The following is a 113311-nucleotide window of genomic DNA, read 5'->3' as shown; positions in this document are numbered from 1 at the left end:
AAGACAACGACCTGGGCGCGGGGCCGACCCGCGGCGTGAACGGCCCCTTGAGCGCCACGTCCATCAAAACGCCTCACCCTTTGGTTGAAGCGATGATCGCCGCCGCGCGGACGATGGACGTGCCCCACGTGCAGGACTTCAACACGGGCGACCAGGAAGGCGTGGGCTACTACCAGCTGACCACGCGGCGCGGCCGCCGCTGCTCCACGGCCGTGGCCTACCTGCGGCCCGCGCAGGACCGGCCCAATCTGCGCGTGGAAACCGATGCGCATGCCATGGCCATCCTGTTCGAAGGGGGACGCGCCTGCGGGGTGCGATACCGGCAAGGCGGGCAAGTGCGCACGCTGCGCGCGCGCCGCGAAGTGGTGCTGTGCGCCGGTGCGCTGCAATCGCCCCAGCTGCTGCAACTGTCCGGCGTGGGCCCGGCCGCGTTGCTGCGCCAGTTCGGCATCCGCGTCGTGCGCGACCTGCCCGGCGTGGGCGAAAACCTGCAAGACCACCTTCAGATCCGGCTGATCTATGAAACCACCCAGCCCATCACCACCAATGACCAGCTGCGCAGCTTGCACGGGCGTGTGGGCATGGGCCTGCAATGGCTGCTGTTCCGAAGCGGCCCGCTGGCGGTCGGCATCAACCAGGGTGGGATGTTCTGCCGGGTGGATCCCGCCAGCCGCACGCCCGACACGCAATACCACTTCGCCACCTTGTCCGCCGACATGGCCGGGGGCAAGGTGCATCCGTTTTCCGGGTGCACGTATTCGGTCTGCCAGCTGCGCCCGTCATCGCGCGGTTACGTGCGGCTGCGCGCGGCCGACCCGTTCGAACCGCCATCGATGCAGCCGAACTACCTGTCCACCGAACTGGACCGCCGCATGACCGTGGCCGCCGCCAAGCACGCGCGGCTGTTGGCGGCCACCGAACCGCTGGCATCGCTGATGAAGCGCGAATTCCGGCCCGGGCCCGACGTACGCACCGACGACGAGATCCTGCATTTCTGCCGCGAATACGGCGCCACCATCTTCCACCCGTCGGGCACCGCCAAGATGGGTCCGCGCAGCGACGCCCTGGCGGTAGTGGACGAACGCCTGCGCGTGCACGGCGTGCAGGGCCTGCGGGTGGTGGACTGTTCGGTAATGCCCACGCTGGTGTCGGGCAACACCAACGCACCCGTGGTGATGCTGGCCGAACGCGCGGCCGATTTCATGCTGGAAGATTTCAAGCGGGCACGGCGGCGCGCGGATCTGGTCGCCGCTTGATGCGATGGCGGCTGACTTTGCGGCCGCTTGTCGGATGCGATCAATAAGGATGTGAACGACGAACCTGAAGTCAGACCGGCACGCGGGCGCCGGCAGAAGCGCCCCCGCCTTCACCAAAGGAGACTGCAATGTCCAAGCAAAACGAAGCCGCGGTACGCAAGGTCGTCACCGCATCGTTGATCGGCGCCACCATCGAGTGGTACGACTTCTTCCTGTACGGTGTCGTGGCGGGCATCGTGTTCAACAAGCTGTACTTCCCCACGGGCGACCCGCTGGTGTCCACCATGCTGGCCTACACCACCTTCGCGGTGGGCTTTGTGACACGGCCGCTGGGCGGGCTGGTCTTCGGCCACTTTGGCGACCGCATCGGGTGCAAGAGCATGCTGGTGATGACGCTGATGATCATGGGCGTGTCCACCTTCCTGATCGGCCTGGTGCCCACCTACGAAACCATCGGGCTATGGGCGCCCATTCTGTTGCTGCTGCTGCGCGTGTTCCAGGGCATCGGACTGGGCGGCGAATGGGGCGGCGCGGTGTTGATGGCCTATGAATACGCGCCACCCGGCAAAAAGGGCTTTTACGCGTCGCTGCCTCAGATCGGCCTGGCGATCGGTTTGTGCCTGGCATCGGGCACCGTGGCGCTCTTGTCGACCTTGCTGACCGACGAACAGTTCATGGCCTGGGGATGGCGCGTTGCCTTCCTGGCGTCGGCCGCCATGGTGCTGGTGGGCATGTACATCCGCCTGAACATCAAGGAAACGCCCGAGTTCACGGCGGTAAAGGCGAACAACGCCGAAAGCCGCATTCCGTTTTTCGACATGCTCAAGCGTTACCCGGGCAACGTCTTCAAAGGCATGGGCGCGCGGTATATCGATGGCGTGTTCTTCAACGTGTTCGGCGTGTTTTCGATTTCGTACCTGACGCAAACCGTGCAGATCACGCGCACCGAGGCGCTGACGGGCGTGATGGCCGCCGCGCTGGTGATGTGCTTTTTCATTCCGTTCTTCGGCCGGCTGTCCGACCGCATCGGCCGCACCCGCGTGTACTTCTGGGGCTCGCTGATTACCGCGCTGGCGTCCTTCCCCGGCTTCTGGCTGATGCTGAACAGCCAGGGCAGCGTGATGCTGATCTGGCTGGCCATCATCATCCCGTTCGGCATCTTCTACGCCGCCGTCTACGGCCCCGAAGCGGCGCTGTTCTGCGAACTGTTCGACGCCAAGGTCCGCTACACGGGGATTTCATTCGTGTATCAGTTCTCGGGCATCTTTGCGTCCGGCATCACGCCCATCATTGCCACGGCCTTACTGAAGACGGGCGGCGGGCAGCCGTGGCTGATCTGCCTGTACGTTCTATTCGCCGGCGCGGTCTCGGCGTGGTGCGCCTGGCTGATCGGGCGCGGCAAGCCGGTGACCGAAGCCACCGGCAACACGGCGCCGCCGATTCCCGGCGCGGGATGGCGCAAGGCGTGAGGTCAGGCCGCCTGGGATACGGTCGACCCAGGCGGCCTGATTGCGTTGCCTACCGCACAGCGGGGTCGGCGCTGGTGGCCGCCGCCCCGCCGGCGCCGGCATGCGGCGCCTGCACACCGGGCCAGCCGCCACCCAGCGCCTTGAACAGGGTCGCCAGCGCAATCTGCCGCTGCGTGCTGACCTCGATGTACGTCAACTGGTCGGTGAAGGCGCTGCGCTGCGCGTCCAGATAGCGCAGGTGGCTGTCAACGCCGCCGCGATACCGCGCTTCCGACAAGCGCATGGCTTCCTGGCTGGACTCGGCCAACGCCCGGCGCGACGCGGCTTCGCGTTGCAAGGTGTCGGTGGCGGCCAGGGCGTCGGCCACTTCCTTGAACGCCGTCTGGATGGTCGCTTCGTACTTGGCAACGGCAATGTCCTTGCGCACCGTCGCCAGGTCCAGGTTGGCCACATTGCGCCCGCCCGAGAAGATCGGCAACGTGATCTGCGGCATGAACGACCACGCGCGCTGCCCGCCGTCGAACAAGTTGGACAAGTCGGCGCTGGACGAGCCGTACAAGCCGGTCAGCGTGATGCTGGGAAAGAACGCCGCGCGCGCCGCGCCGATGCTGGCATTGCGGGAACGCAGCTCGTGTTCGGCGGCCAGAATGTCCGGCCGGCGCTCCAGCAATTCCGACGGCGCGCCCGCCGCGATGTCCTGCACCAGCACGTTGGACGTGGTCCGCTGCGCGGGCAGATACGGGCGCAGGTCGTTGACGCCCACCAACAGGCCCAGCGCGTTGCCGGCCTGCCGCACTTCGCGTTCCATGCGCTCGCGTTCGGCGCGCGCCTGCTCGGTCAGGCCCAGCGCTTCTTGATAGTCCAGCGCCGTGGCGGTGCCGGCCTCGCGCCGCTTGACGATCAGGTTCAGCGACGCCTCGCGGCTGGCCAGCGTTTGTTCGGTGACCTGCATCTTGCGCATCGCGCTGTCACGCGTGAGATACGCCTGAATCACCTCCGCCACCAGGCTGATGCGCGTGGCGTGCGCGGTTTCCTCGGTGGCCAGATACGTTTGCAGCGCCGCGTCCGACAAGCTGCGCACACGGCCAAACAGGTCGATCTCGAACGAGGTCAGCCCGATGCCCGCCTGATAGCTGCTTTGCACGGCGGAACTACCCGTGCTGTTCAGGTCGCCCGGCACCCGCTGACGCGTGCCCGAGCCTTGCGCGTTGATACCCGGCAGCCGGTCGGCGCGCTCGATGCGGTATTGCGCGCGGGCCGCTTCAATATTCAGCACCGCCTGGCGCAGGTCGCGGTTGTTGTCCAGCGCCAGCGCCACCAGTTGGCGCAGCGCGTCGTCGGTGACGAAGGTCTGCCAATCCAGCGTGCCGGCGGCGGATGGGAAGGCATTGGCCGATGGATTGGCCGAGGCCCCTTCCGATGCTTGCCCAGCCGGGTTTCCGTCAGCCGGAAACTGCGTCGGGATCGGCGCATCCGGCCGTTGGTAGACCGGCGCCATCGAGCACCCGGCCAGCGCGGCCGTCAGCAGCAGCGCGCCCAGGCCGCGGGGATAAAAAGTCTGCATCATCACGTTCACTCCTGGGTCGCGCGCTGGGCGGGCAAGGCGTCCGGGGCGGGCTGCCCACCCTTCTTGCGCAGCAGCGACAGCACCCAGACAAAGAAAATGGGCACGAAAATCACACCCAGCAAGGTGGCGGTCAGCATGCCGCCGATCACGCCCACGCCCAGGGCGCGCTGGCTGGCCGCGCCCGCGCCACTGGCCAACGCCAGCGGCACCACGCCCAGGATGAACGCCAACGACGTCATCACGATGGGGCGAAAGCGCAGCTTGGCGGCCTGGATGGCGGCGTCCGCCAGCGAGTGGCCCTGCTCAAGCAGGCTCTTGGCAAACTCCACGATCAGGATCGCGTTTTTGGCCGCCAGGCCGATGATGGTGATCAGGCCCACCTTGAAATACACGTCGTTGGACATGCCCAGCACCGTCACCGCCAACACCGAACCCAGCGCGCCGATCGGCACGATCAGCATCACCGACGCCGGAATGGCCCAGCTTTCATACAGCGCGACCATCAGCAGGAACACCACCAGGAACGCCAGCGCAAACAGCATGGGCGCCTGCGCCCCGGCAAACTTTTCCTGATACGACAAGCCGGTCCATTCGTAGCCGATGCCGTGGGGCAATTCGGAAACGATCTTTTCAATGACGGCCATGGCCTCGCCCGTACTGTGCCCCGGCATCGCGTCGCCCGCGATCTTGAACGCGGGGTAGCCGTTGTAGCGGGAAATCTGCACGGGGCCGTTTTCCCAATCGGTCTTGACGAAGGCCGACAAGGGCACCATGCCGCCAGACTTGTTGGGCACGTTCAGCATCAGGATGCTCTCGGGCGTCATGCGGTCGCGCACGTCGGCCTGCACCACCACGCGCTGCAAGCGCCCGGCGTTGGCAAAGTCGTTGACGGTGGCCGAGCCATAGGCGGACGAGATCGCCGTGCTGATCGTGTCAAAGCCCACGCCCAGCGCCTCGGCCTTCTGGCGGTCGATGTCCAGGCGCAATTGCGGCGCGTCGGCCAGCCCTTCCATCATGGCGTAGGCGATGACGGGCGAACTGTTGGCCTTGGCCAGCAGCTGGTTGCGCGCATCGGTCAGCGCCTGGCGCCCCAGCCCGCCCCGGTCTTGCAGGCGCAGCGCAAAGCCGCCCGAATTACCCAGGCCGTCGATGGGCGGCGGGTTCACCGCCATGATCGAGCCGTCGTCAATCGCCGCGAAGCGCTGGTTCACGCTTGCGGCCACATCGGACGCGGCTTGGCCCTTGCCGCGTTCGGACCAGTCTTTCAGCGTGGGAAAGGCAATGCCCGCGTTCTGGCCGGTGCCCGAAAAGCTGAAGCCCATCACGGTGAAGGCATCGCCCATCGCGTCCAGCGACATCAGGTGCTGCTCGACGTCCGCCACGACTTTGTCGGTGCGCTTGTAGGTAGCGCCCGGGGGCAACTGCACGTCCACGATGACATAGCCCTGGTCTTCGGCCGGCACGAAGGATTCCGGCACGCGCACATACAGCACGGCCAGCACCGCCACGATGGCGACGTAGATCACCATATAGCGGCCGGTGCGCTTGACCAGGCGCGAGTTCAAGGCTTCGAAGCGGCCGGTCAGGCGGTTGAACATACGGTTGAAACCGCCGAAAAAGCCCTTCTTTTCTTCGTGGTGCCCCTTGGGGATGGGCTTGAGAAACGTCGCGCACAAGGCGGGCGTGAACGTCAGTGCCAAAAAGCCCGAGAACAGGATCGACACCGCCAGCGACAACGAAAACTGTTGGTAGATCACGCCGACCGAGCCGCTCATGAACGCCAGCGGCAGGAACACGGCGGACAACACCAAGGTGATACCGACGATGGCGCCCGACACCTGCTCCATCGCCTTGATGGTGGCCTCACGCGGCGGCAGGCCCTCTTCGGCCATGATGCGTTCCACGTTTTCGACCACCACGATGGCGTCGTCCACCAGGATGCCGATGGCCAGCACCATGCCGAACATCGTCATCATGTTGACCGAGAAGCCCAGCACCGACATCACCGCGAACGTGCCTAGCAGGCACACCGGCACGACAATGGTGGGAATCAGCGTATAGCGGAAATTCTGCAAGAACAGGAACATCACCAGGAACACCAGCACCATGGCTTCCAGCAAGGTGTGCACGACCTTGGTGATGGCCACGCTGACGAACTGCGACGTATCGAACGGCACCGAAAATTCAACGTCCTCGGGGAACGAGGCGGACAATTCCTGCAAACGCGCCTTCACGGCCTTGACCGTGTCGATGGCGTTGGCGCCCGGGGCCAGCTGCACGGCCGCGCCCACCGACTTCTTGCCGTTCAAACGGGTTTCAAAGTCATAGCTTTGGCGGCCGACTTCCAGCCGCGCCACGTCCGCCAGATGCACCACCGAGCCGTCCGCGTTCGCGCGCAGCACGATGTTGCCAAACTCTTCCGGCGAATCCAGCATGCCCTTCACCGCCAGCGTGGCCGTCAGTTCTTGCTCGGGCGAACCGGGGCGGCTGCCGAAACTGCCGGCCGGCACCTGCACGTTTTGCGCCGCGATGGCCGCGTTGACGTCCGCCACCGACAGGCCCACGCCCAGCAGCTTCTGCGGGTCGATCCACACGCGCATGGCCGCTTCGGCGCCAAAGAACTGCACCTTGCCCACGCCTTTGACACGGCGGATTTCGTTGTTGATGTGGCGCGCGGCGTAGTCGGACAAGCCCACCACGTCCTTGTGCGCGTCTTCGCCCTTGTACGTCAGGGCGTAAATCATCAGGAAGTTCGAGCTGGCCTGCTCCACCTGCAAGCCCTGCTGCGTTACCGCCGACGGCAGGCGCGCTTCGGCCTTCTTGATGCGGTTCTGCACGTCAACCTGCGCCAGGTCCGGGTCCATGCCCGGTTCGAACGTCACGGTGATTTCAGCGCTGCCGCTGGAACTGCTGGACGATTCGTAATACAGCATGTTCTTGGCGCCGTTCAGCTCTTCTTCGATGACGCTCGTCACCGAATCGACCAGCACCGAAGCGGACGCGCCGGGATAGGTGGCGGCAATCGTCACCTGGGGCGGCGCCACCACCGGAAACTGCGACACCGGCAGCGACGGAATCGCCAACAGGCCCGCCAGCGAAATGAAGATGGCCACCACCCACGCAAAATTGGGGCGGCCAATAAAAAACTTGGACATGATTTACCTTTGGGTATGCACGCGGGGCACGGGCGGCTGCTTAGTTCGCGGCCGGGGTGGAAGCCGGGTCTGTAGCCGGCTTTGCTGCCGCGACGCGTTCCTTTTCAGCCGCCGGCGCCACACTGACTTTCTGGCCCGGCACGGCGGCCGACACGCCGCCCACGATGACGCGGTCGCCCGCCGCCAGACCGTCGACGATGTGCCAGTCCGAACCGCGCATGGTGCCGGTCTGCACGGGGCGCGATTCCACCACGTCGTCCTTGCCCACCAGCATCACCTGCGGCTTGCCATCGGTGCTGCGCGTGACCGCGCGCTGCGGCACCAGGATGGCTTCGGGGTCCACGCCCTGCTGTGTTTCCACCCGCACGTACATGCCGGGCAACAGCAACACATCGGGGTTGGCGAATTCGCCGCGCACCGACACCTGGCCCGTTGTGCGGTCCACCGCAATATCCGAGAACAGCAGCTTGCCGCTGCGCTTCTGGTCCGTGCCATCGACCGTGATCGAGATGCTTGCGCCCTCGCCCTGCCCCAGGCTGCCGTTCTGCAACGCCGCGCGCATGCGCAGCATGTCTGCCACGGGCTGGTTGAAATCGACGTAGATGGGGTCCAGTTGCTGGATCTTTGCCATGACGGTGGCTTCGTTCTGGCCGACCAGCGCGCCTTCGGTCACCTGCGCCCGGCCGATGCGGCCGGAAATCGGCGCCTTGACGGTGGCGTAATCGAGGTTCAGCTGCGCGGTTTCGACGTCGGCCTGCGCGGACCGGCGCGCGGCCTGCGCGCTTTTCAGCGTGGTGGTGGCGGTGTCGAAGTCCTGCTGGCTGACGGCTTCGATCTTCACCAGCGGCGTGTAGCGTTTCAGGATGGCTTGCGCATCGGCCACAGCGGCATCGGCCTTGGCCAATTCGCCCCGGGCGCGCGACAGCGCGGCCTTGAACGGCGCGGGGTCGATGCGGAACAGCACGTCGCCGGCCTTCACATCCGCGCCTTCTTCAAAGTTGCGCGTCAGCACAATGCCCGCCACGCGCGCACGCACTTCGGCCACGCGCACCGGTTCCACGCGACCCGGCAAGGTGCTGGACAACGCGTAGCGCTGCGGTTGCACCTGCACCACCTGCACCGCGCGCGGCGTGTCGGCCTGCGCCTGGCTGGGGGCTTCACCGCAGCCGGCCAGGCCCAAAACCAGGGCCAAAGCCGAACCCAACACCGTCAAGGGCAAGCGCCGCTTCAATTGATTCTTCATGTTTTACCTTGCGCCCCGCGGCACTGTTTTTTCACCAAGCTGCGGATGCTACATGAACGATTGATTTGAATCAATAAAGGTTCATTTGATTATCAAAAGATTATTAAGAAGATTTTAAAAGGCTCAACTTGTCAAAATCGCAAAAGTTTGCACAAGCTGAATCGTGCATGCTCCAATACGCGGCAATGGGGATGGGACACACTGACAGGGGCGAGCAATGGCGGACGACGCAGGGCAAGGGCACGAGCGGTTTTTAGTGGCGTTGGCATTGGCGATGGTGGACCAGCCGCGCGCCACGTTGCAGGAACTGGCCAAGGCCGTGGGCGTCAGCAAGGCCACGCTATACCGCTTCTGTCAGACGCGGGACCAACTGGTCCTGCGCCTTACCACGCATTGCGCGCACGTCATGAAGAAGGCGTTGGCGGATTCCCATCTGGATACCGCGCCACCGCGAGAGGCGCTGCGCACGCTGATCCACCAGAACATGGCGCACAAGGAATTGACCGCCTTCCTGATGTACAACTGGAAGCCCGACAACGAGCAGCAGCCCGACATCATGAACAGCTGGTCGGGCTACCAGGAATCGTTGGATGCGTTCTTTTTGCGCGGACAGCGCGAAGGCGCCTTCCGCGTGGACATCACGGCGGCGGCGCTGACGGAACTGTTCATCGGCGTGGTGACCAGCATGGTGGACGCCGAGCGGCGCGGGCGCGTCGCGCGGCTGGGCATTGCGTCCGTGGCCGAGCAGATGATGCTGCACGGCATCGCCGGCGAACCGGTGCGCGCACCGGTTGCGGCGACGCCGGCCTGATCAGGCGCCGGCGACGGGGCGACCGAAGAACGGGTAGTTCGGGTCGTTGTAGCCGTGGCTGGACGCGTGGCCCGGAATGACCCAGCCGTCCACGATGGCTTCGTCTTCAGGCGTAATGGTGACGTCCAGCGCGGCGTAATAGTCTTCCATTTGCGTCAACGTGCGCGGGCCGGCGATCACGCCGGTGATGATCGGATTGGCCAACACCCAGGCGGTCGCGAAGTGCCCGGGCCGCACGCCGCGCGTGGCGCTGTGCTGCACCAGCTGCTGGGCGATCTGTAGCGACTCTTCACGGAATTCGGTGGCCAGCATGCGGCGGTCGCCACGCCCGGCGCGGGTATCGGCGGCAGGCGCCTGGCCCGGCAGATACTTGCCCGTCAGCACGCCGCGCGCGATGGGGCTGTAAGGCACCACGCCCAGCCCGTAGTGCTTGCACGCGGGCAGGATTTCAACTTCGGGCCCACGGTTCAGCATGTTGTAGTACGGCTGGCACACCACCGGTTGGGGCACGCCCATCTTTTCGCAAAGCCGAATCACCTCGGCAATGCGCCACCCCCTGAAGTTCGACAGCCCGAAACTGCGCAGCTTGCCCGCGCGGATCAGGTCGCCCAGCGCCCACAGCGCCTCTTCCAGGTTTTCTTCGTGAAAGTCGCGGTGCAGGTACAGGATGTCCATGAAATCCGTGCCCATGCGCGCCAGGCTTTGTTCAACGCCGCGCATCAGCCACTGACGCGAATAATGCGAATGGTTCGGGCCCTTGCCCACCACGTTGCCGATCTTGCTGGCCAGCACCCAGTCGTGGCGCTGCCCTTGCAGCAGCTTGCCCACCACCTGTTCCGAGCGGCCTTCGTTGTAGACGTCGGCCGTATCGATGAAGTTCACCCCATGGTCACGCGCCGACGCAACGATGCGCGCGGCCTCGTCGTCCGGCGTTTGTTCGCCGAACATCATGGTGCCCAGGCACAGGGGCGAAACGCGCAGGTTGCTGGAACCCAGACGGCGGTATTTCATGGGGCGATTCCTTTCTGATCAATGGAGTCGACGCGGATGAAGTCGACGCGGCGCGAACCCGGTGGCGGCGGTTCGCGCGGCGTTCATCCTACACCTGCGTTTCCTTGTCCGCATCCACCGCCGCCAGGATCTTGCCGAACAGTGCATCCGCGTGGGCGGAATTAAGCCAGCGCACAATCACCACCATCTTGCGTTCCGGTTCCACCCAGGTGAACGAGCTGCCCGCGCCCACGCCGAAGAAGCTTGTGGCCGGCACGCTGGGAAACACGCGGCCCTGGTCGTTCAGCCAGATCAGGTAGCCGTAGTACGGCGCGATGGCGCAGGGGGTGCGCATGGCCTGAATCCATTCGCGCGACAAGATCTGCTTGCCGTTGGCCTGCCCGTCGTTCAGCAGCATCTGGCCGATCAACGCCTGGTCGCGCGCGCTGATGGACATGCCGCCGCCCCAATGCGAGCCGCCCGGCACGGATGGCATGCGCTGGCCGTCGATCTCGACCCAGGCGGTGTCGTAGCCCACCCATTGCCAGTCTTCGCTGGCGCCGATGGGGCGCGTGACGGCTTCGCGGAACACGTCGGGCAAGGGCTTGCGAAACAGGTGCAGCAGCGCGTACGACAGCTGGTTGATGCGTACGTCGTTGTATTCCCAATATGTGCCAGGGCGCTGCAAGGGGCGCGCGTCGCCCTTCTTGCCATCGGGCGGCACGCCGAAGGTCACGGCGCGATAGCGATCGGCCTGGTCCGACACGCCGAAGCGTTCGCCTTCCCATTCGCTGGTCTGTTGCAGCAGGTGGCGCCAGGTGATGTCGGCGTTCTGGCCTTCATCGAAGCCGATGCCCGGCACGCGCTTGCCCACGGGTTCGTCCACGTCCGGCAACAGGCCACGGTCATGCGCCACGCCCGCCAGAATTGCCAGGTACAGCTTGGCCACGCTGAAGGTCAGGTCGGCGCGTTCGGGCTCGCCCCATTCGGCCACCGTCTTGCCGTCCACCACCACCACGCCCGACACGGGGCCACGGTCGTGGATGGGGCCCAGCAGGCGGTTCCAGGGCGGCGGGTCGTTCAGGTGCACGCCAAAGTTGCCCTTGACGCTGCGGTCCCAGGTGGATTCGTGTTCATTGGCGAATTGGATCGCCTGCTGCATCAGCGTGTTCATGGTTTCCCTCGTTGTTGGGTTGGTCTTGGTCTTAAGCCGCCACGCCATCCGGGGCGCGCGCCAGGAATTCCATCGCGGCCTGCACGCCGCCCGGCTGGTGCGGTACACCGGCGGCGGCCAGCCCCATTTCAACGCCGGCCAGCGTGCCGCACAGCGTCAGGTCATTGAAGTGGCCCAGATGGCCTATGCGGAAGATGCGGTCGGATAGCTTGCCCAGGCCCTGCCCCAGCGACATATCGAAGCGTTCAAGAATGACCTTGCGCAGCGCGTCGGCGCCATGGCCTTCGGGCATCATCACGGCCGTCAGCGCGGGGCTGTGGGCGGCGGGGTCCAGGCTTAACAGTTCCAGCCCCCACGCGGCCACTGCCAGACGCGTGGCGCGGGCATGGCGTTCATGGCGCGCGAACACGCGCGGCAAGCCCTCGGCCTGCAACATGGCCAGCGCTTCGTGCAGGCCGTAAAGCAGATTGGTCGACGGCGTGTAGGGAAAATAACCCTTGGCATTGGCCGTCAGCATTTCGCGCCAATCCCAATACGAACGGGGCAGCGCGGCGGTATCGGCGGCAGCCAGCGCGCGCGCGCTGACGGCGTTGAATGCCAGGCCGGGCGGCAACATCAAGCCCTTTTGCGAACCCGCCACGGTAACGTCCACGCCCCATGCATCGTGGCGGTAATCGATGGAGCCCAAGGACGATATCGTGTCCACCATCAGCAACGCGGGATGCGCGGCGCGGTCGATCGCGGCGCGCACGGCGGCAATATTACTGGTGACGCCGGTGGACGTTTCGTTATGCACCACGCACACCGCCTTGATGCGGTGCTGGGTGTCTTCGGCCAGCCGCGCGCCGATCACCTCGGGGTCCACGGGGTGGCGCCAGTCGCTTTCGATGTAGTCAACGTCCAGGCCAAGCCGGCCCGCCAGCTTCTTCCACAGGCTGGCGAAGTGGCCGGTTTCCACCATCAACACGCGGTCGCCCGGCGACAGCGTGTTGACCAGCGCGGCCTCCCAGGCGCCGGTGCCCGACGACGGAAAAATCACCACGGGCGACTGCGTCTGGAAAACGGCTTTGGCCCCTTCCAACACGGCGCGGCCCAGCTCGCCGAACTCGGGGCCACGATGGTCGATGGTGGGCTGATCAATGGCGCGCAAGACGCGGTCGGGCACGTTGGTAGGCCCCGGAATCTGCAAGAAGTGCCGGCCGGACAAATGGGAATTCAGGGAAAGCATGCGTAGCCCCACAGTGGAATTATTTGTATACCAACGAAAGATGCGCGGCGATTCAAACGGCTTTTGACACAGCCCCGGCCGAGCAGGCGGACTTGCGGCATGCGCCACTCTATCCCATTGTTTTTGCACCGATAACCTAGGGTATACACCCATGATTGAAGTCGTTGCGTGGGGTTTATAGTCTAAAAAAACACGGGGAAACGTTGGTATACCAATGAGCAGCAATCCTAGCCTGATGCGGGATTTGGCCGGGTCGGCGCATGCCGATTCAGCCCTGCCCGACGCGCCGCCGCAAGGGGCCGTGTCGCCGGCGCCGCGCGCTGCCGGCAATGGCCGCACGCTGCCCGGCGCCGTCGCCGGGGCGTTGCGCGAACGCATCATCCAGGGTGAATTCCCCCCCGGCTCCCGCCTGAACGAACGCACGCTGTGCGACCTGTTGGGCGTGTCCCGCACACCGATGCGCGAAGCATTTCGCGTGCTGGCGGCCGAAGGGCTGGTGCAGATCGAACCGAACCGGGGCGCGCAGGTGGTGGCGCTGTCGGAAGCCAATATCCGCGAAGCGTTTGAAGTGATCGGCGGGCTGGAAGCCATGTCGTGCCGACTGGCGTGCGAACGCGCCACCGATCTTGAAATTGCGGAGATCCGCGCGCTGACCTACGAAATGATGGCCAGCCACGCACGCCATGACCTGCCCACGTACTTTCGCACCAACCGCGAAATTCACGAGCGCATCAGCCTGGCCTCGCACAACAGCCTGCTTAAGCAACTGTACGACGCGCAGAACGCGCGCATCCAGAACCTGCGGTTCGTGTCGAACGAAAACCGCCAGAAATGGGATCTGGCCATGCGCGAACACATCGACATGGCCGAGGCCCTGGACGCGCGCGACGCGGACCGCCTGGCCGGCATCATGCGGCAGCACTTGCAGCGCAAGTGCGAGGCCGCGCTGAAAAGCATCAACGCCGATGCAAGCATCAACGCCAATGCGGCGCCCAAGACCGCGCCTTCGTCCGACTCTGGTTGAGCCTGCCCTCCCAGCGCAAGGACGATAACGATAAAACCAGGGTGGCGCGGCCCGGAGCGAGATGATGGATACGCAGTACATGTAGTGCCTTCCACAGGAGCCTTCACCATGGCTGATAGTCGCTTCACACCTGCCTCACCCGCCCGACCCCGCCCCTACCGCGTCGCTCCCGTCGCGCCCCTACGCGCGGCCATTGCCGCCGCCCTCTTTGCCTGCGCCGGCCTGGCCGCCCAGCCCGCGCTGGCGGGCAAGAAAGACGACACCCTGCGCATGGCCTACGACCAGGCGCCTGAAAGCGTCGACCCGTACTTCAACAACGTGCGTATCGGCGTCATCATCGCGGCCAACGTCTGGGACACGCTGCTGTACCGCGACCCGGTCACGAACGAATACAAGGGGCAGCTGGCCAAAAGCTGGAAACAGGTCGACGACAAGACCATGGAATTCGAATTGCGCGAAGGCGTGAAATTCCATAACGGCGAAGAGTTCGACGCCGACTCGGTGGTGTACACGCTGAACTACGTGGCCGACCCGAAGAACAAGGCCGTTACGCAGCAGAACGTGTCGTGGATCGACAAGGTTGAAAAAATCGACAAGTACAAGGTGCGCCTGACCACCAAGGAGCCCTTCCCTGGCGCCAAGGAATACCTGTCCACCACCGCTGCCATCCACCCCGCCAAGTACTACCAGGAAGTCGGCCCCAAGGGCATGAACGCCAAGCCGGTGGGCTCCGGCCCGTACAAGGTGGTGGACTACCAGCCCGGCAAATCCATCACGCTGGAACGCAACGCCAACTACTTCAAGGACTCGCCCAAGGCGCAGCCGAAGATCGGCAAGGTGGTCATCCGCTTCATCCCCGACCGCCAGACGCAGATGGCCGAAGTCATCTCGGGCGGCGAAGACCTGATCATGAGCGTGCCCAAGGACCAGGCCGAACAGCTGGGCCAGATGCCCAACCTGCAAATGGTCACCGGCAACACCATGCGCATCGTGTTCATGCAGATGAACATCCAGGACGGCACCCCCGCGCCGCAACTGAAAGACGAGCGCGTGCGCAAGGCCATCATCCACGCCATCGACCGCGAATCCATGTTGAAGAACATCGTGGGCGAAGGCGGCGGGCTGATCAATACCATCTGCACGCCGTCGCAAGTGGGCTGCACGCAAGACGGCGCCCCCACCTACAAGTACGACCCGGCGCTGGCCAAGAAGCTGCTGGCCGATGCGGGCTACGCCAATGGTTTCGACATCGACATCGTGGCCTACCGCGAGCGCAACCAGACCGAAGCCATCATCAACTACCTGCAAGCCGTGGGCATCCGCGCCAAGCTCAACTTCTTGCAGTACGCCGCCATGCGCGACATGATCCGCGCCAACAAGGCGTCGCTGACGCACCAGACCTGGGGTTCCAACCTGGTCAACGACGTGTCGGCATCCACGCCCGTGTACTTCGCTTTCGGCAACGACGACATCACGCGCGACGCCAAGGTGCGCGACCTGCTCAACAAAGGCGACCACACCATTGACAGCGAGCCGCGCAAGGCCGCCTACAAGGAAGCGCTGGACCTGATCGCGCAAAAGGCCTACGCCGTGCCGCTGTGGACGCTGCCCGCCTACTACGTCGCCACCAAGGACGTGAACTTCAAGCCGTATTCCGACGAACTGGTCCGCTTCTGGGACATGAGCTGGAAGTAGCCCGGTGGGAAGTCACGCGCAGGGTAACGCCGGGCGGCCGACATGCCCGTCCGGCGGGCTGAAACGTTAGAGGAAGTCCTATGCTTTATTTCACGATCAGGCGCCTGGGCCTGGCGGCGCTGGTGGCGCTGACCGTATCGATCCTGGCGTTCCTGCTGCTGCACCTGTCGGGCGACCCGGCGCTGGCGCTGGCCGGCGAAGGCGCGCGCCAGGCAGACATCGACATGATCCGCAAGACCTACGGGCTGGACCGACCGCTGGTGGTGCAATACGCCGATTGGCTGTGGCACATCATGCAAGGCGACTTCGGCACGTCGGTGTATTTCAAGACCGAGGCGGGGCCGCTGATCCTGTCCAAGCTAAAGACCACCTTGCTGCTGGGCATGGGCGCGCTGGGCTTTGCGCTGCTGGTGTCAATTCCGCTGGGCGTGCTGGCCGCCATCTACAAGGGCAGCGTGATTGATCGCGTGTGCCTGGCGATTGCCGTGCTGGGTCAGGCCCTGCCGAACTTTTTCTTTGCGCTGATCCTGATCATGCTGTTTTCGATATCGCTGCGCATCCTGCCGGTGTCGGGCAGCGGCACGTGGCAGCATTTCGTGATGCCCGCGATTGCGCTGGGCTATTACGTGGCGCCGGCTTTCATGCGCTTGATCCGCGCCGGCATGATCGAGGTGCTGGGCGCGGACTACATCCGCACCGCGCGCGCCAAGGGCCTGCCCGCGCGCAAGATCATCTTCAAGCACGCGCTGCGCAACGCCATCGTGCCGGTCGTGGCGCTGGCCGCCGTGCAGCTGGGCTACCTGCTGGGTGGCTCGGTCGTCATCGAAACCATCTTCGCGCTGGACGGCCTGGGCTATCTGGCCTACCAGAGCATTACGTACAAGGACTATCCGGTGATGCAGCTGATTGTGCTGCTGCTGTCCGTGCTGTACGTGCTGCTGACGCTTGCCGCCGATATCGCCAACGCGTGGCTTGATCCGCGCATCCGGGTGTCCTGACATGACCACGCCTATCCTTACCCCTTCCGTTCCCGGCGCACCCGCCCCCGCCGCGATGGAACTGTCCGCATCCACCTTGCGCTGGCGCCGGCTGCGCCGCAACAAGGCGCTGCTGGCCGGCGGCGGCATCCTGCTGATCATCGTGCTGATCGCGCTGCTGGCGCCGTGGATTTCCCCCCACGACCCCTACTTCCAGGACCTGGCCTACCGCACCGCGCCGCCCGTCTGGTACGCCAAGGGCACGTGGCTGCACCCACTGGGCACCGACCAGTTGGGCCGCGACTACATGTCCCGCCTGTTCTACGGTGCGCGCATTTCGCTGTTGATCGGCGTCAGCGTGGCGTTGATATCTGGAATCATCGGCACGGCCATGGGCATGGCCGCCGGTTACTTCGGCGGCAAGGTGGACATGGCCGTGTCGTTCCTGATCACGACCCGTTTGTCCATGCCCGTGATCCTGGTGGCGCTGGCCACCGTGGCCATCGTCGGCGGTTCGCTGTGGGTGGTGATCCTGGTGCTGGGCTTCTTGAAATGGGACCGCTACGCCGTGGTCATGCGCAGCGCCACGCAGCAGGTGCGGTCGCTGGAATACGTGGCGGCGGCGCAGGCGGCCGGCGCGTCCACGTGGCGCATTGTGTGGGGCGAAGTGCTGCCCAACGTGGTGCCGCAGCTGATCGTGATTGCCACGCTGGAAGCGGCCAGCGCCATCTTGCTGGAGGCCTCGCTGTCGTTCCTGGGCTTGGGCGTGCAGCCGCCGCTGCCGTCCTGGGGGCTGATGATTTCGGAAGCCAAGGCGTACATGTTCTTTTCGTTCTGGCTGATCGCCATTCCGGGTTCGGCGCTGGCGTTGTTGATCTTCGCGATCAACCTGGCCGGCGACGGGCTGCATCAACTGCTGACGCCTGAAGAGAGGGCCTGACCATGGCCGACAAAGAAATTGTGCTGGACGTGCAAGGGCTGACGGTCGACATCGCCACGCCGCGCGGGCCGCTGCACGCGGTGCGAGACGTATCGTTCCAGGTCAAGCGGGGTGAAACGCTGTGCCTGGTGGGCGAATCCGGCTGCGGCAAATCGATGACGTCGCTGGCCATCATGGGCTTGTTGCCCAAGGCCGCCAAGCGCACGACACGCCGCTTGGCGGTGCTGGGCGAAGACCTGTCCACCGCGCGCAGCCGCCGTATCAATGCGCTGCGCGGCAGCAAGATGGCGATGATTTTCCAGGAACCGATGACGGCGCTGAACCCCGCCTACGCCATCGGCGAGCAGCTGACCGAACACTACATCCACCACCGCCATGCCAGCCGGCAACAGGCGCGCGACCGCGCGGTGGAACTGCTGGAAAAAGTGGGCATCGCATCTGCCGGACAACGGCTGACGCAATACCCGCACCAGCTGTCGGGCGGCCTGCGCCAACGCGTGATGATTGCCATGGCGCTGATGTGCGGTCCGGAACTGCTGATTGCGGACGAGCCCAGCACGGCGCTGGACGTCACCATCCAGGCGCAGATCCTGCGCTTGCTGGCGGACTTGCAGGCCGAGCTTGGCATCGCCATGGTGCTGATTACCCACGACCTGGGCGTGGTGGCGCGCATTGCGCAGCAGGTGGCGGTGATGTATGCGGGGCAGATCGTCGAGGAAGGTCCGGTCAAGGACATCTTCGCCACGCCGCGCCATCCTTATACAGAGGGCTTGCTGGGCTGTATCCCCGTGCCCGGCCGCACCCCGCCCGGCGAATCGCTGGGCACGATACCCGGCGTGGTGCCGTCATTGGTGGGCGACTTGCGCGGCTGCGCCTTTGCCGACCGTTGCCGCTACGTGCAGCCGCAATGCCGCGACACCGTGCCCGTGCACGGGCACTCGCCGCATCAGCAATGGCGCTGCATCCGCGTTGAAGAAGGAGTCCTGGCATGAGCGCGCTGTTGCAAGCCGAAGCCGTCAGCCGGCAATTTTCGATCCGATCAGGCATGTTCCGGCCGCGCAGCACGCTGCACGCCGTCAATGGCGTGGACCTGGCCGTTGAACGTGGCGCGGTGCTGGGCATCGTGGGCGAATCGGGCTGCGGAAAATCCACACTGGCCCGCATGCTGCTGGGCCTGACGCCGCCCAGCGACGGCGCCATCAAGCTGGACGGGCAAGACATCCGCCAGATGGACCGCCGCGCGCTGGCGCGTCGGGTGCAGCCGATTTTCCAGGATCCGTATTCGTCCCTGAACCCGCGCCGATCCATTGCGTCCATCGTGTCGCTACCGCTGGAGGTGCATGGCATCGCCAACCCCAAGATGCACAAGGCCATCGAAATGCTGGAACGCGTGGGGCTGCCGCCCCGGCTGGCCCACAACACGCCGGGGCAGTTGTCAGGCGGCCAGCGGCAGCGGGTGGCGATTGCGCGCGCGCTGGTCATGAACCCGGAAATCGTCATCTGCGACGAGCCGACGTCGGCGCTGGACGTGTCCGTGCAAGCGCAGATCATGAACCTGCTGATGGACCTGCGGCGCGAATTCAACCTGACGTATGTGTTCATCAGCCATAACCTGGCGGTGGTCGAACACATCGCCACGCATGTGGCGGTGATGTATCTGGGCCGTGTCGTGGAATCGGCGCCCACGGCCAAGCTGTTTCACGACCCGCACCATCCCTATACGCAGGCCTTGCTGGCGTCGGTGCTGACGCCCGAACCGGGCTTGGGTATTCCGGACATGGGCTTGGGCCTGTCGTTCCCCGACCCCTTGCATCCGCCGCCCGGTTGCCCGTTTCACCCGCGTTGCCAACATGCCATGCCGCAATGCAAGGTGGAGCGGCCCGCGCTGACGCTGCGTGACGGGTCCGTGGTGGCTTGCCATCTGTATCCCATGGCGTCCGGTTCCCCTTCGGCGGCCCCTGCTGCCATTCCCTCTTCTCTTCCCCACCCCACCGGAGCCCGGCTATGACCCGTGAGCAAGCCATCGCCCAAGCGGAACAGTGTTTTGATTCCGGCGCCTTTCGCGCCCTGCTGGCGCGGCGCCTGGCGCTGCCCACCGAAAGCCAGAACCCCGAGCGCGCCGCCGTGCTGGCCGACTACCTGGAATCCGAGATCCGCCCGGCGTTCGAAGCGCTGGGATTCACCTGCCGCACCCTGACGCATCCCAAGGCGCTGGCGCCCTTCCTGTACGCCGAGCGCATTGAAGACGCCGCCCTGCCCACCGTGCTGGGCTATGGCCATGGCGACGTCATCCGTGGGCTGGAAAAGGAATGGAAGGACGGCTTGACCCCCTGGGCGCTGACCGAAGCCGAAGGCCGGTGGTATGGCCGTGGCATTGCCGACAACAAGGGGCAGCACACCATCAACATGGAAGCGCTGCGGCTGGTGTTGGAAGCGCGCGGCAAGCTGGGCTTCAACGCCAAGTACCTGATAGAAATGGGCGAAGAGACCGGGTCAATGGGCTTGCGGGAACTGTGCGCCGAACATCGCGACATGCTGGCGGCCGACTTGCTGATTGCCTCCGACGGCCCGCGTCTTGCCCCCCAGCGCCCCACCATCTTCCTGGGCGCGCGCGGCAGCCTGAACTTTGATTTGTCCATCGAGGCCCGGGCCGGCGGCCACCATTCCGGCAACTGGGGCGGGCTGATTTCCAACCCCGGCATTCAGCTGGCGCACGCCATCTCGACCATCGTGTCGCCCACCGGCCAGATCCGTATTCCGGAATGGGTGCCAACCGAATTGCCCGCCGCCGTGCGCCGCGCATTGGCCGACTGCCAGGTGGACGGCGGCGCGGACGGCCCCGAGATTGAACCGGACTGGGGCGAACCCGGCCTGTCACCCGCCGAACGCGTATTCGGCTGGTGCTCGTTTGAAGTGCTGGCCTACAAGACCGGCAACCCCGAAACGCCCGTCAACGCCATCCCGCCGCGCGCGTGGGCACGTTGCCAGCTGCGCTTTGTGGTCGGCGTGGACCCGGACGACCTGATCCCCGCGCTGCGCCGGCATCTGGATCGCCACGGCTTTTCGATGGTCAAGATTGCGCTAACGCGGGAATCGATGTTCCGCGCCACGCGCATCGACCCGGACGATGCCTGGGTGCAATGGGCGGTGGATTCGCTGGAACGCACGTCGGGCCAGAAGACCGCGCTGCTGCCCAACCTGGGCGGCTCATTGCCGAACGACATCTTCACGGATGTACTGGGCCTGCGCACGATCTGGGTGCCGCATTCCTACCCCGGTTGCTCGCAGCACGCGCCTAACGAACACCTGCCACCCGAGCTGCTGCGCCAGGCGCTGGGCTTGATGACCGGCCTGTACTGGGACCTGGGCGCGGGCGACACGCCGCCGCTGTCGCGCTGAGGTTTACCGAGACTGGGCGCGGGGCGGGCTTGGAGCGGCCTGGCATCGACGTGGCGGCGACGCCCGCCCCGTGGGACCGACGTGCAACCGACGTGCAACCGACGTGGCAGCGGAGTGGGCCGTGCGTCATTTCCCCGTGCGCAAGAAATCAATGAAGCGCCGCACCTTGGCGCTGACGTGGCGGGTGTCGGGATAGACGGCGTGCACCGGCTGGCGCGGCAACGTGTACGACGGCATCACACGCTGCAACGTGCCACGCGCCAAGGGCTCTTCCAGCAGCCAATCCGGCAAGGCGGCCACGCCACAGCCGGCGTCGGCAAAGGCGAGCAGCGCCGACGCCGTGTCCGCATGCGCCACCGGGGCCACGCGCAGCGCGTGGTCACGCCCCTTGCTGTCCGTGAGCCGCCAGTGGTCGATGCGGCCCGGGCGATTGGCCAACCAGGGCAAGGCGGCCAACGCCTCGGGCGAGCGCGGCGCGCCATGTTCGGCCAACAGCGCCGGGCTGGCTACCAACAGCAGCTTGAATTCACCGATGCGCGTGGCGCGGTAGCTGGAGTCCGCCAGCGTACCCACGCGGATCGCCACATCCAGCCGTTCGCCGATCAGGTCGGCTTGCGTGGAGCTGGCCTGATAGCCCACCCGAAGCGCCGGGTGCAAGCGCGCGAATGCCGCCAGCGCGGGCACGACGACGCGGTTGCCATAATCCACCGACGCCGTTACCCGCAAGCTGCCCGATAAAGTCGCCTGGCCGGATCGCGCCTGATCGACGGCGGCGCCGGCGTCTTGCAACAGGCGCACGCAATCCGCATGAAAGCCCTCGCCCGCCTGCGTCAGCGCCAGCCGGCGCGTGCTGCGCGTCAAGAGCGCCACGCCCAATTCCTGTTCCAGCTGCTTGACGTTGAAACTGACGACGGCCTTGGTCGTGCCCAACGCATCGGCCGCCGCCGTGAACGAACCGGCATCGACCACGGCGACGAAGATCGACAAGCGATTCAGATTGATCATGGGCCGCTTCATTGTCAAAAAAACACGAACAGTATATCGGCCCACAGGCGGTGTTTCCGCGACATCGAAATTTCTAGAATGGCGTTCTTTGTTGATTACACGGCGTTATTCATGACCGACCTGTCTACCCCTAGCCTGCGCCTGGCGCTGGACGCCCACGCCCGCATCGAGCACTGGATTGGCCACGCCGATACCCCGCCGCCGGTGCTGGCCGCCCTGCTGGACGCCTTTGCGCCCGAGTTCACCATGATTACGGCAGACGGGCAGCGGCTGCCGCCCGGCGCCCTGCCCGCCTTGTTCGCCGGCCTGCGCGGCCTGCGCCCGGGCTTGAAGATCCAGATCGACGAGCTGGCCGTGCGCCACGCGGACGCCGGCTCGGCGCTGTTGACGTATCGCGAACGCCACGCCTGGAACGGCGGCGCCACGCAGCGGCGCGCCAGCGCGCTGTTCATGGCGTGCGCCGATGGGCAACCGCAATGGGCGCACCTGCACGAGACCTGGGCCTGACGGTCGGGCTATATCCCCGACAGCTATAAACAAGCGGCAAATAAATCGTTGGCGGGCGCCACGCGATTCTTTAGAGTCCAACGCCTTCGCCCGCCTCAATACGGGGCGCGTGCCTATCCCAACGAGCCGCTGTCATGCCTACCCGATTCCAAGCCGTACGCCGCAACACCTTGACTACCTTGGCCCTGACGCTGACCCTGGCGCTGGCCGGCGCCGGCGCTGCCCACGCCGAACAACGCGTCGTCCGCATCGTCGTGCCCTACGGCACGGGCGCCGTGCAAGACACCATTGCACGCGCCATCGGCGACGAACTGGGCCAGGCGCTGGGCGCGTCCATCGTGGTGGAAAACCGCGCGGGCGCCGGCGGCACGGTGGGCACCTCGCAGGTGGCGCGCGCCACCCCCGACGGCAACACCTTGGTGCTGGCCGCCGCCAGCCACAACATTGCCGGCTACCTGTACAAGAACCTGAGCTACGACCCCTACAAGGACTTCACCGGCGTCGCGTACCTGGGCAACACGGGATACATCATCCTGGCGTCCTCCAGCCTGAACGCGAAGACCACGGCCGACTTCATCCAGGCCATCAAGGCCAAACCCGGCGCGTATGACTATGCCTCGGCCGGCAACGGCAGCGCGTCGCACCTGGGCATGGCGTCTTTCCTGGCTGCCTCGGGCGCGCAGATGCAGCACATCCCCATGAAGTCCACGGGCGACGCCGTGACCGAACTGCTGGCCGGCCGCGTCCAGGCCGTCACCGCCGCCACCATCGGCGTGACCGCCTATCGCAACGACCCCCGCGTGACCTTCCTGGCCTACACGGGCAAGACCCGCTCGCGCTTCGCGCCGGACCTGCCCACCGTCGCCGAAAGCGGCCTGCCCGGCTACGCCTTCGATTCCTGGCTGGGCCTGCTGGCGCCCGCCGGCTTGCCCGCCGCCGAACGCGACAAGATCAACGCGGCCGTGAACAAGGTGCTGGCGGACCCGAAGGTGCAGGCGCGCCTGGCCTCGTTGGGCGTGGAGGCCGAAGCCAAGACCCCGGCGCAGTTTCAGGATCTGCTGAAAGCGGATTGGGAAGCGGCGGGCAAGTTGGTGGCGGCCTCGGGAGCCCGCGTGGAATGACCGCGAGCGCGGGGCGGACGAAAACGGGGGCCATAAAAAAAGCCTCCGTCAGGAGGCTCGTCGATGGGGACGGATGCCGTCAAGCAACAGCCGGGTGATGAATTCCGCTATTGCGTGCTGCTGGGGCGCATCCGGCGTCTGGCGCGTGAAACGTTCGATGATGCCCATCAGCGACTGCGCCAGCCAGTCGGGGGATATCTCCGGGCGGAACAGCCCGGCTTGCTGTTCTGCGCGGACGTTGTCGGCAATCATCGTTACCAGTTCATCCTTGAGCGCCTCCGCTTCGGCCACCTGAAAAAAGCCGATGCGCGTCAGGTTGGGGTCTTCCTGCAAGATGCCCAGCAGCCGCAGCACGCCGCCCTGGATGCGCTCTGCCAATTCCGCGCCTTCTAGGCCCGCCGGCAAGCGCGCTTCGGTAATCGCCTGGCGCAAGCGCTGCGCGAACATGCCGACCAATTCGTCGTAGGCCGCCTGCTTGCTGGAAAAGTATTGGTAGAACACCGGCTGCGTCACGCTGGCGCGAGCCACGATGTCGCTGATACGCGTGTGCTGGAATCCGCGCTCCGCGAACTCCGCCGCGGCAACTTCCAGTAGCTGTAGGCGGGTGCGTTCGCCTTTGGTAAGACGCTTGTCTTGCGGTGCAGAAAGGGGTCGTGCCGTCATCATCGCGAGAAAGTACACCGCTTCCCCGCTTTTCGCCACTGAATCGTTTTGAAGTCAGTTGAAATCCCCGTAGCTTTTGCAACAACTTTTGATGCCCGCGCAGCAGTAAAGTAGCGCTATCGCCGTGCGCATATTGACCGTAATCCCGCGCGCGGCGGACAGGAGCAAGATCATGAAACGGTTTACAGGCCGGACGCTTGTCGCAGCATTGGCGCTTGCCGTGGCAAGCGCGCCCGTGATGGCGGGCGGACGCGGCGGTGGCTGGGGCGGCGGCGGTGGTGGTTACCACGGCGGCGGCTACCACGGCGGTTACCACGGCGGTAATAATTACCACCACCATGGCGGTGGCGGCAGCAGTTCGGCCGGATGGTGGGTCGGCGGCGCGTTCGCGCTGGCCGCGGTGGGCCTGCTGCTGGCGGCCGATTCCGGCCCCACTTACGCACAAACCAGCGTCTACGCATCGCCCGGCGTGGCCTACACCAGCCCGGTGTACGCCGCGCCCGTCTACACGGCGCCGCCGGTGTATTCCGCGCCGCTGACGTCCGCCCCCTTGTATGCCGAACCCCCCGTTGCCTACGCGCAACCCGAGCCGCAATACAAGCCCGTGGAGTACGCAGCCGCGCCCAAGGTCAGCTCGGCGCAGGCCAATGCCACGGCCGAATGCCAGCGCTGGGCCATGAACCAAAGCGGGTACGACCCGGCGACCATCACGCAATGGACCACGCAAGTCATGGTGGACACCTACAACCATTCGCTGGATTCCTGCATGAGCAGCCGGGGCTACCGCGCCAACTGAAGCCCCTTTCCGGGTAATCCCGATTGTCCCCGCGCGCCGGCCTGCACACACTGCATGCCGGCGCGTTGCTTTACAGCGCCGTCGACATCCGCGGCGACCCAGCCGCGACACCAAGGGGAAGCCATGTTGAATTTCAAACGGCTTGCGGGGCTTTGCGCATTCAGCGCGGCCTGCGCCGTCTCATCCACCGCCCAGGCCCAGGCCGACACCAAGTCACAGGCGCTGACCATCGTCGTGCCTTACGGCGCAGGCGGCATCGTGGACAACACCGCGCGCGCGTTTGCCCAAAAGCTGGCCACGGAATTGGGCCGGCCGGTGGTCGTTGAAAACCGGGGCGGCGCGGGAGGCATGATCGGCATGAACACCGTGGCGCGCGCCCACGACGAGAACACGCTGGGCTTTACCGCCGTCAGCCCGGTAACGCTGTCGCCGCACGTGATGAAGACACTGTATGACCCGTTGAAGGACCTGGCGCCGGTGGCCGCCGTGATGTATTCGCCGGTGTATCTGGTGGGCGGCCCGAAATTCATGGGCAAGAATTTCAAGGACATGGTGGACCAGGCCAAGGCGGACCCGGACGGCCTGTCGCTGGCGACGGCGGGTGTGGGGTCGCTGGGGCATTTGATGCTGGAACAGATCAACGGGCAGGCCAAGGTGCGCATCACGCACGTGCCCTACAAGGGCATGGCGCAGATGGTGCCCGATGCGCTGGGCGGGCAGTTCACGCTGATGCTGGTCAACGCGTCGGCCCCGGTCAATACGCTGATCCAGGAAGGCAAGCTGAAGCTTTTGGCCGTAGGGTCGCCGAAGCGGCTGCCGGGCTGGCCCGATACGCCAACCTTTGCCGAGCTGGGCTACCCGATGGCGAACATGACGTCCACCTTCGGCTTTTTCGCGCCCGCGTCCACCAGCGCGGCGTTTCGGCAGCGCATGAACGCGGTGATCAACAAGGTGGCGGCCATGCCCGACATCAGCAAGCCGCTGACGGATGCGCTGAACATCATGTCGCCGGGCAGCGTGGAGCAATTCGCATCACAGGTGCAACGCGAATACGTGGACAACGGCAAGATCGTGAAAGCGGCGAACATCCGCACGGAATAAGCGGGGATGAACGCGGAAAAAGCGCGGACACAGCGTGGAATTAGGGGAGACGGCTTGTTCAGCGCCGCCAACCGCGCCAGGTGAAGACCCCGCCGGCGGCCAGCAGCAAGGTCGCCGGCAGTATCCAGACAATGCCGGACGACGTGTAGACCACCTGATCGATGGGGTCGTAGTAGCGGCCCAGTTCGTTGAAGTCCCACTTCGCGTAGAACGCGTACCAGGCGTAAAAGAAGAACGCCGACAGGCTCAGGCACAGCACGGCGGCAATACGCGGCAGCGGACCTGACGAACGTGAAGAACGTGAAGAACGAGAAGGATGCGAAGAGCGCGACGGACTCGACGAACCCGACGAATTCGACGAATTCGACCGCCGCGACCAGCGTCCGGCGGCGGATTGCGTTGCGCTGGAATCGCTGCCGTCTTGCGTTCCGAGCCGTTTGCGGGATGCGCTGGCCGCCGATGCCGCCATCAACGCCATCACCACCACCAACGCCAGCCCCCCCAGCAGCACCAGAATGCCAACGCTAGCCCACATCCTGGGCCTCCAGCTGTGCCAACCACGCCTGGGCCTCGTCCCATTGCTTTTCGCTGAAAACGCGCACACCGGCGCGCCTCAGCAATTCCGCCGTCACGCCCACACCGGGTTGGCGCTTGCCTGCGAAATGGCCGTCGTAGACGTAGCCGCTGCCGCAGGACGGGCTGCCTTCTTTCAGGACGGCAAGGCGGATGCCATGCTGCCCGGCAAGCGCCAGCGCGGCATGGCCTCCCTGCACAAAAGGCACCGTGACATCCTGCCCCGTTACCGCGATGACGCGTGCGCCGCTGGCCAACACGTCGGCCGCGCGCTTGCCGGGTTCGATCTCGGCCGGCGGGCGCGGCACGGGCATGCCGCCCGCCACTTCCGGGCAGACGGGCACGACCCGGCCTTCGTCGCGCCAGCGCGCCAGCACCGCATCACCGTGGGGCACCCCGCGCCCGTCGTAGCGCACGGGGTTGCCCAACAGGCACGAACTGATCAGCACATATTGCATGGGCAAGACCGAAGCTGACGATGACACCCTGACGGATCAGGACGCCGAGTCGTCCGACTTGCGCGTGCGGCGCGTACGGCTGGCGGACTTGGCGGGCGCGGCATCGGCGTCGGCCGGGGCCGCGTTATCGGCGGACTGTGCCGCGCGCTTGCCGGCGGTTTTGGTCGCCGTTTTTGCCGCGGTTTTGGAGGCCGACTTCGTTGCGGTCTTGGCCGCGGTTTTGGTCGCGGTCTTGGTTGCGGTCTTGGTTGCGGTCTTGGCTGCGGTCTTGGACGGCGTCTTCGTGGCCGACTGGGCCGGCGTCTTCGTGGCCGACTTGGCGGCAGGCTGGGCTTGCGGCCGCGGCGATTCCGACGCGGGCGCGGCCGGTTCGGAGGCACGGCGCAGCACGGCGCCCTCGAACGGGTCGGTGACCTTGGCCGGCGCCTTGTTGGCCGGTTCGCGGCGCGCTTCGGCGGGCGCTTCAACAAACGTCCACTCGGCAATGTTCACGGCCGGCAGCGGTTGGCGTGCTTGCGGCAACGGCGTGGGCATGGGCGGCAGGCGCGAGGGCTGCACGGGCTTGGACGCCTGGGCACGGGCCAGCGCGTCGGCGCGCATGGCATCGACCTTGGCGGCTTCACGAGCGGCGGCTTGCGCGGCTTGCTCGGCGGCGGCGGCAGTCGCGGCGGTAGCAGCCGTTGCGGCGGCAACTGCCGCGGCGGCCTCGGCGGCCTTGGCAGTATTGGCCTGGACGTCGTCCGACGGATTCCCAGGCAGCGAATCGCCCGCCGCCGACTCATCGGCCAGGGCGTTCACGGGCGCGCCGTGACGGGCGCGATCGCGCCCACGGTCTCGGCCGCGATCACGTCCGCGATCTCGGCCGCCTTCGCGTCCACCGCGTCCCCGGTCGCGCTCGCCCTGGCGTTCAACGTCGCGATCCCCTTCGCGCGCGGCAACGGGGGCTTGCTCGGTAGTGGGCGCATCATCCTGCGCGGACTCACCCGTCAGCGGCGAAGCCTGGGGCGCGGCAAACGTTTCGTCGGCGTCGGCGGCAACGGGCGAGGCCGCATCCGCGTCAAACGAAGCAGCCTCGTCCTGCGCCAGCGTCTCGCCGCCGGCGTCGTTGGCGCCCTGCTCGGCCGCATAGCCGTTGGCCCGACCCGAGCGGCGGCCGCCGCGCGATTTGCGGGAAGAGCGTGATTGGGATTGGGATTCTTCCTGCGCCGCGTCGCCCTGCGCGTCGTCGGCTTCCGCCACAGCGGCCTGGCGCGACGGCGCGTTGCGCGCGCCGTTGCCATTTGCGGCGCGGCTCATGGGCAAGGACGGCGCGGCGTCGATGCTGTCGCGGTACACGTACGTGCCGGACTTTTCTTCGCGGCCCACGTCCAGCAAGCCGCGCGATTGCGCTTCATCCAGCAGGTTGCCGAAGGCGCGAAAGCCGTAGTAGGACTCGTTGAAATCCGGCTTGCGGCGCTTCAGCGCATCTTTCAGCGCCGATGCCCAGATCTTGCCGCTGTCGCCGCGTTCGGCCATCAGGGCTTCGAAGGTCTCGACGACCATGTCGACGGCCTGGGTCTTGCGGGCTTCCAGCTCTTCCTTGCGGCGGATTTCTTCGTCAGGCGTGCGGCGCTGAGCGGTGCCGGCCCCCGCGCCACCACGATTGTCGCGGCGGGCATCGGCCGTGCGCTGGCCTTCGCGCGCCAGGTCGTCATAGAAAATGAATTCGTCGCAGTTGGCGATCAACAGGTCCGACGTGGACTGCTTGACCCCAACGCCGATCACCTTCTTGTTGTTCTCGCGCAGCTTGGACACCAGCGGCGAAAAGTCGGAATCGCCGCTGATGATCACGAACGTGTTGACGTGCGACTTGGTGTAGCAGAAGTCCAGCGCGTCCACGACCAGCCGGATGTCGGCCGAGTTCTTGCCCGATTGGCGCACGTGCGGAATTTCGATCAGCTCGAAGTTCGCCTCGTGCATGGGGGCCTTGAATTCCTTGTAGCGTTCCCAGTCGCAATAGGCCTTTTTGACCACGATGCTGCCCTTGAGCAGCAGCCGTTCCAGCACAGGCCGGATGTCGAATTTCTGGTATTTGGTGTCCCGCACACCCAGCGCCACGTTCTCGAAGTCGCAGAAAAGCGCCATGCTGACGTTTTCGTTGGGGGTAGTCATTTTCTTCTCCAAAGCCGCGGCGGCCACGTGCTTCGGGCCGCCAGATAGCGCTCATGATATACATATCCGGCTTCACCCCCCGCCTTGGCGCAATTTTCCCCACGCGCCGCCTCGACCCGGCCCTATTTCCAACGCGGCCGTTCGGGTTCCTGACAGCATCCCTTAAGCCGGCGCTTACCGGCCCTTTCCCCCCGCTTTCCGGTGGATTGACTCGGCCGCGCGCTGGCTAGAATTCCCGACAATCCGGCATTCCGGCTCGGCGTGCCAATCCCTTCGGGCAAGATCCAATGAATCCGTCTACCGTCATCGGCGCCGCCGTCGGCCTGCTTACCCTTGTCATCGTCGTGGCGCTGTCCGCCACCGACGCCAGCATGTACCTGAACCTGCCCGGCCTGGCCATCGTGCTGGGCGGCACCGCCGCGGCCCTGTTCATCGCCTATCCGCTGCCGGAAGTGCTGCGCATCTTCAAGCTGGTGCGCACGGTGTTCCGTAATGACCAGCACGACCAGCAACGCGACATCGAAGAGCTGGTGTCGATGGCGCAACTGTGGATGAACACGGACGTGCACAAGGTCGAACAGGAACTGAAGAAGGTGTCGAACCCGTTCCTGCGTACGGGCGTGCAGCTGATCATCGACAACACCCCCGAAGACCAGATCATTGAAGTACTGCAATGGCGCGTCGCGCGCTTGCGTGCCCGCGAACAGGCCGAAGCGCAGATGTTCCGTGTCATGGCCACGTTTGCGCCCGCCTTCGGCATGCTGGGCACGCTGGTCGCGCTGATCAACCTGATGGCCGTGCTGGGCGACGGCAGCATGACGATGATCGGCCAGCATCTGGCCGTGGGCCTGATGACCACGTTCTACGGCATCTTGCTGGCCAACCTGATCTGCAAGCCGATCGCGCTGAAGCTGGAACGCCGCACCGCCCGCCGCGTGGAATCCATGAACATGGTGCTGCAAGGCATTTCGATGATGTGTGAGAAGCGCGGCCCGGCCATGGTGCGCGAAACGCTCAATTCGTTCGTGCTGCACGTTGAAGACGAAATCTATGACGGCGGCCAGGGCGCGACCAAGGCCACGCCCAAGACGGAAGGCCAGGTCAAGCCGGTCCAAGCGTCCAGCCAGGCCGCCGCCCAGCCCGTGTCCATCACCCGTCCGGCCGCCGTGCGTCAATGAGCCTGATTTCACCTTCCCTGGCGCAGCGGATCGAACAGGCCCGCCAGGCCCAACTGCGCGCTCAGAAAGCGGCGGACAACAGTGGCTGGCGCCCCAGAAAAAGGGACCGCAAGGACCGCTACGAGCGCTGGCATGTGGACGAAACGCCCGAGCAGGACGCCGAGAACTGGCTGCTGAGCTATTTGGACCTGATCACCCTGCTGCTAGCGATGCTGGTGGTGATGCTGGCCGTCTCGCGCCTGCATGGCCAGGCAACGGAAGCATCGGGCAAGCCGATTGAATTGGTGGGCACGCTGGCCACGGCCGGGCTGCCCAAGTACGACGGCGAATACGCCGAGTTCGACGCCGTCGCCATTCCGGCCAGCTGGGCCGAGCCGCCCCCGCCGGCCGCCACGGCCGACGCCGCTCCCGCCGAGGACGGCGAGAAAGTAGCCGATGCCGCGCCGCCGCTTAAGGCGCCGTCCAAGGAGTCCTTGGGCCTGGGCGACCTGGCCAAGTCGGTGGATGTGATCATCAACGAGCAGTCGGTCAGCTTCCGCATCAGCAATGAACTGCTGTTCCCGTCCGGCCAGGCCACGCTGAGCCCGTCCGGACTGGACGTGATCAAGCGCCTGGCCACCATCCTGAACAAGAACGCGTACCAGGTGTCGGTGGAAGGCCATAGCGACCCGGTGCCGATCCAGACGCGCCAGTTCGCGTCGAACTGGGAACTGTCCAGCAGCCGCGCCACCAGCGTGCTGCGCGAATTGGTGCGCGACGGCGTGGCCGCCGACCGCCTGCGCGCGGTGGGCTATGCCGAAACGCGCCCCATCGAATCGAACGACACGCCGGCCGGCCGCGCCGCCAACCGCCGCGTCGAGCTGATCATGGACATTGCGCCGAAGCCGGACGCGCCGAAGCTGGCCGCGCCGAAGCTGGCCGCGCCGAAGCCGGCCGCCACGGCGGACGCCTCGGCGGCGCGATCCTGAGCGTGTCTTGTCAAAGAAAAACCGGCCCAGGCCGGTTTTTTTATGTCGCTGTTTTCCCGGCGCATAGGCTGACAAAAGTCTCACGCCTGGGGTGGCGTAGCGACGCGCGGCGGCGTTAAGCTCGCCCCATCGGCCTGTCGGCCAGAACCTGGAAAAACCATGTCGTACATGTTGCTGATCGTCGAACCCGTGGGCCAACGCGCCCAGCGCACGCCCGACGAAGGCCGCCAGGCCTACGCGCAAATGGTGCGCTACGCCGAAGACCTGAAAGGCCGGGGCCTGCTGGTCAGCGCCGAATCGCTGAAGTCGGAATCCGAAAGCGTCCGGCTACAGGTCCGCAATGGCGAGCGTTCCTTGATGGACGGCCCGTTTGCCGAAGCCAAGGAAATGATCGGCGGCTTCTTCCTGTTGGCCGTCGACACCCGCGAAGAAGCGCTGGCGCTGGCAGCCGAGTGCCCGGCGGCTGAATGGGCCACGGTTGAAGTGCGGGAGCTTGGGCCGTGTTTCATGTGAACGCGCAGTGTCGTCATTGCGGCACTCCCCACATTTGCACGAATGACTGCACTTTCATAAACTGCATGCATCGAATGCATTTGGACGTATCGCATCATGGCTATGTTGACTGTCAGGAACATCTCCGACGAAGTGCACCGCGCGCTGCGCGTGCGGGCCGCCCAGCACGGCCGCAGCACGGAAGCCGAGGTGCGCGCCATTCTCGAAGATGCCGTCAAGCCCGAAGGCCGGGTCAAGCTGGGCTCATTGCTGGCGCGTATCGGCAGCCAGGCCAAACTGACCGACCAGGAAGCCGCCCTGTTCGACCAGCGCGACAAAACGCCCGCCACGCCGCCGGGGTTTGAATGATTCTTCTGGATACCAACGTCATCTCCGAGCCGCTGCGCCAGGCGCCGTCGGATGCCGTGATTGCATGGATCGACAGGCAGCCGCTGGAAACCCTGTTTCTATCGGCGGTCACGGTTGCCGAATTGCGCTTTGGCGTGGCCTGCATGCCTGCCGGCAAGCGCCGCAGCGTCTTGCAAGACAGTCTGGAACAACAGGTGCTGGCGTTATTTGCCGGGCGCGTGCTGTCATTCGACAGCGCCGCAAGCCAGCAGTACGCCGCACTGATGGCGCGCGCGCGGGCCTCGGGTCAGGCAATCGCCGCGCCGGATGGATACATCGCCGCCACCGCCGCCGCCCACGGCATGAGCGTCGCCACGCGCGACGTGGCGCCTTTTGCGGCGGCAGGCGTTTCAGTCATCGATCCCTGGCAGTCGTAGCGTCAGCAATTGCCTTTCTTGGCTTGGCCCGGCGGACAGAAGCCGCCACGGCCGCCGCCGTCATGCGGATCGACCACCACGGAGCCACTGGGGGTGTAAACGGCACAGCCGGACAGCAGCGAAACCAGCAAGGCAAAACTACAGAGCATCTTCATGTCGATATACAAGGCTAGGGTTTGAAACGCTGCGAGTGTATGGGGCACGCCTGCAACCAGGGCTGCACCTTGGTAACAAGCTGTTGGCCTTGGTAGTTACCCGAATATTGGCAATTTGATGTCGAGGGATGTCGATTTGAAGGAATGCCGTTCGTCGTCCTGATACGCACCCCATCAAGGAGATTCCTCATGCGTTTCATGATCCTCGTCCGCGCCACGCCCGACAGCGAAGCGGGCATGATGCCCGACGAAAGCCTGCTGGCATCGATGCTGGCTTACCACGAAGCCCTGGCCAAGGCCGGCGTGCTGCTCGATGCCAACGGCCTGCACCCCACGTCCAAAGGTTGGCGCGTACAGTACTCGGACGGCCAGCGCCAGGTCATCGACGGGCCGTTTGCCGAGACCAAGGAACTGATTGCCGGCTACACCCTGATTCAAGTGCGCTCGCGCGAGGAAGCGATGCAATGGGCCATGCGCTTTCCGCAGCCCTTTCCCGGCCAGCGCTGCGAGATTGAAGTGCGCCAACTTTTTGAGCTGGATGAATTCGAACCCAGTAAGGAAGTCGAGCGCTTTCGTGACCTGACCGCCCCCGCCCGCTGAACCCGCCTTTGATCCCACCGCCCCTTCCCCGGAGACTCCCCATGCACAAGAAAATTTTCGTCAACCTTGCCATTGGCGACATGCAGAAATCGCAAGCCTTTTTCAAGCAGCTGGGCTTCACTTTCAACCCGCAGTTCACCAACGACCAGGGCGCCTGCATGGTCATCAGCGACGACATCTACGCCATGTTGCTGACGCGCGATTTCTTCAAGGGCTTCACCAGCAAACCGCTGGTGGACGCCACCAAGGCCACCGAAGTGTTGCTCTGCCTGTCGTGCGAAAGCCGTGCCGAAGTTAACGACGTGGTGGCCCGCGCCGTAGCTGCCGGCGGCACCGCGCCGCGCGAACCGCAGGACCACGGCTTCATGTATGCGCATGGGTTCGAGGACCTGGACGGCCATATCTGGGAACTGGTTTACATGGAGCCCGGCCAGGTCGAGCCATCCGGCCAAACCGACAAAACCGGACAGGCATGACACAAGCGGCTACGCATCGCGCTATCGAGGCGGTCTGGCGGATCGAGGCCGCCAGCGTCATCGCCGGCGTCGCGCGGCTGGTGCGCGACGTCGGGTTGGCCGAAGAACTGGCGCAGGATGCGCTGGTGGCCGCCCTGGAACGCTGGCCCGACACCGGCGTACCGGACAACCCGGGAGCGTGGCTGATGACTACCGCAAAAAACCGCGCCCGCGACCGCTTGCGGCTGGACGCGCTGCATACCCGCAAGCACGAGCAGATTGGCCACGAGCTTGAAGCCTTGCAGGCAGACGTAGAGCCCGACTTTGTCGACGCGCTGGACGCCGCGCGCCAGGACGATATCGGCGACGACCTGCTGCGCCTGCTGTTCACCGCCTGCCATCCGGTGCTGTCCACCGACGCGCGGGTGGCGCTGACGTTAAGGCTGCTGGGCGGGCTGTCCACCGCCGAGATCGCCCGGGCGTTCCTGGCGTCGGAATCCACCATTGCGCAGCGCATCGTCCGAGCCAAGCGCAACCTGACGGCGGCCAACGTGCCGTTTGAAGTCCCCAGGGCCGAAGAGCGCGGCGCGCGGCTGGCGTCCGTGCTGGAAGTCATATACCTGATCTTCAACGAAGGCTATTCGGCCACCTCCGGCGACCACTGGACGCGCCCGGCGCTGTGCGATGAGGCACTGCGACTGGGCCGCATCCTGGCCGAACTGACCCCGAACGACGCCGAGGTGCACGGGCTGGCGGCGCTGATGGAACTGCAAGCCTCGCGACTGCACGCGCGCACGGATGCCCAGGGCCGGCCCGTCCTGCTGATGGACCAGGACCGCGCCCGCTGGGACCCCTTGCTGATCCGGCGCGGGCTGGCCGCCCTGGCCCGCGCCGCCGCGCTGGGCGGGCTGCCCGGCCCTTACGTCCTGCAAGCCGAGCTTGCCGCCTGCCACGCGCGCGCGGCTACGCCCGACGACACCGACTGGCCGCGCATCGTTGCGCTATACGACGCGCTGGTGCTGTTGGTGCCCTCACCCGTGGTCGCGCTGAACCGCGCCGTGGCCGTGGGCATGGCGTTCGGGCCGCAGGCGGCGCTGGACTTGGTCGACGCCCTGGCCGGCGAGCCCGCGCTGGCCAACTATCACTGGCTGCCCAGCGTACGCGGCGATCTGCTGGCCAGATTAAACCGCAACGCCGAAGCGCACGAGCAATTCGAGCGCGCGGCCGGCATGACCCGCAACGCTCGCGAACGCGAACTGTTGTTGGGACGAGCGAAAGCGATGCTGGGGTAGCGGGTTGAACTTGGACTCGGGTTGGGTTTGGGGTTGGGGTTGGGGTTGGGGTTGGGTTTGGGTTCGGGCTTCAGCCCGGGTACCCGCCCTGGCCCCCGACGTGCCCCCGCGTCAAACGATTCCGGACCGTGCTTAAATCCGAACCATGGCTTCCCCGCTCGCCGCCTCCCCGTCTTCCCCCGCCCCTGAGGCCCCCGCGCTGACGGGCGTGCCGGCAGCGTTCGATCATCCCAATGACCGCGCCGAATTCCGCCGCCCCGCGCATCAGCCCGGCGTGGAGCTGTACCGCGCGCACATCATCCGCCACGCCTTCGAACCACACACGCACGAAGCCTTTGGGCTGGGCGCCATCGAATCCGGCGTCGAACGCTTCCGGTATCGCGGGGCGGACCACCTGGCGCCTTCGGGCTCGGTCGTGTTGATGAACCCTGACGAGCTGCACACCGGTCGCGCCGAAACGGTGGGTGGCTGGCGCTATCGCATGGTGTACATCGACGCCGACGTGGTGGCGCGGGTGTCCGGCGAAAGCGGCTGGTGGTTCAACATGGCCGTCGGCCATGACGCGGCCAGCGCGCGGCGCGTCACTGCCCTGCTTGACCGTTTATGGCAGACACATGAACCGCTGGCTTTTGACAGCGCGCTGTATACGTTGGTCCATGAGTTCCGCCGTCATGCTCGAGTGCCGCGCGATGCGCCCACCGAGGGCGCGCCGCGTTTTGCGCCCGTCATCGACTACCTGCGGGCAAACCTGTCGCGCCGCTTGACGCTGGACGAACTGGCGGCGGTAGCGGAACTGAGCCCCTTTCATTTTCTGCGACGCTTCCAGTCGCACTATCACGCCACGCCCCAACAAATGCTGATGGCGCTGCGGCTGTTCGAAGCCAAGCGCCTGTTGGCGGACGGCATTGCGCCGGCGCAGGTGGCGCTGGCGGCGGGCTTGACCGACCAGGCGCATTTGACGCGGGCATTTTCACACCGCTATGGTGTGACGCCCGCCCGCTATCAGAAGCAGGTGCGCCGATAGGCTGGCGCGCGCCCACGTTCGAAGCCCCGACAGGATAAGGGCCGCCGCGAGCTCCCAGCAGATGCGCGCGCAGGCGCCGCCCACTCCGCAATCTGGTACAAGATTTGCCGGCCCGTCCTTGGCTAGACTGCCCCCATCGATACGCAGGAGAGCAAGGCATGTGGGCAGGAACCCTTTACGCGCTGGCCGCGGGCTTGATGTGGGGGCTGGTTTTCGTGGGGCCGTTGTTGCTGCCGGAATATCCGGCCGCGCTGCAATCGGTGGCGCGCTACCTGGCCTTTGGCCTGATTGCGCTGCCGCTGGCGTGGCTGGACCGCCACCGGCTGCGGCAACTGCGGCGTGCCGACTGGATCGAGGCGCTGAAACTGGCCGCCATCGGCAACCTGCTGTACTACCTGTGCCTGGCCAGCGCCATCCAACGCGCTGGCGGCCCCGTGCCGACGATGATCATCGGCACGCTGCCGGTCGTGATTGCCGTGTGCGCCAACCTTCGGAACGCGCGCCGCGACGGCAAGCTGCCGTGGAAGCGCCTGGCCCCCTCGCTGGCCTTGATTGCGTTCGGCATCGGTTGCGTCAACCAGGTAGAGCTGCAAGCGTTGCGCCAAAACACGGATGCCGACTTGTCGCGCTACGCCGTGGGCGCCCTGCTGGCGCTGGTGGCCGTTGCCTGCTGGACCTGGTATCCGCTGCGCAATGCCGACTGGCTGCGGGCGCACCCCGACCGCAGCCCCAGCACCTGGGCCACCGCGCAAGGATTGGCGACGTTGCCACTGGCGCTGGCTGGCTACGGGTTGCTGTGGATCGGCATGGCCGCCACCGGCGGCGGCTTTGACATGCCGCTGGGCCCCAACCCCGAACGCTTTCTGGGCTTGATGATTGCCATCGGGCTGTTCGCCTCCTGGCTGGGCACGCTGTGCTGGAACGAAGCCAGCCAGCGCTTGCCCACCGCGCTGGCCGGCCAGCTGATCGTCTTTGAAACGCTGGCCGCGTTGGCGTACGCCTTCATCCTGCGCGGCACGATGCCGCAGCCGCTGACAATGGTGGGCATCGCGTGCCTGGTGGTGGGCGTGTTGCGCGCGGTGCGCGTCAAGCCGGTGCCGGTCCCCGTGGCGCTATAGCGGGTCCGGCACGCTTGCAGGGTGGCCGCGACGCCATCGGGGATCGGGCCGACGTGCGTGTGGCCGTGCCGCTATAGCAGATCCGGCAGCTGGCTCAGATCGTCGATGACGGCAAACGCGCCTTCGTCCAGCAGGCGCTGGCGCTGGTCCGGCCCGTTGTGCGACGCGCCCACGTAGCCCACCGCCCGCATGCGCGCGGCGCGGGCGGCGCGTACGCCGGGCACGCTGTCTTCTACCACCACGCAGTCCAGAACCGCCGCGCGCATCTGGCGCGCGGCGAACAGGAACACGTCGGGCGCGGGCTTGCCCTTGGCCACTTGCGCCGTGCTGAATACGTGGGGCGCGAAGGCTTCCCACAGGCCGACCAGCTTCAACGCCGCTTCCAACTTGGCCGGCGTGCTGCTGGACGCCACGCACAGGTCCAGCCCGCGCTTTCGCAACGCCGCCACGGTTTCGTGCACGTGCGGCAAGGCGCGCAGTTCCTGGCGAAACGTATGCGCCAGGCGGTCGGCATACTGCCCGGCGAAGCCGTCGGGCAAGGTGCACGCGTTTTCGGTTTGCAGCGTCCGCCACATGTCGGCATCGGGGATGCCGGCGAAGCGGCGGGCGGCCTCTTCGGGCGTGATCGCAATGCCATGTTCGGCCAACGCACGTGACTGCGCGCGCGCGGCGATGATTTCGCTATCAATCAGAACGCCATCGCAATCGAAGATGACCAGGCGGGGGGTGGACGGCTGCATATCGGCTCCTGCAATGTTGGCGTGCATGGGTTTGGCGTGCACGGGGTGGCCATCATGATAGGCCCCTACAAGCGTGCCGCACGCACACGCCGCAACGCGGCCGCGATCAACACGCCGCCCAGGCCCGCCGCCAGCACGATGGTCGACGCCGCGCCCCATCCGTAGCGGTCGATCACGCCGCCCACGGTGACCGGCCCGATCACCTGCCCCAGGTTGCTTCCCTGCATCACCAGCCCGACCGACGCCGCCGTCAACGCCGGACGCGGCGCGACCAGCGGCGCGGTGCCCAGCAAGGTGGCGGGAATCAGGCCACCGACTGCCGAGAACAGCACGCAAAGCAAGAAGGTCGGCATCGCCGGCAGCACGGACCGGAAGATCAACAAGGCCACCACGCCCATCGTCACGCTGGCGCAGGCAATCAAGGTGGATCGCCGCCAGCCGCGCGCCAGCAGCACGCCCGCGCCCAGGTTGCCGACGATGTTCGCGGCGCTGGCGATGGCGCTGTACAGGCCCGCCTGGGCCAACGTCAGGCCAAGCTGATCCATCAGCAACACCGGCAGGAACGTGAACAGCGCGAAGAACATCAGGCTGTAGAGCGTGAACGACAAGGCCAGCAGCACTGGCCCGGCCGCGCTCAGCGTGTCAACGGTATCCTGCCGCATGCCGCGCCAGGACAAAGGCGCCCGGGCCGCATGCCCCGACGGCAGCAGCGCGGCCACGCTGGCCAGCGACACGATCACTGCCACGCCCGCGCACCACCAAACTGCCTGCCAGTGGTCGAACGCCTGCGAGGCCAGCATGGCAATGGCCATGCCGGTGGGCATGTAGCAGCTCCAGAGAGCAAAGGCAAAATCCCGACCGGACGCGGACACCAGGCGCTGCAAGGCGGCCGGGCCAGCCACGGTAATCATCAGGAAACCCAGGCCTTCGACCACGCGGGACGCCAGCAACAGCGCGTAGCTGGGCGCGATGGCGCCCATTGCCGTGCCCAGCGCCGTGGCCGACAAGCCCAGCAACAACATGCGGCGCGCGCCGAACCGCGCGATCACGCCGCCGGCGGCGATGCCTCCCACGACGCCCAATACGGAAAACACGGCGGTCAGCGTGCCGATCGACGCCAGGTCCAGGCCCATGTCCTGGCGCAACAGCGGCGCGGCAATGATGACCTTGCCCACCTGTAGCGACGCGACCACGCCCGCGCCCACAATGGCCCACACGCCGGCCCAACGGGTTTCAATCTGGTTCATGCCTGCCTCGTCACCCATGCGAAGGCGCCAGCATGCCCGCCCCGCGCGATCTTGAGAAGTGATTATTTTTCGATGAAAATGATCGATCGTTTAGATCGGCCGCTCGATTTAACTGGCCTAAACCGAACCGAACCGAACCGAACCGGCCACTGGCCCGCCCGATGATAGACGCCCTGACCCTGGACCAACTGCGTGTGTTCGCCGCCGTGGCCGATACCGGCAGCTTTCGCGCGGCCGCCCGCAGCCTGTCCCGCGTGCAGTCGGCGGTCAGCCACGCCATTGCCAATATGGAACAGCAGTTGGGCGTGACGTTGTTCGACCGCGCCGGCCATCGCCCGGTAATGACACCGCAAGGCCAGGCGCTGCTGGCCAACGCGCGCGACATCCTGCTGCGGGTGGACGCCATGCGCGCTCGTGCGCAGGGCATGGGCACCGGGGTCGAACTGGAACTGTCACTGGTCGTGGACACCTTGTTTCCCATTGCCGACGTGGGCGCGGCGCTGAAGGCCATGCGCGCCGCCTATCCCACAGTGGCCACGCGCGTGGCGGTTTTGCCGCTGGGCGGTCCCATCGACGCGCTGCTGTCGGGCAGCCATACGCTGGGCATCATTGCGGGCGAGCACTTCCGCCATCCACGCATCGCTGTGCAGGCCTTGTCGTCGGTGCAGATGGTGGCCGTAGTCGGCGCCGGCCATCCCCTGGCGCGCAAAGTGGTGGGCTACGCGATGGGCGACGCAGCCGGCGACTTGGCGGGCGACGCGGCCGGCGACTCGGCGGGCGACGCGGCCGGCGACTCGGCTAGCAACCCGGCGGGCAACGCCATGCTGGGCGCCCCGGAATTGGCCGACCACTTGCAGATCGTGCAAGCCGATCCGTCCGGCTTAAGTGAAGGGCGCGACTTTGCCGTGTTGTCGCCGCAGACCTGCCGCGTCAGCGGCCAGGACACCAAGCACGCGCTGATCTTGTCGGGCCTGGGCTGGGGCCGCCTGCCGCTGTGGCAGGTAGCGCGCGACCTGGCCGAAGGCCGGCTGGTGCGCCTGCCCACGCACAGCCTGGGACGCGGCAGCCAGGTCGAGACCGAGACGTACCTGGCGCACCGCATCGACATGCCGTTGGGGCCCGCCGCCCGCGCTTTTGCCGACGCGCTGCACCCCCCCCTTTACGTGCCGCGCGCGGGCGGCTGTGCGTAGCTGACGCCCATGCCGGCCCGCACGTCGTTCTGTATGCCATACGGCGCAATGGGATAGCGCAAGCCGTTGGCGGCCAGTGCCTTCATGCCTTCGATGGCAATGGGCACGTAGCGCGGCGGCAACGCCATCAGCATTTCTTCGTCGGGCACGCCGCCGTAACGGCGTTCTGCAAAACAGGGCAAGGACAAGCTGGGTTCACCGGTAGCCAGCGCGCGGCCCCAGGAATCGGCACAGGCCGTCTCGCCCACCACGCTCCAGTCAAAGCGGCGGTAGTTCTTCCACTGCAAGCCGTTGATAAGAATGATCATCTGCCCTGGCGTGGCGTAGATCAGGCAGATGTCGGGCGGGTTGAGCCGGCCCGACGCCAGCGGCGACACCACCAGCCCGCGATACTTGCCCGCCGGCACACAGGACAAGGCTTCCTGGCGCGCCCGCGCATCAGCTTCAGTGGCGTGCCACACGCCCACGTAGTCCTTGCCGCTTTTCCAGTCTTCGTCTTGTGGCCCCAGGCCGATCACGGCGCGGCATTGCGCGCCGACCAAATCGTTGCCGGTGATGCCCACCGTCCACCCCAGCCGCGCGGCCATGCCGACGATTTGGTCCGTGGTGTGCGTGGCTTGCGGCCGCCGCAACCCCTTGATGCCGGCCATGTCGGCCTCGTCTTCGAACAGCTTCATGCCGATGACGGTGGTTTTCAGGCGCAGCAGCTTGTTCAGGTCGTCCACCAATTGCGGCCAGTTCATGGCGGTTTCTTGCGTTGTCTCTTCCATATGCGTCCTTGGGACTGTTGTGTGTGGCGCATCGACGGTTGTGGCGATCCGCTTATCCGTTGGAGCTTAAAGGCAAACACGCATCGGCGCGCCGTATGCATGTGGCAAATTCGGCACGCATGGCGACCCGGATCATCAAGGCAAGGCGTCAGGGTTCGGGTTCGGTTCCCGATGCGGGCACGGATGCAGGCCCGGGCCGGCTGTCTTGCAGGGATCGCAACATGGAAAACAATGCTTGAACCGGTGCGCTGTCCGCCGCTTGCGCCGATGCCGCCAGCCCGAACGACCGGTACAGCGGATTCGCCAGCCGCAGCACGCGTAGCCCGCGCCGGTTTTCAGGCAGGGTCAGCGCGGGCACCAGCGCCACGCCCACGCCTTCACGCACCAGGGCAAAGGCGCTGCTCCAGTCGCGCACGGTGGCGCGCACGTCGGGGATGGCAAGGCCGGCGTCCTGCGCCACGCTCTGTGCGTGCACGCTGCATCCACCCGTGGCCAACACGAAAGCCTGCGCCGTCAGCGCCGCCAGGTCGACGGCGTTACCCGCGCGGGCCAGCGGGTGCGCGGCCGGCAGCACCGCCATCCATTCGTCTTGCCCAAGCGGGCACACGGGCCGGCCGGGCGCGGCGTTCAGCACCACGCCCGCATCCACGGTGCCTGCCGCCAGCAGGGCTTGCACTTCGTCATCCGAAGCTTCAAGCGACACCACGTCGATGCCCGGATGCTGCTGCCGAAAACGCCGCAGCACCGGCGGCAGGATGGTGGAAAACACCATCGGAAAACTGGCCAGCCGCAAGGTGCCGCGCGCCGTGCCGCGCGCGTCTTGCGCCATGTGTTGAATGCGCCCCAGCGCATCCAGCATGGCCCGCGCCTCGTTCGCCACGCGCAGGCCCAATGCCGTGGGCAGCGTCTGCCGACGCTCGCGCGTGAAGAGCGGCGCGCCCAGCATGTCTTCCAAGTTGGCGATGGCCTGGCTGGCGCCGGACTGGGTCATGCCCACGTCGGCCGCCGCGTGCGTGATGTTGCCGGCGTCCACCACGGCCAGCACCAGCCGCCAGTGCATCAGGTTCATCATGGCATCAGCCCTGCTTATTCCACATTTTTGAAGAAGTAATTTTACGCATGCCAGAGGCGGCGTCATGCTCGCGGTTGTTGCTGAACCGAAGGACCGACACCAATGAAGCTGTACTACGCCCCCGACACCTGCTCGCTGTCGCCGCACATCGTGCTGCGCGAGCTGGACTTGCCCTTTACCCTGGTGCGGGTGAACAACCAAACCAAGCGCACCGAAGACGGCAGCGATTTTCTGGCTATCAACCCCAAGGGCTACGTCGCCGCGCTGCAACGGGACGACGGGCGGGTGCTGACCGAAGGGCCGGCCATCGTGCAATATCTGGCCGACCTGAAGCCGCAAGCCCGGCTGGCGCCGCCCAACGGCACCTGGGACCGCAGCCGCTTGCAGGAATGGCTGAACTTCATCAGCACCGAAATCCATGGTGGCTTTGGCCCGCTGTTCAACCGGACGCTGCCCGCCGAGGCGCGCCAGTGGTGGCAGGCCCGGGTGGAAAAGCGGCTGGATTATCTGGCGGAGGTTTTGCTATCCGCGCCATACCTGCTTGGCGACCGCTTCAGCGTGGCCGACGCCTACCTGTATGCGGTGCTGCGCTGGGCCCGGTTTTTTGACATCGATCTGGCGGGCCGACCCGCGCTGGCTGCCTACATGGCGCGCATTGAAATGCGGCCGAGTGTGCAGGCGGCGCTGGCGGCCGAAGGCATCGCCCGCGCCGTTTGATGGCGACGTGGCGCCGCGTGTCATGCCAGCGTGATGTGCCGGGTTGACCGCCCGTGTCTCGCACATCAGCGAAACGCGTCCACGCCTCGCATCAGCGCCGCCGCCAGCGTCGGCTGGCGCAACTGCTCCAGCCACCACTTCAGCGCGCGGCCCTCGTGACCGCCGCGCCATGCCAGGTACAGCATGTTGGGTTCGCGCGGTGTCTCGGTGGCCATTTCCAATAACTCCCCACGCGCCAGCAACGACGCCACGCGGTGGCGCGGCACCCAGCCCACGCCCAACCCATCGCGTTGCGCCAGGATCTTTGCGCGCATGCTGGGCACGGCCAGCACCGGCTGGCCACTGACCCGGCCATAGCCGCGCGCCGCCGCCCCGCGCGACGTGTCGGCCACCACCACCGCGCGGTGCTGCTGGATCTGATCCTGCCGCAAAGGTGTTTTCAGCTGGGCCAGGGGATGGCGCGGCGCCACGGCGAACAACCACTCCATTGCCCCCAATTGCGCCCACTGAAGATTCGGCATAGCTTGGGGCTCGTTCGTCGCCCCCACGATCAGGTCGGCCCGGCCTTCGCGCAGCGCTTCCCACGTGCCGCCCAGCACCTCGTGCGTCAAGCGCAAGCTCACCCCGGAATCCAGGCGGTCAAACGCATGAATTAACGGCGACATCAATTCAAATTCCAGGATCTCGTCGCTGACGATATGCAGCCGGTCTTCCCAGCCGCTGGCCACTTGTTTGACGCGTTGCGTCAGGCGGGACACGTCCAGCATCAGCCGCGCGGCCTCGTCGGCCAGCAGCTGACCGGCGGGAGTCAGTTGCAGCCGGTAGCGGCGGCGGTCGAACAGCAACGCGTCAAAGCGTTCTTCCAGCTGGCGGGCCGCGTGCGACACGGAGGATGGCGCGCGGCCAAGTTTTACCGCCGCGCGAGACAGGCTGCCGCTGTCCCGGATGGCCTCCAGCAGCGCCAGTTCGTGGGCCGTCAACATGTGCAATTCCTTCGAACGTGTTCGTTCGAAAGATGGTACGACAAAGCGCCGCCCCAGGTGCAACATGGCTACACCTTATCGAACGACTCCCAAGGAGATCACCATGAACCGTTTTGAACACAAGACCGTATTGGTCACCGGCGGCACCAGCGGCATCGGCCTGGCGGCAGCGCAAGCGTTTGCGGCCGAAGGCGGCCGCGTCATCGTCACGGGCCGCGACGAAGCCGCGCTGGAAACCGCGCGAGCCACCCTGGGCGGCAACACGCTGGCCATCCGCAATGTGGCCGGCGCCCCGGGCGCCTCGGCTGCGCTGGCCCAGGCACTGAAAGAGGCGGACGTGCGGCTGGACGCCGTTTTCGTCAACGCGGGCATCGCCAAGTTCGCCACGCTGGCCGAGGCCACCGAAGACCTGTGGGACCAAACCTTCAACACCAATATCAAGGGTGTGTTCTTTCAGCTACAGGCGTTAGACCCGCTGTTGAATCCGGGTGCGTCCATCGTGCTGAACGGCTCGATCAACGCCCACATCGGCATGCCGGCCTCCAGCATCTATGCCGCCAGCAAGGCCGCGCTTATTTCTCTGGCCAAGACGCTGTCGGCAGAGCTGCTGCCCCGAGGCATCCGCGTGAACGTGGTCAGCCCCGGCCCGATCGCGACCCCCATCTACGGCAAGCTGGGCCTGGACGCGGCCAGCCTGGAAAGAACGGCCGCCAGCATTCAAGCGCAGATTCCGCTGGGCCGTTTCGGCACGCCGCAGGAACTGGCCTCGACCGTGCTGCATCTGGCGGCGCCGGAATCCGCGTTTATCGTAGGCACCGAGATCATCGTGGATGGCGGCATGAGCCAGCTTTGAACGCAGCCGCCAGGGTTCGACCGACCGCTGTGCGCGCTTGCACAGGCGTTCGGTCGCGGCGGCCGGCGTGCCCGCCAGCCACCGCGCGCATACCTCGCGCACCCAGGCGGGCGGGTCTTTGCTGGCGTCACACCGATTGGCAAGTGACGATATTGACACTGCCGGTGATCCGGACTGAACGGGGCCGCTATCATCCCGTTGTCATCCGTGTTCCACACTGCGCCATGTCCCCTATCCCGCTTGTCCGTCTGATGCTTGCCGCACTGGCGCTGATCGCATCGCCCCTCTACGTTGTGGCGGCCAGTGCCGTGGCGGCCAATGCCGTGGCGGCCAGTGCCGCGTCGGCCGAAACCAGCTTACGCAGCGTCTACGTCGGCACGCTAGAAGGCGCGGGCGAGGTGGTGATGGAGCTGGAGGGTCAGGGGTCGGACGGCAGTCCCGTGACGGGCCGGTATTTCTATCCCAAGCATGGCGTCGACATTCCCTTGAAGGGCACGCCCGAAGCACTGGCGGAACCCCGTCTATTTCATGAAATACAGGAAGCGGGCATCGCCCCGGACACGGAGGCCGCCGCGGCCGCCACGTGGCAAGGGCACCGCGATAGCGACGGATATCGCGGCCATTGGGTCGATGCCCGCACGGGCAAACAACGCGCCTTCGCGCTGCGCCGCGTGGCGCAGTACGATCCCCGCGCGCTGGCGCCGGACAGCGCGCAGGCCGTTACCGATGCGATCAGCGGCGGCATGGGCAGCGGCATCAGTCACGGCGTGCGCATCAACGCCAACAACGCGCCTTATGAGACCTTGAAGCTGGCCGGTTACGCCAAACCTGTCGGCCCCGACAGCGGCGCGGGGGCCGTCGCCTACCAGATGTGGCGCGATCCCCGCACCCAGTTCATCTACCCCCGCCTTAGCCGCCACCCCGATCCGCAAGTGATGGCGCGCGTCAATGCGCTGCTTGAACAGCGCCACTGGCAGATGAGCCTGGCGGCGCTGGCTTGCAAGGCGACGGCCTACACCGACGGCAACCCGGCCGCCGGCACGCTGGGCAGCTATGACGACGAAGCCATTACCGTGCAGTGGCTGTCCACCGCGCTGATGACCGTGACCGAATCCGGCAGCCTGTATTGCGGCGGCGCGCACCCCGACAATCATTTCGAGCCCTACACCTTCGACCTGCTTCAAGGCAACTACCTGGATTGGAACCGCGTGCTGGACGCGTACGTGCCGGGCGAAAACGGCTGGCGCGAAGCCAGCCCCACCCTGCTTGCGCTGATCGACAAGGCCCGCGCGCCGCAGGCCGACGTGAAGATCGAGGGCGCGGACGATGACTCGCTAAAGGAGTGCTCGGACGTCTGGCCCAGCTATCTGGCCCTGGGAACCGAGGCGCCGGGCGTGCTGACCCTGTCGGTATCAGGCGTGGGCCACGCGATGGGTGTGTGCCTGGGCACCCACGCGACGGTGCCGTTCAAGGACCTGACGCCGTATCTGGCGCCGGGTGGGCAGGCGTATCTGGTGCGCGAATAGTCCCGGGCAAAGCGTGAGCAATGCGCGGGCGAAGCGCCGACAACGCAGCGACAACGCGCCGGCAACACGCCGGCACATTCGCCACCGGGCAGATCGCCCGGCTTAGCGATACAGCACCGTGGGCAGCCACATGCCGATGCCCGGGAACACGTACAACAGGAAAATCGCCACCACCTGGATCCCCATGAACGGCATCATGCCCAGGAAGATCTGGTTCAACGTCACGTGCGGCGGCGATACGCCCTTTAAATAGAAGGCCGACATGGCCACGGGCGGCGACAGGAAGGCAGTTTGCAGGTTCAGCGCCACCAGCAGGCCGAAGAACAGCGGGTCGATGCCGAAGGCGTTCAACAGGGGCACGAAGATGGGCATGAAGATCACGATGATCTCGGTCCACTCCAGCGGCCAGCCCAGCAAAAAGATGATGACCTGCGCCAGCAGCAGGAATTGAATCGGCGTCAAGCCCAGCGACAGCACCCATTCTTCAATGATGCGCTGGCCGCCCAGCAGCGCGAACGCGGCGGAAAAGATGGACGAGCCCACAAACAGCCAGCACACCATCGCGGTGGTTTTGGCGGTAAGGAAGACGGATTCGCGCAGCACGGGCAGGTTCAGCCGGCGGTAGGCCAAGGCCAGCAAGGCGCCGCCCATGGCCCCCATGGCCGCCGCTTCGCTGGGCGTGGCCAGGCCGAACGCGATAGAGCCCAGCACGGCGGCGATCATCACGGCCAAGGGAAAGAACGAGCCCATCAGCATCTTGAAGATTTCCAGCCGCGCCCACGTCAGCGCGGCATAGAACACGGCCAGCACCACCGCGCAGACCGCGACGAATATCCAGAACCCGGTGGGCGCCGGCCGGGACGCAGAGGCGGACGAGTCCGCGGCGCCGGGCGATTGCGCGGATTGCGCAGGTTCGGTGGCGGCGCCGGATGGTGCTCCGGGCGGTGCTCCGGCCGGTGCGTCGGGCGGTGCGTCGGACGGTGCTTCGGATGGTGCGCCCGTCGTGGCCGCCGGCTGCGAAGCCCCCGACGCCGACCCGGGCTGCGGCGTGCCCGGAGGCTCGCTAAGGCCCCCTGCCCCCGCGTCGGCCGATGGCGGTTCAGCCAACTCGCCAGCGGCAGGTTCCGCCAAGCCACCCATGGGAGGCTCCGCCAATCCCCCGACGGGCGGCTCCGCCAATCCCCCGCCCGGCGGTTCGGCCAGGCCGTCCGCGCCGGGCTCGCTCAGGCCGGAATCAAACCCACCCGACCCCAGCTGCAATTCCGCCGGAATGTCGTATTCCACATTCGGTCGCGTCACGCCGTGATGCACCACCGCCACCAGCAATACCGTCAGCGCCAGCGGCGCCAACACCGTGATCAGGTTGCGCAGCATGAAGCCGAACGGCACGCCGTGATTGCGCCGGCCCTTGAACAGCGCCGCCACCATGCCCGACAACGCGCGCGTGTAGCCGGCGGCGGCCAGCGTCTTGGCCTCGGGCGATAGCGGCACGCCGCGTTCGCTGACGGGCAGCGGCGGCGCCATGTCGGGGCGCAGCTTGGCCACCACGATCACGTACAACATGTACAAGCCGGCCAGCATAATGCCGGGAAACAGCGCGCCCGCGTACAGCTGCACCACCGACACGCCCGTCGTCGCGCCGTACACGATCAACATCACCGATGGCGGCAGCAGGATGCCCAGGCAGCCACCCGCCGTGATCGACCCGGCCGTCAAGCGCACGCTGTAGCCCGCCTTCAACATGGCGGGCATGGCCAGCAGCCCCATCAGCGTCACCACCGCGCCGACGATGCCGGTGGCCGTGGCGAAGATCGCGCACGTGGCCAGTGTGGCCACCGCCAGCGCACCCGGCAGGCGCGCCAACGCCAGATGCATGGACCGGAACAATTTTTCGATCAGGTTGGCGCGTTCAACCAGGTACCCCATGAACACGAACAGCGGAATCGAAATCAGCGAATCGTTCGTCATCGTGGCGTACGTGCGCTGCACCATCAGGTCCAGCGTCTGCCCCACCGACCGGCCCGCGTCGGCGCTTTGCATGTAGTACGCCAGGAACGTGAACAGCACCCCCATGCCCATCAGCGTGAACGCCGTGGGAAAGCCCAGCATGATCGCCACCACGATCAGCGCCAGCATCAACAGCCCGATGTGCCCCGTGGTCAGCTCGCCCCACGGCGTCAGGAACGCGATCATCAGCAGCACGATTCCGATGCACGACAAGCCAAACCACAAGGCCTTGTGGATTTTCATCGGCGCGGCTCCCCGGGCGGGGTCACGTAGCGGTCAAGCTGGACGATGTCTTCATCTTTGACGTGCACCATCTTCTTGAGCTTGTCCACGTCCACTTCCTCCACATCTTCCTCACGCGATGGCCATGCCCCGCGTTGCAGGCACAGCACGCAACGCAGCACTTCGGCCACGCCCTGCAACAGCAACACGGCGCCCGCCACGGGGATGAACGCCTTAAAGGGATAGATGGGCGGCCCGTTGGCCATCAGCGACGAATGCTCGCCGATGGCGATGGAGTAGCCGGCGTAATACCAGCCCGCCCAGGCCAGCGCGATGGCGCCGGGAAAGAAGAACACCAGATACAGCAGCAGGTCCAAGCCAGCCTGCACGCGCGGCGGCAGAAAGCCGTAAAGGATGTCGCCGCGCACGTGGCCGTTCTTGGCCAGCGTGTAGGCGCCGGCCATCATGAACAGCACGCCGTAATACATCATCTGCATGTCGAACGCCCACGCGCTGGGTTGGTTCAGCAGATACCGCGCCGCCACCTCCCAGCACACGTGCAGGGTCAGCACAACGATCAGCCAGGCAAAGGTCTTGCCGACGAAGGTGGAGACGCGGTCGATCAGGCGGATAAGACGAAGCATCGATGGGCCTGGGACGGGGTCAGGCCGGCTTGCTGGTGCGCGAAAAATAATGGTTGTAGGCCATCCGGTAATTGACAGAGGTATCCCCGTGCCAACGCCCCACCCGCTCGGCAAATGCGCGCTGCGAATCCAGCACTTTCTTGAACAGCGGATTCTCGGCGGAACGCTTGGCGATCATCTCGTCCCAGATCTTCAACTGTTGCTGCAAGATGGCGTCCGGCGTCTTGTAGAACTTGACGTTGTGTTCCTTCTGCAGCTTGATGTAGTCCTGCGAATAGCGGTTTGCCGCCTTCCACGACATATCGGCGCTGCTGGCCTGCGCCGCGTAGCTAAGCACGTGCTTCAAGTGCGGCGGCAGCGAGTCGTACTTGGCCTTGTTGAACAGCACCTCGAACTGCTCGGCGCTTTGGTGAAAGCTTTGCAGCATGCAGATCTTGGACACGTCCTGAAAGCCCAGCGCCAGGTCGGACGACGCATTGTTGAACTCGGCCCCGTCCAGCAGCCCGCGGTCCAGCGCCGGCACGATTTCACCGCCGGGCAAGGCGTTCACCGCCGCGCCCATGGCCGTGTACATGTCGATGGCCAGGCCCACCGTGCGGAACTTCACGCCCTTGACGTCTTCCACCTTGGTGACCGGGCGCTTGAACCATCCAAACGGTTGCGTCGGCATCGGGCCGTACATCAACGACACCACGTTCACGCCCATTGCCTTCTGAATTTCGGTCAGCAATTCCTTGCCGCCGCCGTATTCATGCCAGGCCAGCAGCATGTTGGCGTCCATGCCGAACGATGGCCCCGAGCCCCACAGCGCCACCGCCGTATTCTTGCCGTACCAATACGCGACCACGCCGTGCCCGCCGTCCAGCGTGCCGGCCGACACCGCGTCCAGCAGGTCAAACGCCTTGACCACCGCGCCCGCCGGCAGCACTTCGATCTTCAACTGGCCGCCGGCCATGTCGTTGACCTTTTGCGCGTAGTCGCGCGCAAATTCGTGAAAGATGTCGTTGGCCGGCCAGGTGCTTTGGAAGCGCAACGAAATGGGCGCGTTCTGCGCCCGCGTGACAGCAGGGAATCCCAGTGCGGCGGCGCCCGCGACGGCAGCGCCGGAAATGAACTTGCGGCGGGGCTTTGTGACGTGTTGCATGGCTACTTGTCTCCTTGGTGGACTACATGGGACCAGCTTGTAGTGACTGCACCTGCGGGGGACGCGGGGAAACGCCTGCTGCGAGCTTCCCGGTGTCGGGGCTACGACTGCGTTGCAACTTTGTGCTGATTAAACCTTCCTGACTAACGGCTGACAATCAGCTGTTTGTCAGGACTTACCCTAGCTGAATGACCTAGCGCGTTTGGCCGCAATAAACGCGCGCGCCGCCATGCGCGGACATGGCGGCGCGCGGGCAAGGACGCCGATTGGATAGAGAAAGGACTACCGTGGACGGCGCACCGCGCGCACCTTGCCCGCGCTGCCGCCGCCGCAAAAAAAGCGGTCGGCGCCGTCAGACTCCAGACCCGACACGCCCACGCCGTCGGGCATGTCGATGCTTTCCAGCACGGCCCCTGTGTCGGGCTCAAGACGGCGCAATTCGCGCGCGTCTTCTTCCCAGGTGCCGTGCCACAACTGGCCGTCCACCCACGTGACGCCGGTGACGTAGCGGTTGGAATCGATGGTACGCAGGACGCGGCCCGTCTCCGGGTCCACCTGATGAATCTTGCGTTGTTGGTATTGGCCGACCCATAACGAACCGTCGGCCCAGGCCATGCCCGAATCATCGCCGCCGCCCGGCGCGGGAATGCTTGCCAGCACCTTGCCGCTTACCGGGTCCAGCTTCTGTATTTGTCCTTCTGCGATCTGATAGAGGTGCTTGCCGTCGAAGGCCGTGCCGGCATTGGCCACGACGTCCAGCGTGCGCAGGGTTTCGCCGGACTCGGGGTCCAGCGCGATCAGCTTTTCGCCCAGCGCGACCCACACATGCCGACCGTCGTAGCTGACGCCATGCACGGCGTCGGCTCCGGGGAACGGGCCGTATTCACGGACGATTTCAGCTTGGCTTCGTTTCATGGCTGCTTCCTTTAAAGAGGGGAAACTTCATCCTACTGACCGGGCATGAGAGTGGGGAGTAACAAGCTTGTCGTGAACGCCGGCACGCTGGGCGTCGTCCAGCGGCGCGCCCGGCCGTGGCCCAGCGGCAGCACCTGGCCCGACGCGGACAGCGCATCCAACGCTCGCTGCACGGTGCGCTGACTGGCGCCCAGCGCCAGCGACAGGGCCGAGCTGGACCAGGCCTGCCCGTCAACCAGGCAAGCCAGCACCGCGGCGTGATCCCGGTCGGCCACATCAACCGGGCGCGCCAGCACGATGACGCCCAGATCGGCGTGGGGTCGCAGCGCGAAACCACCAGGCGTGGCGGTGACCGCCGCCAATGGCCGCAACGCGGTCCGCAGGCGGCCGATTTCCACGCGCAGGCGGGCGCGATGCGAATCGTCCTGAAAGCCGGTGCGAAAAGCGCGCGCGATCAGAAATTCACGGGTGACGTCGCGTGGCCAGCCCTGGGCAAGCAGCCGCGCCAAGGCGAACAGAATCGGGCGGCTGGCCAAAGGCACGATCACTTCGCCTTGCCGCACGGCATTGCGGCACGCGTCAATGATCAGCGCCGGGGACGCCAGCAGCGCCTCGGCGTCGGCCAGCGTCAGGTCGCGCGTGCCGTCCGGCGTGACGTGGCGGGCGGCCACCGCATGCAGCGCCTGCAAGGCGTGGTCCACTTCGGCCACCAAGGCGGGCACGCCGGCCTGTCGCGCGGCGTGCTCCGCACGGGCCAGCGCCGCGCCGGCTGCGTGCGCGCGCAGCCGGCGCATCGCGATGCCACCCGCGATCAATTCGCGAATTGCTTGGGACGCGGCAGGCATGGCCGGGAACTCCACGTCGGCCAGGGTCTGGTCGGCTTCGTCCAGGCGACCCAGCAGCAATAGCCGCCGAGCCTGCAAGTAGGCGGCGTGCGCGGCGTTGACGGGATCGCCGTGAATGGCCAAGGCGGTGCGTGCGGCGGCCAGCGACTTGTCGGGCCATGCCAGATCGCGCGACGCCAAGGCCACTTCGGCTTCGGCCACGATGCAACGGGCGCGCGCGACCGGGTTCGCGGGACCGAATGCACGCGCGGCCTTGCGCAACAGCGCGTTGGCCCGGGCGAAGTCGCCCAGTTGCGCCATGGCGATGCCGCGCAGGGCCAGCGCGGGCGCATCGTCACGCAGCGCCACATGGTTCAGCGCCGTCAACGGGTCGCCGGCGGCCAAGGCACGCGCCGCGCGGGTGATCGGCAAATCGGTGAAGTGCGGTGGCAACTGAAGTTTCCCTATATGGGCCTCGGCTTCGGCCTTGGCCTTGGCTGCGCTTCGGCCTTGGCCTTGGCCTCGCCCAGGTCCGGCCTTCCGTCTTTGCCCAGGTCCGGGCTTCGGCCTTGGCAAAGGCCGCGCATCAATCTACCACCGCTTGCTGCCGTCTCATCTTCCGTTCTGTCAGCCCCGCCCCTGCCCTGCCGCCCGCCACCTGCCGGCCAGCCCCGCCCGCGCCTTCCGCTCTGGCGCGATACACCCGGCAAGCACGACTCGTGGGTGGCGGCAAGGGATGCGGCCCCATTTACATGGTCCCCAAGGCCCCCCCGCCCTTAGCCGGCCCGCCAGCGTGTAAACTCCCCCCTTTTTGACTCTGGTGGTATGTTGCAAGCCCCACAGCGCACAGGTTTAAGCGGCCCGACGCTCATTCGCTTGCTGACTCGCCTGACGGATGTCGACGTTCCGGAATCCAGGCAATCGTTATCCGACCATTTAAGCCAGTGGCTTGGCTGGACGGACGCGATCGCACTGTCCGCGGCCCTGAACACGAGCCCGCCGGTGATCGCCCCCGGCGCGCGCATGTTCAGCAGCGCCGAAGAGCGGGAATGCGCGCGCGTGCGCACGACGCTGGCCGACGCCATCGCCAGCGACACGGCGGCCACAAGCGCCAAGCGGATCGTGCCAGGACAGGCGCCGGCCAAGAAGTCGGCGGCCGTCGAGCAGGCCGAGGCCGATTACTCGAATTTTCGTCAGCGCTACCTGTCGTTGCAGCACACGATGGAGACCAGCGTGGGAAATCTGCGCAGCCGTCTGCGCGGTATGGTCGCGGCCAAAAATGGCGAGATGACCCGTCTGGCCGTGGTGGACGCCATCATGGACCGGGCGCTGCTGCCCAAGGAACGCGCGCTGTTCGGAGCGATCCCCAAGCTTTTGCAGGGGCATTTCGACCGCTTGCGTCTGGCCGAGGCCGCCGCGTTGGCGCCCGGGGATGCCCCCGTGGACGCACCCGCTGCCGAAGCCGACGCTGCACCGCCCGCCGATGGCGCCGCCAAGCTGGACGACGGCAACGGCAAGGCGCCCGCGCCGGCAACCGCACCACCGCCTGTTACCCCCGGCGCCTGGCTGGACGTTTTCCGCAAGGATATGCGCAGCGTCCTGCTTGCCGAATTGGATGTTCGACTACAACCGGTCGAAGGGCTGCTTGCCGCCCTTCGCGCCAGCTAACCAGGACACCATGTCCAAGACTCTGATCAATTTCGTTGTATTTGTGGCCGGCTTGGCCGTTGTGGGCTGGATTGGCGCGGGCTATGCGGGGTCAAACCCGCTGGCGCTGGCCGTGACGCTGCTGATCGGCGTCTGCTATCTGGCGGGCGCTTGGGAACTGCTGCGTTACCAGCAGGCCACCAGCGGGCTGGCGCGCGCCAGCACGTCGCTGAACGAACCGCCGGCCAGCCTGACCTCGTGGCTGGACCAATTACCGGCCAGCCTGCGCAACGCCGTCCGGCTGCGCGTGGAAGGCGAACGGGTAGGCTTGCCCGGCCCGGCGCTGGCCCCGTATCTGGTCGGCCTGTTGGTTTTGCTGGGCATGCTGGGCACCTTCCTGGGTATGGTCGTGACGCTGCGGGGTACCGGCATGGCGCTGGAAAGCGCCACCGACCTGGGCGCCATCCGCGCCTCGCTCGCCGCGCCGGTCAAGGGCCTGGGCTTTGCGTTCGGCACGTCGATTGCCGGCGTGGCCACGTCCGCCATGCTCGGCCTGCTGGCCGCGCTGTGCCGCCGTGAACGCGTGCAGGCCGCGCAGCTGCTTGACACCAAGATCGCCACCACGCTGCGCGTCTACTCGCAAAGCTATCAGCGCGAAGAATCATTCAAGCTGCTGCAACGCCAGGCCGAAGTCATGCAGCGCCAGGCCGAAGCCATGCCCACGCTGGTTGACCGCCTGCAAGCCATGATGCAAGGCATGGAACAGCAGACGCGATCCTTAAACGAACGCCAGTTGGCCAGCCAGGACGCGTTCCAGGGCAAGGCCGAGGCGGCCTACGCCCGCCTGGCTGCCGTGATGGAGCAGTCCATGAAGGAAGGCGTGGCCGAAAGCGCGCGATCCGCCGGCGTGGCCTTGCAGCCGGTGGTGCAAGCCACGATGGAAAGCCTGTCGCGCGAAACCGCCAGCCTGCAAGACACCGTGGCCCAGGCCGTGCAGCAGCAACTAAGCAGCCTGACCTCGGGCTTCCAGGCGTCCACCAGCAATGTGGCCGACATCTGGAACCAGGCGCTGGCCGGCCAGCAACGCGCCAGCGAGACGCTGGCGCAAGACCTGCGCGCCTCGCTGGACCGCTTTGCCAAGACCTTTGAACAGCGCTCGGCTGCCCTGCTGGACGGCGTGTCGGCGCGGCTGGAAGCGTCGTCGGGCAACATGTCCGACGCCTGGACGGCGGCGTTGTCGCGCCAGGAACACGTCAGCGAAAAGCTGGCGGGGGACAATCTGCAAGCGCTGACGGCCGCCGCCGCCAGCTTCGAAAAGCACTCTGCATCGCTATTGCGCACCTTGAACGATTCACACAGCTTGCTGCAATCGGAACTGGCCTCGCGCGATCAGCAACGCCTGGCCGCCTGGACCGAAACGCTGGGCGCCATGGGCGCCACGCTGCGCCAGGAATGGGAACAGGCCGGCACGCAGGCGGCCACCCGGCAACAGGCCATCAGCGACACGCTGGCGCAGACCGTGCGCGACATCAACGCCCAGGCCGCCGCGCAAGCCAGCGTGCTGGAAGCGGTATCGGCCCGCATGGAAGCTGCCGCCACCAACGTATCGGACCGCTGGAACACCGCCCTGGATCGCCAGAGTGAAGTGGCCGACAAGCTGGCTGCCAACAACCAGCAAGCCCTGACCACGGCCGCCGCCGCCTTCGAACAGCATTCGGCGTCGCTGCTGCGCACGCTGGATCAATCGCATGCGGACCTGCAAGCGGCGCTGGCGTCCAAAGACGAAACGCGTCTGGCCGCCTGGACCGAATCGCTTGCCGCCACGGCCGCCACGCTGCGCGCCGAATGGGAACAGGCGGGTGCGCAGGCCGCGACCCGGCAGGACGCCATCAGCGCCGCGCTGGCCGGCACCGCGCGCGATATCGGCGCGCAAGCCGAAGCGCAGGCGCAGTTGCTGCAAAGCGTGTCGACCCGCCTGGAATCCGCCGCCCACAGCGTGTCGGACCGCTGGAACACGGCGCTGGAACGCCAGAGCGAAGTCGCCGAAAAGCTGGCGGCCGACAATCAACACGCCCTGACCACCGCCGCCGCCGCGTTCGAGCAGCATTCGGCATCGCTGCTGCAAAAGCTGGACCAGTCGCACGCCGATCTGCAAACGGCGCTGGCCGCCAAGGACCACGAACGCCTGGCCGCCTGGACCGGCACGCTGACCGCCATGGCGGCCACGCTGGGCCAGGAATGGAAGGCAGCGGGCGACCACACCGTGGCGCGCCAGCAGGAAATCAGCGATGCGCTGGCGCTGACCGCGCTGGACGTCACCAGCCAGACCGAAGCGCAGGCGCGCCTGCTGGAGAGCGTGTCAGCCCGCCTGGAAACCGCCGCCGGCAGTGTGACGCAGGCGTGGACCGAGGCGCAGGCGCGGCAGGAACAGGTCGGCGCCAAGCTGGCCGCCGACAACCAGCAAGCCCTGACGACCGCCGCCGCCACGTTCGAGCAGCATTCGGCATCGCTGCTGCAAAAGCTGGATCAATCGCACGCCGAGCTGCAAGCCGCGCTGGCGTCCAAGGACGAAGCGCGCCTGGCCGCCTGGACCGGCAAGCTGGCCGCGCTGGCCGACGCGCTGGGCCAGGAATGGGAATTGGCCGGCGCGCAGGCCGCCACCCGCCAGCAGGAATTGACGCAGGCGCTGGAGCGCACCACGCAAACGATCACGGCGCAGGCCGAGGCGCAGGCAAGCGTGCTGGAAACGGCGTCCACCCGTCTGGAGACGGCGGCAAGCCAGGTCACGCAGGCCTGGACCGACGCCCAGACGCGCCAGGAACAGGTCAACCAGCAACTGGCCGACGGCAACCAGCAGGCGCTGGAGGCCGCCGCCGCCACGTTCGAACAGCATTCGGCATCGTTGCTGCACACGCTGGACCAATCGCACGCCGATCTGCAAGCGGCGCTGGCCGCCAAGGACGAAGCACGCTTGGCCGCGTGGACCGGCAAGCTGGCCGCCGTTGCCGACACGCTGGCGCAAACCGCCAACGACATCACCGCGCAAACGCAGGCGCATGCCAGCGAGACCATCGCCGAAATCGGCCGTTTGGTGCAGGCCGCGTCGGAAGCTCCCAAGGCCGCCGCCGACGTCATCGGCGAACTGCGCCAGAAGCTGTCCGACAGCATGGTGCGCGACAACGACATGCTGCAAGAGCGCAACCGCCTCTTGGAAACGCTGGACACGCTGCTTAACGCCGTCAACCACACCGCCGCCGAACAGCGCACGGCCGTGGACGCGCTGGTGGCCTCGTCGGCCGAGCTGCTGGAACGCGTGGGCACGCAGTTCACCGACCGCGTCGAAGCCGAAACCGGCAAGCTGACCGATGTGGCCGCGGCGGTGACCACCAGCGCCGTGGAAGTGGCCAGCCTGGGCGAATCGTTCGGCACGGCGGTGCAGCTGTTCGGCGAGTCCAACGACAAGCTGGTCGCGCACCTGCAACGCATCGAGGCGGCGCTGGACAAGTCCATCGCGCGCGGCGACGAGCAACTGTCCTACTACGTGGCGCAGGCGCGCGAAGTGGTGGACCTGAGCCTGATGTCGCAAAAGCAGATCATTGAAAACCTGCAACAGCTGGCCACCCAGCGCGCCACCGCCGGAGAGCAGATCGCATGAGCGAGGACATCGACGGCGGCGTCGAACCCTCCGCACCGGCCTGGGCCGTCTTTGGCGACTTGATGTCGGTGCTGCTGGGCGCGTTTGTGCTGATTCTGGTCAGCGTGATCGGCGTGCAGCTGCAACTGTCGACGCAGCTGGAAGAAGAGGTCAAGCAACGCCAGGAAGAAACGCAGCGGCGCGAAACGCTGGAGCAGGCGCTGGCGGGTCCGCTGGCCGCCGGCCGCGTGACCTTGATCAACGGCCGCATCGGCATCAGCGGCAGCGTGCTGTTTGCCTTGAACTCCGACCAGTTGCAGCCCGAGGGCCGCGAGGTCTTGAAGACGCTGATCGAGCCGCTGGCCGCGTACCTGAAGACGCACGACGAAATCCTGATGGTCAGCGGCTACACCGACGACCAGCAGGTGCGCGAAGGCAACCGCCGTTTTGCGGACAACTGGGACTTGTCGGCGCAGCGCGCGCTGACGGTGACGCGCGCGCTGATCGACGAAGGCGTGCCGTCCGCCACCGTGTTTGCCGCCGCCTTCGGGTCCGAGCAGCCGGTGGCCTCCAACGCCGACGAAGCCGGCCGCGCCAAGAACCGCCGCGTGGAGATCACGCCCATCCCGAAACCGTCCAACGAGCCGGAAAAGCCGCGTGAACAGTAACGACGAGGTCGGCGGCGCGGTGGATGGCGTGAATGGCGCGCACGGCGTGGACGCGGCGGATGCCGTGGACTCGGTTGATGCCGTCCAGGCCGCCCACGCCGTGGATACCGCGGGCGCCGCCGACGCGGCGGACGCAGCGGGCGTTGACGTGTCCACGCTGGCGGCACAAGCCACCCTGGACGCCTGGGGCGACAGCGGTGCCGACCGCCTCGACCCGGTGCGCTTTCGCTTTCTTCAAGCCATGGCGCGGCGCACCGCCGCCCTGCAAGGCCTTGCCCGCCAACGGCTGGAAGTCCAGCTGGCCCAACATTTGCGCGCTTATGCGCGCTTGCTGGAGGCAGTGGCGCCGGACGCTTCGACGAGGGATACGGCCGAGGCATCAGAGCCCCCTTCGCATCCCCCTTCGCATCCGCCCTCGGCATCGCCCGAGGCATCGCCCGAGGCATCGCCCGAGGCATCGCTTGCCGCGCCAGCCCCCCCCCAATCCGCCCCCGCCGCGCTGACCCAGCTGCTGGCCTACCTGACGTACCCCGACGCCCCGGACAACGACCCGACCTGGGACCGCGATGCGCTTGGCCTGCGCGCGGCGTATCCCGACGTACAGATGCTGGAGTATTTTCGCGGCGTGTGGTCGCGTGTCAGCGCCGACCGGCAGGTGCGCCAGTCGCAAGAGCAGGTGCACAAGAACGCCGGCCCGCTTAATTCCAACCAGCTGGTGCATCGCGCCCTGTCGCTCATGCGCGAGCTGTCGCCCGGTTACCTGCAACAGTTCCTGTCGTACACGGACGCGTTGATGTGGATGGAGCAGATCCAAGCGGCCACCGCGCCCGCGCCTAAGGAAAGCACGCGCTCTGGCGCCGCGAAAAAGACCTCGCGGGCCAAGGCGCGGCAAGGCTAGCCCGTGCGCAGGGCGGCCACGCCTGCCCGGGCGTGCCCCAAACCCCACGTCCCAAACCCCGCGCCCCATAACGGCCGGGGCTGAGCCGGGCCAGACGCCGGCCCTGCCTATAATTAAGCCCATTCGTATCCGGCCACCCCGTCGGCCACCCACACCCCCACCCGCTTTGACGGCCCTGTCGCCGTGCCTCATGTCCACCTTGCCTATCCGTGTGCTGTCGATCATCCCCCCGATGACCCAGCTCAATACGCCCTACCCCTCCACCGCTTATCTGACCGGCTTTTTGCGGTCGCGGGGGGTGACCGCCTATCAGGAAGACCTGGCGCTAGCGCTGGTGTTGCGCCTGTTGTCGGCCGACGGCCTGCGCGCCGTGGCGGACCGGATCGCCACGCTGCCGCTTGAACAGCACACGCCCGCCATCCAGGCGTTCGTGGCGATGCAACCGCGCTATCTGGCCACCATCGGCCCGACCATCGCGTTTTTGCAAGGTCGCGATTCCACGCTGGCGCACCGGATCGTGGGCCGCAATTTTCTGCCGGAAGGGCCGCGTTTCAGCACCTTGGACGTCTATATGGACGAAGACGGTGGCGACCCGCTAGGCTGGGCGTTCGGCGCCCTGGGGCTGCAAGACCGGGCCAAGCATCTGGCCACGCTGTACCTGAACGATCTGGCGGATGTGCTGCGCGACGCGGTGGATTCGCGCTTTGAGTTCGTGCGCTACGCCGAATCGTTGGCCGGCAGCCAACCCACGTTCGACCCCTTGGCCAACGCCCTGGCCGGTGCACCGACGCTGGTGGACGACACGCTGCATAGTCTGACGATCGAGGCCCTGGCCCGCCATCAGCCAACGATGGTGCTGCTGTCGGTGCCGTTTCCGGGCGCGGTGTACGCGGCGTTTCGCATCGCGCAGACCATCAAGGCGCAGGACCCCGGCATCATCACCGTGCTGGGCGGCGGCTTCGTCAACACCGAACTGCGCGAACTGAAAGACCCGCGCGTGTTCGACTATTTCGACTTCGTCAGCCTGGACGCGGGCGAACGCCCCCTGCTGGCGCTGCTGGAACACGTGCAAGGCAAGCGCTCGCGCCAGCGTTTGGTGCGCACCTTCCTGCGCGACAAGGACAGCGGCGCCGTGCAGTACGTGAACCTGGTGGAACCGGATGTGGCGTTTGCCGAAGTCGGCACGCCCACCTGGGACGGCCTGCCGCTGGACCGCTACCTGTCGCTGCTGGACATGCTGAACCCCATGCACCGCCTCTGGAGCGACGGGCGCTGGAACAAGCTGACCGTGGCGCATGGTTGCTACTGGAAAAAGTGCAGCTTCTGTGACGTCAGCCTGGACTACATCGGCCGTTACGAGGGCGCGTCGGCCTCGGTGCTGGCCGACCGCATCGAAGCCATCGTGCAAGAAACCGGGCAGACGGGTTTCCATTTCGTGGACGAAGCCGCGCCGCCCAAATCGCTGAAGGCACTGGCCACCGAGCTTATCGACCGCAACGCGGGCATTTCGTGGTGGGGCAATATCCGCTTTGAAAAAACGTTCAGCCCGGAACTGTGCGAACTGCTGGCCGACAGCGGTTGCATTGCGGTATCGGGCGGACTGGAAGTGGCGTCCGACCGCTTGTTGAACCTGATGAAGAAAGGCGTGTCGGTGGATCAGGTGGCGCGTGTCACGCGGGCGTTTTCCGACGCCGGCATCCTGGTGCACGCCTACCTGATGTACGGCTTTCCCACGCAAACGGTGCAAGACACCGTGGACGCGCTGGAATACGTGCGCCAGCTGTTCGCCAACGACTGCATCCAAAGCGGTTTCTTTCACCGCTTTGCCTGTACCGTGCATTCGCCGGTGGGCAAGAACCCCGAGGAATACGGCGTCACGCTGCAACCCCTGCCGCCCGTGACGTTCGCCAAGAACGACATCGGCTTTCATGACCCCACGGGCGTGGACCACGATGCGCTGGGCCGCGCGTTGAAAAAAGCCATCTACAACTTCATGCACGGCATCGGCCTGGACGAAGACGTGCGCACCTGGTTCCCGTTCAAGGTGCCCAAGACCACCGTGTCGAAAAACCGCATCGCCCGCGCGCTTAGCCAGCAGGGCTGAGGCGCGAGTTGAAGGCGGCGGGAGGATTTGCACGCGCCCCTCTCCCGCAGTACTATACGATCCATATACAAACCATATATGGATCGTTCCTTCATGGGCCTCGTCAAAATTTCCGAGCAGATGCATGAGAATCTGCGTGTCGCCAGCGGCGCGCTCAGCCGCTCGATCAATTCCCAAGCCGAACACTGGATGCGCATCGGCATGCTGTCCGAGCTCTACCCCGAGATGTGCCACGCGGATATCTGCCAGTTGCTGATCCGCATCGAACAGAGCGAGGGCTTCACGATTGCATCGCTGTCCCGGCGCGCACCGGACGCCGCCCAGGAGGTTGCGTAAATGGCGCGCAAGGTTTCCATCAAATCCGCTGCTGATATCGCCATGGCCCGCAAGGCCGGCGCGATGGCGGCCGAAGTGCTGCACATGATCGGCGAACACGTGCGCCCCGGCGTCACCACCGACGAGCTCGACCGCATCTGCAACGAGTACATCGTCAACGTGTTGAAGGCCATTCCGGCCAACGTCGGCTATCACGGCTTTCCGAAGACGATCTGCGCGTCGGTCAACCACGTCATCTGCCACGGCATCCCGTCGGCCAAGGTGCTGAAAAACGGCGACATCCTGAACATCGACGTCGCCGTCATCAAGGACGGCTGGTTTGGCGACACCAGCCGCATGTACTACGTGGGCCAGCCCAGCCCGCTGGCGCGCCGCCTGGTCAACACCACGTATGAAGCCACGCGCGCAGGCATCATGGCCGTCAAGCCCGGCGCCACGCTGGGCGACATCGGCCACGCCATCCAGACGGTGGCGCATCGCGAACACTTCAGCATCGTGCGCGAATATTGCGGCCACGGCATCGGCCAGATCTATCACGACGAACCGCAGGTGCTGCACTACGGCCGCCCCGGCGAAGGGCTGGTGCTGCAACCCGGCATGATGTTCACGATAGAACCGATGATCAACGCGGGCAAGCCGGCCACCAAGCAGTTGCCGGACGGCTGGACGGTGGTCACCAAAGACCGCTCGCTGTCGGCGCAATGGGAACACATGGTGGTCGTGACCGACACCGGCTACGAGGTGCTGACGCCCTGGCCCGACGGCTACGGCGACTACCCGCCGATACCCTGACGGGAAGTTTGAACGCTGCGGCGGGCCACGCGGGCCCTGGTGGCCTCAACGTCGCGGGGGCCACGGCAAGGACCGGAGTGCAGGCCATCAAGGGCACGATCATGATCGTGCCCTTGCCGTTTCCGGCGCTATTGCATCCCCTGCCCCATCCCCTCATGCCCTTCCCGCCCGTGCCGCCCGCCCTGCCCGCCGCGTTTCGCCGGCTGGCCGCGTCCAATCTGGCCGCCCAATTTTCCGAACAGATGGCATTGGCCGCCGCGCCGTTGGTGGCCGTGTTGACGCTGGGCGCCACGGCCGCGCAGACGGGCGCACTGCAAGCGGCGCAGACCCTGCCGTTTCTGCTGCTGTCGCTGCCGGCCGGCGTCCTGGCCGACCGGATGTCGCGCAAGCTGCTGATGACAGGCGCCGAATGCGTGCGCGCAGCCAGCCTGTTGGCCTTGCTGGCGCTGCTTGGGATGGGCGCGCTGAATTTGACGTGGCTGGCGGCGCTTGGCTTCCTGGGTGCGGTGGGCACGGTGGCGTACAACGTATCGGCCCCGGCGCTGGTGCCGCGCCTGGTGCCGGCTGGCGATCTGGCCAACGCCAACCGCTGGCTGGAGCTGGCGCGCAGCTGTGCGTTTTCGGCCGGGCCGGCGGCGGGCGGCGCGCTGGTGGGCTGGATGGGCGCGCCCATCGCCTATGTGCTGGCCACCACGTTGTCGCTGCTGGCGGCGGTGTGCCTGGCGGGCTTGCCGCGAGATGCCGCGCCAGATGCCGCGCCAGATGCGGCGCCAGACGCCGCGTCTGATGCGGCGCCTGATGCGGCGCCTGATGAGGGGTCTGATGCGGCGCCTGATGGGGGGTCTGATGCGGGTTGTGATGGGGGGCCCGATGCAGGGGCGGCTGCGCGGGATGCGCCGCCCGTTGCCGCCCCCTTGCGCCCCGGCATCTTCCTGCAATTGCGCGAAGGCGCAGCGTTTGTCGCGGCGCATGCATTGCTGCGTCCCGTGCTGATCACCGCCGTGTTCTTCAACACCGCCTGGTTCATCCTGCAAGCCGTGTATGTGGCGTACGCCATCGACCGGCTGGGCCTGAGCGCCACGGGCGTGGGCATCACGCTGGGCGTGTATGGCGCCGGCATGCTGGCCGGTGCCTTGGCGGCGCCGTGGCTCGCGCGCCGGCTGAGCTTCGGCGCGATGATCGCGGCCGGGCCGTTGACGGCGTTGGTGGCCAGCGGCATCTTGCTGTCCACCCTGGCCTACCCGTCCGGCGTGTGGGCGGCCGTGGGGTTCTTTCTTTTCGGTGCGGGCCCGGTTCTATGGACGATCACCACCACCACGCTGCGCCAGGCCGTCACGCCCAATGCGCTGTTGGGCCGCGTGTCGGCCGTGATCCTGACCGCCACGTTCGGCGCCCGCCCGGTCGGCGCGCTGATCGGCGCGGGCCTGGCGGCGCGCGTGGGGGTGGAAGCGTGCCTGTGGGCTTCCACGGCGGGGTTCGTGGTGCAATTCCTGGTGCTGTTCGCGTCCCCGGTGCTGCGGCTGCGTAGTCAGCCGCGTAGCGTAGGCGCGGGCGCATAAAGCGGCGTGGTTTGAAGGCGGGGCCAGTTCCGTGGGCCGGACGTTGCGACGATTGGCGCGCGGGCTGTTGCGGTCGTCGGCGTGCGTTTCTGTATCTGGCGGGGCACAAGGCGGCCCGCTAGACTTGCCGCTATCCGCGCGGCGGCAGGCCGCTGGCCTTCCCCGACAACCGCGCTCACTTCCGTAAACCGCCGCCCCCGCATGACGCTGAAAATCCTGGGTAAAGCTTCGTCCATCAACGTGCGCAAAGTGCTTTGGACCTGCGCCGAATTGAACCTGCCGTTCGTCCGCGAAGACTGGGGCGCCGGCTTTCGGCCCACCAGCGACCCGGAATTTCTGGCGCTGAACCCGAACGCCATGGTGCCCGTCATTGAAGACGGTGACTTTGTGCTGTGGGAATCGAACTGCATCATCCGCTACCTGGCGGCGCAGTATGGCGGCGATGTGCTTTACCCCGCCGATCCCAAGACACGCGCCCGCGTGGACCAATGGATGGACTGGCAGGCGACCGACCTGAACCGGTCATGGAGCTACGCCTTCATGGCGCTGGCCCGGCAATCCCCGGCGCACCGGGACGCGGGCTGCATCGACGCGTCGCGTCGCGCCTGGGCGTTCTATATGGGGATACTGGATGCACGGCTGGCGGCAACAAAAGCCTATGTGGCGGGCGAAGCCTTCACGCTGGCGGACATTGCCATCGGTTTATCCGTCCACCGCTGGTTCGCCACGCCCTACGCTTTGCCGTCCGATGCAACGTCCGCCGCAACGTCCGCCGCACCATCGTTGCCTGCCTTCGACAAACCCGCGCTGCCCGCGGTGCAGGGCTACTACGACCGTCTGGCGGAACGCGAGGGGTATCGGCTGTACGGCCGCAACGGCGTGGCTTGATCTTGGCATGCGGGCGAGGCCGCGCCGGCAGCCCGCAGCCCTGGCCCCCAGCTTTTCCCTGCCCGCGCTACTTCACCACGCCGCAAACCAGCCGGCCGCCTCCGCCGCCCAAGGGCGCGGGCGTGTCGCTGTAGTTGTCGCCGCCCACGTGCACCATCACCGCATGCTTTTTCACGTCGGCCAGCTTCAGGTGCGGCGCCACCACGGCTTTTTTGGCGGTGCCATCGGCGGCCACCACGATGAAAGGCAGATCGCCTTGATGCCCGTCGGTGGCCATTGGACCCTTGTGGGCCTTGGTGCCCTTGGGGTCCAGGTGCCCGCCCGCCGCGCCGCCGGGCGCCATCTTGTCATTCACCATGCCCGGCATGCACGAGGCCTTTTCATGCACGTGAAACCCATGCTCGCCGGGCGGCAGGCCCTTCAGGTTGGGCGTGATCTGCAAGCCGCCCTTCGTGTCCTTCAGCGAAATCGTGCCGGCGCTTTTGCCCAGGCCCTCGGCCGTCAGGAATGACATCGTGACGTCTTCGGCCAGCGCCGCGCTGGATGCGCCCGCCATCGTCAGGGCCGCGACCAGCATCGAGATTTTCTTCATGAAGTGCCTCCTGGAATCATGCACGCAAGGTGCGGATGCCCGGCCAAGGCGGACCGTGCCGCCTGGCCCAGGGCGCAGAAAACAATAGCATCGTGGCGGCAAGGCGCGCCAGCACTCTTCCTTCCTGATACAAGCGATCAGGCTTGTTAACGATTCAGCAGCAGCACCAATGCGTGCAGCGCCACGCCGATCAAGCCGCCCACCAGCGTGCCGTTGAAACGGATGTATTGCAGATCGCGGCCCACGCTCAGTTCCAGTTCATCGACCAGATGGCGTTCGTCCCAGTTCTTGACCGTGCGCGAGATATGCTCCGTCACGCCGATGCGCAGCCGCCCCGTCAGGCGCCGCGCGCTGCCCAGCACATGGCTGTTGATGGCTTCCCGCAGGCCGGGGTCTTCGCCCATCTTGCGGCCCAGCGCCAGCAACGCGTTTTCCAGATGAGCGGCCAGCGCCGAATGTTCGTCCGACAGGTCGCGGCGCAACGCCGCATGGATGTCGTCCCACAGGCCCTGCACGTATTCCTGCACCTTGGGGTGGTCGATGGCGCGCTGCTTCAGTTCTTCAACCTGGCTGGACAAGGCCGGATCGGTCTTCAGCCGTTCTATGTAGTCCAGCACCCAGGCCTCATAGTCGCGGCGCACCGGATGATCAGGTTCGGACAACACGTCGCGCAACTCGTCCATCAAGGCCATCGCCAGCCGGTCCGCCAGGTTGTCGGCAATGCCGTCCACCGACTTCACCGCGTTCACCGCCGCGATGATGCGCGGCCATTCCTTGCGCGCGAATTTCACCAACAACGTCGACGCGCGATCCTTGACCTCGTCCTGGCCCAGATAGCCGCCCAGGCGTTCCATCGCGGCATCCAGCAATTCCTGATGGCGGCCGTCTCGCGTCAGCAGGCCCAGTACTTCGCCCACCGTGCCCGCCGCGTCCCAACGGCGCAGATTCTTCACCACGAATTCCTGGATCACGCCGCGCACGGCGTGATCGTCCAGCATGTCCAGCGTTTGCAGCGCCACGCGCCGCGCGCCGTCGCTCAAGGCTTGCGCCTGCTTGGGCCGCACCAGCCAGCGCGACAAGCGCGCGGCCGGGTCAAAGACGCGCAGCTTTTCCATCAAGCTGTCGGGATCCAGAAAGTGGTCACGCACGAACACGGCCAGGTTGTCGCCGATGCGATCCTTGTTGCTGGGGATGATGGCGGTGTGCGGAATCGGCAGCCCCAGCGGACGGCGAAACAGCGCCACCACGGCGAACCAGTCGGCCAGCGCGCCCACCGTGGCCGCTTCGCAGAACGCCCGCACCCACGCCCATGCGCCCTGCCCGCCCATCACGTGGCTGGTGATGAAGCCGCACACCATGGCCACCAGCAACGCCAGCGCGGCGATCTTCATGCGCCGCAACTGCGTGCGGCGCAGGTCGGAAGCCAGGGTGGAATGCGTGGCGAAGGTGGCGGCGGGCGAGGACGTTTCGGGCATGGGAATATTCGGCTTGGCGACGCGTCAGCATAACAACAGGGGTGGGCCCGGGGCGCAAGTCTGGCTGCGGCCGCGCCCGATGGCGATGCGCTACGGTGGCGCACCGTCCGCGCGGCGCCCTCGGCGATACCAGCGCAACAGCGGCGACGCCGTTATCCCGTGCGCCACCACCGAACCCACAATGACCGCCAGCATCGCCGGGGCCAACACGCGCATGACGCCGCGCGGCGCCTGCTCCATCGCCAGCGACAGGTAGTAGAAGGTGCCCACGCCCCGGATGCCCAGCCACGCGGCCAACCCGCGCTGGCGCCCGTTCAACGACGACCCGGCCAACGCCAGCATGACGCTGGCGGGGCGCACCGCCACAAACAACAGCACGGTGGCGGCCAGCGGCATCCACGCCAGCAAGTCGCGCCAATAGGCAGAGACCACACATCCGATGATCAGCATCAAGCCCAGTTCCACCACGCGCTCCAGTCCGACCGAAATCGCCATCATCGATTCCGCCAGGTAGGCGTGCGCCAGCTGGGGGTCTTGCGCGCTTTGCTCTTGTTCCCTTGGCGTCACGTCCTGCACCGCCGCGCGCGGATTACGCCCGGCCCCCGTGGCGCGCAGCTCTTGCTGGCGCAGCGCTACGCCCGCGCAGAACACCGCCAGAAAGCCGTACCCATGCGCCAGCACGGTGGCCCCATAACAAAGCGCGATCAGGCCAAGGGCCAGGAACTCGTCCAGGCCCAGCGCGTTGCCGTAGCGGATGCGCAGCCAGGCGATCAGGCGTTCGCTCAGGGTGCCGATCAGCCAGCCGATGGCAATCGCCACGACGACGCTCCACACCAGTTGCGCCGCCAGCCACCCCGGCTGCGACAGACCCTCCGGCCCGGCGTTGCACAGCGCCACGCCCAGCAGCACGAACGGAAACGCGGCGCCGTCGTTTGCCCCGCCCTCGCCCGACAAGGCAAAGCGCAGCGGTTCGTCATCGCCCGCTTCCAGGGGCCGCAGTTCGTTGGCCAGCACCGGGTCCGTGGGCGCCACGGCGGCGGCCAGCAGCACCGAAGGCCCCAGCGGCAAGCCCAGGATCAAATGCGCCGCAGCCGTCATGATGCCGATCGTGAACAGCATGGCCGGCGCCGCCAGCCGCAGCGGTAACCGCCACAAGGGATCGCCGCAGGCCGCGCGCAGATGCATGCCGATGGCGAACAGCGACACCGGCAACGCGGCTTCGGTGATCAGCCGCAACGCGTGCCGGTCGTGCCATAAATCCAGGTGCAACAAGCCCAGACCGGCGGGTCCGATGGCAAAGCCGGCCGCCAGGTACACCATGGCGCCGGTCATGGGCAACGCGTCGATGGCGCGCTTGGCCAGCGCCATCAGCACCAGCAACGCGCCGATCAACACAAACCAGACCGCCTCGATGTTCATGACCGTGCTCCACGCAGGCGCCGGCAGGCCGCGCTATTCGCCCAGGAACTCCGACACGGCATCCAACCCTTCGATATGGTCGGCCACCACCTTCGCGATAAACGCGATGGGCACGGACAAGAGCGTGCCCCAGATGCCCCACAGCCAGGTGAACAACAGCAGCATCATGAAGACCGCCACCGAATTCATCCGGGCGATGCGGCCCGACATCCACGTGGTGACCAGCACGCCGATCAGCAAGGCGATGGCGACCGAGCTACCGGCCACCTGAAGCGCCGGCCCGATCTCGCCAAACTGAATCAACGCGGCCACCCCCGTGCCCACGGCCGTCAGCAGCGGGCCAAAGTACGGGATGATGTGCAGCGCGCCCGCCACCACGGCCCAGGTCGCGGCGTTTTCCAGGCCCAGCAGCCGAAACGCGCCCCACGACAGCACGCCCAGCGCCACGTTGGTCACCAGCATCATCGCCATGTACATGTGGATGGAGCTGTTGATCTGGTCCAGCATGTGCACGCTGATCTTTTTCTGCGACAAGGTCTTGCCCGCCACCTTGACGAACTTGCGCTTGAACGCATTGCCCGATAGCAGCAGGAAGAACACCAGGAACACGCTCATCGTCGCCTGGCCCAGGAAGGTGGCCAGGCCCTTGGAACCCCACAGCAGGAATTCGCTGAGTCCCGCGTCCGACTTGGCCACGACCACCTGGCGACCGGGCTGGATGCCGCCCGTTTCTTGCAGCACGCTGGCCGCGCCCTTGATGCGTTCGATGATGGACCCATCGCCGCTGGCGAAGCCGCCCAGCGTGCGCGAGATCTTGCCCGAGATTTCGGGCAAGGCGTCCACAATGGACGTGACCTGGCTTTGGGTCGCGTACACCACGCCCGCCAGCCCGAAGGCGATTACGGCCATCAGGATGATGATGCCGATCGGACGCGGCACGCGCACGCGTTCCATCAGCGCCACGGCGGGGTCTAAGGCGTACGCCACCACGATGGCCATCACCACGGGGACGATGAATTCCTGCGCCATCTTCAGCGAAAACAACACGGCCAGGACCGTCAGCGTGGTCAGACAGGCGCCGCGCGCCCACACGTGGGTGACGTTGGGCGCGGGCTCGGGGACGATGCCCGCATCCTGGACCGTGGCTTTTTCGCCCGAGGCACGATCATCCGGCCCCGACTTTTCCGCCGCGCGCTCTTCGGGCGACTCGGCTTTCGCTTCGTCGCCGCCCACCGCCGGGCCTGCCGTGTCCGGCACCTTGATGTCCGGCGTGTTGTTCGCCGGTGTCACGCTATCCATCCCGCCCCCAATTTCCGTTTTTGGCCAAAGTTCTTGGTCAAGCTTTTGGCTATCGCGATCAGCAAGTATCGTGCCCGACGCCGTTTAGCCCTTCACCGCCAGCAGGCCGGCCTGCCCTTCGTGACTGCGTTGCGCGCGTTCCAGGATGAATTCGATCAGCATCGAGATTGCACGCGGATGGTGACGATTGGGCATGTACAGCATATACATGCCGCGCCCAAAAATGCTTAAGCGCCAGGGCGTCAGCAGCGGCAGCAGTTCGCCCCGCGCAATGTCGTCGTGCACCACGTAGTCCGGCACCACGCCCACCCCCAGCCCGGCGCGGATGGCATCGCGCAGGAACGCGTAGTTGCGGGAAATCACCGTGGGTTCAAGCACCACGTGCTGGCGCGGCTGCCCGTCGTAATACGCCGACAGGCGCAGCGGCCTGCCGATCACGGCAGCGCTGATGACCGGCAGTTGCGCCAGGTCTTCCGGGCGGGCGGGCAGGCCCCGCGCGGCGGCATAAGAGTGGGACGCGCAGGCCACGTAGCGCACCTGGCCCAATTCGCGCGCCACCAGGTTCTGCGGGGGCTCGGACATGATGCGCACCGCGATGTCGACTTCGTCGCGCAGCAGGTCGTCCACGCTGTTCTCGAACAGCACGTCCAGCACGATGTCGGGATAAGCGGCCTTGAACTCCAGCAGCCACGGCGTCATCACGAATTGCCCGTAGCCGCTGGGCACGCTCAGGCGCACCTTGCCCTGCGGCGTCTTGCCCAACGTATCGACGGCTTCGCGCGCCGCCACCAGTTCGTCTTGAATGCTGCGGCCATGTTGATACAGCTTCAGGCCGATCTCGGTGGCCTCAACGTGCCGGGTCGTGCGCCGTACCAGCTGCATGCCGACCGACCGTTCCAGTTGGTTCAGGTGATAGCTGACATTGGCGCGCGTCATCTTGAGCCGGCGCGCGGCTTCACTCAGGTTGCCTGCGTCCAGGATATCGACCAGCAAGGTCAGGGATTTGGTGTCCATGGCGTCTCCTTGCGCGGCATTGTCAAATTTTATTATCCGTAGTGTCAATTCCCGATGCCATTGTCAAGACATCTTTACTGCGAAAGAATAAAGAAATAAGAGATCAGCGATACGCGAATAGCGACTAGCGATCAGCGATCAGCGATAAGCCGTTACCGGCTTGCCCAGGCGCCGCCCCGGCGGACGCCTTACCGGAGACAAGGACCCCATGACGGACAGCAGCACTGCCGGCGCCGCCCACGCGCGCCGCGACGAAGACATCCTGGTCATCACCCTGGACCACCCTCCCGTGAACGCCCTGAGCGCCGATGTGCGCCGCGACCTGGCCGACGCCATCCAGGCAGGCCAGGCCGACACGTCCGTGCGCGCCATTCTGTTGGTGGGCGCGGGCAAGAATTTCATCGCGGGCGCCGACATCCGCGAATTCGGCAAACCGCCCAAGCCGCCCGCTTTGCCCGACGTCTGCAATCAGATCGAAGCCAGCACCAAGCCCGTGGTCGCCGTGCTGCATGGCGCGGCGTTGGGCGGTGGGCTGGAAGTGGCGTTGGCCGCGCATTACCGCGTGGCGCTGGCCAGCGCCAAGCTGGGCTTGCCCGAAGTGAACCTGGGCCTGTTGCCCGGCGCGGGCGGCACGCAGCGCACGCCCCGCCTGATCGGCGCGGCCGCCGCGCTGGACCTGATGCTGTCGGGCAAGCACCTGTCCGCCGATGCCGCCTTGCGCGCGGGGCTGGTGGATACGCTGGCTGAGGGCGACGACCCCTTGGCCGCCGGGCTGGCCTACACCCGCCAACTGTTGGCACAGGGCGCCGGCCCGCGCCGCAGCCGCGACGCCACCGCCGCACTGGCCGACAAGGCCGCCGCCCTGGCCGAAGCCGCCGCCGCCGGCGAACGCGTCGCCCAGACCCTGCGCGGCTTGTATTCCCCCGCCAAGATCGTCGAAGCCGTGCGCGCCGCCATCGAACAACCGTTTGACGAGGGCCTGCGCACCGAACGCGCCTTGTTCCTGCAATGCCTGGACAGCCCGCAACGCGCCGGCCTGGTGCACGCCTTTTTTGCCGAACGCGAAACCACCAAAATCCCCGAGCTGAAGCAAGCCAGGCCGCGCCGCCTGGACAAGATCGGCGTGGTGGGCGGTGGCACGATGGGCGCGGGCATTGCCGTGTCGGTGCTGGACGCGGGGCTGCCCGTGGTCATGGTCGAGCAGGACGAAGCCGCGCTGGAACGTGGCCGCGCCCGCGTGGCGCAGGTCTACGACCGGCTGCTGAAAAATGGCCGCATCAGCGCGCAGGAACGCGAAGCGCGGCTGGCGCGGCTGACCGGCGCCACCACCTACGATGCGCTGGGCGACGCCGACCTGATCATCGAGGCCGTGTTCGAGGACATGGACGTCAAGCTGGCCGTGTTCGCGCAGCTGGACCGCGTGGCCAAAACCGGCGCGGTGCTGGCCACAAACACGTCTTACCTGGATATCAACCGCATCGCCGCGGCCACGCGCGGCCCCGCCAACGTGCTGGGCCTGCACTTCTTTTCGCCGGCCAACATCATGAAGCTGCTGGAAATCGTGGTGGGCGAACAAACCGCGCCCGACACGGTGGCCACCGGCTTTGAACTGGCGCGCCGCCTGCGCAAGACGCCCGTGCGCGCGGGCGTGTGCGACGGCTTCATCGGCAACCGCATCCTGGCCGTGTACCGCCAGGCTGCCGACATGATGATGGAAGACGGCGCATCGCCGTATGACATCGACGCCGCCGCGCGTGAATTCGGCTACCCGATGGGCCCGTATCAAATGGCGGACCTGGCGGGCGGCGACATCGGCTGGGCCACGCGCAAGCGCCGCGCCGCCACCCGAGACCCGGCGCTGCGCTATGTGCGCATTCCCGACCGCCTGTGCGAGCGCGGCTGGTTCGGCCAGAAGACGGGCCGGGGCTTTTACCAATATCCCGACGGCGCGCGCGTGGGCACGCCCGACCCCGAGGTGCTGGCCATCATCGATGAAGAACGCCGCCGCGCCGGCGTTACGCCACGCGCCTTTACCCACGAGGACATTGTGCGCCGATATCTGGCGGCCATGGTCAACGAGGCGGCCAACGTGCTGCACGAAGGCATCGCGCTGCGCCCCTCGGATGTGGACGTGGTGTTCCTGTCCGGCTACGGCTTTCCGCGCCATCGCGGCGGCCCGATGCACTACGCCGACAGCGTCGGCGCGGCGCAGGTGCTGGCCGACATCCGCGCCTTTGCCAAGGAAGACCCGGCCTTCTGGAAACCGTCGCCGTTGCTGGTGCGCCTGGCCGAATCCGGCGGCACCTTCGCCAGCTTGAACCAAGGCGCTTGAACGCGCGCCCCCACTTTTCTTTGGAATCCTTATGCGCGAAGCCGTCATCGTCTCCACCGCCCGCACCCCCATTACCAAGGCGGGGCGCGGCGAATTCAACCAGATTGCCGGGCCCACGCTGGCCGCGCACGCGGTGCGAGCCGCCGTTGATCGCGCCGGCATCGACCCCGCGCTGATCGAAGACGCCTTCATCGGCTGCGGCTATCCGGAAGGCACCACCGGCCGTAACATCGGCCGCCAAGCCGTCATCCGCGCCGGCCTGCCGGTCAGCGTGGGCGGCGCCACCATCAACCGCTATTGCGCGTCGGGCCTGCAAGCCATTGCGTCGGCCGCCGGCCGCATCGTGATGGACGGCGCGCCGGCCGTGATCGCGGGCGGCGTGGAACTGGTGTCCCAGATTCGCACTCGCGATGACGGCGTCAGCGGCATGGACCCGTGGATCCTGGCCAACAAGCCCGAGCTTTACCTGCCCATGATCGAAACGGCCGACATCGTGGCCGCGCGCTACGGCATCAGCCGCGAAGCGCAGGACCGCTTTGCCGCGCAAAGCCAGGCGCGCACCGAAGCCGCGCAGGCCGCCGGCCGCTATCGCGAAGAAATCATCGCCGTCACCACCACCATGTCCGTCACCGACCGCGCCACCGGCGTGGTCAGCGAACGCGAAGTCACGGTGGATAAGGACACCTGCAACCGCCCCGGCACCACCTACGAAGCGCTGGCAGGCCTTGCGCCCGTGCGCGGCGAAGGCCAGTTCGTTACGGCCGGCAACGCGTCGCAGCTGTCCGACGGCGCCGCCGCCTGCGTGCTGATGGAAGCGGCCGAGGCGCAGCGCGCCGGCATCCGCCCGCTGGGCGCGTTCCGGGGCCTGGCCATTGCCGGCTGCGAGCCGGACGAAATGGGCATCGGCCCGGTCTACGCCGTGCCCAAGCTGCTGGCGCGCCACGGCTTGAAGGTCGACGACATCGACCTGTGGGAACTGAACGAGGCGTTTGCGTCGCAAGCGCTGTATTGCCAGGAAAAGCTGGGCATCCCCATGGACCGCCTGAACGTGGACGGCGGCTCCATCGCGCTGGGCCACCCGTTTGGCGTCACCGGTGCGCGCCTGGCCGGCCATGTACTGATCGAAGGTCGCCGCCGTGGCGCCCGCTACGCCGTGGTCACCATGTGCATCGGCGGCGGCATGGGCGCGGCCGGCCTGTTTGAAATCTATGCTTGATTTAGCCTGAGGACCGTCATGGACTTGGAATTCACCCCCGAAGAAAACGCCTTTCGCGATGAGGTGCGCGCGTTCCTGGCGGCCAAGCTGCCGCGCCGCCTGTCCGACAAGGTCAACCTGGGCAAGCTGCTGACCAAGGACGACATGGTCCAGTGGCACGCCATCCTGAACGAACAAGGCTGGCTTGCCACGCACTGGCCCGTGGAATACGGCGGCACCGGCTGGAGCGCCACGCAGAAGTACATCTTTGACAACGAATGCGCGCTGGCCGCCGCGCCGCGCATCGTGCCCTTCGGCCTGAGCATGCTGGGGCCCGTGCTGATCAAGTACGGCAACGACGCGCAGCGCCAGTACTGGCTGCCCCGCATCCTGGACGGCAGCGACTGGTGGTGCCAGGGCTATTCGGAACCCGGCGCGGGCTCCGACCTGGCCTCGGTCAAGACCACGGCGGTGCGCGACGGCGACCACTACATCGTCAACGGGCAAAAGACGTGGACCACACTGGGCCAGTACGCCAACATGATCTTCTGCCTGGTGCGCACATCGCAGGAAGGCCGGCGCCAGGAAGGCATCAGCTTTTTGCTGATCGACATGAACAGCCCCGGCATTGAAGTGCGCCCCATCATCACGCTGGACGGCGAACACGAAGTCAACGAGGTGTTCTTCTCGGACGTGCGCGTGCCGGTGGCAAACCTGGTGGGCGAAGAGAACCGTGGCTGGACCTGCGCCAAGTACCTGCTGACTTACGAACGCACCAACATCGCCGGCGTGGGCCAGTCCACCGCCGCGCTGGAACGCTTGAAGGCGGTGGCCGCCAAGCAGAAAAAGAACGGCCGCCCCTTGGCCGAAGACTCCGACTTTGCCGCGCGGCTGGCGCGCGTGGAAATTGAATTGGCCAACATGCGCACCACCAACCTGCGCGTGGTGGCGGCGGTGGCGGGCGGCGGCGCGCCGGGTGCTGAAAGCTCCATGCTGAAGATACGCGGCACGCAGATCCGCCAGGAAATCACGGCGTTGAACCGCCGCGCGATGGGCCCGTACGCGCGCCCCTTCGTGCCCGAAGCGCTGCACGACGGCTATGACGCCGAACCCATCGGCCCCGAGGGCGCCGACAGCGCCGCCGCGCAGTACTTCAACAACCGCAAGCTGTCGATCTTCGGCGGCTCCAATGAAATTCAAAAGAACATCATTTCAAAGATGATCCTGGGACTGTAAGGGCCGGCCATGAACTTTGAACACACCGAAGACCGGCGCATGCTTTCCGACATGCTGCGCCGCTTTGTCACCGAGCAGTACGACTTTGCGACCCGCGAACGCAACGCCCAATCGCCCCAGGGGTATAGCGAACAATTCTGGCGCCGCTACGCCGAGCTGGGCGCGATCGGCGCCTTGTTCACCGAAGCCGATGGCGGGCTGGGCGGCGCGGGGTTCGATATCTCCGTCGTCTTCGAGGCGCTGGGGCGCGGACTGGTGGTCGAGCCCTTTCTGGACGCCTTGATGGTGGGCAGCGCCATTGCCGCCGCCGGCACGCCCGCGCAGCGCGAAGCCCTGGACGGCCTGATCGCGGGCGGCATCACGGCGGCGCTGGCGCAGGCCGAACCGGACTCCGGCTACGAACTGTCGCGCGTCAGCACGCGCGCCGAACGCTTGGGTGACGGCTGGGTGCTGAACGGCGCCAAGGCCGTCGTCACGGCGGGCGAACATGCCGACCTGTTCCTGGTGTCGGCGCGCACGTCGGGCGCGGACGACGACGAAGCGGGCATCAGCCTGTTCCTGGTCAGCGCGGGCACACCCGGCGTGGGCGTGCGCGGCTATGGCTTGATCGACGGCGGACGCGCGGCCGAAGTCACGCTGGACAACGTCAAGCTGGGCCCCGATGCGCTGCTGGGCGACGTGGATGCGGGCCATGCGCTGCTGGAACGCGCCGTGGGGCGCGGCATCCTGGCGCTGTGCGCCGAAGCCGTGGGCGCGATGGACTGCGCCCGCGACGCCACCTTGGAATACTTGCGCACACGGCGCCAGTTCGGCACGCCTATCGGCAGCTTCCAGGCCTTGCAGCACCGCATGGCGGATGTCTTGCTGGAAATTGAACAGGCGCGCTCGGCCGTCATCAACGCCGCCGCCGCGCTGGACCACCCGGACCGGGCCACGCGTGAACGCGCGCTGTCCGCCGCCAAGTTCACCATCGGCCGCATCGGCACGCTGGTGGCCGAAGAAAGCATCCAGCTGCATGGTGGCATCGGCATGACCTGGGAATTGCCGCTGGCCCACTACGCCAAGCGTCTGGTCATGATCGACCACCAACTGGGTGACGAAGACCACCACCTGCGCCGCTACATCGCGCTGGCGCAGGCGTGAACGGAGGTCGGCACACCATGACGCAGGCCCACGCCGCCCCGCCCTTGTCGCCACCATTCTCGGCGCCGTTCCCCGTGCGCAGCGCCGCCGACGTACAGCGCCTGCAAGCGCGGCCGCTGGCCGAAACGCTGACGGTGCAGAGCACCTACGAGATCTTCCGCAACTCGGCCGCGGCCTTCGGCGACAAGACCGCGCTGACCTTCCTGCGGTCCGCCGACCCGGACGACGAGGCCATCCGCTGGAGCTACCGCGAGTTGTTGGCCGGCATCCACCAGACGGCCAACCTGCTGCACGACCTGGGCGTGCGCGCGGATGACGCCGTGGCGGTCATGCTGCCCGGCTGCCTGGAATACCACCTGGCGCTGTGGGGCGGCGAAGCGGCCGGCATCGTCCAGCCGCTGAACCCGATGCTGACCGAAGACAAGCTGGCGTCCCTGATGACGACGGCGCGCGCCAAGGTGCTGATCGCCTATGGCGCCGAGGCTGAATGCCAGATGTGGACCAAGGCCCTGCGCCTGCGCGACCGCGTACCGACCTTGCAGACGATCCTGCGCGTGGCGCCCCACACCGAAGCGCTGTCCGACCGGCCCGCCTTGCCCGATTACGCGCTGGACTTCAACGCCAACCGGTCCGCGCAACCCGCCAGCCGCCTGCTTAGCGAACGCGTGATTCGCGCCAGCGACGTGGCGGCCTATTTCCACACGGGTGGCACCACCGGCGCGCCCAAGCTGGCCATCCACACCCACGCCAACCAAGTCTTTACCGCCTGGGCGGCCGTGCAGTTGCAGAACGCCGGGCCGACGGACGTGGTCATCAACGGCTATCCGCTGTTTCACGTAGCGGGCGTGTTGCCGGCGTCGCTGGCGGCCTTGTCCGCGGGCGTGGAAACCGTCATCCCCACGCCCATGCTGCTGCGCAACCGCGAGGTGCTGCGCAACTACTGGCGGCTGGTGGAAAAGCACCGCGCGACCTCGTTGCAAGGCGTGCCGACGATACTGGCGGCCTTGGCCGACGTGCCGCTGGCGGGCGCCGATATTTCATCGCTGCGCTATTGCCGCACGGGCGCCGCCCCCTTGCCGGCCGAACTGGCCGCGCGCTTCAAGCGGCTGTTCGGCTTGCAGGTGAACGAAAGCCTGGGCATGACGGAGATGGCCGGCATATCGTCCATCACCCCGCCCGGCTCGGTGTTTCCGGTCAATTGCGTGGGTTACCCGCTGCCTTACGTGCAGGTGCGCATCGTGGGGCTGGACGTGCCCTCGGGCCAGGCCGCGCGCGACCTGCCGCCCGGCACGCCCGGCATGGTGCTGTTCAAGGCGCCCAACGTGATCCCCGGCTTTCTGGACCCGGAAGACACCGCCCGCGCCTTCACGGAAGACGGCTGGCTGATCAGCGGCGACGTCGGCTTTATGGACGGCGAAGGCCGGCTGCACCTGCAAGGCCGCGCCAAGGACCTGATCATCCGGGGCGGCCACAACATCGATCCAAAAACCATCGAGGACGCCTTGGCCACGCACCCCGGCGTGCACCTGTGCGCGGCGGTGGGCGCGCCGGACGCTTACGCCGGCGAGCTGCCCGTGGCCTTCGTCACGCTGATGGAGGGCGCGCAGGTCACAGAGGCCGAACTGGTCGCCTACGCCGCCGCCCATGTGGATGAAGGCCCGGCGCGGCCCAAGCGCGTGATCGTGCTGGACGCCATGCCCATGACCAATGTGGGAAAGATCTACAAACCCGATTTGCGCCGCCTGGCCACTGCCGTTTCGGTAGAGGCCGTGGTGGCGCGCACCCTGCAAGCGGCCGGCCTGACGGAAGACAGCAAGATCTTCCGCGTGCTGGCCGATGCACAACCGGACGTCGCCGTCCAGGCGGACGCCGACGCGCCCGCGCCGCTGAAGGAGCAGCTGCGCGAGGCGTTGGCGCGATTGCCGGTGAAGGTGGCCTTGCGCGACTGAACCGACGCCGCCCCCCGCCCTTTCAGCGACAGCCGACGACCGACCACAACACGACCACACATCACAACAACACCACAGGAGACAACCCCATGCCGAAGATGCCTTTGCGCCGCGCCTGCCTGGGCGCATTGCTGCTTGCCGCCGTTGGCGCCGCCGTGCCGCTGGCCGCCAGCGCGCAAGCCGCTTTTCCCACCAAGCCCATCACCCTGATCGTGCCGTTCCCCGCGGGCGGCTCCACCGACCGGCACCTGCGCATCGTGGCGCAGGACGCCTCGAAATACCTGGGGCAACCCGTCATCGTGGAAAACCGCCCCGGCGCGGGCGGCACGCTGGGCACGGCCACCATGGCGCGCACCGCCAAGCCCGACGGCTACACGATTGCGCTGTACACGCTGGCGATGCTGCGCATGCCCTACATGCAGAAAAGCAGCTGGGACCCGATCAACGATTTCAGCTTCATCATCGGCTTGTCGGGCTACACGTTCGGCTTCACGGTGCGCTCGGATTCGCCGTACAAGACGTTCAACGAGTACATCGAGGCCGCCCGCAAGGCGCCCGGCACCATCGACTACGGCTCCACGGGCATTGGCTCGTCGCCGCATCTGCTGATTGAAGAAATCGCCATCAACGCCAAGGTGAAGCTGAACCACGTGCCGTTCAAGGGCAACGCCGACATGCAGCAAGCGCTGCTGGGCGGCCACGTCATGGCGCAAAGCGACGCCACGGGCTGGGACCAGTTTGTGGACTCGGGCAAGATGCGGCTGCTGGTGACCTTTGGCGAAAAGCGCACCACGCGCTGGCCCGACGTGCCCACCGCGCAAGAGCTGGGCTACAAGGTCGTGTCCACGTCGCCGTATGGTTTGGCGGGCCCCAAGGGCATGGACGCGGCCGTGGTCAAGACGCTGCATGACGCCTTCAAGAAAGCGCTGTTCGACCAGGCCAGCATGGACGTGATGAAGCAACTGAACCAGCAACCCGCCTACCGCAACAGCGAAGACTACAAGGCCTGGGCGCAGGCGACGTATGTGAAGGAAAAGGGGTTGATCGAGTACCTGGGGCTGATGGCCAAGGATTGATGCCGGGGGCTGCGCGCGCGGGCATGGACGCGGCGCGAGCATAGCGGACAGGCAGGACAGGCAGGACAGGCAGGCAGATTGGCGGATAAACCACCTTGTATCCGAAATTTGTATGCAAAAAATGTTTGTCTTTCCTGTCCGGCTTTTTGATAGACTGGCTGCCCGATGATTTTGCCCCTGCGGCCGCCGCAGCCGCGCCCCATGACCCAGGAAGTTTCCACAGATCCCAGCGCCGACGATATCGCCCGCGAAGTTTCCGCCGCCATCGTGGCGCACAAGCTTCCGCCCGGCACCCGGCTGCGCGAAGAGGCGCTGGCGCGGGTCTACAAGGTCAGTCGCACCAAAATTCGCGCGGCCCTGCTGATGCTGTCCAAGGACAAGCTGATCAACATCGTTCCCGACAAAGGTGCGTTCGTCAGCAAGCCCGACGCCAACGAAGCGCGCGAGGTCTACGCCGTGCGCCGCATCCTGGAAGCCGCGCTGGCCAAGGAATTCGTGGCGCGCGCCACGGCCGCCGACTACCGCCGCATAGACGCCCACCTGGCCGAAGAACGCGCGGCGCTTGAAGCCGGCGACGTGCAAAAGCGCAACCATTTGCTGGGCCATTTCCACATTCTGCTGGCCGAAGCCGTGGGCAACTCGGTGCTGACCGGCATGCTGCGCGAACTGTCGGCGCGCAGTGCCGTGATTACCGTGCTGTACCAAAGTTCGCACGACGCCAGTTGCTCGTCGCAAGAGCACCACGCCTTTATCGAGGCGGCGCGCGCGGGCAATACCGAACGCGCCTGCGCGCTGATGGACGAGCATCTGGAACACGTGCAGACGGCGCTGAACTTCACCGACGACAGCCAGGGCGGCAGCGATCTGGTGACGGCGTTGCTTAGCTAAAGCCTGTTTCCAAGGCCGTCTCCGAGCTACACCGCCCGCTTAGTTCGGCAAGGCGGTTCAGCCTTCGAACTGGTGGTAGACCTTGGCGATGACCTTCCAGCCGCCATCGATCTTGATCAACGTCAGAAAGTCGTTGTAATCCGCGCCGATCGCGTCCTTCTCCATATCAACACGCACCACGGCCGTGGTCGGCGTGATTGCCAGCACGTCCAGGCGCGTGGCGATGTCAGGCGCCCGACCATTCTTCTTCACAAAATCGAACAGGTTGCCGATGGGGCCACCCAGCAGCGCACCGTTGGTGAATCCGTACATCACGGCGTCGGGATGAAAGGCTTGAGCAACGCCTTCGGCGCTGCCAAGACGCAGGCCATCGACGTATTTCTGCGCGACTGCGATAACGGCATCGTAGTCTTGGGTCGCGACGGGTTTGAGGTTCTTGCTCATGATGTTGTCCTTGGAGTCGGGGTGGGGAAAGCAGGTAAAGGAAGGGAAGGAACGACGGAAGGGAAGGAACGACGGAAGGGAAGGAACGACGGTCGGCTCAATACGAACCGTTGGGCCAATCGATGTAGCCCTTCGCGCCGCCGCCGTAATACGATTCGCGCGGCGCGACCGTCAGCGCCGCGCCACGACGCAGGCGCTCGACCAGGTCCGGATTGCCGATAAACAGCCGACCGAAAGCCACGGCATCGATCTTTCCCTGTGCGCGCCGCTTGATGGCCATTTCCAGGTCATAGTTGTTATTGCCGATGAAAGGTCCGTCAAAGAGTCCGCTCAGCGCGTCCAGATCCACACCGGCGGGCACCTCCCGCGACGTGGCGGTCGCGCCTTCGACAACATGCAGATAGGCCAGGCCAAATCGGTTCAGTTGCTTGATCAAATACCCGTACATCGCCATCACGTTGCTGTCGGGCGGCGTGTTGCCCGCATCCGGCGTCACTGGCGATAGCCGGATGCCGACCTTGTCGCTACCCCAGATGTCGACGACGGCCTCGGTGACTTCCAGCGTCAGGCGCGCTCGGTTTTCGATCGAGCCGCCGTAACGATCGGTGCGATGGTTTGTGGAGTCGCGCAGGAACTGATCCAGCAGATAGCTATTGGCGGCGTGGACTTCCACCCCGTCGAAACCGGCACGTAGAGCATTCATCGCCGCGATCTTGTATTGCTGGATGACCCCGGCGATTTCCTCGGTTTCCTGTGCGCGGGGCATGGAAACCGGTACAAAGCCGTCGACCGTATACGTGTTGCCTTCCGCCGCAATGGCCGAGGGCGCGACAGGGGCTTGGCCATCGGGTTGCAGCTGCGCACTGGAAAAGCGACCCACATGCCAAAGCTGGCTGACGATCGTGCCGCCAGCGGCGTGCACCGCATCGGTGACTTTCTTCCAGCCCGCTACCTGTTCGTCGCTCCATATGCCGGGCGTCGCGGCATAGCCGCGGCCTTGGGCTGAAATATTCGTCGCCTCGCCAATGATCAGTCCGGCTCCTGCGCGTTGCGCGTAGTAGGTGGCGTGCAATTCGTTCGGGACGCCGTCCTCGTCGTAGCGGCTGCGGGTGACAGGCGCCATAACAATCCGGTTGCTCAGTTCAATCGCCCCAAAGCGTGCGGGAGAAAACAAATCGGTGCGCGTGCTGTTATCAGTCATGGGGCATAGGTCATCAGTCATAAGTCATAAGTCGTCGGATGTGGGTGGGGAAAATAGTTGACCAGTCGTCTACAAGGCAGCCAAAAAAAACTACCCGACCAGACGTTGGGTAGTGGCGAAAGCGGTATCGAAAGGCGTGGTGGCTTTGTTCAGCTTGGCAAGAAGCGACGCGCCAAGCCAAAGCTCGTAAAGGGACTGGGCCAGAGCCTCGGCCGGCACGGCTGACGTGATCGAGCCATCGTCCTGCCCTAGCCGCACACAGCGTGAGATACGTTCAATGATCGCGTCTGTCCCGCGTTGAAGGACGATGCGCATGTCCTCGGAAAGGTCGCACATCTCGGGGCCTAACTTGACCACCAGGCATTTATCGTCCGGCAGGTCCGTGCCTTGCGTGTCAGCCCAGTATTTGAAGTAGCCCAGCAATCGCTCCGCGCCGGAGCCATCCGCTGCCAGCAGGCGGTCCACCGTCCGCAGATAGTCGGCAAAGTACTCGTCCAACAACGCCTGGCCGAATTCCCCCTTCGACTTGAAGTAGTAGTAGAACGAACCTTTTGGTACCCCCGCCGCCGCCACTACCTCGGCCAGGCCGACGGCGGTGTAGCCCTTTTGGGTCATCAGGGCTCGGGTCACATCAAGAATGTGCTGGCGCGTCTCTGCTGCTGGTTTTTTCATTTTGCGAGTGTACAGAAAAAACCGACCAGTCGTCTAGGTTGGTGTAACGACCGCGCGGCGTACGGGGTCGTCAGGTCAGTTAGCGCGAAGCGGCACCGTCATTCGAACGCCTTTTTCTTCCACAGCTCCCATGGCCGGCCCATCACGCCGGCCATCATCTCGTCGGCCATTGAGGCTTCGGCGTCCGACAAAAAGGTGATTTCACCGTTCAGCCCGATAGCCTTCTGCTGAAGCGAAGCGTTCATTTCGGTATAGACGGCGCGATAGACGGCCACTGGCAGGCCGTTGCCCACGGTGACAAAGCCGTGCCCTCGCATCAGCGCTACGTGGCTTTGTTTCAGCGAACTGGCGAGCTCTCGACCGTGGTCGCGATTGCGTACCAGCATGTCGGTATCGCCGAAGCAACAGCGGATGTCAAAGACCGGCGCGCCTGCGCCCAGAAAACCGGCCATATGGTAAATCGGCCGCAACCGCACGTTGGAACCCGCAAAGGGAATGACGGAGGGGGAATGGCTGTGCACCACCGCCTGCACGTCGGGCCGCGCGCGATAGATTTCGCCGTGTATATACCGTTCCAAGTATGGCTTGCGCGTGTCAGCGCCAACGGGCTCGGAGTCCTCGTTGAACTCCATGATGTCGTCGGCCGTCACCAATTCGGGAGCAAGCGAGCGCGACAACAGGAAATGTCCCGGGTTGTCGGGATGACGCACGCTGACATGTCCGAACCCATCCAGAACGCCGAAACGGGCCAGGATGCGGTTGGCTACGACCAAGTCTTCGATGAGGGCATTGATGGGCGATTTGTCGTTCATAAGGGCTCCTTTGATTGCCGGGATCCGACTATTGGTCGAGCGAAATGTTGGCTTTCCTTGCCACGGCTCCATACAGTTCGATATCCGAGTCCAGCTGCCGCGCCATGGCCGCGCCCCCCGTTTCCGAGGTTTCGTAGTAGCGCTCGTGGAACTCCTTGCGCACCGCCGGATCTGCCATGGTGGCGACGACGGCATCCTGGAATTTTTCCTTCACGGCCGCAGGCAGACCCTGTGGGGCGAACAAGCCGAACCACACGGAGATGTCCAGTTCGCCGAAAGGCGCGGTCTCGGCGATGGCGGGCACGTCAGGAAGGAACGAGGCCCGGTTTTTAGAGGCCACGGCGATCAGCCTTAACTTGCCCGCTTGGGCGTGCGGCGCCAGATTCGGGATGGTGCTCATCAGGATGGGCACCTGGTTGCCCAGGCCATCGTTGATCGCCGGGGCGCAACCCTTGTAGGGTACGTGCACCAAATCCAGCTGCGCCATCCGTTTGAACGACTCTCCAGCGAAATGCTGAGGCGTGCCGTTGCCACATGACGAGTAGCTCAGCTTGGTACTGTTCTGCCGGATATAACTAACCAGTTCCGGTACGTTGTTCGCGGCGATTGCCGGGTTCACGCCCAAGGCGACCGGTGCGGAAACCAGCAAGGAAATCGGTGCAAGGTTCCTTTTTACATCCGGCGTGCCGCGCATCGTCAGGGCCGCGTTGATGGTAAGCGTGCTGTTCGTCAGCAAGAAGGTATAGCCGTCGGGCGTGCCTCGCGCGACCTGGTTGGCACCGATGTTGCCCGATGCGCCCGGCTTGTTGTCCACGATCACCGTCTGCCCTCCCAGATGGGCTGGCAGCTTGGCGGCGATTAACCGCGCCACGACATCGGCACCTCCGCCCGCCGCGAATGGCACCACTACCGTGATCGGCCGGTTGGGATAGGAGTCATCCGCCCTGGCCGTCGCAAAACCTAGCATCAAAAAACAAGAACTGAGCGCGCACAAGCGCCTGACGAGCGTTGGATGTCGCACGTTTTGTCTCCGTTATGAGTTTTTATGTGCCGCTATTGTCGGCAGCCGGGCATGGCGTTTCCAATGAAATTATCTTATTAGCCATGCCATTTTTTGTATGGCTTGAGCTCGCTTCGACCACCATCGAACCGAACTCCCGGTCGCCATATAGCCATATGCGCGCGGGTTTATGTTCAAAGGCCACGCCGTGGGCGCGGATCCCCCGGGCTCGCATCACCCCAACAATTGCCCCATCCGTTCCTGCAACCAAACCTCGGTCGCGCTTAGCGTCGCCCCTTGGAGCCACAGCGCGCGCACCGACAGCATCGGCAATGACAAGCCCGCGCACGGCACGCGCGCCAGCGTGCGGCGAAAGCTCTCGTATTCCGCGATGTTCAGCGGCAGGATCGCCCAGCCCAGCTCGTCCGCCACCATGCCGGCGATGCTGTAGAAGCTGTCCGTGCGCCACACCGTGGGGCTCAGCAGCACCTCTTCCACGCCTTCCATCTGCATCACCAGCTGCCGATAGCGCGCCAGATCGTTGCGCGTGACTTCGGCCAGTTGGGTCAGCGGATGCCCCGACGCCACGAACACCGCCTGCGCCACATTGCCCAGGTAGCGGTGCGCGAACGCGCTGCCCGGGTCGCCCCGATCAAAGTGGAACGCGATGCTGGCGCGGCCTTGCTGCACGTAGTCGGCCACCTCGGTGGCGGTGCCGTTCAGCTGCGTCAATTCCAGGGCGGGAAAACGGTCCGCCACTTCGACCACCAGCGCGCCCAGCACCTGATACGGCAGCGCTTCATCCAAGGCGATCGACAGGCGCGCGTCCTGGCCGGCGGCAAATGACAAGGCCCGCTGGTCCAGCCCGCTTGCCTGGCGCAGCAGTTCGCGCGCTTCTTGCAGCATGACTTCGCCGGCGGGTGTCAGCGTCGCGTTGCGGCGCGAGCGGTCGAACAATTCCACGCCCAGGTCGGCCTCCAGCAGGCCCACCGATGTGCTGATGGCGGACTGTGCCCGCCCCAGCCCGCGCGCCGCCGCCGAGAAAGAGCCGGCGTCCGCCGCCGCGACGAAATGCCGAAGTTGGTCCAGGGTCCATTGCATGAGGCGCCTCCTTAATTCATCTATTTTATAGATGAAACCAAACTTTTTTCTGCAAATAAACAGATAGATAATGCCTGCCTTGCGCTGGGAAGCCGCCTTTGTGGCGCAACAATCCCAGCGTGGATTCAAAGGAGTAGAACTATGCAGCGGACTCATTCGAACGCTGTCGCCACGGCCGATCCGCGCCGTTGGCTGGTGCTGGGCATTGTGTCCATCGCCTTGTTGTTGATCGTGGTGGACATGACGGTGCTGTACACCGCCCTGCCCCGGCTGACGCACGAGCTGGGCGTCACCGCGTCCGAAAAATTGTGGATCGTGAACGTGTATGGCCTGGTGGTGTCGGGCCTGCTGCTGGGCATGGGCACGCTGGGCGACCGGCTGGGCCATAAGCGGCTGTTCATGATGGGGCTGGGTGTGTTCGGCGTGGCCTCGCTGGCGGCGGCGTATTCGCCGGCCGCCGCCCCGCTGATCGCCGCCCGCGTGCTGCTGGCCGTGGGCGCCGCCATGATGATGCCCGCCACGCTGTCCATCATCCGGCTGACTTTCGCCCAAGAGCGCGAGCGCGCCGTGGCCATCGGCATCTGGGCGTCGGTGGCCTCGGGCGGCGCGGCGCTGGGCCCGGTGGTGGGTGGCGTGCTGCTGGAGCATTTCTGGTGGGGATCGGTGTTTCTGATCAACGTGCCGATTGTGCTGCTGGCCCTGCCGCTGGCCTGGCGGCTGATTCCGGCCAGCCGCCCCGCCACCGCGCGGCCGTGGGACCTGACCGGGTCGCTGCAAGTCATGGCTGGCTTGATCCTGTGCGCCTATGCGTTGAAGGAACTGGGACGTGCGTCCACGTCGTGGCTGCATGCGGGCCTGGCCTGCGTGGCCGGGGTCGCCATGCTGACGGTGTTCGTGCGCCGCCAGCGCCGCCGGCCTTATCCGCTGATTGACTTCGCCATCTTCCGCAACGCCACCTTCAGCTCGGGCGTCGCCGCCGCGCTGTTCGCCGGCGCCGCGCTGCTGGGCTTGGAACTGGTGTTCAGCCAGCGCTTGCAGCTGGTGCTGGGCATGTCGCCTATCCAGGCCGCGCTGTTCATCCTGCCGCTGCCGTTGGCCGCCTTTGTGGCCGGCCCCGTGGCGGGATGGCTGCTGGCCTACATGCGCGGACCGCGATTGATGTTCCTGTCGCTGGTCATTTCAGCGGCGGGCATGGGCGCTTACCTGCTGTGCTATGACGGCGCCGTGCTGCCGCAGATGATCAGCCTTAGCGTGCTGGGCCTGGGCATCGGCGCGACGATGACGGCGGCGTCCAGCTCCATCATGCAAAGCGCCACGCAGGAACGCGCCGGCATGGCGGCCTCGATCGAGGAAGTGTCGTACGAGCTGGGCGGTGCGTTGGGCGTGACGCTGATGGGGTCCATCCTGTCCGGCGTGTACGCCAACACGCTGGACGTGCCGCCCGCGTTGGCGGCGGCGCCCGCGCTGCGCGACAGCCTGGACGAAGCGTTGATCGTGGCCGAAGGCCTGCCCACCGACCTGGCAGCCACGCTGACCGAGTTGGCCCGGACGGCGTTCGACACCGGCTACGCCGCTGTCATCGCCACCGCCACCGTCATGCTGGTGGCCACCGCCGCGTTCGTGTTGCTGAACCGGTCGCGGCGGCAGGCGGCGGCGGCTTAGCGCTTGACGTTCAGCGCGTACGAAACGCGTTGTCCATGTCGGCGATCAGGTCTTCTTCGTGCTCCAGCCCGATTGAGATCCGGATCAGCCCTTCCGACACGCCCGCCGCCTCGCGTTCGGCGGCCGGCACCCCGGAATGGGTGGTGGACGCGGGATGGCACACCAGCGATTCCGTACCGCCCAGGCTCACGGCCGACTTGAACAGATGCAACGCGTTGACGAAGCGAAAGGCGCGCTCGCGGCCCCCGTCCAGCACGAACGCAAACGTCGAGCCCGGCCCCGTGCACTGGCGCTTGTAGACCTCTTGATACGTGCGATCCGCAATCATCTCGGGATGAAAAAGCGTGACCTTTTCGTAGGGGTTGCCGGCCAGCCATTGCGCCACCTTGGTTGCCGTGCGCGCCGCCTGCTTCATGCGCAGCACCACCGTTTCCATGGACCGCGTGATCATCCAGCACGAATGCGGGTCCAGTTGCGAACCGAACGCGCTGCGTATCGCGCGCACCTTCTTGATCAACTCTTTGGTGCCCGTTACCGCTCCCGCCACCAGGTCGCTGTGCCCGCCCACGTATTTGGTCAGCGAATACACGCACAGGTCCACGCCATGCTCGGCCGGCTTTTGGAAGATGGGCCCCAGCAGCGTGTTGTCGCACACCGAAACCGGGCGATAACCGTGGCGCGTTTCGAAGGCGTCCAGCTCGTTCTTCATGCCTTCGAAGTCGATTAGCGCGTTGGTGGGGTTGGCGGGCGTTTCCACGTAGAAGACGCGCACCGGGCCCTTGGCCGCGGCCGCCTCAAGCGCGGCGCGCATATGCTTGGGCGACAGCCCGTCCTGGATGGGATGCGAGCCGATTCCCCACTCCGGAAAGATCTTGGCGATCAGGGTTTCGGTGCCGCCGTACAGCGGCAGCGATTGCACCAATTGATCGCCGGGGCGCAGAAACGCCATCAGCACGGCGCTGATCGCGGCCATGCCGCTGGCCGTCACGGCCGCCGCCTCGGAACCGTCCAGCAAAGCCAGCCGGTCTTCCACGATTTCCAGGTTGGGATGGTTGAAGCGGCTGTAGACCAGCCCGGCGGATTCGCCCTGCGGCAGGGGCTTGCGGCCCGACACCAGGTCGAAAAACGCAGCGCCGTCCTCGGCGGACCGGAACGCAAAGGTGGACGTCAGGAATACCGGCGGCTTGACCGCCCCTTCGGACAGGAAGGGGTCGTAGCCGTACGACATCATCTGCGTTTCCGCGTGCAGCGGACGGCCAAAGATATCTTTCTTGTGATACGTCGAATACGTCATGGTGTGCCTCTTTCTTCGGGGTTCCAGCCGACCGGGCAGGCGCGTTTCGCATGCTGCGACGATAGCGCCAGCCGCCTCGGGATGTCTTGCAGTATGAGCGCGGCCGCCGCCAATAATCTTTCCATTTCTATCGCCACACCACGATAATGAGAAACTTTGTTTCCCATTCATACCCATCCATGAAAGACACTGCCTTGTTACATCAACTTGACGCGATCGATTGGAAAATCATGAAAATCCTTCAAGAAGATGGCCGGCTCAGCAACGCCGAGCTGGCCGAGCGCGTGTCGCTATCGGCCTCGCCCTGCTGGAAGCGGTTGAAGCGGCTGGAGGCCTCGGGGGTCATTCGCGGCTACCAGGCCATTCTGGATCGCCGGGCGCTGGGCATGGGCGTGGTGGCCTTCGTCAGCATCTCGCTTGAAAACCATACCGAGAAGCTATGCCATGCCTTTGAAGCCGCCGTGGCCGCCATGCCGGAAGTGCTGGCGTGCCACAACACCACGGGGCAGCACGACTACCTGCTGCATATCGTGGCGCAGGACTTCGACGCCTATTCGGAATTTGTGCGCAATCGCCTGCGCACCCTGCCCGGCGTGAAGGAATTGCTAAGTACGTTGTCGATGCATGAAGTGAAGTCGTCAACCAAACTTCACCTGTAGCGGCGCCTAGGCGGACGCTTGCATCTGCCCGGGAACGACGCGGTTGCGGCCGTCGCGCTTGGCTTGGTACAGGCCGCGATCGGCCACCTGAATCAGGTCGGTGCAGGGTTGGTCCGCCACCGGAATGGCGGTGGCCGTGCCGATGCTGACGGTCAGCCAGGGGCCCGAGCCCGTGTTCTTCTGCGGGATCTGCATGGCCTCGACCGCGCGCCGCAGCTTCTCGGCCGCCAGCCGTGCGCTGCCCGCCGGCGAGCCCGGCAGCACCAGCGCAAATTCTTCTCCGCCAAAGCGCGCGGCCAGGTCCGTGGACCGGTCGCAGCTGGCGAAGATGGTGTTGGCCACCCGCTTCAGTGCCTCGTCGCCCGCGATGTGGCCGTACGTGTCGTTGTAGGCCTTGAAGTAATCCACGTCGATCATCAGCATGCTGATCTCGCGTTGGTCGCGTCGCGCGCGCTGCCATTCCGCGTTCAGGTATTCATCAAAATACCGGCGGTTGCCCAAGCCCGTCAGCCCGTCGGAATTGGTCAGGCGTCGCAACTCCATATTGCTTTCCAGCAGCTGCTGCTGGCTTTGGCGCAGCGCCTGGTAGGCCTCGTCGCGCTGCACCAGCGCCAGGTACGAACGCGAGTGATAGCGAATGCGCGCCACCAGTTCGATAGAGTCCGGCAGCTTGACCAGGTAATCGTTGGCCCCGGCCGAGAACGCGGCGCTTTTGATGGCGGGGTCTTCCTTGGTGGACAGCACGATGATGGGAATGTCGCGCGTCACCGGATGGTTGCGGTATTCCTTGACCAGGCTCAGCCCGTCCACGCCCGGCAGCACCAGGTCTTGCAGGATGACGGTGGGCCGTGTCTGGATGGCCACCGTCAGCGCCTTGTAGGGGTCCGAGCAATAGTGGAAATCAATGTTTCCCTCGGTGGCCAGCGCCCGCCGGATCGCTTCCCCGACCATCACCTGATCGTCCACCAGCAGCACCATGGCCGCGTGCGCGTTCAAGTCGGCCGAGGCTGCGTTGTCTAAAGGTGGGTGCATGGTAAGTCCTTGATGTTGAACCGCATTGCGCGCTCAGGCCAGGGCCTGAATCAAGCGCGGGGCGATCAGGTTCAATGGTTTGATTTCCACTGCGGCCTGCATGGCGGCGGCCGCCTTGGGCATGCCGTAGACGGCACTGGTGGCCTGGTCTTGCGCGATGGTCAGGCAGCCCCGCTCACGCATGGCCTTCAAGCCACGCGCGCCGTCCTGGCCCATGCCGGTCAGCAGCACGCCAACGGCGGTGCCGCGCCAGTGCTGGGCCACGCTGTGAAAGAACACGTCGATGGAAGGCCGGTACAGGCTTTCCTTGGGGTCCTGGGTGTAGCGCAGCGTGCCGTCGGGCAACAGATGCAGATGGTCGTCCGTGCCCGCCAGCAGGATCTGGCCGGGCATCGGGCGTTCGCCCTCACGCACCAGCCGCACGGGCAGCAACACCTGATCGTTCAGCCAGTCCGCCATGCCCGCCGCGAACGAAGCGTCCACGTGCTGCACCAGCACGATGCCGGCCGGAAAACCCAGCGGCAGATCGCTTAGCAGCTGCGCCAGCGTGGCCGGCCCGCCCGCCGACGCGCCGATCACCAGCAAGCGCTGCGCGTCGGCGCGCGCCGCCGATTTGGGCACGGGCGTCAGCGTGGGCCGGTTGCCATAGCGCCCGATCAACCAGCCGATGTTGCGAATCTTGCGCAGCAAGGGTGCGGCGGCGGCGCGCATGTCGCCGCCGGTGACCACGGGCGTGTCCACCGCGTCCAGCGCGCCGTGGCCCATGGCGTCAAACACCCGTGCCGTGTGGCGGGCCACGTCCACCGTCACCACCACAATGGCGCACGGCGTTTCCGCCATGATGCGGCGCGTGGCCTCTACCCCGTCCATGACGGGCATGATCAGGTCCATCAACACCACGTCGGGCCGGTCGCGCGCGCATTGCGCCACCGCCTCCTCGCCGTTGGACGCCACCCACGCCACTTCCAGCCCCGGTTCCAGCGCGATGGCGCGGCGCAGGGTTTCAACGGCCATCTGCATATCGTTGACGATGCCGATTCTCACGTCAGTGCCTTCCCGATCAAGTCCTCGACAGCGTCCAACAGCGCGTCATCATGGAAGCTGCCCTTGGCCAGATAGTAATCAGCGCCGGCATCCAGCCCGCGCCGCCTGTCTTCTTCGCGATCCTTATACGACACCACCATCACCGGCAGGCCTTGCAGCTTGGGGTCGGCCTTGATGCGGGACACCAGCTCGATGCCGTCCATGCGCGGCATGTCCACATCGGTCACGACCAGGTCGAAATCCTCGCCGCGCAGCATGTTCCAGCCGTCCATGCCATCCACCGCCACGGCCACGTCGAAGCCCCGGTTCACCAGCAGCTTGCGTTCCAGCTCGCGCACGGTCAGGGAATCGTCCACCACCAGCACGCGCTTGCGGCGGCGCTCTTGGGCGATGGGGCCACCACCGTCCACCCGCGTCAGCCGGCCGCCTTCGATCAGTTTTTGTACCGACAGCAGCATGTCTTCAACGTCCAGGATCAACAGCGGCGTGCCGTCGTCCATCAACGCCCCCGCCATCACGTCCTGCACCTTGCCCAGCCGGGGGTCCAGCGGTTGCACCACCAGCGTGCGCTCGCCGACGTAGCGGTCCACGGCGATGCCGTACCGCTTGTCGTGATCGCCCACGACCACCACCGCCATCGACTCCGCCGAGGGCGCCGGCTCGCCGCCCCGCAGGATCTGCCGCGCGGACACCAGGCCCACCTGCCTGTCCATGAAGCGAAAGTGCTGGTGCCCTTCCAGTTGTTCGATCTCTTGCGAACGCACCTGCAAGGCGTGGCTGACGTAGGCAAGCGGAAACGCGTAGATGTCGCCCTGCACCTCGACCAACAGGCTGCGCACCACCGATAAGGACAGCGGCATTTCCAGCACAAAACGCGTGCCCTGCCCGGTGGTCTGGTGCACACGCACAGCGCCGCGCAGCTGGCGCACCATGGTCTGGACCACGTCCAGCCCGACGCCGCGCCCCGAAATTTCAGTGACTTCACCGCGCGTGCTGAAGCCGGACAGAAACAGGAATTCCAGCAGCTCGGCCTCGCTCAGGCGGGCGGCCGTTTCCGCCGTGGTCAGCTTGCGCTGCACGACTTCAACGCGTAGCCGGTCCAGCGAAATGCCGGAACCGTCATCGCTCAGTTCAATTACCAGCATGCCGGCCGAATGGCGCGCCGACAGCCGGATCAAGCCTTCGGGCGGCTTGCCGACGTCCATGCGGTCCATCGGCATTTCAATGCCATGGTCCACGGCGTTGCGCAGCAGGTGCATCAGCGGCGCGTCCAGCTTTTCCAGGATGTCGCGGTCCACCTGCGTGGCGTCGCCATCAATTTCCAGGCGCACCTGCTTGCCCAGCGCACGGCCCAGGTCGCGCACCATGCGCGCCATGCCGCCCACGCCGTCGGCAAACGGGCGCATGCGGCAGGTCAGCGCGGTGTCGTACAGGCGCTGCGCCAGATGGCTCATGCGCCAGCCGAATTCATCCACTTCATTCGTGCGCTGAATCAGTTCCTGCTGGCATTGGTCCACGATGCGCTGGGCGTCATCCAGCGCCGCCTGCGCGCGCGAGTCCAGCTGCTGCCCGGCCAGGGCGCTGCGCACGCCGTCCAGCGCTTGCGCGGCGCCCGCCTGCATGCGCCGCAGCCGCAACATGGACGCGCCAAACGGCCCGACCCAATGCGATTCCACCAACGTTTCGCTGGACAGACCCAGCAGCTTGTTCAGCGTGTCGGCGGTGACGCGCAAGACCCGTTCGCTTTCGGAAAGCCCTTGATCGGAACTACGGCGGCCGGACGGCTGGGATGTGGGCGAGGCAGATTGCGGCGCATGCGGTGGCGCGCCTGGCGGCGGGTTTGCTGGCTGACTTGCCCGCGGGTTTGCGAGTGGACTTGCCGGCTGAATCGTCGTCGCGTTCGGGGTCGTGTAGGGCCCCAGGCTTGGGGCTGCGTACGGCGTCGTATATGGCGTCGTAGATGGCGCCGCTGCCGCCGCCGGTTCATCTTCGATACGCTTGATCGGCGGCAGGAAATCCGAGGGTCGGGGCGCGCGCGGGGCAACGGGCGGCGGCGCGTTCGGCGCGCTGCTCAGGCGCACCACCAGTTCATCGATTTCACCGCCCAGTTCCGTGCCGGGCGTGGCGACCCGCTGCAACAGGTCAGTGCCCAGCAACAAGGCGTCGATATCGTCTGCCTGCAAGCGCAGCCGCCCTTCCTGCGCGGCCACCAGGCAATCTTCCATGGCGTGCGCGATGCGCACGGCGGGGTGCAGGTCCACGATACGGGCCGCCCCTTTCAGCGAATGCGCCGCTCGCATGCAGGCTTCCAGCTGCGCGGCGGAGGTAGGGTCGTGTTCCAGCGCCAACAGGCCGTTGTTCAGGACCTGCACCTGGGTGCGGGTCTCAAGCTGAAACAGCTCTAGCAGCGAGGCATCGCGCATTTCGTCCGGGTTCACGCCAGACTCCGTTCCAAGGCTTGCATCAATTGGGTCTCGTCCAGCACGCCCACGCTACGGTTGCCGCAACGCTGCACGCCGCGCGAATATTTCAGGGCCGCGCCTTGCACCGTCGCCGGCAGCGGTTCCAACCGGTCCAGGTCGACGGCGTGTATCCCTTCCACCTCGTCCACGGGCAGCACCACGGCCCGGCCCGCGCCACCGAAAATCAACATGCGCGCGGCGCCCGAGCGTTCGCGCACATCCAGCGGGGCCGGCGCCATGTCCAGCCCCAGCAGGCGTGCCAGGGACACACAGACGGTCAAGGTGCCGCGCACGTTGGTCACGCCCAGCACCGCCGGATCGCGGCGATGGGGCAGCGCCAGGATGCCTCGCGTGCCGGCCACTTCGTCCAGCGCACGCGTCGGCAGGCCCAGCCATTCGCGGCCCAGCCGGAAGACCAGCAACGAAGACATTCGAACGTCTTCACGGGGCTTGTCGTGGTCGCCGTCTGACGAATCACCGTCAATAGCGTCCATCTGCGGCGGCAGTCGGTCCAGGATGCGTTTGGCGGCGGCGGCGTAGACGGGGCAATTGCGGCAATGCACGTGCTCGGGCAATTGCGGGCAGGTTTTGTCGCCGCGGATGCCGATGCGGTTCCAGCAATCGTCAACATCGGACAGCAGCGCGATGGGTTCAACCACGTCGGGCCTCCTGTCGCGCCGCGCGCGCTTGCAGGCGGCGGGCGCCTTCGATATCGCCAGCCGAGGCGATCAGCGCCGCCAGGTGCAGCAGCGCCTCGCGATGGGTGGGGTCCAGGTACAGCGCCTTGCGATAGGACGCCTGCGCCTCGCGCGAGTCGCCAGCAGCATCCTGCAACAGGCCAAGCAGATGCAGCGCATCAGCGCTGACGCCGTGGATGTCGATATGCGCGCGGCACTGCGCCAGCGCGTCTTGCACGCGGCCCCGGTCGGCCAGCGTGGCGATCTGGCGTAGGGAAGTTTCGGGGCTGGGGGATGCGCGGGTCGGTGTGCTGGATGTACTGGTCGATGCGCTGGTCGCCGCGCCGGGCGATGCCTGCCAGCTAGCGGCGTTTGTCGCCCCCGACGTCGACCTGGACGTCCCGGTCGGGCCGGCCACGGGCGAGCGCACCGGCGACGCCCCCGAAGCGGGCGGATTCGCCGCATGCGGCACCGGCAGGTGTCCAGTCGGAACCTGCGCCACGGGCCGGCGGGGCGGCGTCCACGCGTGCACGATCGGCCTGGACGACGCGGGCATCTCGGCTTGAGGCGGCATGGCCTGATTACGGAAGGCGAACGAGCGCGCCATTGCCACCGACGGCAGGCGCCGCGCGGTCAGCAGGCTGGTTTCAGCCGGGCCCACGAACATGACGCCGTCGCCGCGCGTGAAGCGCCGCAGCACCTGCACCGCGCGTTCCTGTGTCGGCCCGTCGAAGTAGATCAGCAGGTTGCGGCAGAACACGAAGTCATACGGCGCCGTGCCCGGCAGCAGTTGGCTGTCGAACACATTGCCCTGCCGAAAACACACGCGTTCCCGCACCTGCGCGGACAGTTGGTGGCCGTCGGCCGTCTCAGCAAAATGGCGGTCGCGATACGCCAGATCATCGCCGCGAAACGAGTTGCGGCCATACACGGCGCGTTGCGCAAACTGGACCATGCGTTCGCTGATGTCCACGGCATCGATCTGGAAACGCGCAGCGGGCACGCCGGCGTCCAGCAAAGCCATGGCGATGGAATACGGTTCTTCGCCGCTGGAACACGGCATGCTCAACACGCGCAGCACCCGACCGTCGGGCGCGCCCGCCGCGAACAGGCGTTCACGCGCCAGCGTGGCCATCGCCGTCTGCGATTCCGGATACCGAAAGAACCAGGTCTCGGGCACGATCACGGCTTCGATCAGCTGCTGCATCTCGGCCGGCGTGCTGTGCAGGCGCGTCAGGTAATCGTGTTCGTCGGCCACGCCCGCCGCGCCCATCCGGTGGCGCACCGCGCGTTCGACGGCCGCCTTGCCGATGGAGCCGCTGTCCAGCCCCATCTTGCGTTTTAGCAAGGCGCTGAATTCGTCGACCAGCATCATGGCGTGATCTCCCGGTCCGCCGGGTACAGCATCGCGCGCACGGGCGGCGGCAGCAATTCATTCACGCCCACCGCCTGCACCATGCCCTGCCCGTCGTTCAGCACGGGCCCCAGGTAGCGCGCATTGGCGTTATCCAGCGCAAACGGCTGAAATGCTGCGGGGTCGTAATGCACGGTTTCGGTGGCCTGTTCCAGGATCAGGCCCAGCACGTGCTCGGCCGCCGCCCCGCCGGCCCGGTAGCGCACCATCGCCAGACGGGTACTGGTAACGCGGGCCGCGTCGGCGTGGCCCGCCAGCGCGCTCATGTCGATGGCCGGCACCGTCGCGCCGCGCCATTGCAGCATGCCGGCCACCCAGGACGGGGCGCCCGGCACTTGCTTGAAGACGCGCAGACCCAGCACCTCGATCACATCCCCCGCGTCCAGCGCATAGCGGTCGCCGCCGATGCGGAACAACAGATACAGCCGCCGGGCCGCCGCGTTGGCGGCGCCGGCAGCGCTGGCAATGGGCGAGGAAGCAGTTTCCGCCATGGAAGCATCAGACCTTGAAGCGCGACACGCCGCTGCGCAGGTCGTTGGCCACCAGCGTCAGTTCTTCAATGGCCAGGCTGGACTGGCGCAGCGATTCCACTGTTTGCTGGGCCGCGTCGCTCAATTGCTGCAAGGCCTGGTTGATCTGCTCGGCGCCCGTGGCCTGCGCCTGCATGCCTTCGTTGACCATCTGCACGCGCGGCGCCAGCGTCTGCACCTGCTGGATGATCTGCGACAGCTGATCGCCCACCTGTTGCATGTCGGCCATGCCCCGGCGCACTTCTTCCGAGAACTTGTCCATGCCCATCACACCGGCCGACACGGACGACTGGATCTCGCGCACCATCTGTTCGATATCGTAGGTGGCCACGGCGGTCTGGTCGGCCAGACGGCGGATCTCGGTCGCCACCACCACAAAGCCACGGCCGTATTCGCCGGCCTTCTCGGCTTCAATCGCCGCGTTCAAAGACAACAGGTTCGTCTGGTCCGCCACCTTGGTAATCGTGGTCACCACCTGGGTGATATTGCCCGCCTTCTCGTTCAGGATGGCCAGCTTGGCGTTGACCGAACCCGCTGCGCCCACCACGTTGCGCATCGTGTCTTCCATGCGCGCCAGGCCCACCTGCCCGCTGCCCGCCAGCGACGCCGTCTGCTCGGCCGCGCTGGACACTTCCGTCATGGTGCGCACCAATTCGCGCGAGGTCGCCGAGATTTCGCGCGAGGTTGCGCCGATCTCGGTCGTGGTGGCCGCCACTTCGGAAGCCGTGGCTTGCTGCTGCTTGGAGGTGGCGGCGATTTCGGTCACCGACGTGGCGACCTGCACGGCCGAGCGCTGCGTCTTGCCCACCAGGCCGGTCAGCTCATCGACCATGCCGTTGAAGCCGGTTTCGATGGCGTTGAATTCGTCCTTGCGCGCCAGCGACAGGCGCCGCGTCAGGTCACCGCCCCCGGTCGATTCCAGCGTCTTGACGATGTCGCGCATGGGGTTGGCGATGGCGCGCATCAGCAGGAAGCCGCACACCACTGCTGCCGCAATGGCGAACGCCAGCGACACCAGCATGCCGACCTCGGCGGAATCCACGGCGGACTTGATGCTGACGGCGGCGTCATCGGCCTGCTTTTTGTTTTCGGCCACCATCTTGGCCAGGATGTCGCGGCCCTTGTAGAAGGCGGGCCGCAGTTCGTTCTTGACGCGCATTCGGGCCCCGACCGGATCGGCCACCGCCCCGGCCAGGATGTCGGCGCGGATGCGCTTGTAATCCTGTAGATCCTTTTCAAATTCCGCGAACATGGCGCGATCGTCCTCGCGCGCAATCGTGCGGCGGTAGAAATCGACGTTCTCTTGCAGTTGCTGATCGCTCTTGGGCAGCGTTTCCAGCGTGGCGCGGCGTTCCTGCTCGGTGTCGCTATTGAAAGCGTCCTGCACCACGACAAAGCTTGCAAACCACGACGCCCGGATCGACGTGCTGTAGTAAATGCCCGGCACGGCGTCGGTGTTGATCATCACCACTTCGTCTTCGATATGCAGCAGGCGGCGGTAATCCACCACCACCATCAAGGCCATGATGGCCAGGATGACCATGAAGCTGGCCAAAATGCGCTGGCGAAGAGTCAGATTATTCATACTGGAAGACCTTTGTGGTGGTGCCACACGACAACGCCCGCCCCTGAACCCATGACAGGATGTGGGGAATTTGGCTGATTATTGCAAAGCCCGGACCACCCAGCCATGAAAAACTAGGGAAATCCCCGTAAAAATGGCGCATTCGTCAGAAAAAAGCAAAGATCACTTACAAAGCTTGTATTTTCTGGACGAGGATGCGTAGCGCGGAGGGGGGCGCGGCGCGGGCCGGTCCCGCGCCATGGCGGCGCGGGCCGCTCTGGCGATGCGGAACACTTGGCCACCCGGAACGCTCAGGCAGCCAGGATCGCGCAGGCAGCCCGGAACGCTCAGGCAGCCCGGAACGCTCAGGCCGCTGCCGACGCTACGCCGACGCGGACCACAGCGCCGCGGGCGGATACGCCGCGACCCAGTCGCAGGCCTGGTCGTACGCCTGGGCCAGACGCAGCACGTCCAGGTCCGCTTGGGGCGGCCCGATCAGTTGCATGCCCATCGGCAGGCCGTCGGGGTTGAAGCCCACCGGCACGCTGATCACCGGGCAGCCGGCCAGCGTCCACGGCGTAACGGTTTCCATCCAGCGGTGATAGGTATCCATGGGGCGCCCGGCGATGTGCTTAGGCCAGTCCAGCGTGGCGTCAAACGGAAACACCTGCGCCGACGGCACCGCCAGGAAGTCCACCTCCTCGAACATGCGCAGCACCGTCTGGTACCACGCGCTGCGCTCTTGCGTGGCCTGATAGACGTCCAGCCCGCTGATGCCGTCCAGGCCCTCCACTTCCCAGATCAGCGCGGGCTTGACCAGCTTGCGCGTGGCCGGATCCTGCACCAACGCCCGGAACTGCCCGCCCACCATCAGGTGCCGATGCGTCAGCCACATTCGCCACAGCCGGTCGCCGGCGAACGGCACGTCGTAATCGACCACGTCGCAGCCCACGGTGTCCAGCGTGGCCAGGCCCTGCGCGCAAACGTCAAGAATGCCGGGCTCCATCGGCAGGTAGCCTTTCCAGTCGCTCAACCAGCCCACCCGCTTGCCGCGCATATCTGCGTCCAGCGCAGCGCTGAACTGCGCCGGGTCGTCACGCAATGACAAGGGCGAGCGCTTGTCGTGCCCGGCCTGGACGGACAGCAGCATCGCCACATCGCGCGGAGTGCGGCCCATGGGGCCTTCGTAGGACAGCTGTTTCAAGAACACTTCGGGCGACGGCCCGAACGGCACGCGCCCCGCCGACGGCCGCATGCCGTACACGTTGCAGAACGCCGCCGGGTTGCGCAGCGACCCGCCAAAGTCGCTGCCGTCGGCCACCGGCAGCATGCGCGCGGCCAGCGCCGCCGCCGCGCCGCCGCTGCTGCCGCCCGCCGTCTTGCTGGGGTTGTAGGGGTTGCCCGTGGTGCCATACACAGGGTTATAGGTGTGCGACCCCAGCCCGAATTCCGGCACGTTGGTGCGGCCGATAAAGAGGGCGCCCGCGGCCCGCATGCGTTCGACGATGATCGAATCGTGTTGCGTAACCTGGTCCTTGTAGACCAGCGAGCCCATCGACGTGACCATGCCGCGCACGGCAGTCAGGTCTTTCGGCGCTTGCGGCATGCCGTGCATCCAGCCTAGCCACTGGCCCGCATCCAGTTGCGCATCGCGCTCAGCCGCCTCGCGCAGCAGTTCGTCGGCATCACGGCGCGCGACGATGGCGTTGATCTTGGGGTTGACCTGGTCGATATGGGTCAGATAGGCGCGCATGACCTCGACACAGGACAGCTCGCGGCGCCGGATCGCGTCCGACAAGGCATGCGCCGGCATGGCGACGATGGGGTTCAGGCTGACGGCGTCGATCGACGTGGCGAGAGGCATGCGGGGTCTCCGGATTATCGTGATGGTTGTCGGACTGGCTGGCTGGGCCAGTACGCCCAGGCGACATACTACGCAACCTGGGCGCCCCCCGGCCAGCGCGGCTACGCAAACAAATGCTGCGCCAGGTGGTCAATGAACACGCGCAGTTTGGGCGAGGCCTGACGGCTGGCGGGCCACAACGCCCACATCGTGCCGCCGCCGCGCGTGCGGTCTTCCATCACCAGTTGCAGTTGCCCCGCCGCCAATTCCCGGCGGATCGTGAAGTCGGGCAGGCAGGCAATGCCCTGCCCGCCCACGGCAAGCGCAATCCGCATTTCCACGCTGTTGCACACCAGCGTCAACGGCAGCTCGGGCGCCTGCGCATCCGGCCCCAGCTTGAACGGCCATTTTTCCAGGCGCCCCGTGGCGGGATACCGGTAATGCAGGCAGGCGTGGCCCAGCAGATCGGCGGCGCGTTTGGGCGTGCCATGCTGACGCAGATAGTGGGGCGAAGCCGCCAGCACCCGGCGGAACGGACCCAGCCGGCGGCGCTTCAGGCCAGAGTCGTCCATCTCGCCCGTGCGGACCGCGGCGTCGTAGCCTTCGCCGATGACATCGACCATGCGGTCGGTAAAGTCCAGGTCCAGTTCGACATCGGGATACTGCCGCATGAAGCTGGCGATGCTGGTATCGAACAAACCGCTGTAACGCGGCAGGCTCACTCGCAGCTTGCCTTGCGGGGCGTGCGAGGCGGCGGAAAGCTCCAGCTCCGCCGCTTCAACCTCGGCCAGGATACGGCGGCAACGATCCAGGAATTTCTCGCCTTCCGGCGTCAGCGCCAGCTGCCGGGTGCTGCGATGAAACAGCCGCACCTTCAAGCGCGCTTCCATCCGCGCGATGCTCTTGCCCACCGCCGAGGGCGACACCCCCAGCGCGCGCCCCGCCTCGGCAAAGCTGCCCGCCTGCGCCACCAGCACAAACACCCCTATGCCGCTCAGGCTATCCATTCCACGCCCCTCCAATACGGACATGAAAGTCCGGAATGTCGGGAATCCTAGCCTATTTTTCTTTGGTGCGTCGCGCCCTAAGCTGGCCGTCCTTTCGATTTCCCTGGCGCGTCCCATGCCCACCCACGATCATTCCGCCCCCCGCCACCGGTGGCTGCAATTGCTGTCGGCCTGCCTGACCGCGTTGTTGATTCCGCTATGTTTTACCGGCCCCGCCGTCGTGCTGCCGTCCATCAGCCACGACCTGGGCGGCACGCCCGTGCAACTGAATTGGATCTTGAACGGCTACATCCTGGCCTATGGCAGCGTCATCATGGTGGCGGGCAGCCTGACCGATTTGTACGGGCCGCGCCGCGTCTGGCTGCTGGGCCTGGCGGGCTTTTGCGTCACGACCTTCGCCATCGCGTTCGTGCCGACGACGGGCTGGATCAACCTGTTGCGGCTGATGCAGGGCGTGGGTGGCGCGGCCGCCTTCGCCGCCGCCATGTCGTCGCTGGCGCCGCTTTTCCACGGCGTGGCGCGCACCCGCGCGTTCAGCCTGCTGGGCACCACGTTTGGCGTGGGCCTGTCGTTCGGGCCACTGGCTGCCGGCTGGATGGTGGACGCGGCCGGCTGGCAGTGGGTGTTCCTGGCTACCGGTGCGGTGGGCGTGTTGGGCGCCGCCATGGTCGCCGTCAGCGTGCGCCCCACGGCCCGCGCAGTGCAAGGCCGGCTGGACTGGCCGGGCGCCATCAGTTTTACCGGCGCGCTGGGGCTGTTCACCTACGGCATCCTGCTGGCGCCCGAAGCGGGCTGGACGGACACGCACGTCCTGGCCGCACTGCTGGCGTCCGTGCTGTTGGCCGTGGCCTTCGTGCGCATTGAACGCCGGGTGGCCCGGCCCATGCTGGACTTGCGCCTGTTCCGCAGCGCCCGCTTTGTCGGCGTGCAGGTGCTGGCGGCTTCCCCGGCGTTTTTGTTCATTGTGCTGGTCGCGCTGCTGCCTGGCCGCTTCATCGGCATCGATGGCCATAGCGCGCTGCAAGCGGGGCAACTGATGATCGGCCTGGCCGCGCCTTTGCTGGTCGTGCCCTTCGTGGCCGCGTTGCTGACCCGCTGGTTTCGGCCCGGCGTGCTGTCGGCCATGGGGCTGTTGGCGGTGGCGGCTGGCCTGGTGTGGCTGGCCGGCATCCTGGACGCGGGCACGGCGGCGCTTTGGATGCCGATGCTGTTGATCGGGTGCGGCATCGGTTTGCCGTGGGGCTTGATGGACGCAATGGCGGTCAGCGTGGTCGACGCCCGCAACGTCGGCATGGCAACCGGCATTTTTAATACGGTGCGCGTGTCGGCGGACGGCGTGGCCATCGCCGTGGTCAGCGCGCTGCTGGCATTGCTGATCCAGACGCAGTTGACGGCGGCGATGCCTGACGCGCAAGGCTTGGTGGCGGCCGCCAACCGCGTGGCGCTGGGGCAGCTGGACGCCGCGGCGGCGGGGCTGCCGGCATCCGTGACCGATGCCATGCCGCTGCTGCACCGCGCCTACGACTACGCCTTTCGCCACGTCTTGCATGCCCTGGCCGCCATCGCCGTGCTGACCGCGCTGGCCGTCACATTGCTGTTGGGCCGTCGCGACCCGGTTGCCGCGCGGCTCAGTCCACCCGCCACCAGCTAGGCAGCAGCCCGCGCACCTTGGCGCGGCGGTAGCGGTCGTCGATCAGGTGCACCGTGCCCACATCGTTTTCCGTACGGATGACGCGCCCGGCCGCCTGCACCACCTTTTGCATCCCGGGGTACAGGTAGGTGTAGTCGTAGCCGTTTTCCTCGCCGTAGCGCTGGTCCATTGCCCGCTTCATGTTTTCATTCACGGGGTTGACCTGCGGCAAGCCCAGCGTGGCGATGAACGCGCCGATCAGACGCTTGCCGGGCAGGTCCACCCCTTCCGAGAACGCGCCGCCCAGCACCGCAAAACCCACGCCCTGCCCCGTTTCGGTAAAGCGCGCCAGAAATGCCGCCCGGCCCGCTTCGTCCATGCCGGGCGTCTGCAACCAGATCGGCACGGCGGGATGGCGCTCGCGCATCAGGTCGGACACCTGGCGCAGGTAATCAAAGCTGCTGAGAAACCCCAGGTAATTGCCCGGCCGCTCGGCGTACTGGGTGGCTATCAGGTCAACGATGGGCGCCAGCGAGCGCTCGCGGTCGCGATAGCGGGTGGACACATTGCCCACCACGCGCACCGCCAACTGCTCGGCCTGGAACGGCGCGGCCACGTCGATCCACGGCGTATCGCGCGGCAAGCCCAGCGTGTCGCGATAGAACTGCTGCGGACTTAGCGTGCCGGAAAACAGCACGGTAGCGTGCGCCGCCGCGTAGCGCGCCGCCAGGTACGGGGCGGGTATCACGTTGCGCACGCACAGGGTGGATGGCCGGGTCTTGGCGCTGGCCACTCCCACGTCGGACAGCGTCACGTCGAACAAGGCGTGCGAGCCAAATTGTTCCGCCAGACGCATGAATTGCAGCGCCTGAAAGTAGAAGCTCAACACGGGGTCGTCTTGCGGCAAGGGCGTTTGCGCCATGTATTCCATGATGGCGCCCACGGCTTTCTGCACGGCCGACAGCACACCGGCCGCCACCGCGTCGTACGCCTGATAGCGTTCCGTCTGCTTTTTGTTCAGCGCGTTCCACGACCGCTGCAAGCCATCCAGCGGCTTTTTCAGTTCTTTGGGCGCGGCATAGCGCGCCGCCGACAACGAGGCTTGGTCCAGCTCGCCCGTGTACATGCGACGCGCCCGGTCCACCAGGTTGTGCGCCTCGTCCACCAGCACCGCCACTTTCCATTGGTACGCCTGCGTCATGGCGTACAGCATGGCCGACGCGTCGTAGTAATAGTTGTAGTCGCCCACCACCACATCGCTCCAGCGAATCAGCTCTTGCGACAGGTAATACGGGCAAACGTGGTGTTCCCGGGCAACGGCACGCACCGTGGGCGCATCCAGCCGTGCGTGCTGCACCGCCGCCGCGCGGGCTTGTGGCAGGCGGTCGTAGAAGCCCTGCGCCAAGGGGCAGGAATCCCCGTGGCAGGCCAAATCCGGATGCTCGCAGGTCTTGTCGCGCGCTTGCAGGTCCAGCACGCGCAGGCCGGGCGCGGCGGGTTGCGCGTTGACGGTGTCCAGCGCTTGAACGGCCAGCGCCCTGCCCGAGCCCTTGGCCGCCAGGAAAAAAATCTTGTCCAAGCCCGCGCCGGGGCTGGCTTTGAGCAGCGGGAAAATCGTGCCCAGCGTCTTGCCGATACCGGTGGGCGCCTGCGCCATCAGGCAGCGGCCGTCGCGCGCGGTGCGGTACACGGCCACGGCCAGCTCGCGCTGCCCGGCACGGAATTCGCCATGCGGAAACGCCAGTTTTTCCAGTGCTGCGTCGCGCGCCTGCCGATGCGCCAGTTCAGTCTTGGCCCAGGCCAGGAAACGCTTGCATTGTTCCTGGAAGAACGCGCGCAGCTTTGCTGCGTCATGCGTTTCTGTCAGCACCGTTTCTTCTTCGGTGACCACGTTGAAGTACACCAGCGCCACGCGCACCTGCTCCAGCCCGCGCGATTCACACAGTAGATGCCCATAGACCCGCGCCTGCGCCCAATGCACGGCGCGGTGGTTGTCGCGCACGCTGTCCAACTGCCCGCGATACGTCTTGACCTCTTCAAGCTGGTTCAAGACGGGGTCAAAGCCATCGGCGCGCCCCCGCACCAGCAGGCCCTCGTGCCGGCCCGACAACGAGACCTCGGTTTCGTACCGCGGGCCGCGCCGCCCCGTCACAACCGCGTGCCCCGCCATGCCCTCCAGGCCGGTCGGCGCGGGGGTAAAGCGCAAGTCCAGGTCGCCGGCCCGCGCCGTGAATTCGCACAGCGCGCGCACCGCCACGGCATAGCTCATGCCGCGCCCTCCTGCCAGCTGACGTGGCACACGCGCACCGGCATGCCGTGCGACACGCAGTACTGCAACCACCGGATCTGGTTGTCTTGCAGCTTGTCGCCCGGGCCTTTCACTTCAATCAGTTCATAGCGACGCTGGGCGGGCCAGAAACGAATCAGGTCCGGCAAACCGGAACGGTTGGTCTTGACGTCGCGCAGCAGGCGCGTGAAAACCAGTTTCAGGTGCGCGGCGGGCAGGCAATCCAGCGCCAGCGTCAGCAAGGTTTCGGACAAGGCGCCCCAGAACACAAACGGCGATTGCACGCCGGCTTTATCGGCGTAGCGCTGCAAGATCACGTCGCGGTAGGCGGGCGTGTCCAGTTGCGCCAGACAGTCGGCGAACAGGGCCTGGCGGCGCTGGTGGAAGTCAGGGGCGTCCAGGTCGGCCGGGCCGCGTTGGAACGGATGAAAGAACGCACCCGGCAACGGCGCGAACACGGCGGGCCAGCACAGCAGGCCGAACAGGGAATTAAGCAGCGCGTTTTCCACGTAGTGCACGGGCGCGTCGGCTTGATGCAGGTGATCGCGCGTGATGAATTCAACCGACGCCGGCGTGGGCGGCCGTTGCAGCGTGAGATCGGTGCGCGGCACGGGGTGAACGGGCGGGCGGGTCGGCCGGCCCTGCCCCACCGCGCGATACAGGCGCGGCAGCATGCGCGCCACGCGCTGGCTTTCTTCTTCGCTTTCGGGTGCGTCGCGCGCTTGCAGCGCCAGGGTCAGCGCTTGGTCATACCGGGCCATGCGCTCGTGCACGCGGATGCGGCGGTGGCGCGCGCCGGGGTACGCGCATTGCTCATAGGCGGCTTGCGCAGTGGGCCAGTCGCGGGCCCGTTCACATGCCTGCCCGATGCGCAGCAGCACCTTGGCGCGGCGCTTTTCCAGCCAGGGGTTTTGGCTGACACAGCCGTGTACTCGGGCCAGCAGGTCGGGCATGTTCGCGCCTTCTTCCAATGCCGTCCGGCAGGCGTGCAACGCCAGATAAGCGTCTACGTCCGCCCGCGTCTGGAACGCGCGGGACGAGGCATCAAACGGTACGGTTTCATACTGGAAGACGCCCAGGTCAGCCAACACGAATTCCGACCAGTCCTGGTGCAGATTGCCGAAGAACATCAGGCGCAAGCGTTCGCACAAGTCGCCGACCATGACGCGCCAGACGGGTTCTTGCGCAACGGGGTTCCATTCGGCATAAGGCCGGGGCGCGTCGTGCACGGCACGCAGCGCGATCAGCAGATCGGCTTTGCGCGCGGTGGGTTTGAGGCTGGCGAAGTGATCCGGGCCTGTGCTTGGGCCGCAATTTGATCCCGGATTTGAGCCCGGATTTGATCCCGGATTTGAGCCCGGACTTGCGCCCGGATTTGCGCCCGAATTTGAGCCCGAGTTTGAGCCCGAGGTTGAGCCCGAGTTTGAGCCCGAACTTGCGCCCGAACTTGCGCCGAAAAACAGCCGGCAAAGCTCAGGCTTGGTATGCAGGTCGAACAATTCATCCAGCGTCATCGGCGCCCGGGCATCCAGCCAACCCAGCGCCGCAAGCGGCCCGGCGGCGTCGACCGCGTTGCCGATTTCCTCGTAAACCAGCCGGCTGGCCCGAAACCAAGGCCCACGGCGCATCAGCATGCGCACCATCAACGCCTGCGAGGCTTGCGGCAAGGCTTGGAAGTCCGCCAGGAAGCGGCGCTCGGCGGCGTCCAGGAGGTCGGCATAGCGGTCGCCGACCCACGCCAGGGCGCGCTGGAAATTGTGCAGATAGTAGTAACGGTGCGGAGGAAACATCGGCCGGGCCGGATAGCTGGGGTTTTATCCAGTAATCATAGCAGGCGGCCCGGCGTTGCACCGGGACATTCTTGCGACGGTTCTCAGCCTTGCGCGTGCGTCACGATGGTCAGCCCTTCCCGCGGATCGGGCTCGACAAAATAGGCGGTGATGGCGTCGTACTGCGCATCCGATGTGGAAAATGCATGCGTACCGGACGCGTTGCGCGCGCGCAACCGCGCTTTGCACAGCGCATCCGACGCGCGCAAGTAGTGCAACTGATGCGGGCAGCCCGCTTGCCGCGCCACGTCCAGCAGCCATTGCCGGCCCGCCAGCGTATTGGCCGGAAAGTCCAGCACCACGGACACCCCTGCCCCCACCAAAGCCGCCACATGGCTACCCATGGCGTTGCGCAGCCTATCCGCGCAGCGGGCGTAATCCGCGATGCCCAGGATCTCGCCGGGATACAAAGCCGCCAGCCACGCATCTTCGCTGATCAGCACCGTATGGGGTTGCGCGGCAAGCTGCGCGGCCAGGGTGGACTTGCCGGCGGCAATCTTGCCGCACAGAAAATGCAGGGTGGCAGGCGTGAAGGACGGGCTTCGGGCCTGAGCTTCGGTTTGAGCTTGGCCTTGGACCTGGGTTTGAGTTTGGGCGGGGGTCAGGGTCTGGGTCGGGGACGGCGGCTTCATGCAAGGCTCTCCTGGGGAATCTATGCCTGGCGAGCCAACAAAAAACCCGCCGGTTGGCGGGTTTGTGTGGCGTTGTACCGATGCGCGCTAACCCACCTTGGTGACAAGGCGGCTAATAATCACGGCGAACGCGTTCGGGGTTAGGCGCATGGGCACAACATTGCGCCTGGCGCGCAATGTTGTCAATGGCCGCCTCGAAAAGCGGCCACTTCCACACTGCCTTAACGCGCCGGCTGCGCTGCCGCGCCGACGTCCTTGCGGACCTTGGCCACGTCGGCGGCGCTGACCGCCGCGCCCTTGTTGCCCCAGCTGGAGCGCACAAAGGTCACCACGTCGGCCACTTCCTTGTCGGTCATGCGCCAGTCAAAGCCGGGCATGGCGTAGGCGGTCGGGGCCGCCGTCGTGCCCGGCATCTGCGCGCCCTTGAGCACGATGTGGATCAGCGACGTGGGGTCCGCCGAATTCACCGTCGAGCTCAGCGCCAACTGCGGGAACGTTTCCGTGTAGCCCTTGCCGGTGCTGCGATGGCAGGCGGCGCAGTTGTTCAGGAAGGCCATGGCGCCGTCGCCCTTGTCCTTGCCGGTACGCAGCGCTTGCGCCACGGTCTCGTCATAGGCCAGGGGCTTGGTGGCGGCGTCCTTGTTCACCGGCGGCAAGCTCTTCAGGTACACGGCGATGGCGTTCAAATCGTCATCGGTCAGGTGTTGCGTGCTGTCCTGCACCACCTGCGCCATGCCTCCGAACGCGGCCGAATGGCCGTTGCGCCCGGATTTCAGGAAGACGGCGATGTCTTCCTTGGTCCAGCTGCCCAGGCCGTCGACCATGTCGCCGCGCAGGTTCTTGGCCAGCCAGCCTTCGACCACGCCGCCCGACAAAAAGGCAGAACCGTCCGCATCGCTCAGCGCCTTTTCCTGCAAGGCAAAACCGCGCGGGGTGTGGCAGGTGCTGCAATGGCCCAGGCCTTCCACCAGGTACTGGCCGCGCAGCAGTGCCGCGCGGTCGGCGCCCTTCAGGTCGCTGGCAGCCGGGCCGTTCACCACGTCCGGCGCAAACATCCAGCGCCACACCGTCAGCGGCCAGCGCATCGACATGGGCCACGAGATATCCGTGTCCTTGTTTTCCTGCTTGACCGGCTCGACCCCATGCATGAAGTACGCGTACAGCGCCTTCACGTCCTCGGGGGTGACTTTGGCGTACGCGGTGTAAGGCATGGCCGGATACAGCGAATGCCCGTCCTTGGCCTTGCCGTGGCGCACGGCCTGGTCGAAGTCCTCCAACGTGTAGTTGCCGATACCCGTTTCTTTGTCGGGGGTGATGTTGGTCGAATAGATCGTGCCAAGTGGCGATTCGATGCCCAGGCCGCCGGCAAAGGGCTTGCCGCCCCCGGCCGTGTGGCAGGCGATGCAATCGCCGGCGCGCGACAGGTATTCACCCTGCTTGATCATCTGCGCGTCGTTCGAGGCCGGCGTGCCGTCCGCCGCGAAAGCGGCGCTGGCGACCAGGGCCGAGAAGGCCGCAACAATGGTTTGCTTGAACATTGTTCCGTCTCCTTATGCCTGGACCAGCGGGCCGGGGTTCTTCAAGTACTGATCGCGGATCGCCTGCGCGGCCCAATAGGCCAAGGCGCCCACCAACCCGGTCGGGTTGTAGCCCATGTTCTGCGGGAACACGCAGGCGCCCATCACGAACACGTTCGGCACATCCCAGCTTTGCAGGTACTTGTTGACCACGCTTTCCTTGGGGTTCGAGCCCATGATCGCGCCGCCCGTGTTGTGCGTGCTTTGGTAGACGCGCGTGTCGTAGCGCGCGCCCTTTTTGCGCACCGCCACGAAGTGCTTTTCCGGATTCATGGCCTTGGCCACGGTTTCCATGCGCTTGCCCATGTAGCCCAGCATGTCGAATTCGTTGTCGTGCCAGTCGAACGTCATGCGCAGCAGCGGTTGGCCGAAGGCGTCCTTGTAGGTCGGGTCCAGCGACAGATAGGCGTCGCGGTACGACATCACCGAGCCCGAGATGCCAATCGTCATGTAGCGCTGGTACGCGTCCTGCACACCGGCTTTCCAGGCCGTGCCCCACGACGGCGTGCCCGGCGTGGTGGGCGTCTGCTTGATCGGACGGCCGCCGTAACGCACGTGGCGGATGCTGGCGCCGCCCACAAAGCCCAGCGGGCCGTGATCGAATTGGTCGCCGTTCAGGTCGTCCATGCCGACGCCGCCCGCGCCCGTGCCCACGAAGGGGTTCAGCTGCGTGCCCTTGGGCAACAGCACGTTGACCGCGCCGTTCATCTGGTAAGCGTAGTTCTTGCCCACCACGCCTTCGTTGGTCTTGGGGTCATACGGCTTGCCGATGCCTGACAGCAGCAGCAAACGCACGTTGTGCATCTGGTAGGCGGACAGGATCACCAGGTCGGCCGGCTGGTCGACTTCACGGCCCTGGGCGTCGATATACGTCACGCCAATGGCCTTTTTGCCGGTCGAATCCAGGTTCACCTTGATGACTTGCGAATGCGTGCGCAATTCAAAGTTCGGCTTCTTCAGCAGCACCGGCAGAATCGTTGTCTGCGGCGATGCCTTGGAATACATGTAGCAGCCGTAGTTTTCGCAGAAGCCGCAAAAATTACAGGGGCCCAGGCGCACGCCGTACGGGTTGGTGTACGGGCCGGACGCGTTGGCAGCGGGCGCGGGATACGGGTTGAAGCCCACTTCACGCGCGGCCTTTTCAAACAGCTGCGCGCCGTAGGTGGTGGTCAGCGGGGGCAGCGGGAATTCCTTGCTGCGCTTGCCTTCCAGCGGGTTGCCGCCTTCCACGATCTTGCCGTTCAGGTTGCCGGCCTTGCCCGACGTGCCGCATACGTATTCGAACTTGGAGAAGTACGGTTCCAGTTCGTCGTAGGTCACGCCGAAGTCCTGGATGGTCATGCCTTCCGGGATGAAGTTCTTGCCGTAGCGCGTTTCGTAGCGCGTGCGCAGTTCCAGTTCTTCGGGCAGCACGCGGTAGTGCATGCCGTTCCAGTGAAAGCCCGCGCCGCCCACACCCGTGCCCAGCAGGAACGAACCGTTCTGCCGATACGGCACGGCCACGTCGTCCACGCCGTGGCGGATGGTCACGGTTTCTTTCGACAGGTCCTGGAACAACTTGCCGCGCACCGAATAGGCCAGCTCGTCGATCACCTTGGGGTATTCGGCGTCCTTGGGGGTGTCCTGCATGCCGCCGCGTTCCAGCGCCAGCACGTGCAGGCCGGCTTCGGTCAGCTCCTGGCCCAGGATTGCGCCGGTCCAGCCGAACCCGACCAGGACCGCATCAACTTTGTCTTTCTTGATTGCCATGATTGATTAACCCTTTTCCCCAGAGATCGACACGGGGCCATAGGGATACTTGACGTTGGGCTGGTCAGCCCAGTCCATGTAGTCGGCGCGCGCGCCGGGAAAGCCCACCATCTTCCAGCCCACCATGTTCTTGTTGCCGCCGTAGATCGGGTCGGCAAAGAAGCCTTCTTTGGTGTTGGAAAGCAGGAAGCTGAAGAAGGTCGAAGCGGGAACGGCTTCCAGCTTGATCTTGTTGCCTTGCAGGTCTTTCAGGATCTGTTCCTGCAAGGCCTTGTCCAGTTCGGCATACACCTTGCCGTGCGTTTTCACGCACCAGGCATTGCACGCTTCGATGCCGTGGCGATAGACCTCGCGCGGGTTTTGATTCAGCTGGTAGCCCAGTTCAGGCACCTGGTCGGTGTGGAACGGGCCCTGCATGTACCAGAGCTTGCCGTGGCCGAACGGCGTTTCCATCTGACGGTCGATGAATTCGGGCACACCCGCTTCGATCGCGCCGGGACCGTATTGGTCGGCGGGGATCAGGTGATCCACCGCGGCAACGATGAAGTCCCATTCGGGCTTGGTGAAATAGGTGGGCTCGTAGGGCTTGGCGGGCGCGGCGGTCTTGGTGTCCGCAGCGTTGGTACAGCCGGTGGTCAGTGCACCAACCGCCAATGTCGACGCCGGCACGATAGCCAACGCCTGAAGAAACCGACGACGCGGCTTTGCATCATCTGTCATAGACATCTCCGTGAATTTTCCAAGTTGTCCTAGCGCGCTACCGAACATGAACCCTGGAAACACGAACTGCCGAGCTAGTGACAACACGCTCTGTACTTACAGAAACAAGCTGATCCTTCTCTTCATTAGGGACGTAAGAGAAGGTGTTGCATTATGCGCTGATTCACGCATCTGATCTGCCCATCTGAGCGGATCAGACCGAAATTCTTGACATGGAAAAGTCTTTTGCTTTAAGGACAAAGTAAGAAGCCCGCAAAAGCGGGCTTTTCTGACAGCCGGGTGAACGGATTCTGTATATTTCGCGGTTGGAACACCACGGATGGCAGGCATGAACGACAAGACGAAGATCTGGAAAAGTTCGACGACAACACGCAGCTGGAGTTCCACAACGAACTTGACGCCCGAACAGCAGGCAAGCATCGAAGAACTATTGGGCGGTGGGCCGGGCACCGTAAACGTCCAAGAAAAATGGAGCTACGCCGGCACGGAAAACGGCGAAGCGTTCAAGGTTGATATCGACAACGGCGCCGTCACCGTCAACGGCCAGCACTACGACAGCCTTGACGAGGTTCCGCGCGCCCTGCGCGAACGCATCGAGGCGCTGCGCGACGGCGAAGGCATGAAAGGCCTGTGGGACATGCTGAAAAATGCCGGGGCGCAGATTGAAGATATGCCCGGCGATCACGCTGCCCGCACTGGCAAACCTGTGTTCACGATTGAGACGGACGGTGATGGCGCGGGTGCGATAGCGGCAACGTCTGCGCCGGTGGCTGACGCGCCGGACGCCGCTGAAACCGGCAGGCCCCCAAGCACTGCCGCCGCGCAGGGCGCGCGCGTCGAGATGGACCCCGCCGCGTCCCCCGGCGCCGTGCCCAAAAGCGGCGGCCTGCGGCGCGCGCTTTTAATCGGCATCGCCGTGGGCTTGGCGCTTTGGGTGGCGCGGGCGTTGAATGTGTTTTAGGGCGATTGCCGTCGCGCGACACGACACGAGTGCTTTGCGTCCGCCAATGCATCCCGCACGGACTATTTGATCAGGCGCATGCCGGTGGCTTTTGCCGCCTTCACGTCAAAGGTCGCCGTGTATTCACACAGCGCCTCGTGTCCGGTGCGCTCGATCAGACAATCTGCAAAATCCGCTGTGGAGGCGGCGTACAAACGCACTGCCTTCCATACCGTCTCGCCCGCCTCGGCATGAATTTCCTTCGTGCGAAGCAGGGTTTCGATGACCTCCACAATGGAAGAGCGCGGCGCATCGTAGGCCCGACTAAGCACCCATACCGTTTCGACCAGAGCCACCAAGGTGACGAAACCGGGTTGCTCGGCAGTCAAAGATTCGATCAGGGCATTTGCTTTCCGCGTCTGCACCGGATCATCCTGCGCGAAGTAGCGCACCAGCACATTGGTATCCAGGCCGATCATCGCGCTGACTTGCCCTGCTCGGCGATCGCGTCGTTCATCTCTTCAATCGTGACGGGTTTGCGTGGTTTCGCGATGATGCCTTTGAGCGCCGTAACCGAGTACGTTGCCGGCACCATTTCGTAACGGCCGCTTGCCTCGTTTAGAACAAACTCGATTCTGTCGCCAGTCGACAGGCCCAGACGGTTCCGTACATCGACCGGAATGGTGATCTGGCCCTTGGAAGTCACGGTGGCGGAAGGCATTGGCTAGCTCCTTGGAAGTGTGCCTTACCATAATGTAAGGCACGCGCTTGCGCAAGGCCGCGCCATCGGATTGCAGCAACCCTATGCGCCCCGTCACCCGCGCCGCGCGTAGCATCCCAGGAACATCTCCACCGCCGAATCTGCCACGCGCTTACGCTCGGTGGCGCTCAATGGCGGTTGCCCCAGCGTGACTTGCGGCCAGAAGGCAAAGCTCTTGACCAGCCCCTGCAACTGGTGGCCGGCGAACTCGGGGTCCACGTCCATTAGCCGCCCATCCTGGACGGCCGCCCGTATCCAGGCCGTTTCGCCGCCCTCTTTTTCGCCCATGCGGCACACGATGGCCTGGGCGCGTTCGGGGGAATGGATGATTTCAGCCATGGCCACGCGGGCCAGGTCGATGAAGTTGGGGTCCGCCAGCAGGTCCAGCTTTTGCATCAGCA

100 protein-coding genes (2 of these 100 cut by a window edge) are annotated in these 113311 nt (G+C 65.9%); 48 read left to right on the top strand and 52 right to left on the bottom strand.

Translation table 11 applies throughout. The annotated features are described in order from the left end of the window. Both V6F88_RS03130 and V6F88_RS03125 read left to right on the top strand, forming a co-directional pair. Positions 1 to 1256, top strand: the 3' portion of a protein-coding gene (locus V6F88_RS03130) for a GMC family oxidoreductase (RefSeq protein ID WP_332607886.1). Its footprint begins 382 nt before the window's first position; only the last 1256 of its 1638 coding nucleotides appear in the window; the start codon falls outside the window, past its left edge; the stop codon is at positions 1254 to 1256. 128 nt (positions 1257 to 1384) lie between these two features. Beyond that, entirely contained in the window at positions 1385 to 2725 is a 1341-nt protein-coding gene (locus V6F88_RS03125) for an MFS transporter (RefSeq protein ID WP_332607885.1), read from the top strand. Between the two features lie 49 nt (positions 2726 to 2774). Here the strand turns inward: V6F88_RS03125 and V6F88_RS03120 are convergent, their stop codons facing one another. The 3 genes from V6F88_RS03120 to V6F88_RS03110 are packed head-to-tail and all read right to left on the bottom strand — an operon-like array spanning position 2775 to position 8690. Beyond that, the gene (locus tag V6F88_RS03120) at positions 2775 to 4292 is read right to left on the bottom strand and encodes an efflux transporter outer membrane subunit (RefSeq protein ID WP_332607884.1); all 1518 of its coding nucleotides are present in this window, start codon (positions 4290 to 4292) and stop codon (positions 2775 to 2777) included. Positions 4293 to 4297: 5 nt separating this feature from the next. Further along, complete coding sequence (locus V6F88_RS03115) at positions 4298 to 7447, bottom strand: efflux RND transporter permease subunit (protein WP_332607883.1); 3150 nt, start codon at positions 7445 to 7447, stop codon at positions 4298 to 4300. A 40-nt stretch (positions 7448 to 7487) separates the two neighbouring features. After that, complete coding sequence (locus V6F88_RS03110; protein WP_332607882.1) at positions 7488 to 8690, bottom strand: efflux RND transporter periplasmic adaptor subunit; 1203 nt, start codon at positions 8688 to 8690, stop codon at positions 7488 to 7490. Positions 8691 to 8907: 217 nt separating this feature from the next. Here V6F88_RS03110 and V6F88_RS03105 point away from each other — a divergent pair, with 217 nt between their 5' ends. Then, complete coding sequence (locus V6F88_RS03105) at positions 8908 to 9501, top strand: TetR/AcrR family transcriptional regulator (protein ID WP_332607881.1); 594 nt, start codon at positions 8908 to 8910, stop codon at positions 9499 to 9501. Here the strand turns inward: V6F88_RS03105 and V6F88_RS03100 are convergent, their stop codons facing one another. The 3 genes from V6F88_RS03100 to V6F88_RS03090 all read right to left on the bottom strand — a co-directional run bounded on the left by V6F88_RS03100 (position 9502) and on the right by V6F88_RS03090 (position 12893). Then, positions 9502 to 10512 (bottom strand): aldo/keto reductase, encoded by a 1011-nt coding sequence (locus tag V6F88_RS03100; RefSeq protein ID WP_332607880.1) that lies wholly within the window; start codon positions 10510 to 10512, stop codon positions 9502 to 9504. 88 nt (positions 10513 to 10600) lie between these two features. Beyond that, on the bottom strand, positions 10601 to 11665 hold the full coding sequence (locus tag V6F88_RS03095; protein WP_046807221.1) for a serine hydrolase domain-containing protein: 1065 nt from the start codon (positions 11663 to 11665) through the stop codon (positions 10601 to 10603). Positions 11666 to 11696: 31 nt separating this feature from the next. Further along, complete coding sequence (locus tag V6F88_RS03090; RefSeq protein ID WP_332607879.1) at positions 11697 to 12893, bottom strand: pyridoxal-phosphate-dependent aminotransferase family protein; 1197 nt, start codon at positions 12891 to 12893, stop codon at positions 11697 to 11699. A 214-nt stretch (positions 12894 to 13107) separates the two neighbouring features. Between V6F88_RS03090 and V6F88_RS03085 the strand changes: the two genes are divergently transcribed. The 7 genes from V6F88_RS03085 to V6F88_RS03055 all read left to right on the top strand — a co-directional run bounded on the left by V6F88_RS03085 (position 13108) and on the right by V6F88_RS03055 (position 20928). Beyond that, entirely contained in the window at positions 13108 to 13917 is an 810-nt protein-coding gene (locus tag V6F88_RS03085; RefSeq protein WP_332607878.1) for a GntR family transcriptional regulator, read from the top strand. 108 nt (positions 13918 to 14025) lie between these two features. Next, positions 14026 to 15612 carry an ABC transporter substrate-binding protein gene (locus V6F88_RS03080; protein WP_332607877.1) on the top strand — a complete coding sequence of 529 codons (1587 nt, stop codon included), beginning with the start codon at positions 14026 to 14028 and terminating at the stop codon, positions 15610 to 15612. A gap of 80 nt (positions 15613 to 15692) precedes the next feature. Then, positions 15693 to 16610: an ABC transporter permease gene (locus V6F88_RS03075; RefSeq protein ID WP_046807225.1), complete on the top strand. Its 918-nt coding sequence runs from the start codon at positions 15693 to 15695 to the stop codon at positions 16608 to 16610. Position 16611: 1 nt separating this feature from the next. Beyond that, positions 16612 to 17529 carry an ABC transporter permease gene (locus tag V6F88_RS03070; protein WP_104143825.1) on the top strand — a complete coding sequence of 306 codons (918 nt, stop codon included), beginning with the start codon at positions 16612 to 16614 and terminating at the stop codon, positions 17527 to 17529. A gap of 2 nt (positions 17530 to 17531) precedes the next feature. Then, positions 17532 to 18521, top strand: coding sequence for an ABC transporter ATP-binding protein (locus tag V6F88_RS03065; protein WP_332607876.1), 990 nt, complete (start codon positions 17532 to 17534; stop codon positions 18519 to 18521). Then, entirely contained in the window at positions 18518 to 19537 is a 1020-nt protein-coding gene (locus tag V6F88_RS03060; protein WP_332607875.1) for an ABC transporter ATP-binding protein, read from the top strand. The genes V6F88_RS03065 and V6F88_RS03060 overlap by 4 nt, the downstream gene beginning before the upstream one ends. Then, positions 19534 to 20928 (top strand): M20 family metallopeptidase, encoded by a 1395-nt coding sequence (locus V6F88_RS03055; RefSeq protein ID WP_332607874.1) that lies wholly within the window; start codon positions 19534 to 19536, stop codon positions 20926 to 20928. Before V6F88_RS03060 ends, V6F88_RS03055 begins: the two co-directional genes overlap by 4 nt. A 126-nt stretch (positions 20929 to 21054) precedes the next feature. Here the strand turns inward: V6F88_RS03055 and V6F88_RS03050 are convergent, their stop codons facing one another. Next, entirely contained in the window at positions 21055 to 21933 is an 879-nt protein-coding gene (locus tag V6F88_RS03050) for a LysR family transcriptional regulator (RefSeq protein ID WP_332607873.1), read from the bottom strand. A gap of 111 nt (positions 21934 to 22044) precedes the next feature. Between V6F88_RS03050 and V6F88_RS03045 the strand changes: the two genes are divergently transcribed. Continuing rightward, positions 22045 to 22440 carry a hypothetical protein gene (locus V6F88_RS03045; RefSeq protein WP_332607872.1) on the top strand — a complete coding sequence of 132 codons (396 nt, stop codon included), beginning with the start codon at positions 22045 to 22047 and terminating at the stop codon, positions 22438 to 22440. Positions 22441 to 22574: 134 nt separating this feature from the next. After that, positions 22575 to 23561 carry a tripartite tricarboxylate transporter substrate-binding protein gene (locus V6F88_RS03040; protein WP_332607871.1) on the top strand — a complete coding sequence of 329 codons (987 nt, stop codon included), beginning with the start codon at positions 22575 to 22577 and terminating at the stop codon, positions 23559 to 23561. A 48-nt stretch (positions 23562 to 23609) separates the two neighbouring features. Here the strand turns inward: V6F88_RS03040 and V6F88_RS03035 are convergent, their stop codons facing one another. After that, complete coding sequence (locus tag V6F88_RS03035; RefSeq protein ID WP_332607870.1) at positions 23610 to 24227, bottom strand: TetR/AcrR family transcriptional regulator; 618 nt, start codon at positions 24225 to 24227, stop codon at positions 23610 to 23612. 169 nt (positions 24228 to 24396) lie between these two features. On the opposite strand from V6F88_RS03035, the gene V6F88_RS03030 reads away from it, so the two are divergent. Both V6F88_RS03030 and V6F88_RS03025 read left to right on the top strand, forming a co-directional pair. Further along, on the top strand, positions 24397 to 25020 hold the full coding sequence (locus V6F88_RS03030) for a hypothetical protein (RefSeq protein ID WP_332607869.1): 624 nt from the start codon (positions 24397 to 24399) through the stop codon (positions 25018 to 25020). 123 nt (positions 25021 to 25143) lie between these two features. Beyond that, entirely contained in the window at positions 25144 to 26121 is a 978-nt protein-coding gene (locus V6F88_RS03025; protein WP_332607868.1) for a Bug family tripartite tricarboxylate transporter substrate binding protein, read from the top strand. Between the two features lie 58 nt (positions 26122 to 26179). Here V6F88_RS03025 and V6F88_RS03020 read toward each other — a convergent pair whose 3' ends face one another. Genes V6F88_RS03020 through V6F88_RS03010 form a run of 3 tightly spaced genes read right to left on the bottom strand, consistent with a single transcriptional unit; the run spans position 26180 to position 29303 of the window. Beyond that, on the bottom strand, positions 26180 to 26656 hold the full coding sequence (locus tag V6F88_RS03020; RefSeq protein WP_332607867.1) for a hypothetical protein: 477 nt from the start codon (positions 26654 to 26656) through the stop codon (positions 26180 to 26182). Further along, entirely contained in the window at positions 26646 to 27152 is a 507-nt protein-coding gene (locus V6F88_RS03015; RefSeq protein ID WP_332607866.1) for a DUF523 domain-containing protein, read from the bottom strand. Before V6F88_RS03015 ends, V6F88_RS03020 begins: the two co-directional genes overlap by 11 nt. A gap of 36 nt (positions 27153 to 27188) precedes the next feature. Then, entirely contained in the window at positions 27189 to 29303 is a 2115-nt protein-coding gene (locus V6F88_RS03010) for an NYN domain-containing protein (protein WP_332607865.1), read from the bottom strand. A gap of 287 nt (positions 29304 to 29590) precedes the next feature. Between V6F88_RS03010 and V6F88_RS03005 the strand changes: the two genes are divergently transcribed. From V6F88_RS03005 to V6F88_RS02985, 5 genes are all read left to right on the top strand, one after another. Then, entirely contained in the window at positions 29591 to 30481 is an 891-nt protein-coding gene (locus V6F88_RS03005; RefSeq protein ID WP_332607864.1) for a motility protein A, read from the top strand. Then, entirely contained in the window at positions 30478 to 31449 is a 972-nt protein-coding gene (locus tag V6F88_RS03000) for an OmpA family protein (protein WP_332607863.1), read from the top strand. Before V6F88_RS03005 ends, V6F88_RS03000 begins: the two co-directional genes overlap by 4 nt. Before the next feature lie 159 nt (positions 31450 to 31608). Then, positions 31609 to 31962, top strand: coding sequence for a YciI family protein (locus V6F88_RS02995; protein ID WP_332607862.1), 354 nt, complete (start codon positions 31609 to 31611; stop codon positions 31960 to 31962). A 96-nt stretch (positions 31963 to 32058) separates the two neighbouring features. Next, a complete protein-coding gene (locus V6F88_RS02990; RefSeq protein ID WP_332607861.1) occupies positions 32059 to 32310 on the top strand; it encodes a FitA-like ribbon-helix-helix domain-containing protein in 252 nt (83 codons plus the stop codon). After that, positions 32307 to 32726: a type II toxin-antitoxin system VapC family toxin gene (locus tag V6F88_RS02985; RefSeq protein WP_332607860.1), complete on the top strand. Its 420-nt coding sequence runs from the start codon at positions 32307 to 32309 to the stop codon at positions 32724 to 32726. The genes V6F88_RS02990 and V6F88_RS02985 overlap by 4 nt, the downstream gene beginning before the upstream one ends. 2 nt (positions 32727 to 32728) lie before the next feature. Here V6F88_RS02985 and V6F88_RS02980 read toward each other — a convergent pair whose 3' ends face one another. Next, a complete protein-coding gene (locus V6F88_RS02980; protein WP_332607858.1) occupies positions 32729 to 32881 on the bottom strand; it encodes a hypothetical protein in 153 nt (50 codons plus the stop codon). 189 nt (positions 32882 to 33070) lie between these two features. On the opposite strand from V6F88_RS02980, the gene V6F88_RS02975 reads away from it, so the two are divergent. The 5 genes from V6F88_RS02975 (at position 33071) to V6F88_RS02955 (ending at position 37370) form a co-directional block, all read left to right on the top strand. After that, entirely contained in the window at positions 33071 to 33481 is a 411-nt protein-coding gene (locus V6F88_RS02975; RefSeq protein ID WP_332607857.1) for a YciI family protein, read from the top strand. A gap of 41 nt (positions 33482 to 33522) precedes the next feature. Continuing rightward, on the top strand, positions 33523 to 33957 hold the full coding sequence (locus V6F88_RS02970; protein WP_332607856.1) for a VOC family protein: 435 nt from the start codon (positions 33523 to 33525) through the stop codon (positions 33955 to 33957). Beyond that, positions 33954 to 35228, top strand: a complete 1275-nt coding sequence (locus V6F88_RS02965; protein ID WP_332607855.1) for an RNA polymerase sigma factor — start codon at positions 33954 to 33956, stop codon at positions 35226 to 35228. The genes V6F88_RS02970 and V6F88_RS02965 overlap by 4 nt, the downstream gene beginning before the upstream one ends. A 145-nt stretch (positions 35229 to 35373) precedes the next feature. Then, positions 35374 to 36252: an AraC family transcriptional regulator gene (locus V6F88_RS02960; RefSeq protein WP_332607854.1), complete on the top strand. Its 879-nt coding sequence runs from the start codon at positions 35374 to 35376 to the stop codon at positions 36250 to 36252. Positions 36253 to 36410: 158 nt separating this feature from the next. Then, on the top strand, positions 36411 to 37370 hold the full coding sequence (locus tag V6F88_RS02955; protein ID WP_332607853.1) for a DMT family transporter: 960 nt from the start codon (positions 36411 to 36413) through the stop codon (positions 37368 to 37370). 71 nt (positions 37371 to 37441) lie between these two features. Here V6F88_RS02955 and V6F88_RS02950 read toward each other — a convergent pair whose 3' ends face one another. After that, positions 37442 to 38110: an HAD family hydrolase gene (locus V6F88_RS02950; RefSeq protein ID WP_332607852.1), complete on the bottom strand. Its 669-nt coding sequence runs from the start codon at positions 38108 to 38110 to the stop codon at positions 37442 to 37444. A 65-nt stretch (positions 38111 to 38175) separates the two neighbouring features. Beyond that, entirely contained in the window at positions 38176 to 39357 is a 1182-nt protein-coding gene (locus V6F88_RS02945) for an MFS transporter (RefSeq protein WP_332607851.1), read from the bottom strand. Positions 39358 to 39518: 161 nt separating this feature from the next. On the opposite strand from V6F88_RS02945, the gene V6F88_RS02940 reads away from it, so the two are divergent. Then, positions 39519 to 40547, top strand: coding sequence for a LysR family transcriptional regulator (locus V6F88_RS02940; RefSeq protein WP_332607850.1), 1029 nt, complete (start codon positions 39519 to 39521; stop codon positions 40545 to 40547). Here V6F88_RS02940 and V6F88_RS02935 read toward each other — a convergent pair. After that, on the bottom strand, positions 40517 to 41317 hold the full coding sequence (locus V6F88_RS02935) for a DUF169 domain-containing protein (RefSeq protein WP_332607849.1): 801 nt from the start codon (positions 41315 to 41317) through the stop codon (positions 40517 to 40519). The genes V6F88_RS02940 and V6F88_RS02935 overlap by 31 nt on opposite strands. Positions 41318 to 41465: 148 nt before the next feature. Beyond that, positions 41466 to 42389 (bottom strand): LysR family transcriptional regulator, encoded by a 924-nt coding sequence (locus V6F88_RS02930; RefSeq protein ID WP_332607848.1) that lies wholly within the window; start codon positions 42387 to 42389, stop codon positions 41466 to 41468. A 102-nt stretch (positions 42390 to 42491) separates the two neighbouring features. Between V6F88_RS02930 and gstA the strand changes: the two genes are divergently transcribed. Then, positions 42492 to 43106, top strand: a complete 615-nt coding sequence (gene gstA / locus V6F88_RS02925; RefSeq protein ID WP_332607847.1) for a glutathione transferase GstA — start codon at positions 42492 to 42494, stop codon at positions 43104 to 43106. A 65-nt stretch (positions 43107 to 43171) separates the two neighbouring features. Here the strand turns inward: gstA and V6F88_RS02920 are convergent, their stop codons facing one another. After that, positions 43172 to 44089, bottom strand: coding sequence for a LysR family transcriptional regulator (locus tag V6F88_RS02920; RefSeq protein ID WP_332607846.1), 918 nt, complete (start codon positions 44087 to 44089; stop codon positions 43172 to 43174). Between the two features lie 103 nt (positions 44090 to 44192). On the opposite strand from V6F88_RS02920, the gene V6F88_RS02915 reads away from it, so the two are divergent. Together V6F88_RS02915 and V6F88_RS02910 are read left to right on the top strand one after the other, a co-directional pair. Next, the gene (locus V6F88_RS02915) at positions 44193 to 44942 is read left to right on the top strand and encodes an SDR family oxidoreductase (protein WP_332607845.1); all 750 of its coding nucleotides are present in this window, start codon (positions 44193 to 44195) and stop codon (positions 44940 to 44942) included. A 224-nt stretch (positions 44943 to 45166) separates the two neighbouring features. Further along, positions 45167 to 46468 carry a hypothetical protein gene (locus V6F88_RS02910; protein ID WP_332607844.1) on the top strand — a complete coding sequence of 434 codons (1302 nt, stop codon included), beginning with the start codon at positions 45167 to 45169 and terminating at the stop codon, positions 46466 to 46468. A gap of 102 nt (positions 46469 to 46570) precedes the next feature. On the opposite strand, the gene V6F88_RS02905 is transcribed toward V6F88_RS02910, so the two are convergent. From V6F88_RS02905 to V6F88_RS02885, 5 genes are all read right to left on the bottom strand, one after another. Beyond that, complete coding sequence (locus V6F88_RS02905) at positions 46571 to 48718, bottom strand: TRAP transporter large permease subunit (protein WP_332607843.1); 2148 nt, start codon at positions 48716 to 48718, stop codon at positions 46571 to 46573. Next, positions 48715 to 49341 carry a TRAP transporter small permease subunit gene (locus V6F88_RS02900; protein ID WP_332607842.1) on the bottom strand — a complete coding sequence of 209 codons (627 nt, stop codon included), beginning with the start codon at positions 49339 to 49341 and terminating at the stop codon, positions 48715 to 48717. The genes V6F88_RS02905 and V6F88_RS02900 overlap by 4 nt, the downstream gene beginning before the upstream one ends. Positions 49342 to 49360: 19 nt before the next feature. Next, a complete protein-coding gene (locus V6F88_RS02895) occupies positions 49361 to 50485 on the bottom strand; it encodes a TRAP transporter substrate-binding protein (protein ID WP_332607841.1) in 1125 nt (374 codons plus the stop codon). A gap of 282 nt (positions 50486 to 50767) precedes the next feature. Further along, a complete protein-coding gene (locus V6F88_RS02890) occupies positions 50768 to 51400 on the bottom strand; it encodes a Vgb family protein (protein WP_332607840.1) in 633 nt (210 codons plus the stop codon). Between the two features lie 32 nt (positions 51401 to 51432). Next, entirely contained in the window at positions 51433 to 52677 is a 1245-nt protein-coding gene (locus V6F88_RS02885; RefSeq protein WP_332607839.1) for a helix-turn-helix domain-containing protein, read from the bottom strand. 372 nt (positions 52678 to 53049) lie between these two features. On the opposite strand from V6F88_RS02885, the gene V6F88_RS02880 reads away from it, so the two are divergent. From V6F88_RS02880 to V6F88_RS02840, 9 genes are all read left to right on the top strand, one after another. Continuing rightward, positions 53050 to 53892, top strand: coding sequence for a DUF3348 domain-containing protein (locus tag V6F88_RS02880; protein WP_332607838.1), 843 nt, complete (start codon positions 53050 to 53052; stop codon positions 53890 to 53892). A gap of 10 nt (positions 53893 to 53902) precedes the next feature. Further along, positions 53903 to 57526, top strand: coding sequence for a DUF802 domain-containing protein (locus tag V6F88_RS02875; RefSeq protein WP_332607837.1), 3624 nt, complete (start codon positions 53903 to 53905; stop codon positions 57524 to 57526). Beyond that, complete coding sequence (locus V6F88_RS02870; RefSeq protein ID WP_332607835.1) at positions 57523 to 58173, top strand: OmpA family protein; 651 nt, start codon at positions 57523 to 57525, stop codon at positions 58171 to 58173. Before V6F88_RS02875 ends, V6F88_RS02870 begins: the two co-directional genes overlap by 4 nt. Further along, positions 58163 to 59071: a DUF2894 domain-containing protein gene (locus V6F88_RS02865; RefSeq protein WP_332607833.1), complete on the top strand. Its 909-nt coding sequence runs from the start codon at positions 58163 to 58165 to the stop codon at positions 59069 to 59071. The genes V6F88_RS02870 and V6F88_RS02865 overlap by 11 nt, the downstream gene beginning before the upstream one ends. Before the next feature lie 190 nt (positions 59072 to 59261). Further along, a complete protein-coding gene (locus V6F88_RS02860; protein WP_332607832.1) occupies positions 59262 to 61175 on the top strand; it encodes a B12-binding domain-containing radical SAM protein in 1914 nt (637 codons plus the stop codon). 93 nt (positions 61176 to 61268) lie between these two features. Further along, positions 61269 to 61511 carry a ParD-like family protein gene (locus V6F88_RS02855; RefSeq protein WP_332607831.1) on the top strand — a complete coding sequence of 81 codons (243 nt, stop codon included), beginning with the start codon at positions 61269 to 61271 and terminating at the stop codon, positions 61509 to 61511. Beyond that, on the top strand, positions 61512 to 62303 hold the full coding sequence (map, locus tag V6F88_RS02850) for a type I methionyl aminopeptidase (RefSeq protein ID WP_046805911.1): 792 nt from the start codon (positions 61512 to 61514) through the stop codon (positions 62301 to 62303). 155 nt (positions 62304 to 62458) lie between these two features. Continuing rightward, entirely contained in the window at positions 62459 to 63862 is a 1404-nt protein-coding gene (locus V6F88_RS02845; protein ID WP_442880241.1) for an MFS transporter, read from the top strand. Positions 63863 to 64063: 201 nt separating this feature from the next. After that, complete coding sequence (locus V6F88_RS02840; RefSeq protein WP_332607829.1) at positions 64064 to 64750, top strand: glutathione S-transferase family protein; 687 nt, start codon at positions 64064 to 64066, stop codon at positions 64748 to 64750. A 67-nt stretch (positions 64751 to 64817) separates the two neighbouring features. Here V6F88_RS02840 and sodC read toward each other — a convergent pair whose 3' ends face one another. The 5 genes from sodC to V6F88_RS02815 all read right to left on the bottom strand — a co-directional run bounded on the left by sodC (position 64818) and on the right by V6F88_RS02815 (position 70549). Continuing rightward, positions 64818 to 65342, bottom strand: coding sequence for a superoxide dismutase [Cu-Zn] SodC (gene sodC / locus V6F88_RS02835; protein ID WP_332607828.1), 525 nt, complete (start codon positions 65340 to 65342; stop codon positions 64818 to 64820). Between the two features lie 146 nt (positions 65343 to 65488). Then, positions 65489 to 66817 (bottom strand): DUF445 domain-containing protein, encoded by a 1329-nt coding sequence (locus V6F88_RS02830; RefSeq protein ID WP_442880137.1) that lies wholly within the window; start codon positions 66815 to 66817, stop codon positions 65489 to 65491. A 90-nt stretch (positions 66818 to 66907) separates the two neighbouring features. Further along, positions 66908 to 68236 carry a cation:proton antiporter gene (locus tag V6F88_RS02825; protein ID WP_332607827.1) on the bottom strand — a complete coding sequence of 443 codons (1329 nt, stop codon included), beginning with the start codon at positions 68234 to 68236 and terminating at the stop codon, positions 66908 to 66910. A gap of 33 nt (positions 68237 to 68269) precedes the next feature. Next, on the bottom strand, positions 68270 to 69535 hold the full coding sequence (locus V6F88_RS02820) for an AI-2E family transporter (RefSeq protein WP_332607825.1): 1266 nt from the start codon (positions 69533 to 69535) through the stop codon (positions 68270 to 68272). Positions 69536 to 69619: 84 nt separating this feature from the next. Further along, positions 69620 to 70549, bottom strand: a complete 930-nt coding sequence (locus V6F88_RS02815; RefSeq protein WP_332607824.1) for a LysR family transcriptional regulator — start codon at positions 70547 to 70549, stop codon at positions 69620 to 69622. A gap of 208 nt (positions 70550 to 70757) precedes the next feature. On the opposite strand from V6F88_RS02815, the gene V6F88_RS02810 reads away from it, so the two are divergent. From V6F88_RS02810 to V6F88_RS02780, 7 genes are all read left to right on the top strand, one after another. Further along, positions 70758 to 72881, top strand: a complete 2124-nt coding sequence (locus tag V6F88_RS02810; protein WP_332607823.1) for a 3-hydroxyacyl-CoA dehydrogenase NAD-binding domain-containing protein — start codon at positions 70758 to 70760, stop codon at positions 72879 to 72881. Between the two features lie 31 nt (positions 72882 to 72912). Beyond that, positions 72913 to 74097 carry an acetyl-CoA C-acyltransferase gene (locus V6F88_RS02805; protein ID WP_332607822.1) on the top strand — a complete coding sequence of 395 codons (1185 nt, stop codon included), beginning with the start codon at positions 72913 to 72915 and terminating at the stop codon, positions 74095 to 74097. An 18-nt stretch (positions 74098 to 74115) separates the two neighbouring features. Further along, positions 74116 to 75312, top strand: a complete 1197-nt coding sequence (locus tag V6F88_RS02800; protein WP_332607821.1) for an acyl-CoA dehydrogenase family protein — start codon at positions 74116 to 74118, stop codon at positions 75310 to 75312. Between the two features lie 9 nt (positions 75313 to 75321). After that, positions 75322 to 76455, top strand: coding sequence for an acyl-CoA dehydrogenase family protein (locus V6F88_RS02795; protein ID WP_332607820.1), 1134 nt, complete (start codon positions 75322 to 75324; stop codon positions 76453 to 76455). 17 nt (positions 76456 to 76472) lie between these two features. Next, positions 76473 to 78404, top strand: a complete 1932-nt coding sequence (locus V6F88_RS02790) for an acyl-CoA synthetase (protein ID WP_332607819.1) — start codon at positions 76473 to 76475, stop codon at positions 78402 to 78404. A gap of 89 nt (positions 78405 to 78493) precedes the next feature. Continuing rightward, positions 78494 to 79480 carry a tripartite tricarboxylate transporter substrate binding protein gene (locus tag V6F88_RS02785; RefSeq protein WP_332607818.1) on the top strand — a complete coding sequence of 329 codons (987 nt, stop codon included), beginning with the start codon at positions 78494 to 78496 and terminating at the stop codon, positions 79478 to 79480. 201 nt (positions 79481 to 79681) lie between these two features. Next, a complete protein-coding gene (locus tag V6F88_RS02780; protein ID WP_332607817.1) occupies positions 79682 to 80368 on the top strand; it encodes a GntR family transcriptional regulator in 687 nt (228 codons plus the stop codon). Between the two features lie 57 nt (positions 80369 to 80425). On the opposite strand, the gene V6F88_RS02775 is transcribed toward V6F88_RS02780, so the two are convergent. The 6 genes from V6F88_RS02775 to V6F88_RS02750 form a co-directional block, all read right to left on the bottom strand. Then, on the bottom strand, positions 80426 to 80812 hold the full coding sequence (locus V6F88_RS02775; protein WP_332607816.1) for a nuclear transport factor 2 family protein: 387 nt from the start codon (positions 80810 to 80812) through the stop codon (positions 80426 to 80428). A gap of 97 nt (positions 80813 to 80909) precedes the next feature. After that, a complete protein-coding gene (locus V6F88_RS02770; protein ID WP_332607815.1) occupies positions 80910 to 82013 on the bottom strand; it encodes an alkene reductase in 1104 nt (367 codons plus the stop codon). A 90-nt stretch (positions 82014 to 82103) separates the two neighbouring features. Further along, positions 82104 to 82685: a TetR/AcrR family transcriptional regulator gene (locus V6F88_RS02765; protein WP_319300736.1), complete on the bottom strand. Its 582-nt coding sequence runs from the start codon at positions 82683 to 82685 to the stop codon at positions 82104 to 82106. A gap of 98 nt (positions 82686 to 82783) precedes the next feature. Then, a complete protein-coding gene (locus tag V6F88_RS02760; protein ID WP_332607814.1) occupies positions 82784 to 83497 on the bottom strand; it encodes a class II aldolase/adducin family protein in 714 nt (237 codons plus the stop codon). 28 nt (positions 83498 to 83525) lie between these two features. Further along, entirely contained in the window at positions 83526 to 84518 is a 993-nt protein-coding gene (locus V6F88_RS02755) for a tripartite tricarboxylate transporter substrate binding protein (protein ID WP_332607813.1), read from the bottom strand. A gap of 213 nt (positions 84519 to 84731) precedes the next feature. Continuing rightward, complete coding sequence (locus tag V6F88_RS02750; RefSeq protein ID WP_332607812.1) at positions 84732 to 85598, bottom strand: LysR family transcriptional regulator; 867 nt, start codon at positions 85596 to 85598, stop codon at positions 84732 to 84734. A gap of 141 nt (positions 85599 to 85739) precedes the next feature. On the opposite strand from V6F88_RS02750, the gene V6F88_RS02745 reads away from it, so the two are divergent. Next, positions 85740 to 87260 carry an MFS transporter gene (locus V6F88_RS02745; RefSeq protein ID WP_332607811.1) on the top strand — a complete coding sequence of 507 codons (1521 nt, stop codon included), beginning with the start codon at positions 85740 to 85742 and terminating at the stop codon, positions 87258 to 87260. 10 nt (positions 87261 to 87270) lie between these two features. Here the strand turns inward: V6F88_RS02745 and V6F88_RS02740 are convergent, their stop codons facing one another. Further along, the gene (locus V6F88_RS02740) at positions 87271 to 88554 is read right to left on the bottom strand and encodes a cystathionine gamma-synthase family protein (RefSeq protein WP_332607809.1); all 1284 of its coding nucleotides are present in this window, start codon (positions 88552 to 88554) and stop codon (positions 87271 to 87273) included. 179 nt (positions 88555 to 88733) lie between these two features. Here V6F88_RS02740 and V6F88_RS02735 point away from each other — a divergent pair, with 179 nt between their 5' ends. Beyond that, positions 88734 to 89213 (top strand): Lrp/AsnC family transcriptional regulator, encoded by a 480-nt coding sequence (locus V6F88_RS02735; RefSeq protein WP_332607807.1) that lies wholly within the window; start codon positions 88734 to 88736, stop codon positions 89211 to 89213. A 6-nt stretch (positions 89214 to 89219) separates the two neighbouring features. Here V6F88_RS02735 and V6F88_RS02730 read toward each other — a convergent pair whose 3' ends face one another. From V6F88_RS02730 to V6F88_RS02690, 9 genes are all read right to left on the bottom strand, one after another. Further along, positions 89220 to 90245, bottom strand: coding sequence for a diguanylate cyclase (locus tag V6F88_RS02730; RefSeq protein ID WP_332607806.1), 1026 nt, complete (start codon positions 90243 to 90245; stop codon positions 89220 to 89222). A gap of 33 nt (positions 90246 to 90278) precedes the next feature. Then, positions 90279 to 91289: a chemotaxis response regulator protein-glutamate methylesterase gene (locus V6F88_RS02725; RefSeq protein WP_332607805.1), complete on the bottom strand. Its 1011-nt coding sequence runs from the start codon at positions 91287 to 91289 to the stop codon at positions 90279 to 90281. Continuing rightward, complete coding sequence (locus V6F88_RS02720) at positions 91286 to 93727, bottom strand: hybrid sensor histidine kinase/response regulator (RefSeq protein ID WP_332607804.1); 2442 nt, start codon at positions 93725 to 93727, stop codon at positions 91286 to 91288. The genes V6F88_RS02725 and V6F88_RS02720 overlap by 4 nt, the downstream gene beginning before the upstream one ends. Beyond that, the gene (locus V6F88_RS02715) at positions 93724 to 94410 is read right to left on the bottom strand and encodes a chemotaxis protein CheW (RefSeq protein ID WP_332607803.1); all 687 of its coding nucleotides are present in this window, start codon (positions 94408 to 94410) and stop codon (positions 93724 to 93726) included. The genes V6F88_RS02720 and V6F88_RS02715 overlap by 4 nt, the downstream gene beginning before the upstream one ends. Next, positions 94403 to 95803, bottom strand: coding sequence for a CheR family methyltransferase (locus V6F88_RS02710; RefSeq protein WP_332607802.1), 1401 nt, complete (start codon positions 95801 to 95803; stop codon positions 94403 to 94405). Before V6F88_RS02710 ends, V6F88_RS02715 begins: the two co-directional genes overlap by 8 nt. After that, positions 95800 to 96333 (bottom strand): chemotaxis protein CheW, encoded by a 534-nt coding sequence (locus V6F88_RS02705; protein ID WP_332607801.1) that lies wholly within the window; start codon positions 96331 to 96333, stop codon positions 95800 to 95802. The genes V6F88_RS02710 and V6F88_RS02705 overlap by 4 nt, the downstream gene beginning before the upstream one ends. A gap of 7 nt (positions 96334 to 96340) precedes the next feature. Continuing rightward, entirely contained in the window at positions 96341 to 97957 is a 1617-nt protein-coding gene (locus tag V6F88_RS02700; protein WP_332607800.1) for a methyl-accepting chemotaxis protein, read from the bottom strand. Between the two features lie 361 nt (positions 97958 to 98318). After that, complete coding sequence (locus V6F88_RS02695) at positions 98319 to 99800, bottom strand: amidase (protein WP_332607799.1); 1482 nt, start codon at positions 99798 to 99800, stop codon at positions 98319 to 98321. A gap of 101 nt (positions 99801 to 99901) precedes the next feature. Then, the gene (locus V6F88_RS02690; protein ID WP_332607798.1) at positions 99902 to 100786 is read right to left on the bottom strand and encodes a LysR family transcriptional regulator; all 885 of its coding nucleotides are present in this window, start codon (positions 100784 to 100786) and stop codon (positions 99902 to 99904) included. A gap of 115 nt (positions 100787 to 100901) precedes the next feature. Here V6F88_RS02690 and V6F88_RS02685 point away from each other — a divergent pair, with 115 nt between their 5' ends. Beyond that, positions 100902 to 102437, top strand: a complete 1536-nt coding sequence (locus tag V6F88_RS02685) for an MFS transporter (protein WP_332607797.1) — start codon at positions 100902 to 100904, stop codon at positions 102435 to 102437. On the opposite strand, the gene V6F88_RS02680 is transcribed toward V6F88_RS02685, so the two are convergent. From V6F88_RS02680 to V6F88_RS02655, 6 genes are all read right to left on the bottom strand, one after another. Further along, positions 102415 to 104685, bottom strand: a complete 2271-nt coding sequence (locus V6F88_RS02680; RefSeq protein ID WP_332607796.1) for an ATP-dependent DNA helicase — start codon at positions 104683 to 104685, stop codon at positions 102415 to 102417. The two genes, V6F88_RS02685 and V6F88_RS02680, sit on opposite strands and share 23 nt — an antisense overlap. Beyond that, a complete protein-coding gene (locus V6F88_RS02675; RefSeq protein ID WP_332607795.1) occupies positions 104682 to 106493 on the bottom strand; it encodes a VRR-NUC domain-containing protein in 1812 nt (603 codons plus the stop codon). Before V6F88_RS02675 ends, V6F88_RS02680 begins: the two co-directional genes overlap by 4 nt. A gap of 83 nt (positions 106494 to 106576) precedes the next feature. Beyond that, a complete protein-coding gene (locus V6F88_RS02670) occupies positions 106577 to 107164 on the bottom strand; it encodes an AAA family ATPase (protein ID WP_332607794.1) in 588 nt (195 codons plus the stop codon). A gap of 221 nt (positions 107165 to 107385) precedes the next feature. Beyond that, positions 107386 to 108702 (bottom strand): cytochrome c, encoded by a 1317-nt coding sequence (locus tag V6F88_RS02665; RefSeq protein WP_332607793.1) that lies wholly within the window; start codon positions 108700 to 108702, stop codon positions 107386 to 107388. Between the two features lie 12 nt (positions 108703 to 108714). Beyond that, positions 108715 to 110490, bottom strand: a complete 1776-nt coding sequence (locus V6F88_RS02660; protein WP_332607792.1) for a GMC family oxidoreductase — start codon at positions 110488 to 110490, stop codon at positions 108715 to 108717. A gap of 6 nt (positions 110491 to 110496) precedes the next feature. Further along, on the bottom strand, positions 110497 to 111210 hold the full coding sequence (locus V6F88_RS02655) for a gluconate 2-dehydrogenase subunit 3 family protein (RefSeq protein ID WP_332607791.1): 714 nt from the start codon (positions 111208 to 111210) through the stop codon (positions 110497 to 110499). A gap of 328 nt (positions 111211 to 111538) precedes the next feature. Here V6F88_RS02655 and V6F88_RS02650 point away from each other — a divergent pair, with 328 nt between their 5' ends. Continuing rightward, on the top strand, positions 111539 to 112171 hold the full coding sequence (locus V6F88_RS02650; protein WP_332607790.1) for a hypothetical protein: 633 nt from the start codon (positions 111539 to 111541) through the stop codon (positions 112169 to 112171). A 62-nt stretch (positions 112172 to 112233) separates the two neighbouring features. Here V6F88_RS02650 and V6F88_RS02645 read toward each other — a convergent pair whose 3' ends face one another. From V6F88_RS02645 to V6F88_RS02635, 3 genes are all read right to left on the bottom strand, one after another. After that, positions 112234 to 112629, bottom strand: a complete 396-nt coding sequence (locus V6F88_RS02645) for a PIN domain-containing protein (RefSeq protein ID WP_332607789.1) — start codon at positions 112627 to 112629, stop codon at positions 112234 to 112236. Then, positions 112626 to 112871 (bottom strand): AbrB/MazE/SpoVT family DNA-binding domain-containing protein, encoded by a 246-nt coding sequence (locus V6F88_RS02640; RefSeq protein WP_332607788.1) that lies wholly within the window; start codon positions 112869 to 112871, stop codon positions 112626 to 112628. The genes V6F88_RS02645 and V6F88_RS02640 overlap by 4 nt, the downstream gene beginning before the upstream one ends. A gap of 93 nt (positions 112872 to 112964) precedes the next feature. Next, a protein-coding gene (locus tag V6F88_RS02635) for a TetR/AcrR family transcriptional regulator (protein ID WP_332607787.1) crosses the window boundary here: on the bottom strand, positions 112965 to 113311 show its 3' portion. Its footprint extends 271 nt past the window's final position; 347 of the gene's 618 nt are visible here — the last part of the coding sequence; the start codon falls outside the window, past its right edge — the gene reads right to left on this strand; the stop codon is at positions 112965 to 112967.

Source organism: Achromobacter sp. ESBL13 (assembly GCF_036668755.1).
In the GTDB taxonomy this organism is placed as follows: Bacteria; Pseudomonadota; Gammaproteobacteria; order Burkholderiales; family Burkholderiaceae_B; genus Achromobacter.
The sequence above is the reverse complement of the archived record's forward strand: the minus strand, read 5'-3'. Positions and strand labels throughout refer to the sequence as shown.

What these genes read in the sequence shown, in the direction of transcription:
- V6F88_RS03125 (WP_332607885.1), top strand. Translation starts at nt 1,385, where the DNA reads ATGTCCAAGCAAAACGAAGCCGCGGTACGCAAGGTCGTCACCGCATCG.
- V6F88_RS03120 (WP_332607884.1), bottom strand. Translation starts at nt 4,292, where the DNA reads ATGATGCAGACTTTTTATCCCCGCGGCCTGGGCGCGCTGCTGCTGACG.
- V6F88_RS03115 (WP_332607883.1), bottom strand. Translation starts at nt 7,447, where the DNA reads ATGTCCAAGTTTTTTATTGGCCGCCCCAATTTTGCGTGGGTGGTGGCC.
- V6F88_RS03110 (WP_332607882.1), bottom strand. Translation starts at nt 8,690, where the DNA reads ATGAAGAATCAATTGAAGCGGCGCTTGCCCTTGACGGTGTTGGGTTCG.
- V6F88_RS03105 (WP_332607881.1), top strand. Translation starts at nt 8,908, where the DNA reads ATGGCGGACGACGCAGGGCAAGGGCACGAGCGGTTTTTAGTGGCGTTG.
- V6F88_RS03100 (WP_332607880.1), bottom strand. Translation starts at nt 10,512, where the DNA reads ATGAAATACCGCCGTCTGGGTTCCAGCAACCTGCGCGTTTCGCCCCTG.
- V6F88_RS03095 (WP_046807221.1), bottom strand. Translation starts at nt 11,665, where the DNA reads ATGAACACGCTGATGCAGCAGGCGATCCAATTCGCCAATGAACACGAA.
- V6F88_RS03090 (WP_332607879.1), bottom strand. Translation starts at nt 12,893, where the DNA reads ATGCTTTCCCTGAATTCCCATTTGTCCGGCCGGCACTTCTTGCAGATT.
- V6F88_RS03085 (WP_332607878.1), top strand. Translation starts at nt 13,108, where the DNA reads ATGAGCAGCAATCCTAGCCTGATGCGGGATTTGGCCGGGTCGGCGCAT.
- V6F88_RS03080 (WP_332607877.1), top strand. Translation starts at nt 14,026, where the DNA reads ATGGCTGATAGTCGCTTCACACCTGCCTCACCCGCCCGACCCCGCCCC.
- V6F88_RS03075 (WP_046807225.1), top strand. Translation starts at nt 15,693, where the DNA reads ATGCTTTATTTCACGATCAGGCGCCTGGGCCTGGCGGCGCTGGTGGCG.
- V6F88_RS03070 (WP_104143825.1), top strand. Translation starts at nt 16,612, where the DNA reads ATGACCACGCCTATCCTTACCCCTTCCGTTCCCGGCGCACCCGCCCCC.
- V6F88_RS03065 (WP_332607876.1), top strand. Translation starts at nt 17,532, where the DNA reads ATGGCCGACAAAGAAATTGTGCTGGACGTGCAAGGGCTGACGGTCGAC.
- V6F88_RS03060 (WP_332607875.1), top strand. Translation starts at nt 18,518, where the DNA reads ATGAGCGCGCTGTTGCAAGCCGAAGCCGTCAGCCGGCAATTTTCGATC.
- V6F88_RS03055 (WP_332607874.1), top strand. Translation starts at nt 19,534, where the DNA reads ATGACCCGTGAGCAAGCCATCGCCCAAGCGGAACAGTGTTTTGATTCC.
- V6F88_RS03050 (WP_332607873.1), bottom strand. Translation starts at nt 21,933, where the DNA reads ATGATCAATCTGAATCGCTTGTCGATCTTCGTCGCCGTGGTCGATGCC.
- V6F88_RS03045 (WP_332607872.1), top strand. Translation starts at nt 22,045, where the DNA reads ATGACCGACCTGTCTACCCCTAGCCTGCGCCTGGCGCTGGACGCCCAC.
- V6F88_RS03040 (WP_332607871.1), top strand. Translation starts at nt 22,575, where the DNA reads ATGCCTACCCGATTCCAAGCCGTACGCCGCAACACCTTGACTACCTTG.
- V6F88_RS03035 (WP_332607870.1), bottom strand. Translation starts at nt 24,227, where the DNA reads ATGATGACGGCACGACCCCTTTCTGCACCGCAAGACAAGCGTCTTACC.
- V6F88_RS03030 (WP_332607869.1), top strand. Translation starts at nt 24,397, where the DNA reads ATGAAACGGTTTACAGGCCGGACGCTTGTCGCAGCATTGGCGCTTGCC.
- V6F88_RS03025 (WP_332607868.1), top strand. Translation starts at nt 25,144, where the DNA reads ATGTTGAATTTCAAACGGCTTGCGGGGCTTTGCGCATTCAGCGCGGCC.
- V6F88_RS03020 (WP_332607867.1), bottom strand. Translation starts at nt 26,656, where the DNA reads ATGTGGGCTAGCGTTGGCATTCTGGTGCTGCTGGGGGGGCTGGCGTTG.
- V6F88_RS03015 (WP_332607866.1), bottom strand. Translation starts at nt 27,152, where the DNA reads ATGCAATATGTGCTGATCAGTTCGTGCCTGTTGGGCAACCCCGTGCGC.
- V6F88_RS03010 (WP_332607865.1), bottom strand. Translation starts at nt 29,303, where the DNA reads ATGACTACCCCCAACGAAAACGTCAGCATGGCGCTTTTCTGCGACTTC.
- V6F88_RS03005 (WP_332607864.1), top strand. Translation starts at nt 29,591, where the DNA reads ATGAATCCGTCTACCGTCATCGGCGCCGCCGTCGGCCTGCTTACCCTT.
- V6F88_RS03000 (WP_332607863.1), top strand. Translation starts at nt 30,478, where the DNA reads ATGAGCCTGATTTCACCTTCCCTGGCGCAGCGGATCGAACAGGCCCGC.
- V6F88_RS02995 (WP_332607862.1), top strand. Translation starts at nt 31,609, where the DNA reads ATGTCGTACATGTTGCTGATCGTCGAACCCGTGGGCCAACGCGCCCAG.
- V6F88_RS02990 (WP_332607861.1), top strand. Translation starts at nt 32,059, where the DNA reads ATGGCTATGTTGACTGTCAGGAACATCTCCGACGAAGTGCACCGCGCG.
- V6F88_RS02985 (WP_332607860.1), top strand. Translation starts at nt 32,307, where the DNA reads ATGATTCTTCTGGATACCAACGTCATCTCCGAGCCGCTGCGCCAGGCG.
- V6F88_RS02980 (WP_332607858.1), bottom strand. Translation starts at nt 32,881, where the DNA reads ATGAAGATGCTCTGTAGTTTTGCCTTGCTGGTTTCGCTGCTGTCCGGC.
- V6F88_RS02975 (WP_332607857.1), top strand. Translation starts at nt 33,071, where the DNA reads ATGCGTTTCATGATCCTCGTCCGCGCCACGCCCGACAGCGAAGCGGGC.
- V6F88_RS02970 (WP_332607856.1), top strand. Translation starts at nt 33,523, where the DNA reads ATGCACAAGAAAATTTTCGTCAACCTTGCCATTGGCGACATGCAGAAA.
- V6F88_RS02965 (WP_332607855.1), top strand. Translation starts at nt 33,954, where the DNA reads ATGACACAAGCGGCTACGCATCGCGCTATCGAGGCGGTCTGGCGGATC.
- V6F88_RS02960 (WP_332607854.1), top strand. Translation starts at nt 35,374, where the DNA reads ATGGCTTCCCCGCTCGCCGCCTCCCCGTCTTCCCCCGCCCCTGAGGCC.
- V6F88_RS02955 (WP_332607853.1), top strand. Translation starts at nt 36,411, where the DNA reads ATGTGGGCAGGAACCCTTTACGCGCTGGCCGCGGGCTTGATGTGGGGG.
- V6F88_RS02950 (WP_332607852.1), bottom strand. Translation starts at nt 38,110, where the DNA reads ATGCAGCCGTCCACCCCCCGCCTGGTCATCTTCGATTGCGATGGCGTT.
- V6F88_RS02945 (WP_332607851.1), bottom strand. Translation starts at nt 39,357, where the DNA reads ATGAACCAGATTGAAACCCGTTGGGCCGGCGTGTGGGCCATTGTGGGC.
- V6F88_RS02940 (WP_332607850.1), top strand. Translation starts at nt 39,519, where the DNA reads ATGATAGACGCCCTGACCCTGGACCAACTGCGTGTGTTCGCCGCCGTG.
- V6F88_RS02935 (WP_332607849.1), bottom strand. Translation starts at nt 41,317, where the DNA reads ATGGAAGAGACAACGCAAGAAACCGCCATGAACTGGCCGCAATTGGTG.
- V6F88_RS02930 (WP_332607848.1), bottom strand. Translation starts at nt 42,389, where the DNA reads ATGATGAACCTGATGCACTGGCGGCTGGTGCTGGCCGTGGTGGACGCC.
- gstA (WP_332607847.1), top strand. Translation starts at nt 42,492, where the DNA reads ATGAAGCTGTACTACGCCCCCGACACCTGCTCGCTGTCGCCGCACATC.
- V6F88_RS02920 (WP_332607846.1), bottom strand. Translation starts at nt 44,089, where the DNA reads ATGTTGACGGCCCACGAACTGGCGCTGCTGGAGGCCATCCGGGACAGC.
- V6F88_RS02915 (WP_332607845.1), top strand. Translation starts at nt 44,193, where the DNA reads ATGAACCGTTTTGAACACAAGACCGTATTGGTCACCGGCGGCACCAGC.
- V6F88_RS02910 (WP_332607844.1), top strand. Translation starts at nt 45,167, where the DNA reads ATGTCCCCTATCCCGCTTGTCCGTCTGATGCTTGCCGCACTGGCGCTG.
- V6F88_RS02905 (WP_332607843.1), bottom strand. Translation starts at nt 48,718, where the DNA reads ATGAAAATCCACAAGGCCTTGTGGTTTGGCTTGTCGTGCATCGGAATC.
- V6F88_RS02900 (WP_332607842.1), bottom strand. Translation starts at nt 49,341, where the DNA reads ATGCTTCGTCTTATCCGCCTGATCGACCGCGTCTCCACCTTCGTCGGC.
- V6F88_RS02895 (WP_332607841.1), bottom strand. Translation starts at nt 50,485, where the DNA reads ATGCAACACGTCACAAAGCCCCGCCGCAAGTTCATTTCCGGCGCTGCC.
- V6F88_RS02890 (WP_332607840.1), bottom strand. Translation starts at nt 51,400, where the DNA reads ATGAAACGAAGCCAAGCTGAAATCGTCCGTGAATACGGCCCGTTCCCC.
- V6F88_RS02880 (WP_332607838.1), top strand. Translation starts at nt 53,050, where the DNA reads ATGTTGCAAGCCCCACAGCGCACAGGTTTAAGCGGCCCGACGCTCATT.
- V6F88_RS02875 (WP_332607837.1), top strand. Translation starts at nt 53,903, where the DNA reads ATGTCCAAGACTCTGATCAATTTCGTTGTATTTGTGGCCGGCTTGGCC.
- V6F88_RS02870 (WP_332607835.1), top strand. Translation starts at nt 57,523, where the DNA reads ATGAGCGAGGACATCGACGGCGGCGTCGAACCCTCCGCACCGGCCTGG.
- V6F88_RS02860 (WP_332607832.1), top strand. Translation starts at nt 59,262, where the DNA reads ATGTCCACCTTGCCTATCCGTGTGCTGTCGATCATCCCCCCGATGACC.
- V6F88_RS02855 (WP_332607831.1), top strand. Translation starts at nt 61,269, where the DNA reads ATGGGCCTCGTCAAAATTTCCGAGCAGATGCATGAGAATCTGCGTGTC.
- map (WP_046805911.1), top strand. Translation starts at nt 61,512, where the DNA reads ATGGCGCGCAAGGTTTCCATCAAATCCGCTGCTGATATCGCCATGGCC.
- V6F88_RS02845 (WP_442880241.1), top strand. Translation starts at nt 62,459, where the DNA reads ATGCCCTTCCCGCCCGTGCCGCCCGCCCTGCCCGCCGCGTTTCGCCGG.
- V6F88_RS02840 (WP_332607829.1), top strand. Translation starts at nt 64,064, where the DNA reads ATGACGCTGAAAATCCTGGGTAAAGCTTCGTCCATCAACGTGCGCAAA.
- sodC (WP_332607828.1), bottom strand. Translation starts at nt 65,342, where the DNA reads ATGAAGAAAATCTCGATGCTGGTCGCGGCCCTGACGATGGCGGGCGCA.
- V6F88_RS02830 (WP_442880137.1), bottom strand. Translation starts at nt 66,817, where the DNA reads ATGCCCGAAACGTCCTCGCCCGCCGCCACCTTCGCCACGCATTCCACC.
- V6F88_RS02825 (WP_332607827.1), bottom strand. Translation starts at nt 68,236, where the DNA reads ATGAACATCGAGGCGGTCTGGTTTGTGTTGATCGGCGCGTTGCTGGTG.
- V6F88_RS02820 (WP_332607825.1), bottom strand. Translation starts at nt 69,535, where the DNA reads ATGGATAGCGTGACACCGGCGAACAACACGCCGGACATCAAGGTGCCG.
- V6F88_RS02815 (WP_332607824.1), bottom strand. Translation starts at nt 70,549, where the DNA reads ATGGACACCAAATCCCTGACCTTGCTGGTCGATATCCTGGACGCAGGC.
- V6F88_RS02810 (WP_332607823.1), top strand. Translation starts at nt 70,758, where the DNA reads ATGACGGACAGCAGCACTGCCGGCGCCGCCCACGCGCGCCGCGACGAA.
- V6F88_RS02805 (WP_332607822.1), top strand. Translation starts at nt 72,913, where the DNA reads ATGCGCGAAGCCGTCATCGTCTCCACCGCCCGCACCCCCATTACCAAG.
- V6F88_RS02800 (WP_332607821.1), top strand. Translation starts at nt 74,116, where the DNA reads ATGGACTTGGAATTCACCCCCGAAGAAAACGCCTTTCGCGATGAGGTG.
- V6F88_RS02795 (WP_332607820.1), top strand. Translation starts at nt 75,322, where the DNA reads ATGAACTTTGAACACACCGAAGACCGGCGCATGCTTTCCGACATGCTG.
- V6F88_RS02790 (WP_332607819.1), top strand. Translation starts at nt 76,473, where the DNA reads ATGACGCAGGCCCACGCCGCCCCGCCCTTGTCGCCACCATTCTCGGCG.
- V6F88_RS02785 (WP_332607818.1), top strand. Translation starts at nt 78,494, where the DNA reads ATGCCGAAGATGCCTTTGCGCCGCGCCTGCCTGGGCGCATTGCTGCTT.
- V6F88_RS02780 (WP_332607817.1), top strand. Translation starts at nt 79,682, where the DNA reads ATGACCCAGGAAGTTTCCACAGATCCCAGCGCCGACGATATCGCCCGC.
- V6F88_RS02775 (WP_332607816.1), bottom strand. Translation starts at nt 80,812, where the DNA reads ATGAGCAAGAACCTCAAACCCGTCGCGACCCAAGACTACGATGCCGTT.
- V6F88_RS02770 (WP_332607815.1), bottom strand. Translation starts at nt 82,013, where the DNA reads ATGACTGATAACAGCACGCGCACCGATTTGTTTTCTCCCGCACGCTTT.
- V6F88_RS02765 (WP_319300736.1), bottom strand. Translation starts at nt 82,685, where the DNA reads ATGAAAAAACCAGCAGCAGAGACGCGCCAGCACATTCTTGATGTGACC.
- V6F88_RS02760 (WP_332607814.1), bottom strand. Translation starts at nt 83,497, where the DNA reads ATGAACGACAAATCGCCCATCAATGCCCTCATCGAAGACTTGGTCGTA.
- V6F88_RS02750 (WP_332607812.1), bottom strand. Translation starts at nt 85,598, where the DNA reads ATGCAATGGACCCTGGACCAACTTCGGCATTTCGTCGCGGCGGCGGAC.
- V6F88_RS02745 (WP_332607811.1), top strand. Translation starts at nt 85,740, where the DNA reads ATGCAGCGGACTCATTCGAACGCTGTCGCCACGGCCGATCCGCGCCGT.
- V6F88_RS02740 (WP_332607809.1), bottom strand. Translation starts at nt 88,554, where the DNA reads ATGACGTATTCGACGTATCACAAGAAAGATATCTTTGGCCGTCCGCTG.
- V6F88_RS02735 (WP_332607807.1), top strand. Translation starts at nt 88,734, where the DNA reads ATGAAAGACACTGCCTTGTTACATCAACTTGACGCGATCGATTGGAAA.
- V6F88_RS02730 (WP_332607806.1), bottom strand. Translation starts at nt 90,245, where the DNA reads ATGCACCCACCTTTAGACAACGCAGCCTCGGCCGACTTGAACGCGCAC.
- V6F88_RS02710 (WP_332607802.1), bottom strand. Translation starts at nt 95,803, where the DNA reads ATGATGCTGGTCGACGAATTCAGCGCCTTGCTAAAACGCAAGATGGGG.
- V6F88_RS02705 (WP_332607801.1), bottom strand. Translation starts at nt 96,333, where the DNA reads ATGGCGGAAACTGCTTCCTCGCCCATTGCCAGCGCTGCCGGCGCCGCC.
- V6F88_RS02700 (WP_332607800.1), bottom strand. Translation starts at nt 97,957, where the DNA reads ATGAATAATCTGACTCTTCGCCAGCGCATTTTGGCCAGCTTCATGGTC.
- V6F88_RS02695 (WP_332607799.1), bottom strand. Translation starts at nt 99,800, where the DNA reads ATGCCTCTCGCCACGTCGATCGACGCCGTCAGCCTGAACCCCATCGTC.
- V6F88_RS02690 (WP_332607798.1), bottom strand. Translation starts at nt 100,786, where the DNA reads ATGGATAGCCTGAGCGGCATAGGGGTGTTTGTGCTGGTGGCGCAGGCG.
- V6F88_RS02685 (WP_332607797.1), top strand. Translation starts at nt 100,902, where the DNA reads ATGCCCACCCACGATCATTCCGCCCCCCGCCACCGGTGGCTGCAATTG.
- V6F88_RS02680 (WP_332607796.1), bottom strand. Translation starts at nt 104,685, where the DNA reads ATGAGCTATGCCGTGGCGGTGCGCGCGCTGTGCGAATTCACGGCGCGG.
- V6F88_RS02675 (WP_332607795.1), bottom strand. Translation starts at nt 106,493, where the DNA reads ATGTTTCCTCCGCACCGTTACTACTATCTGCACAATTTCCAGCGCGCC.
- V6F88_RS02670 (WP_332607794.1), bottom strand. Translation starts at nt 107,164, where the DNA reads ATGAAGCCGCCGTCCCCGACCCAGACCCTGACCCCCGCCCAAACTCAA.
- V6F88_RS02665 (WP_332607793.1), bottom strand. Translation starts at nt 108,702, where the DNA reads ATGTTCAAGCAAACCATTGTTGCGGCCTTCTCGGCCCTGGTCGCCAGC.
- V6F88_RS02660 (WP_332607792.1), bottom strand. Translation starts at nt 110,490, where the DNA reads ATGGCAATCAAGAAAGACAAAGTTGATGCGGTCCTGGTCGGGTTCGGC.
- V6F88_RS02655 (WP_332607791.1), bottom strand. Translation starts at nt 111,210, where the DNA reads ATGACAGATGATGCAAAGCCGCGTCGTCGGTTTCTTCAGGCGTTGGCT.
- V6F88_RS02650 (WP_332607790.1), top strand. Translation starts at nt 111,539, where the DNA reads ATGAACGACAAGACGAAGATCTGGAAAAGTTCGACGACAACACGCAGC.
- V6F88_RS02645 (WP_332607789.1), bottom strand. Translation starts at nt 112,629, where the DNA reads ATGATCGGCCTGGATACCAATGTGCTGGTGCGCTACTTCGCGCAGGAT.
- V6F88_RS02640 (WP_332607788.1), bottom strand. Translation starts at nt 112,871, where the DNA reads ATGCCTTCCGCCACCGTGACTTCCAAGGGCCAGATCACCATTCCGGTC.